Genomic DNA, 115,343 nt, shown 5'->3' with positions numbered 1-115,343 from the left:
CTTCCTGAACAAAAAGGGGAACCGACATGCGCAAAGCATTGAGCATTATGACTGCATTGGCGAGCCTGTTCGCCGCTCACGCCTTCGCCGCCGAAGGCGTCACCACCGGCCCGAACGGCGAGAAGCCGGTTCCGGCAGCCTCGCTGACGCTGACGGCGGCGCAGGAGCAGCAGATCAAGGACGGCAAGTTCACCGCGGCCCTCGTCTGGCACGAGATGAGCGAGTACACCAACGCCGTCAACGCCGGCGCGCGCGACGAGTTCAAGCGGCTCGGCATCGAGGTGGTGGCGCAGACCGACGCCGGCTTCGACGCCGCGCGCCAGAAGGCCGATGTCGAGACGGTGATGGCCAAGAAGCCGTCGATCATCCTGTCGCTTCCCGTCGATCCGGCGACTGCGGGCTCCGTCTACGATCCGGCCCGCCAGGCCGGCGTCAAGCTCGGCTTCGTCGACAATTGCCCGGCCGGCTATAAGCAGGGCACGGACTACGTCGCCATCGTCTCCGACGACCTCTTCCAGATGGGCAACAAGGCCGGCATCGCCATGGCCGAGGCGCTCGGCAAGAAGGGCAAGGTCGGCTACATCTTCCACGACGCCGATTTCTACGTCACCAACCAGCGTGACGGCGCCTTCAAGAAGACCATCGAGCAGGATTATCCCGACATGAAGATAGCCGCCGAGGCCGGCATGGCCGACCCGGCGCGCTCAGAGGATATCGCGCAGGCGATGATCACCCAGCATCCGGACCTCGACGGCATCTATGTCACCTGGGCAGAGCCGGCGCTGAGCGTGCTTTCCGCGCTGCGCGCCGCCGGCAACACGCACACCAAGATCGTCACGCTCGACCTCAACGAACCGGCCGCGCTCGACATGGTCAAAGGTGGTAACATCGCGGCCCTTGTCGCCGACGAGGCCTACTCCATCGGCGTGACGCTGGCGCGCGCCTCGGCGGGTTCGCTGGTCGGCCTGAAAGCCGAGCCCTTCTACGCGGTCGATTCCATCGCCGTCACCAAGGGCACGGTAAAGGACGGCTGGAAGAAGTCGCTCAACAAGGATGTGCCCGCGACCATCGCGGACGCCATGAAGTAAACGGCGTGGCAGGCTGCGAAGCACGCACCATCGGAGATCGAACATGACCAGCGCCAACACCGGCACCGAGGTGGGCAGCTTCGCCAGCCGCTTCAATCTGCAGCAATATGTCGTCTACCTCGGCTTCCTGGCGATCTTCCTGTTCTTCGCCTTCATGCTGAAGGACAGCGGCTTCCTCACCGTCCGCAACCTCTCCAACATCGTGCTGCAGACGGCCCCGGTGACGATCATGGCGATCGGCCTCGTCTTCGTCATGTCGGCCGGCGAGATCGACCTTTCGATCGGCTCGATCGTGGCGGTATCGGCGCTTGCCGCCGCCGTCACCATCGCCTCCTACGGGATGGCGGCGGGCATCGTCGCCGGCCTGGGCGCCGGTATCCTGATCGGTCTCATCAATGGCGCGCTGGTCGCCTATGTGAAGCTGCCGTCCTTCCTGGTGACGCTGGCGACGATGGGCCTGTTCGCCGGTGTCTCGCGCTCGATGACCGATCTGCGTTCGATCTCGGTCACCAATGAGACCTTTACCGGTTTCTTCGGCTCGGGCTCGCTGCTCGGCGTGCCGTCGCTCATCTGGTGGACGGTGATCGCCATCGCCGTCGGCCACCTCGTCTACCGCGAGACGCGTTTCGGCGCGCATGTGCTGGCAACCGGCGACAATGCCCGCGCTGCAAGCGTTTCGGGCATCAGCGTGCCGAAGATCCGGCTCGCCGTGCTCACCATCAGCGGTGGGCTCGCGGGACTCGCCGGACTGCTTTACGCGGGCCGCCTGCAGGCGGCGAAATACACGCTTGGCGAAACGGACCTGATGACGGTGATCGCCGCCGTCATCGTCGGCGGCACGCTGCTCAACGGCGGCAAGGGCTCGATCGTCGGCGCTCTCGTCGGCTCGCTGATGATGGGCATGCTGAACAACGGGCTGATCCTGATGGGCCTTTCGGTCTCCGACCAGATGATCGTGCGCGGCCTGATCATCCTCACCGCCGTCGCCGTGTCGCTGCGCGACAAATCCCGCTGAAGGAATCCTTCCATGTTTCTCGACGTTCTGCGCCGCCGCAACCCCGCCTTCATCGAAGCGGCGATCGGCCTTCATCAGCAAGGCAAGCTGCCGGCCAACGCCTATGTGCTCGATCTCGATATGGTCGAGCGCAACGCCAAGGTCCTCAAACAGGAAGCTGACCGGCTCGGTCTGAAGATCTTCGCCATGACCAAGCAGGTCGGCCGCTCGAGCTCATTCTGCAAGGCGGTGATGCGCGGCGGCATCGAGCGCGCGGTTGCGGTCGACATGGCTTGCGCGCGCGCCACGTATAAGGCCGGAATGAAGCTCGGCCATCTCGGCCATCTGCAGCAGATCGCGAAATTCGAAGCCGATGCGGCGGCAAGGACCTTCAAGCCAGACTACTGGACCGTCTTCAACGACATCAAGGCCGAGGAAGCAGGCAGGGGCGCCAAGGCCGCCGGCTATGTCCAGGACTTGCTCGCCCGCATCGCTGCCGAAGGCGACATTTTCTACCGCGGCCATGAAGGCGGCTTCGACGCAGGCGAGGTTGTCGCCGTCGCCGACCGGCTCGATGCCATTCCAGGCGGCCGCTTCGCCGGCATAACCACCTTCCCTGCCCTGCTCTTCGACCACGCCGCGCGAAAGGTGCTGCCGACGCCCAATCTGGCGACCTTGAGCAAGGCCGCCGAGGCGCTCGCAAAAGTGGGCCGCAAGGAGATCGAAATCAACGCGCCGGGCACCACGTCGAGCGTCATGCTGGCCGCGCTGGCGGAAGCCGGCGCTACGCAGTGCGAGCCCGGCAACGGCCTGCACGGCACTACGGCGCTGCATGTCATGGAAGACCTGCCGGAATTGCCTGCCGTGCTCTACCTCACCGAGGTCTCGCATCTGTCGGGCGGCAAGGCCTACTGCTTCGGCGGCGGCTTCTATATCGACCCGATCTTCCCCGACTACGACGTCAAGGCGATCGTCTCGGCCGAGCCGACCACCGCCGCCTCGGCGCTCAGAAGCGTCGAGGTGCCGCCGCCCTCGGCGATCGACTACTACGCCATGATCGACGCCTCCGGCGCAGGCGCGCCGAGGCCAGGCGACAGCGCCGTCTTCGGCTTCCGCGGCCAGGCCTTCGTCACCCGCGCCTATGTCGTCGGCGTCTCCGGCATCTCGAAGGGCAAGCCTGTGGTCGAAACCATCGAGAACGGCTTCGGAGAAGCCTATGCCTGGCCCGTTTAGGAGAGTGCGATGAACGCGAGCGCGCCAATCCTGCAGCTTCAGGACATCCGCAAGAATTTCGGCGGCCTCACCGCGATCGAGAATTTCTCGCTCGAGGTCTTTCCGGGCGAGATCGTCGCGCTGGTCGGCGACAACGGCGCCGGCAAGTCGACGCTGGTCAAGATCATCTCCGGCGTGCACCCGCCCTCCTCCGGCACGATCACGATCGAAGGCAAGCCGGTGACGATGTCGAACGCCACGATGGGCCGCGCGCACGGCATCGAGGTTGTCTACCAGGATCTCGCTTTGGCCGACCAGCAAACGGTCTACATGAACATGTTCCTCGGCCGCGAGCCGCTGAACCGCCTCGGCCTGCTCGACCGCCGCCGCATGATCGACGAGACGGAAAAACTGGTGAAGGAGCTCGACGTGCGCATCCCTTCCGCGCACGCCACCATCCGCGACCTCTCCGGCGGTCAGCGCCAAGGCGTCGCGATCGCCAGGGCGACGCATTGGGCGAGCAAGCTGATCCTGCTCGACGAGCCGACGGCCGCGCTCGGCGTCGCCGAGACCGCCAAGGTGGAGGCGATCGTTCAGTCGCTCAAACAGCGCAATGTCGGCATCCTGATCATCAGCCACAGCCTCGACCAGGTGTTCAAGCTGTCGGACCGCATCTGTGTCCTGAGGCGCGGCAAGCAGATCGGCGTGCGCGAGACGAAGAAAACCGACAAGAACGAGATCATCGCCATGATCACGGGCCTGCAGCAGCAGTAGCCGCCAGCGCCTTGTTTAGGCGACGAGATTGCGGCTGGCCGTTTGCGTGGCCGGCTCGCCGAAATTGGCCTCCAGCCAGGCGAGCGCGCTGGCGACATCTTCGATGGCGAAGCGGGCAGCCGTCTCGCCCTGCGGCTTGACGCGGATCGAGATCCCGCCCGCGGCATTGACGGTGTCGAAGCCGTTCTCGTCGGACGTGTCGTCGCCAAGGAACACCGGGCGCCTGCCGGTGAAAGGATCAAGCTGCATGAAGCGCCGGATCGCAGCGCCCTTGGCGGCTTCGAGCGGCATCAGCTCGACGCCGGCATTGCCGGCGATCACGCGGTAGCCCTGCGGCAAGCGCGCGAGCGCCGCCTCGACCAGCTCCGTCGCCCGGGCCAGAAGCTGCGGCGCGGCTCTGGTGTGGATGGCGAGCACCGGTCCCTTGCGCTCGACATAGACGGCCTTGCTCGCCAGTTCCAGTTCGATCTCGTCGGCAAGCGCCGCCATATCCGCCGGCTCGTCGGCGGCTTCGATCTTTCCGTCCGGCAGAAGTCTGTGCTCCAGCCCGTAGAGGCCCGCGATCCGCAGTTTCAACGGGTCGAACAGATGATCGACGGCCGCGATCGAGCGGCCGGTGATGAAGGCAAGCGCGCCGTCGAGCCGCCGCTCGATCCTCTGCAGGAGAACACGGAGCTCCTCGCTGACCGAAACGGCGTCGGGATGCGCCGCGTGCTCCAGCAAAGTGCCGTCGATGTCGAGGAAAAGCGCCCACCGTCCCTCGGGAAGCGGCGGGGTGAGGTCTGCCTGGATGTTCATCGGAATCCGACTGCCTGTTTGCGTTCGAACATGGAGACGACATTGTCGCCAGTGGGGGCATTCGGCCGCTCGTATAAGGCCGTGACCCGATCCAGGTCGCCGCGCTTCCTCAGGCGCGCCGCGTCGAGCAGCATGCTGCCTGCCCAGCGATAGACATTGTTGTCGCGCACGATCTCGCGCATGCGTCGCATGCGCTCGCGTTGCTCGTCCGGCCCCATCGTCAGCGCCTGCAGCATCGCCTCGCTCATCATCGCCGCGTCGTAAGGATTGACGATCAGCGCCTCCAGCAGCTCGCGCGAAGCGCCCGCGAAGGTGCTGAGCAAAAGAACGCCCTGCTCGTCGTCGCGCGACGCGACGAACTCCTTGGCGACGAGGTTCATGCCGTCATGGAGGCTGGTGACGAGGCAGATATCGGCCGCCCGATAGAGCTCGTAGACCGCCGCCTGCGAATGATGCTCGGCCACCATGACCACCGGCTGGTAGGAGTCGCTGCCGTAGCGCTGGTTAAGTTCCTCGGCACAGCGCAGACATTCCTCGTGGAGCTGTTTGTAGGCCGGCAGCGTACCTCGGCTCGGCGCCGCGACCTGCAGGAACACGACTTTGCCCACCATTTCGGGGTGGYGAATGAACAGCTCCTCCAGCGCGTGGAAGCGGTCGAGGATGCCCTTGGTGTAGTCGAGACGCTCGACGCCGACGCACAGCTTGGCGCCGGCCGGAATCCTGAACCGCTTGCGCACGCGCACCCGRCACTCCTCGATGTTGGGGAGGGCTTTCAGGAGCTCGACCGGCCATTCGATCGAGATCGGATAAGAATGCACCAGCGTCACCTGGCCGCCATAGGAAATGGCGGCATCGGCGCGCTCGATGCGGCTTTCCATGAAGCGATCGACACTCTCGGTGAAGTTGTTGGCGTGGTACTGGGTATGGAACCCTACGATCGAACTGCCGAGCAGACCGTCCAGGATACGCTCGCGCCACGGGCATATGCTGAACACTTCAGAGTTCGGCCAGGGGATATGCCAGAAGGTAATGACGATCGCCTCGGGCAGACGCTCGCGGATCATGCGCGGCAGAAGCGCAAAGTGATAGTCCTGGACGAGCACGATCGGTCGCTCGTTGCGAGCCTCGGCAACCACGGTGTCCGCGAACTTGCGGTTGACGGCTTCATAGGCCTCCCAGTCCGACTCGCGGAAGATCGGCCGCGTGAAGGCGATATGGCAGAGCGGCCACAAGCCTTCATTGGCGAAGCCGAGATAGTAGCCTTGATATTCCTCGTCACTGAGCCAGACCCGGCGCAACGTGTAGGAGGGATGGCCAGGCGGCACCTGCACACGGTCGTTCCTGTCGACCACCGTCTGATCGGCGCTGCCRCCGCCATAGGCGATCCAGGTGCCGGCGCAGGCGCGTGTGATCGGCTCGAGCGCCGAAACCAGCCCGCTCGCCGGCACGACAAGCTCGACGCCGCCATCCTTGGTTTCGTTGTGGATATAGGGCTCGCGATTGGAAACGACGATCACCTGCGCATCCGGCAGCTCGTCGGCCAGGATCTTGCGCAGCGTGTCGGGCGACCATGTCACCAGAGCCGCGTCGACCGATTGGCCGTTCTTCTCGAACTCGCGCAGCACCGTTCGCGCCGCCTCGGTGGCAACGTCCTCGCCGGAACCCGGCAAAGCCGATGCCCTTGGGTGATTGCGGCGGTACCGGGATATTGAAATAAAGATCGCGAATGCGGAAAGTCCAAGGCTTGCAAAGATAAGGACCAGTAACAGGACGCCATATTGTGTCATTGAAATGCCAGGTTGCCTCCGGCCATCCGTTCATTGTTGTCGTTCTTGCCGGCCGCAGACGGGCAGACCGGATAAGGTTTTGAACGCGCAAACAAGCGATCAGTTCCGACATTTTCGACTGTTGAACGCAGGGTTGCGGCGCTTTGTTCACGTGCGCACGATGAGCGGCACCTGGCCTTCATGCCGGTCGGACAGGAAGGCGCCGACACGATCGCCGACCCGTTGGAAGGTAAGATCGATCGTTCTGTCGCCGACCGTCAGGTGCCTGATCGTGAGCGTGTCTATGCCGATCGGCAGCCTCGGGCGCGTGACATGCAATTCACCTTGCCAGCCATCGATCTCCAGCCCCAGGCATGCTTGCATCAGCATGAATGTGGAGCCGGCCGACCAGGCCTGCGGCAGGCAGGCCACGGGATAGGCGATCGGCGCCTCGCCGGGCGCCCGGGCGAAGCCGCAGAACAGCTCCGGCAGCCGCATGTTGAAATGCACGGCCGACTCGAACGTGCCGCTCATCAACCGCACCACGCTGTCGCGCTCGCCGTAGCGCGCCATGCCCACGGCGCAAAGCGCGGTATCGTGCGGCCAGATCGAACCGTTGTGGTAGGACATCGGGTTGAAGAAAACTGCGTCGTCGGCGAGCGTCCGCAGGCCCCACCCGGAATGGAAGGAGGCCGACAGCAATTGGTCGACGACCAGCTTGGCGCGTTCGGGCTGCGGCAAGCCGACAAAAAGCAGGTGCCCGGCATTTGACGTTCGCACCTTGCATGGCTGGCCCTCGCCATCGATGGCCAGGGCGTAGAAGTTCATGTCGTCGAGCCAGAAGTCGCGTTCCACGGCGACCCGCATTTCCTCGGCGCGGCCCTCCCAGTGCTCGGCGTCGGCGAATTCGCCGCGGCGGCGCGCGAGCGCCGCCATGCCGCGGAAGGCGGCAAAGACATAGCCCTGCACCTCGACCAGCGCGATCGGTCCCTTGGGAATGCGCCCATCGGCATGGAAGACGGAGTCAAAACTGTCCTTCCAGCCCTGGTTGGCAAGGCCCGACTCGGCGGCGCGCTGGTAGGTGACGAAACCGGTGGCGCGGCTCGCCTCTTCTGTCCACTCGGCGGCGGCCTTGAGCGAGGGCCACAATGTGTCGATGAAGGCCATGTCGCCGGTGCGGTCGGCATAGGCGGATGCCAGATGGATATAGAGCGGCGTGGTGTCGACGCCGCCATAATAGCGGCCGAAGGGAAGCTCGCGCAGCGCCGCCATCTCACCCTTGCGCGTCTCATGCATGATCTTGCCGGGCTGGGAATCCCAAAAGGGCGACGTTTCGGTCGCCTGGTGCTCGGCCAGAAAAGCCAGCACGCCCCGCGCCAGGCCGGGGTTGAGCCAGAGCATCTGCAGGCTCGAGATCACGCCGTCGCGGCCGAATGCCGTCGAGAACCACGGGATGCCGGCATAGGGATAGGGCCCGGTCGGAAGCTCCGTGGTAAGCAGCGCCACATCGGCGCGGGCGCGCTCGACCCAATCGTTGAAGACGCGGCCTGAGCTGTGCACCGTGGCGCCATGCCTGCGCTTGGCGCGCATGCCGAAGCGGGCCCGTGCCGCCGCGGCGCGGAATCGGTCGCGATCGGGCGGATCGGCGACCTCGGGACCAACCTCGATATAGAGCACTTTTTGACTGCGCTTGGTCACCGCGATAAGGAAATCGGCGCGATTGTCACTCAACTGGTCGGGCGCCTGCGAAAAGGAGATCGCGGAAAGTCTCGGCAGACCGTCGAGGCCGTCATAGCCGAGCAGCACCGAGGTCTTGTCGGTCTTGGCGACATGCGTCGTGCCACGCTTCACCCGCGTCGTGCCGCGCACCTCGAACATGTCGCGAAAGTCGGCGGCAAAATGCAGCGAGGCGGTGATGGTCGAATGCTCGCGGCTGTAGTTGGAAAGCGTGATCCGCTCGAACAGCCTGTCCTGCCAAATGAGCCTGACGCGCTCGATGTGGATCGCACCCTGCGGGATATCGCGGCCGGCCGCGCTCTGGATCGGTAGGTTGGTGAGGTTGGACGTGAACAGCACATTGTCCTGGCTGAGCGAGGCGCCGAGCAGCGACATCGGCCGGCCGCCGATGGTCAGGCGGAATTCGGAAAGCACGCGCGTGTCGTCGCGGAAGAAGCCGTCGCCCGACCCTCTGATGTCGCCATAGGCGTCGGCCACCGCGAAGCAGTCGCCCTGCTTGAGGGCAAAAAGCCGGTGCGGCTCCCGCGGCGCCGTTTCGTCGAGTGAGGAAAGCGCCACGGCGGGATCGAGCTTGCGCTCGTCGAGCTCCATCATTGGTCACCTCTTTGTTTGCCCCGCCCTGGGCATGATGCCGAAAAGTGTGAAGCGGCTTTCGGGCGACATCATGCTCTATCTTTTTAGAGCCGGATTTGAATTTCAGGTCGAACAGACCTGAAATCATCCGACTCCAGGCATCAAGGTCAGGAGGCTTTGGCCTCCGGCGTGCCGGTCAGGCGCATATAGGCAGCAAGATAGTCGCGCGCCATTCTTGTCGCCGAGAACCTTTTCTCGAAGGCTGCCCTCACCTGCCGCCGGTCGAGATCGAGAAGCGCTGGCACCGACGCGACCGCATCGTCCACGCTGTCCACGACGAAGCCGGTGACGCCGTTATCGACGATCTCCGGCAGGGCACCCTGGTTCCACGCAATCACCGGCGTGCCGCAGGCCATGGCTTCGATCGCGACGAGGCCGAACGGCTCCGGCCAGTCGATGGGGAACAAAAGGCCCGCCGCATTGCCGAGAAATCCGGCCTTCTCGTCTTCCGTGATCTCGCCGACATAGTCGACGCGGTCGCCATCGATCAGCGCTTCGATGTTGTCGCGGAAATAGGCGCGGTCGTCGTCGCCGATCTTGGCCGCCAGCTTCAGCTTCAACCCGGACCGGCGCGCGATCTCGATGGCGCGGTCCGGCCGCTTGTCGCGCGACAGGCGTCCGAGGAAGGCAAGATACGGCTCTTCCGCCTCAGGTTCATAAGTCGGTTGGTAGGCATCGAGCGGCAGTCCGTGATGGATGGTGGCCAGCCAGTTCGCGTCGGGCAAGCCGCGCTTCTGGCTGTGCGAGATCGAGATCATCGGGAAACGCGGGAAGCGTTTATAGGCCGGCGCCAGGTCGACATAGTCGAGCCGGCCATGCGGCGTCGTCACCGTCCGCCCCGCGATCTCTTCGAAGAACGGAAAATGCACGAAGTGGCTAAGATGGAAATGGATGACATCGAACTCGCCGACGCGCGCTCGCACATCGGCAAGCATCRCCAGATGCGCCGCGATCTCCGATTTCTTCGGCCGCGGGTCGAGGCGTATCGCCTGGTCGCGCCCGGGCACCAGCCGCGCCGAGGTCTCGCTGTCGCCGCTCGCGAATAGCGTCACATCGTGGCCAAGYCCGACCAGCGCCTCGGTGATATAGAAGACGATCCTCTCCGTCCCGCCATAGAGTTTCGGCGGCACGGATTCGTAGAGCGGCGCGACATGAGCTATGCGCATTTGGTCCCTCGGCTGTTGACGCGAAGCAAAATGCGTCAACCGCGAGATCGTTCCTGTCCAATTGACCGCAGGTGCTGTTGAGATCCGTTCGACTGGCGCGACAAGTCAGCCAGGCCTTCAACCTTGCCGCGCTCTGAGCCCGATGCCGAGCGCTAAACAATTAAATCAACTTGATTTTCTAAAGTGGCGATCTACAGTTTCCGTGACTGGCAACGATCGCATGACCCTCAAGAAAGTCATCTCCGGCACAAATCTCGAGCAGGCGAAATCGCACAACCGGCGTGTGGTGATCGAGGCGATCCGCACCAACGGCACGCTGTCGCGGGCGGCGATCGCCAGGTTGACGGCGCTGTCGTCGCAGACCATCTCCAATATCGTCGAGGAATTGGAAGCGGCCGGGCTGTTACGCCCGGAAGCAACGCTGAAAGGCGCGCGCGGCCAGCCGGCGGTCCCCTATTCCATCAACCCCGATGGCGGCTATTCGATCGGCCTGCAGCTCGACCACCAACTGGCCGTCGGCGTCGTTACCGACCTCTCCGGCGCGATGCGCGCGCGCATCGAGAGAAATGTCGACCAGCCCACTCCCACAGAGGCCATGCCGCTGCTTGCCGCGATCTCGAGCGGCCTCATCGCAACCTCTCGACTGGAGCGGCAAAGGTTGCTCGGCATCGGGATGGCGATGCCCGGGCCGTTCGGCGTCGAAGGCATGACCTCGGTCGGCCCGACCGCCCTTCCCGGCTGGCAGGATTTTCCGGTAGCCGAAGAGCTGGAACAGCTGACCGGCATCGCCGTCACCGTGGAGAACGACGCCACCGCGGCAGCCATAGGCGAGCGGCTCTATGGCGTTGCCCGCAAGCTCGGCAGTTTCGTCTACCTCTTCATCGGCACGGGCCTCGGCGCCGGGCTTTTCCTCGACGGCCATCTCTACAAGGGCAGCCGCCACAATGCCGGCGAGATCGGCCACGTTATCGTGCGGCCGGGCGGCCTGCCATGCGATTGCGGCAAGCGCGGCTGCCTGGAGCGCTACGTCTCGCTACGCGCAGCCTATGACAGGCTTGGTCTGGCCGATCCCGACCATGCCTCTCCCGAACTGCTGGAACAACTGCTGGCAAATGGCGACAGCCGCTTCGAGGCCTGGCTCGCCGAGGCGGTCGAGCCGTTGCGGCAGGCGATTGACATCCTGGAAATGGCGCTCGATCCCGAAACCGTCGTGCTCGGCGGCTTCATGCCGCTGCCGGTGATCGAGGCTTTGGCCAGCCGGCTGGAGCCGCTCCATCTCTCGGTGAGCTCGACCAGCGCCCGTACCACACCGCGCGTCATGGTCGGCGCCGCGGGAAAGGACACGTCCGTCCTCGGCGCCGCGGCTCTGCCGATATTCTCGGAAACCAACCCGCAATTCGACGTGCTGCAGAAGCCGGTGGGCTGACRCATGGCGGTCCGGCCGATCATAAAATTCCCCGATCCCCTGCTGCGCACCGTCGCGGATCCCGTAGAACTTTTCGACAGCGATCTGCGCAACCTGGCCGGCGATCTCATCGACACCATGCACGCGGTGCCCGGGATCGGCATAACCGCCTCGCATATCGGCATCATGAAACGCCTTGTCGTGATCCAGGTGCCTCCCGCCGCAAAGCCTTCGATCTATGTAAATCCGTCGATTGTCGAGGCCTCGACCGAGATGATCCGTCACACGGAAGGCAGCGTCTCGATGCCTGGCGTGACGGAAGAAATCGAACGGCATGCCCGCGTTAGGATTCGCTACCAGGATCTGGAGGGCAAGGAGCGGTTCGAGGACGCCGAGGGCCTGCTGGCGGTCTGCCACCAGCACGAGATCGACCAGCTCGATGGGCTTTTCTGGACGCAGAGGCTGTCGCGCCTGAAGCGCGATCGCCTGATCAAACGCTACGGCAAAGTGCGGTCGTCCTAGACTTGCGAGGCTACGACCTCGTCTGGCGGCCGACGACGCGTTCGAGCCCGAGCAGCAGGATGAGCGTCACGGCGACGAGCACCATGGTCAGCGCAGCGCCGGCAAAGACATCGCCGCGATCGGTCAGGCTGAAGATCGACACCGGCAGCGTCACCCAGCCCGGCGGATAGACCATGACGGTGGCGCCGAGCTCGCCCATCGATAGCGCGAAGCTCAGGCCGAAGGCTGCGACCAGGTAAGGCGTGAGCAACGGCAGCGTGACATGCCAGAGCCGGTAAGCCGGGCGCGCTCCGAGGCTTGACGCCACCTGCTCGAAATCCGGCGAAAGCCGCGCCAGCCCGGCCGAGACATTGCCGAAGGTGAAGGCCGAGATCAGCACGAAATGCGCCACCATGACGATGGCGATGGTGCCGTTGAGCAAAAGCGGCGGATGGCTGAAGGCCACCAGTAGGCCTAGACCGACGGACACCGAAGGCACCGCGCTTGGAATGAAGAACAGCACCCCGARCACCCTGGCCAAAGTTGCGTCCTGGATACGCAGCGCAAGTGCTGCCCAAGTGCCGCTGACCAGCGCCAGCGCGCTGGCCAGGAAGCCGGTGACGAGGCTCGCCTTGACCGCTTTCCAAGCCGCCCCTTGCACGACATCGCTGTAGTGCTCTGTTGTCAGGCCGCTGGGCAGCACGCCGTTCCACTGGTCGGCCAGGCTGGAAAGCAGGATCACCGCGAGAGGGGCCAGGAACAGCACGCCGAACAGCAGCGCGAAGACTGCCCAAATCAATATGCGACCGGGGCGCGACCAGACCAGCATCCCTATGCTCCCAGCCTGCCGGCGGCGAACCGGTAGAGCCCGAACAGCCCGAGCGACAGCGCGATGTTGATGACCGCGATGATGCAGGCGACCTGATAGGCCGACTCCTGGATCGCCTTGCTGTAGATGAGCAGCGGCAAAGTGATGACGCCCTTGGCGCCGATGAACAGCACGATGCCGAATTCGTTCACCGTCAACAAAAGGCAGAGGCTGCCGCCGGCAATCAGCGCCGGAACGGCGGCGGGCAGGATCACCTGGCGGACGATGCGGAAGGGCCGCGCGCCGAGCACGCTTGCCGCTTCGATCTGGCCGCGGTCGACCAGCGAAAAGGCGGCGAGCAGCGGTCGCAGCACGAAGGGCGAGTAGACGGTGACCTCGGCCAGCACCACGCCCCAGGTCGAGTAGAGGAAATCGACTGGCGGCGCCTGCAACGAGAAAATTTCCATCAGCCCGGCATTGAGCATGCCGGCCGAGCCGTAGAGGAAGGTGAAGGCAAGCGTCACCAGAAAGGTCGGCAAGGCGATGAAGGTGTCGATCAGCCGGGCGATGACGCCGCTGCCGGGAAACGGCACGAAGGCGAGGATCAGCCCCAGCACCAGCCCGACGATCAGGCATCCGGCCGTCGCCGCGACGGAAATGGTGATGGTGTTGATGAGCGCGTTGAGGAAGAAGCGCGCATGCAGGACACGAACGAATTCGGCGACGTTCGCCATGCCGCTGTCGTCGGTAAAAGCCTGCTGGACGATCAGCACCAGTGGATAGAAGAACAAGAGCGCCAGCAGCGCCGCCGGCGGCACGATCCAGAACCGGCCGGGCACCTTTCTGGTTATCGGGGCGTGAAGGACGGCCGCGTCAGCCACGGACGTCTTCCGGAACGAGCGACGTGTCGCCGGGCGCGAAGAAGAGCGGCATGGCCGAGCCCCGTTCCGGCAGGCTCACTGGCAACCTGGTCGCCGAGACGCGCACCGGCGTGCCGTCGACATCGAGCACCAGATGGGTGAGCTCGCCTTGCCAGTGCACTTCCTTCAGCGTGCCGACGATCCTGTTGGTATGCTCCTCGTCGCCGGTGAGGCTGAGATGCTGCGGCCTGATGCAGAGCAAGGTCTTGTCGCCGGGCTTCTCGCCGCGTGCGGCGCCTGCGAGCACGGCATCGCCGAGCCTGGCCTTGGCGAGGCCTTTCGGACCGGCAGCACCTTCGGCAACCGTGACCGGCAACAGGTTGGCGCGGCCGAGGAACTCGGCCGTGAAGCGGTTCGGCGGCCGTCGGTAAAGCTCGGTCGTCGGCCCGTGCGAGGACACCCTTCCGTCACGCATGATGGCGATCTTGTCGGCAAGCGTCAGAGCCTCGGTCTGGTCGTGCGTGACATAGAGGATCGTCAGTCCAGGCAGGTCGCGATGCAGCTTGGCGATCTCCTCGACCATGTTGCGCCTGATCTGCGCATCGAGCGCCGAAAGCGGCTCATCGAGCAGAAGCACGCGCGGCCTGACCGCCAGCGCCCGCGCGATGGCGACACGCTGCTGTTGGCCGCCGGAAAGCTCGCGCGGATAGCGCTTGGCAAAGCCCGACATCCCGACCGTCGCAAGCGAGTCCTTGACGCGCTCGCCGATCAGCGCCTTGTCGGCGCCTTGGGCCCTGAGACCGAAGGCGACGTTGTCCTCGACCCGCATATGCGGGAACAGCGCGTAATTCTGCACCACCATGCCGAGCCCGCGCTCATAGGGCGGCAGATCGGTGACGTCGGTGGCGCCGATGCGGATGCGGCCGCTTGCCGGCCTGACGAAACCGGCGACGGCCCGAAGCGCCGTCGTCTTGCCGGAGCCGGAGGGCCCGATCATCGCCAGGATCTCGCCGGGCGCGATATCGAGCGTCAACGGATGCAGGACGACATGCGCGCCATAGGCGACGCTGACCTTGTCGAAGTGGACGTTGGAGCCGGCGCCGCGAATTTTCGCGGCGTCGACGTCCATGACATTGCTTCCCGTAAATGCGGGCACCGACATGGCTGCTCCTCCGGATTTGCTCACCAGGAGATCAACTTCCCGTCGCTTCGTTCCACTTCTTGACATAGTCGGGCAGCTTGGTGAGCGCTTCGTCCCAGTTCGGCGCCCAGATGGTCACGCCCTTCATCGCCTCCTGCGCCTTGGCGAAATTGGCATCGTCCGGCTTCACATCCTTGCGAGCAGGCAGGCCGAGCGCGACGGAGCTTACCGTCGACTGCGCTTCCTTGGAGAGCAGGAACTCGATCAGCTTCTTGCCGTTGTCGGAATTGGGCGCGCCGGTGACCAAGCCGATTTCGTAGGGCAGCGCGAAGGTGGAGCGGGTGCCGTCCGGACCGGCGGGCCAGAACACCTTGATGTTCGGATTGTCGGCCATCTGCGACAGGTTCATCTGCAGGTCGCCATTGGCGACATGCAGCTCGCCCTTGTTGACCAGCGCGGTCAGCTTGCCGGTCGAGGCGGACGGGCCGACATTGTTGTCCTGCAGCTTCTTCATGAATTCGAAGCCGGCATCCTCGCCGCCGAAGGCGTGGATGATCTCGAGCATGACGGCGGTGCCGTCGCCGGCCTGGCCGGGTGTCGAATACTGGATCTTGCCCTTGAACTTCGGATCGAGCAGGTCGTTGTAGCTCTTCGGCGCTTCCGAGAGCACCGAGGCGTTGTAGATAAAGTTCATGTAGTTGTTGACCAGCGGCCGGTACTTGTCGGTGCCGCCGTCGATCTGGTCGGAGCCTTCCGGCTTGAAATCCTGCAGCAGGCCGTCGGCGGCGGCGCGCTGGATGAAGGGCGGCAGCGTCACCAGGACGTCGGCCTGCGGGTTCGACTTCTCCTTGGCGACGCGCTCGACGACGCCGCCCGAGCCGCCCTCGATATACTGCACGGTGATGCCGGTGGCCTTGGTGAAGGCGGCAAACTCGGTCTCGTACCAGCTGCCGTTGCCGTCATGCAGGCCGTCGGCCGAATAGATGGTGACGACGCCGTCGGCGAAGGCCGGCGCGACCAGCGCCGAGGAGCCGAGCAGCGTCGCGGCGAAGGTTACAGCTATGGCAAGATTTCGCGATTTCATGGTCAGTTCCCCTGTGATGGAAGGCACATCCTGCGACGCACTCGTGGTCGCGCTGAACTGGTTCCGCCACGGGCGGTTAGCGCTGGTGCATGTCGTCGTTGTGTCAACTTTGAGGGTCGCCAATCGATAAGTAAAATCTATTTATTTTATGACTGACAAGCCTGAGCTGATATTTGTCATGAAACTGTCGCATGGTCTCTGCAGGCGTGTCCTCCTGCACGCCCGGTTGCGGTTCCTCACRCAAATGACGGATTTTTCAGCGGAATTCGACGCCTGTAGTCTGCGCGCGCAAGCGCGGGTCGCGCGAACGAACCGTCACAGGCCGGCCGTCGAGCACTTCGAAACAACGGGCTAAAGTGTCGTCCTCGAGCCGGCGCATCGCCTCATGCGTGAAGAAGGTGAGGTGCGGAAACAGGATCACATTGTCGCGATCGAAAAGCGCGCTCATCGGATGGCCGGACCTCGCCAGTGGCTCCAGCGAATAAACGTCGAGTCCCGCTCCGGCGATGCGCCCGGCGAYGATCGCGTCGACAAGCGCTCCTTCGTCGACGATGGCTCCCCGCGAGACGTTGATGAGGATCGCCGAAGGCTTCATGCAAGTGAGCTCTTGCGCGCCGATAAGGCCCCGCGTGTCATCGTTCAGAACGCAGTGGATCGAGACGAAATCGCAGACCCGCAGCATCGCTTGCAGATCGTCGGCCTTCTCGATGCCGGCGGCCTGCATCGTTGCAGCGTCGACGCCGGGATCGAAGCCGAGCACCTTTGCACGGAACCCCTGCCCCGCCATGCGCGCCATGCTACGGCCAATCTTGCCGCAGCCGACCAGTCCGAGCCTCGATCCGGCGATGTCGCGGCCCAGCCAGCGCTGTTCCGGCCAGAGCCAGCCATCGCGCGAAACAGCCGCGGTGATCGCCGGCAGCCGCTTCGCCAGCGCGATCATCAGCGCGAAAGCGCCTTCGGCGACCGTCTCCTCGGCATACTCAGGAACATTGACGACGGGAATGCCACGCCGCATCGCCGCCTTTATGTCGATGGCATCGATGCCGACGCCGTATTTGACGATGCCCTTGAGTTGTCGCGCCGCTTCGATGACGCGCGCGGTGATCGGCGTGTAGCACATCAGGATGAGATCGGCATTAGTGATCGCCGCCATAAGCTCGGTCTCTGGGATGCCGTCCGGCAGCGTGACGAGCTCGACGCCGCGCGCCCGAAGGCCGGCGTCGATGCCCGGACATTCGAGCTCGCGATCGGTGCGAACCGCCTTCACCGGGCTCAGGCCGCCAGCACGGCGGCCTCGACGATGTCGAGCGCCCGGTCGAGATCGGCGCGCGCAATCACCAGCGGCGGCGACAGCGTCAGCACGTTGCCTTGGCTGATCTTGAAGCTCAGCCCCTGGTCGAGGCAGCGATAATAGATCTTCTCGGCAAGCGCGCGCGCCGGCGCGCGGCTCGCCTTGTCCTCGACCATCTCGACGCCGAACATCAGCCCCCTGCCCCTGACGTCGCCGACGAAAGGCGAGCGCCGCATGAGGTCGTTCATGCGGGCGAGCGCATGGGCGCCAAGCTCGGCCGAGCGCTCGACGAGGCCTTCCTCGCGAATGATGGCGATGGTGGTCAGCGCCGCGCGGGCCGTCACAGGGTTCTTCTCGTGGGTATAATGGCCGATCGCATAGTCGCCGGCCACGTCGAGGTCGCGCCGCGCGATCACCGAGGCGATCGGCAGGATGCCGCCGCCGAGCGATTTGCCGAGCACGATGATATCGGGCGTGACGCCATCATGCTCGGAGGCGAAGAACTTTCCGGTCTTGCCGAGACCGGTCGGGATCTCGTCGAAGATGAGCAGCGTGCCGTGCCGGTCGCAGGCTTCGCGCACCGCTTTCCAGAAGCCCGGCGCCGGCACCAGCGGCGTCGCGCGCATCGGCTCGGCGATGAAGGCGGCGAAATCGCCTTCGCGCCCCAGCACGTAAGCGATCATGTTGGCGCAGGCCCGAGCCGACTCCTCCAGCGAATTGGTGCCGTAGGGACAATTATGCGGCGCCCAGGGCGCGACATGCTCGGTGCCGGGCAAGAGCGGCCCGGCGATGCCGGATCGGAACGTCGCCTCGCCGCCGACGCTGGAAGCGCCGAAACCGGCGCCGTGGAAGGCATCCCAGAAGGACAGCGTCTTGAACCGGCCGGTCGCCGCGCGCGCCAATTTCAGCGACACCTCGATCGCGTCGGACCCGCCGGTCGTGAACAGCACCTTGCCGAGATCTCCCGGCGCCAGCGCGCGAAGCGTCTCGGCAAGCTCGACCGCCGGCTCGCAGGTGAAACGCCGCGGCGCGAAGGGCAATTCGTCCATCTGCTTGGCGATCGCTTCCTTGAGCCGGGGATGGCCGTAGCCGATATGGTGGACGCTGTTGCCGTGGAAATCCATGTAGCGGCGTCCGGCCTTGTCCTCGATCCAGATGCCTTCGGCCTTGGCTATGGCAGAGACGCAGGGGCTGGACAGGCTCTGGTGCAGGAAGGCTTCGGCGTCGCGGCGCAAAAGCTCCTGCGAGGGCGCGTGGCTTTGCCTGGCGCTCCATTCCTGGCGCGCCGCGGCCTTGTTGGATTCGCCTTCGGTATGGACGAGCGTCATTGGCCGAACAACTCCACGATGGTCGCCTCGCCAAGCCCAAATCCGGTGCTGGCGCCGGTGCCGCTGGTGACGATCACCAGCCGCACGTCTTCATGCGGGGTATCGCGCAGCACGGCATTCTTCGCCGAAGCGTAATATCCCGTCCAGCGCGCGAGCACGTTCGGCGCCTTGCCGAACAATGTCTTGAACTCGCCGAGGATCAATTGGTCGACGGCTTCCGACCCGAACGGATCGAGCGTCAGCCCGTAATGATGGGAATCGCCGACGACCAGCGAACCATCCGCGCTCTGCACCACGATCAGGTGAACGCCGTTGGCCAAGGCGGCGCCGGGTTCCTCACTCAATTTCGCCCGCAACGCGCCGGCTTCCGGCAATGCGGCGAAACCGCCATAACGCAACAGGCTGAGATCGGACATCAACGCGGACGAAAGCCGGAAGCCGGGATCGGCGAGGCGCAGCATCTGCAGCTTGCAGCGCTGCACGCCGTGCTTGCCGATCAGCCCCGGATAGAGCGAGCTGAAATCGTCGCCGGGACAGACGACGACCTTTTCGGCGTCAACACGTCCCGCGCTGGTTTCGACGAAGGGCGGCGCGATTTCGGTCACCGACACGCCGGTGCGGAACACGACGCCATGCTTCTCAGCCAGGAACGATGCCAGCCGCGGCAGCACTTCGCGCGACTCCACGCGCAACTCGAAAGGGCTATGGAGCCCGCCGATGATCGCGCTCTGGTCGAGGCCGGCCTGCTGCGCGAGCACCTCACGCGCGGTCAGAAGCTTGCACGCGCCGCCATGCTCGCCGGCCTTGAACGTCTCGAGCAAGGCCAGCGCTTCCGGGCGCTGCGCCGCGATCAGCTTGCCGCGATGCAGGATCGCGATGCCCGCCTCATTCGCCAGCTCGAGCCAGATTTCCCGGCTGCGTTCCGCCAGCCGGCGCGACAGGCCCGGCTCCTGTCCGGTGACGACGACGAGACCGAAATTGCGGATCGAAGCGCCGTTGGCCTTCTGATCGCGATCGATGACGACGACACGCAAGCCGCGCCGTGCCGCAGCCAAGGCATGGGCCAGCCCGATGATGCCGGAGCCGACAACGGCAAGGTCGAAACTGTCCTTCACGGCGCCTACCACGGCAAGGAGAAGGTCTTGACGTTGGTGTAACTCTTCATCGCCTCGATGACGCCTTCCTTGTAGCCATTGCCGGAATCCTTGATGCCGCCGAAGGGGCTCATCTCGATGCGGTATCCCGGCACTTCCCAGATGTTGACGGTGCCGACCTTCAAGCCGGTGATGTATTTCTGCATGCGGCGGAAGTCGTTGGTGCACACACCGGACGACAGGCCGAATGCCGTCGAGTTCGACAGCGTGATCAGCGCCTCGTCATCGTCGGGCGCGCGCACGATCGGCACGATCGGCCCGAAAGTTTCCTCCATCACCAACTCGGACTGGTGCGGCACGCGGTCGACGACGATGGGAGGAAGCAGCGCTCCCTTGCGGCCCGGATCATAGAGCACTTCCGCGCCCTGCTCCGCCGCCATGTGGACGCGCTTCTCGAACAAGGCCGCCGCCTTCTCGTGCACCACGGTGCCAAGCTGGGTGGCCGGATCGCGCGGGTCGCCGAAGCGGATCGCCTTGGCCCGCTCCAGCACCATCGGCACGAAACGATCCGCGACCTTTTCCTGCACCAGGATGCGCTTCACCGCCGTGCAGCGCTGGCCGGAATTCTTGGTCGCGCCGGCAACCGCAAGATCGGCCGCCTTGGCGAGGTCATCATCCGAAAGATCGTTGAGCACGATCAGCGGATCGTTGCCGCCGAGCTCCAGCACCTGGCGCTTGTAGCCGGCCTTGGACGCAATCATCTTGCCGACCGGCACGCCGCCGGTGAAGGTGATGAGATCGATATTGGGATTGGTGATCATCTCGTCGCCGATATCGGCCGGCCATCCGGTGACGACTGACAACATTTCCGGCGGCAGGCCGGCCTCATAGAGGATGTCGGCAAGCATCAGCGCAGTGATCGGCGTCAGCTCCGTCGGCTTGACCACGACGCAATTGTTGGTGGCGATCGCCGGCGCCACCTTGTGCGACACCATGTTGAGCGGATGGTTGAACGGCGTGATCGCCGAGATCGCGTTGAGCGGCTCGCGGAGGGTGAAGATCTTGCGCTGCTTGCCATGCGGGGTGAGATCACAGGAGAAGATCTGTCCGTCGTCCTGGATGGCCAGCTGGCCGCTGAGGGTAAATACATCGAAGGCGCGTCCGACTTCGTAGAGCGAGTCCTGCTTGGAGATGCCGAGCTCCAGCGTGATGAGATCGGACAATTCGTCCTTGCGGGCGTTGAGCAGCTCGGCGGTCCTGAGCAGGATCTTCTGCCGCTCATAGCGCGTCAGCTTCGGCTGGTAGGCAGCCGCGATCTCGAAGGCGCGCCGCGCATGCTCCGCCCCGCTCGCCGGCACGGTGCCAATGACGGTGTCGTTCCAGGGAAACCGGACCTCCAGCCGGCGCTCGGCGTCGACCTTCTCGCCGGCGATGCGCATCGGCTCGTGGCGGACCTTGATGGCGGGATCGAGTTGGGTCATCGGTTGGTTCCAGTCTTGGATATGTCGCGGGGTCGACCCCCACTCCGGCCCTTCGGGCCACCTCTCCCCCGATCGACGGGGGAGAGAAGATCAGTCGGCGTCGGCGCTTGATCCTCCGCGGTCCAAAGCGTCCAGCCCGAAGCGCGGCAAAAATCGGTTTGGCGCCTTTCCTCTCCCCCGTCGATCGGGGGAGAGGTGCCGGGCGAAGCCCGGCGGAGTGGGGGTCGATGGCGCCAACCCTATGCCTGCGCCGCCGCCATCGTCGCGTAATAAAACGCATCGAAATTGCGCAGCACGGGCTCGTTCGGCAGATCCGGCAGCACGCGGTTGACGATGAAGGGCACCTCCTGCTCGGTCAGCCCGCCATGCGAGCGCAGCGGCTCGTCGAGCGCCGCCAGATTGTGCCTATGCTCCGAAGTGCCGATCGTCTTGTTCTCGCCCGAGATCAGGATGATGTCGCCCATGCGGTCCTCGGGCAGCTCGAAGCGGGTGCAGCCTTCCTCGCGGCCGAGCACCAGGATGATGTCCTCGACCTTGCGCAGCTTTTCCATCACTGCCTCGCGGTCGGCGCTCTTCGGAAGGTAAGCGGTGGCGAAGGAGCCCAGCGCGCCGTGATGCACGACATAAGGGTCGGTGATCGGCAGGATGACGCGTGCGGCGTCCTTGCCCAGCCATTCGTCGAGAAGATCCTGCACATAGACCACATTGGGCGAGCCGTCGGCATGGTGCTTCGGCTTCATGCCATGGTCGGCGGTGACGACGATCGCCGCGCCCAGTGCGTCAAGCTCGGTGAGATATTTGTCGAACATTTCGTAGAAGGCGTTGGCCTGGGGCACGCCCGGCGCGTATTTGTGCTGCACATAGTCGGTGGTGGTGAGATACATCACGTCCGGCCGGAACTCCTTCAGGAGTTGCACGCCGGCGGCGAAGACGAATTCCGACAGCTCTGCCGAGTAGACCTCCGGCACCGGCAGGCCGAAATGCTTCGATGCGTTGTCGATGCCGTGCTCGGCTTTCGTCGTGGTGTCCGACTTCTCGGCCGAGAAGCACATCGCCCGGCCATCCTCGAACTTCAGCCCCTTGCCGAGCAGTGCCCTGAGCTTGTCCTTGGCCGTCACCACCGCCACCTTGGCGCCGGCGTCATAGAAAGCCTGGAACACAGTCGGCGCGCGCAGGAACTTCGGGTCGTTCATCATCACCTCTTCGCCCGTCTGCGGGTTGTAGAGATAGTTGCCGCAGATGCCGTGCACCGCCGGCGGCCGGCCGGTGGCGATCGACAGATTGTTGGGGTTGGTGAAGCTCGGGATCACCGAATRGGCAAAGCGCACCGTGCCCTTCTTCTTGATCCTTTCCAGCGCCGGCATCAGCCCGGCTTTGATCGCTTCATCGAGATAGGCCGGCTCGCAGCCGTCGAGACAGATGGCGATGGCCGGCACGCGCGGCCAGGCATAGGAACGGCCATTGGCCGTGACGTTGACGGGAGACATCTGGTTCATCTCAAGGACCTTTCAGGCGGCGAGCTTGGCGCGCTCGGCGATAGCGGCGGGGGACGGGGCGGCGGTGTCGACGCCCATCTCGTTCAGCGACTGTGCGGCTGCTTCGACCACGCGGCGCATGACATGCTCATCCATCTGGCCGATGCAGCCGATGCGGAAGGAGTCCACCACCGTGAGCTTGCCCGGATAGATGATGAAGCCCTTGTCCTTCATCAACTCGTAGAAGCGGTCGAAGGCGAAGTTCGGATGCGCCGGATTGAAGAAGGTGACGATGATCGGCGACAGCCAGCGATCCTTGAGCAGCGTTTCGAAACCGAGATCGCGCATGCCGGCCACCATGACGTCGCGGTTCAGCGTATAGCGCGCGCCGCGTCCAGCGACGCCGCCCTCGGCCTCATGCAGCCGCAGCGCTTCGAGAAAGGCGGCGACCACATGCGTCGGCGGCGTGTAGCGCCACTGCCCGGTCTTGTTCATGTTCGCCCATTGCGCATGGACGTCGAGCGACAGCGAATGGCTGCGGCCCTTCGCGGCTTCGAGCTCGCTCTTGCGGGCGATGACGAAGCCGAAACCCGGCACGCCCTCAATGCATTTGTTGGCTGACGACACCATCGCCTCGTAACGGATCTCGTTGACGTCGAGCGGGATGGCGCCGAAGGCGCTCATGGAATCGACCAGCAGTTTGCGGCCGTTGGCATAGACGGCTTCCGATATCTCCGCGACCGGGTTGAGGATGCCGGAGCTGGTCTCGCAATGGATGGCGATCACATGGGTGATCGCGGGATCGGCCCTCAGCGCCGCCGCCACCTCCTCGCCGCGCGGCGGCAGGTAATCGCCCTTGTCGATCAGCGTGTAGGCGCGGCCGATATATTGCATCGTCTGCGCGGCGCGCAGCCCGTAGGCGCCATTGGCCAGAACCAGCACCTTGCCGTCCTTCGGCACGAACGAGCCGAGCATGGCCTCGACGCAGAAGGAGCCGCTGCCCTGCATCGGTACGCAGTCGAATTCGTCTCTGGCGTCGCCGGTCAACACCAGAAGGCGGCGGCGCAGGTCGGCTGTCATGGCGCGGAAATCGCCGTCCCAGGAGCCCCAGTCGCGCAGCATCRCCTGCTTGACCGCGTAAGCCGTGGTGAGCGGGCCGGGGGTAAGCAGATAGGGTTCGCCGAGCGCCGGCGCATCCAGCGGCTTGGTCGCCGCAAATTTCGTCTCAGCCAGCATGCTGCCCTCCCACTTCGATCCTGTCATTGGAATATGACAACCATTCTGAGCGGGCATGACATATTTGTAAAATCGTTATTTTGTATTGATGTATCGATCTGATCGATGATAAGAATCAAGCCAGAAGCGACGCTAGGGGAGCCAAGCGAATGCGCTATGTCCAGCTCAGGGCATTTCACCAGGTCGCCATTTCCGGCGGCTTTTCGCGCGCGGCCGAAGCGCTCTTCCTCACCCAGCCGGCGATTTCGGACCAGGTGCGCAAGCTTGAGGAAGAATATGACGTGCTCCTGTTCAACCGGAACAAGAAGCAGGTAACGCTGACCACGCAGGGCCAGAGGCTGCTCGAGATCACCCACCGCATGTTCGAGACCGAGCAGCAGGCGCTGGAACTGTTGACCGAGTCGCGCGCGCTGCGTTCCGGCACGTTGCGCATCGTCGCCGACGCGGCGCATCATCTGCTGCATATCCTCGGTGCCTTTCGCGCCCGTTACCCCGGCGTCCAGGTGTCCCTGCGCTCCGGCAATACGGAGACCGTGATCAGCAGCCTTTACAGCTACGAAGCCGATATCGGGGTTCTGGGCGAAATGCCCGCGGGGCGTGATTTCGAGATGCTCAAGCTCAACTCGACGCCGATCATCGCCTTCGTGTCCGCCGATCACCCGCTGTCCGGCAGGAAATCGCTGACGCTCGGACAGCTCGCGCAGGAACCGCTGGTGATGCGCGAGCGCGGCTCGAAAACACGCAAGAAGCTGGAAGATCTCGCCATGGCTTCGAATGTCGAGCTGAAGCCCGCCATCGAAGCCGAAGGCCGTGAGGCCGTGCGCGAGATCGTCGCCTCCGGAGCTGGTGTCGGTTTCGTCTCGGCCGCCGAGTTCGGCCACGACTCGCGGCTGGTGCCGATCGTGATCGACGCGCCGGAAACGCTGATGGACGAAGCGCTGATCTGCCTGCGCGAACGCAGCGGCGGCAAGCTCGTGCGCGCCTTCCTCGATATGGCCCGCTCGATGTCGGGGGATTGAACTCGATTTACGTCGATCCCGGCGCCGCCGCGGTCACCCGCCACACCGTGTTGCCGACATCATCGGCGATCAGCAGCGCGCCGGATTTATCGACGGCAACGCCGACCGGGCGGCCCCGCGCCTCGCCCCTGTCGTTGAGGAAGCCGGTGACGACATCTTGCGCCATGCCGTTCGGATGCCCGCCGCTGAACGGCACGAAAACCACCTTGTAGCCGTTGAAGCGAGTGCGGTTCCAGCTGCCATGCTCGCCGATAAAGGCGCCGCCGCGATAGGATTGCGGCAGGTTGCTCGCGGTGTAGAAGGCGAGCCCGAGCGGCGCGACATGCGAGCTCAGCGCATAGTCCGGCGGGATGGCCTTGGCCACCATATCGGGCCGTTGCGGCATTACGCGCGGATCGACATGCTGGCCGTAATAGCTGTAGGGCCAGCCATAGAAGGCGCCGTCCTTCACCGAGGTCATGTAGTCCGGCACGAGGTTCGGGCCGAGCTCGTCACGCTCGTTGACCACCGTCCAAAGCGCCTTGCTTTCCGGTTCGAACGACAGGCCGTTGGGATTGCGCAGCCCGCTGGCGAAGATGCGCCAACGGCCGGTGGCGCGGTCGACTTCCCAGATCGCGGCGCGGTCCTTCTCTGCCTGGATGCCGTTCTCGGTGATGTTGGAGTTCGAGCCGACGCCGACATAGAGCAGCGAGCCGTCTGGGCTCGCGACCAGGCTCTTGGTCCAGTGGTGATCGATCGGCCCGCCCGGGAGTTCGGTCAGCACCTTGCCCGCCGCCGTGATCTTGGTGTCGCCCGGCTGGTAGGGATAGCGCACGATCGCGTCCGTGTTGGCGACATAGAGATCGTTGCCGACCAGCGCCACGCCGAAGGGCGAGTTGAGATGGTCGAGGAACACGCCCTGGTAATCCGGCTTGCCGTCGCCATTGGTGTCGCGCAACAGCGTGATGCGATTGCTCGGCCCGGTGTCGCCGCCGGAGGTGACCCAGCTCTCGACCAATCCCATGATGATGTCCTTGGGCCGCTTGACCGATGCTTCGTTCGGCGCCGTCGATTCCACCACCAGGATGTCGCCATTGGGCAGCACATAGAGCGAGCGCGGATGCTGAAGACCCTTCGCCATCGCCTCGATCTGCAGGCCTTGCGCGACGGTCGGCTTCTCATCGTTTTTCCAGCCGACCACCGAGGCCAGGTGCATCGGCGGGAACAGATATTGATTTATCTCCGGCAGTTTTGGATTCGGACCGATCTGCGCGTTCGGATCGGTGTTGTCGTCGCTGCAGCCGGCAAGACCCAGGGCCATCGCGCAGCAAAGAGCTGCGATCGGCCATCTGATCGCGCTGTCAAACCGTCTCATCGGCCACTCCTACATGATGGCGATAGACCAGCCCCCAGCCGAGCCAGCCGGTGAAGAGCAGGATGATCACCACCAGCGCCGAGAGGATCAGCCCGGTCGGCACCACGGATGTCCAGGCATCGCGCGTGTGGACCAGCATGTTGAAGAAGGACAGAACAAGCGCGACGAGATTGCCGGCCATATGCAGCCATGCGGTCGGCTGAGCGCGTATCTCGCGATCGCCAAGAAAGTCGGTCAGCCCCGCGATGGCAGCCAGAATGCCGACGATGACGCCGACGGTCAGCAGCCAAGCCGAGAAGTTCGCCCAAGTCATTTCGGCCGTCCGCCAGTAGGCGATATCGGTGAGCAAGGTCCCGACGAAACAGGCGATCGGGATGGTGACGAGCATGGGATGTATGGGATGGCCGGCTATGCTTGCCGTGGATCGCGGATTGTCCATGCGTAAGCTCCTTCCCGCGCTGCTGCTCAGGCCTAACAGCGCGAAAAGAGGAATGTTCCGCTGGAAATTCTCGCGCTCACCAGAAGGTGAACGCTCGACTCTCAGCCACGGCCGACGCGGAATAGGCTGTTCAAGAGTGACCGGGGGCGCACTTTATCAGAGACGATAATCACGCAAGCCGCGCGGCATGCCACTTCAGATGATCGTCCATGAAGGTCGAGATGAAATTGTAGGAATGGTCGTAGTTTTCCTGCATGCGCAGGGTGAGGTCGATCCCTGCCTTCTTACATGCTTCTTCCAGCAGCCATGGGCGAAGACCGTCCTGCAGGAAACCGTCCGCCGTGCCTTGGTCGACCAGGAATTCCGCAAAACGCCTGCCATCCTCGATCAGCAGCGTCGTGTCATAAGCACGCCAGCTCTTTTCGTCCGATCCGAGATATTTCTCGAAGGCCGGCCGCGACCAGCCGGCCGTCGATGGCTGCACGATCGGCGCGAAGGCCGAGCAGCTCCGGTAGCGTTCCGGATTTTTCAGCGCGATCGTCAGCGCGCCATGCCCGCCCATCGAATGACCGAAGATGGCCTGGCGCGACAGGTCGGCCGGAAAATTGGCGGCGACGAGCGCCGGCAATTCCTCGGCGATGTAGGAATACATGCGATAGTTCTTCGCATAAGGCTCTTGCGTCGCGTCGAGGTAGAAGCCGGCGCCGCAGCCGAACTGCCAATTGTCCTTCTCATCGGGGACGTCAGAACCGCGAGGGCTGGTGTCGGGACAAACGACGATGAGCCCGAGCTCGGACGCCAGGCGCCGGTACTCGCCCTTGTCCATGACATTTGCGTGCGTGCAGGTAAGCCCCGACAGGTACCACAGGACCGGGAGCGGCCCGTCCTTGGCCTGGGRCGGCACGAACACCGCAAAGGTCATGTCGCAGGCGCAGACCTCCGAAGCGTGCGAATAGACGCCCTGGACGCCGCCATGCGATTTCGATGTGGAAACGACCTTCATCGGTTCTGCCTTTCGTCAGGAAATCTTGATCCGGCATAACCGCCGGCCGGGGCTCGTGCAACCTTGCGCCTCGGCAAACTACACGGGCGGTGCGACGAAGCTACGTCCGGCTAGCCCGCCGGAGCAATCAGGTCCGGGCCAATTTGCTGAAAACCGGGCACACCGCAAAGCTTCAGGCCGGTTGCGATTTCCTCAAGCAAAATATCCAGCACCCGCTCGATGCCGGCCTGTCCCGCCACCGCGCCGAACAGCGCGGCCCGGCCGATTGCCGCTGCCGCCGCTCCGCGTGCTTTTGCCTTGATGACGTCCATGCCCGTTCGGATGCCGGAATCGATCAGGATCGGAGCCCGGCCGCCGACGGCCGCGTGCACGGCCGCGGTTGCATCGACGCTCGCGATCGCGCCGTCGAGCTGCCGGCCGCCATGATTGGACACCCAGATCCCGTCCGCGCCCTCCCCGATCAAACTGACGGCATCGTCCGGATGCAGGACGCCCTTCACGATCAGCGGCCCCTTCCACCAGTCGCGGATCGTGCGGAAGTCGGCCCAGTCGAAACCCGCATGGAGATTGCGGCCGACGCGCGCGGCGATCGTCAGCCCCGCGCTGGTGTCGCCGAGATAGCCGCGGACATTCTCGAACTGCGGCAAGCCGCCGCGAAGCAGGCGAAACGACCAGCCCGGATGCGCAATCCCTTCGATCATGTGTCGCAGCGAGGGCCGCAGCGGGATCGAAATCCCGTTCCTCAGATCCTTCTCGCGCTTGCCGCCCGCCTGGAGATCGACGGTCACGACCAACGCCGAATAGCCGAACTCTTCAGCCTGCCGCACCAGTCGGCGGTTGAAATCGAAATCCTTCAGCACATAGAGCTGGAACCAGAGCGGTCCCTCGACGTCCTTTGCCATTCGCTCGATGCCGGTCGTTGCCATGGTCGACAGCGTGTAAGGGATGCCGCGCGCCGCCGCCGCTTTGGCGATTGCAATGTCGGCGCCGGGGCGCACGAGCGCGCAGGATCCCATCGGGCTGATCACCAGCGGCGTCGGATAGGTCCTCGACCACATCGAGGTGGTCAAGTCCGGCTGCGACACATCGGTCAGCACGCGAGGCAGCAGCCGAATACGTTCGAAGCCGGCGCGGTTGTCGCGCAAGGTCAGTTCCTGACCTGCCCCGCCGTCGACGAACTCGAAGACCGATTTCGGCAACCGACGGCGCGCCAGCCGGCGAAAATCCTCCACCGATACGCAGCGATCGAGCCGCCCCATCGCCTCAGGCCGCGAGCCGGTCGCAAACGGTCCCGGTGATCTCGGCGGTCGATGACCTCCCTTTGAGATCCGCGCTGAGCAGCCCGTTTGCCAGGCACGCTTCCGTCACGCGGCGAATTTGTTCGGCGGCATCAATCAGCCTTTCGTCGTCATGTCCGCGGCCGAGCCAATCGAGCATGGCCRCCGCCGACAGGATCGTGCCGTAGGGGTTTGCGATCCCTTTGCCGGCAATGTCCGGCGCGGAGCCGTGGGCGGCCTGGAAGAAGCCGTTTGCGTCGCCGACCTCCGCCGAGGGCGCCATTCCCATTCCGCCGACCGTCGCCGCCGCCAGGTCCGACAGGATATCGCCGAACATGTTCTCGCTGACGATGACGTTGAAATGGCCGGGCTTCAGCACGAGGTGCATGGCCATGGCATCGACCAACGCATGTTCCGTCGCGATGTCGGGATAATCCTTCGCCACCTCATCGAACACCGAGCGGAAAAAGGCATAGCTGCGCAGCACATTGGCCTTGTCGCAGCAGGTCACCCGGCGTACGCCGTCGCGCGGCGCGCCGTTCGACTGTCGCGCCAGTTCGAAGGCCTTGCGCACGATGCGCTCGATGCCGGTGCGTGTCTGCACGAGCGTGTCGACCGCCACCTCGCCGCGCAGCAGCGCCCCTGCCCCGCGCGCCGCGTAAAGCCCTTCGCTGTTCTCGCGCAGGATGACGTAGTCGATGTCGCCGGCCTTCACACCGCTGAGCGGGCTCGTCACGCCCTCGAAGAGCCTGATGGGGCGGATGTTGGCGTAGAGGTCGAGCTCGAAACGGAGCCTCAGAGTGAAATCCAGACCCGCTTCCGTGCCGTCCGGATAGACCACGCCGGGCAGGCCGCCGGCTCCGTGCAGGATCGCATCCGCCGCGCGGCAGGCCTGGAAGGTCGGCTCGGGAAAGCTCTGCCCGGTCTTCAGGAAATGCTCCGCCCCGGCGGGATATTCGGTGAACTGCAAAGGGCAGCCCGACCCGAATGCCGCCTTCACCACCTCGACTGCCGCTGCGCAGACCTCGGGGCCGATGCCGTCGCCATGGACGACCGCGATCTGGTAGACATCCTTCATCGCCAATCCTTCAGGAACCGCAAACAGTCAGATGCATTTGCCGCCGTCGACATTGAGGTCGACGCCGGTGATCATGCTGGCTTCGTCGGAGCAGAGGAACGCGGCGGCGTTGCCCATGTCCTGCGGCGTCGACAGCCGGCCGATCGGAATGGTGGCGACGACGCGGGCGCGGTTTTCCTCGCCGGAGCCGATGAAAGTAGACAGAAGCGGCGTGTCGCCGGCGACGGGGTTGATCGCGTTGACGCGGATGCCGAAGGGCGCGAGTTCCACCGCCATCGCCCGGGTGGCGGCGATCGCCCAACCCTTCGAGGCGTTGTACCAGGTGAGGTTCGGGCGCGGCGATACGCCGCCCGTGGAAGCGACATTGAGGATGGCGCCCGATTTGATCGATTTGAAGTGCGGCACCACAGCCCGAGCGCCATTGTAGATCGAGCGCATGTTGACATTGGCGATGCGGTCGAACAGGCCTTCGTCCATCGTCTCCAGCGGCAGCGGCGGCTGCGCGACGCCGGCATTGTTGACCAGTATGTCGAGGCCGCCGAAGGCAGATCGCGCAAGGTCGGCGGCCGCTGCAAAACTCTCGAGTGTCGAAACGTCGCCCGTGATCGGTCGCACCTTGTCGCCGGCTTCGCCGCTGACGCGCGCGGCCGCCGCCTCGTCCCGGTCCATCAGCACGACCGATGCGCCTTCCTCGACGAACTTCTTGACGATGCCTTCGCCAAATCCCGACCCACCACCCGTGACGATGGCAACTTTGCCAGCAAGTCTCATATCCGTTCCTCCGTTGCCGGAACCATCGGGGAAGACGCGCGCCTTGCACAGTCCGATTATCTGAACGCCCTTTTAGCTTTCCTTGTTTGAGGTCGCCGGCAGCGGGAGTAATAGTCGCGTCGGAATCGTGAGGAGGAGACGATGACGCTGAACTTCGACCCGAGGGCGAAGGCCACCACGCTCTACCATGGCGAATTCCGGCCGATGTTCATCGGCGGCAAGTGGGTCGCGGCGCAATCCGGCGACGTGATGCAGGCGCTGAACCCGGCGACGGGCGAAGTGCTGGCGACTGTTCCGCGCGGCGGAGCCGCCGATATCGACGCGGCGGTGGCCGCCGCGCGGGCCGCCTTCGAGGGGCCTTGGTCCAAATTCTCGCCCTACGAGCGGCAATGCGTGCTGCTCAGGATCGCCGACCTGTTCGAAAAGCATTGGGAAGAGCTCAGCGTCTCCGACACGCTCGACATGGGCCTGCCGATCACCCGCACGCTGGCCAACCGGCGCCGGGTCATCGGCATGCTGCGTTTCTATGGCGGCATGGCGACCGCGCTGCATGGCGAGGCGATCGACAATTCCATCCCCGGCGAGATCGTCACGTTCACCCGGCGCGAGCCGGTCGGCGTCGTCGGCGCGATCATCCCCTGGAACGCGCCGACCGCCGCCTCGATCTGGAAGATCGCGCCGGCTCTCGCCACCGGCTGCACCATCGTGCTGAAGCCGTCGGAGGATGCATCGCTGACGCCGCTGCTGATCGCGAAGCTGATGCAGGAAGCCGGCGTGCCCGACGGCGTCGTCAACGTCGTCACCGGAACCGGCGCCGAGGCCGGGGCGCGGCTCGCCGAACATCCGGACGTCAACAAGATCGTCTTCACCGGCTCGACGCTCACGGGCCAGGCGATCGCGCGCGCCGGCGTCACCAACCTCAAGCGTGTTTCACTCGAGCTCGGCGGCAAGTCGCCGATCATCGTCTGCCGCGACGCTGATATCGACAAGGCCGTGCCGGTCGCGGCGATGGCGGTGTTCGTGCATTCGGGTCAGATCTGCATCGCCGGCTCACGCCTCTTCGTGGCGCGCGAGATCCATGACGAGTTCGTGCGCCGCGTCGCCGAGTTTGCCGGCAAGCTGCGCATCGGCCACGGCATCGAGGCGGAGACCGAGATCGGACCGCTGATCAACGCCAGGCAGGCCGGCAAGGTGGAAGGCTACATCAAGGCCGGCAGCGACGAAGGCGCCAGGCTGGTCGCCGGCGGATCGCGGCTGACGGGCGAGCTCTATGACGGCGGCAACTTCATCGCGCCGACCGTCTTCGGCGCTGTGTCGGACAAGATGACCATCGCGCGCGAAGAAATCTTCGGGCCGGTCATCTCGGCGATGCCTTTCGACACTTTGGACGAGGTTGTCGCGCGCGCCAACGCGACGCCCTACGGCCTTGCGGCCGGCATCTTCACCACCAATCTCGGCACCGCGCACAAGCTCGCGCGCCGCGTCAAGGCGGGCTCGGTCTGGGTCAACATGTACCATGCCATCGATCCGGCCGTGCCGTTCGGTGGCATGAAGATGTCCGGCTACGGCCGCGAGGGCGGCATCGAGCATCTGCACGAATATCTGGAGACCAAGGCGGTCTGGATCCAGACGGATTGATATTCAGGTGAGGCAGGCTTGCGAATGGCGGCGTTCTGCGCAGGCGCCCGTAGCTTCGTCATCCTAGGGCGAAGCAAGGAGCGAAGCGACGCGCGCAGACCCTAGGATCCATGCCTGAACMTGCGAGCGCTGCTAGGGTAAAGAATAGTCACCAGCCGACCCCGCGAAATAGCTCGGACCAAGTCGGATTGGTCTTCTCGATCAGTTCGACCTTCCATTGCCTCGGCCAGCGTTTCAGCGATTTCTCCCGCTGAATAGCGTCGGCGATATCGAAAAACTCCTCATACCAGACCAAACGCTGCACGTTGTAGCGGCTGGTGAAGCGTGAACCTTGGCCAGCTTTGTGCTCTGGAATTCGACGGGCGAGGTCATTGGTGACACCGATGTAGATCGTGCCGCCTTTCTGGCTCGCGGTCATGTAGACGTATCCGGTCATCTGGCGATCTCAATCTGCTGTCAACGACCATTCTGCACCGTGGCACTCTAGGGTCGAGATTCCGGCATGGATCCTAGGGTCTTCGCGCGTCGCTTCGCTCCTTGCTACGCCCTAGGGTGACGAGCGGAGTGGCTTTCTGCACCAATCTTTAAAGCGCCCTGCTCACCCCGCCAGCTCGCGCAGATTGGTGCGGATCAGGTTCATCAGCTGCTCTGAGAAGGAGTGGTGCACGTAGCCCCGCGCGGTGATGATGCCGACGGAGCGGTGTGCGTCGCGATGGTCGATCGGCACCACCCGCATGCGCTCGTCGTTGCGCGAGATGGCGATGCCGGGCACCACGCAGACACCCAGTCCCGACGACACCAGCGCCACCGCCGTCTGTGCGCTTTCGACCTCGTATTGCGGCTTGAGCTCGATGCCCTCCGCCGCCGTCAGCCGGTCGAGAAGGCCGCGCACCGCCGTCTTGCGGTTGAGCAGGATCAGCGGGAAACGCTTGAGATCGGACAGATTGAGCTTCTTTTCGCCGCTATAGTTTTCCACCGGGATGCAGGCCATCAGCGGATCGTCCAGGATCGACTCGAACTGGAAGTCGTTGAGGTTCGGCAGTTCGGGGCCGAGATAGAACTCGACCTCCTGCTGCTGCAACAGCGCAAGCGCTGCCTGCGGCGGGGTCTCGATGACCTCGACGATCGAGCGCGGATAGCGCAACTTGAACGTCGCCAGTATGTCGCCCAGCCGGCTCGCCGCCAGCGTCGGCGCGCAGGCGATCTGCACCTTGCCCTTGCGCCGCGCGGCGATCTCGGTCAGCCGGTCGAGGCTGGTCTGCACCTGCGACATCGCATTGGCGATCTCCTCGAACAGCACCTGGCCTTCCGGCGTCAGGCTGGCGCGCTGCGCCGTGCGGATGAAGAGGGAGATGCCGATCTGCTCCTCCAGGTCGCGTATCTGCATGGAGACGGCCGACGGCGAGCGGTTGCTTTCTTCGGCAGCACGCCGGAAGCTGCCGTTTTCCGCGGCAAGCAGGAACGTCTGCAGAAGTTTCAGGTTGATGCTGGACATGTCCGCCCGGGCAGGTGATCTAGCCTCCTGCCTATTCAGACGCGGATGCGATTGCAAGGCAATAGGGCCGCTTCCGGCGTTAGCCAGCAAATCTGTTCCTGTTCAATGGACCGCGGCGAACATGACGCGCTCCTCGGTTGCGTCCGACAGCATCATCTCCTCGACCACGCGGCCGCGCTTGACGACCAGGATGCGGTCGGAAACCGCAAGGATTTCCGGCAGATAGGAGGAGATGACGACGACAGCCATGCCCTGATCGGCAAGATCGCTGATAAGCTGGTGGATCTCGACGATGGCGCCGACGTCGACGCCGCGCGTCGGCTCGTCGAAGATCACCAGCTTGGGCTGCTGGATCAGCGATTTGGCGATCACGACCTTTTGCTGGTTCCCGCCGGAAAGCTCGATCATCCTCGCGCGGTCGCTGATCTGCTTCAGCCTGAGCCGCTCGCCCCATTGCTTGGCGAGCTCCCTGGCGCGCGCCAGGGACACTATCGATACCGGGTTGGATGTGTCGGTCAGTTCGCCGATCTGCAGGTTCTCGCCCGCCGTCATCGTCTCGAAGAACCCGTCGAACTTGCGGTCCTCCGTCACATAGACGATGCCGTCGCGCACCGCCGGCCGGGGCACGCGATAGCGCACCGACTTGCCGAGCAGACGGATTTCGCCGCCATGGAAGAGGTTGCGCTTCAACAGCCCGGCTACGACCTTGGCCATCTCGGTGCGGCCCGCGCCGACCAGTCCGAACATGCCGGTGACCTGACCAGAGAACACCGAGAAGGACGAGTTGCGCACCAGACCGGCGCAGGACAGGTTCTCGACCGAAAGCACCTTGTCGCCATAGGGGCGCGCCGTGCGTTTGACCTCGCCATGCAGCGTTTCGGTGAGCGTGCGTCCCACCATCGCCTGCACGATCGAGGCGCGAGTGAAACCCTTGGCCTCGCCCGAGGCCACGATCTCGCCGTCGCGCATCACGGTGATGCGGTTCGCCACGGCCAGCGCCTCTTCCAGCGCGTGGGTGATGAAGATGATGGCAATGCCTTCCCTCACCAGCCGCTGCAACAGATTGAAAAAATGCCGTTTTTCTTCCGGCGTCAGCGTCGCGGTCGGCTCGTCGAAGATGATGACGCGCGCCTTGTGATGGACGGCGCGCGCGATCTCCACCATCTGCTTGTGAGCGGCGCCGAGCGTGCTCACCTGCGCGGTCGGATCGACCTGGAAACCCATGCCGGCGAGAAACTGACGCGCCTGGATGTAGAGGCCGCGCAGCCGGTTGAACATCTTCTCTTCGCCGAGATAGAGGTTCTGCGCCACGGTCATGGCCGGCACGAGATTGGTTTCCTGGAACACCATGGCGATGCCGGCGCGCAGCGCTTCGGCGGGCGTTGCGAAAGACACCTCCTTGCCGTCGAAGAACAGCTTGCCCTCGGTCAGCTTGAACACGCCGGCCATGACCTTGGTCAGCGTCGATTTGCCGGCGCCGTTTTCGCCCAGAAGCGCGTGGATCTCGCCCTTGCGCAGGTCGAAATTGACGTTCTTGAAGGCCGGGATGCGCGAGAACGCCTTGGTCGCGTCCTTGAGTTCGATGATGTTATCCGCCATCGTTTAACCCCGCTTGCCGCTGGCGGCCTTGGCCAGGCGCACGATCCTCGATCCGCCGCGCGAGGCGACGAGCAGGTCGTCGTCGACCTCGCAGGCGCTGATTGTGCCGTGCACCGTGCCGTCGGCGCGCGAATGGAAGCTCGACAGCGGCTTCATGTTCTGGTCGCAATGGACCACCAGCCCGTAGGACCTGGTGACCGCGTAAGGCTTCAGCACGTTCATCTGTTTGAGCTGGCTGCCCTGCATCGGCTCGCGGTAGTCGCGCCATGAGCCGAGCGACGGCGCCATCCAGTAGGCTTCGGGAATCTCGGCCAGCATGCGCTTGCGGTAGGTCTCCTCGCGCAGGATGAACTCCACCAGCTGGTTACGCACGGAATAGAAGGTCAGCCAGTAGCCGGCGTTGAAGGCGGGCGCGATGCGGGCCGGATAGGCCGGCAGATGTTCCAGGACCGGCACTGTCGCCTTGCTGGCGAGGTCGATCGCCAGCACGCGATGGCGCCAGGCCTCGGTGACGTAGACGCGGTTGGAACCGGTGGTGGCGATGCCGGCCGGCCAGGCGAGACCGTCGCGGATCAGCTCCAGCCGACCGCTTTTCAGGTCGAGGCGCCAGACCGAACCGGAAGCGTTCTTCTGCATCAGGTCGCGCCGCCAGGCGCTTGCCGGCAGCGAGGCCGAACCGTTGGCCACCAGCAGGGTGTTGCTGTCGAGGAAAGTAAGCGCGGTGACGCAGGAGAGCCTGCGGGCCTCGTCGCCGGTCGCCTCGCGCCCGTCATGCAGGCCGCCGCGGATGACGACGCCCTTGCCGTCGATGGCCAAAGCGGTCATGCCGCGGGCATGCGCGAGCGCGGTGATCTCGCCGGAAAACTCCTGTGGGACCTCGGCCTTGCCGTCGGCATCGAACCGTATCAGCCGGTTCGCGCTGCTCGCCAGCATGCCCTTTTCGGTCCGCACCAGATTGTCGGCCTCGGCGAGGTCGGCGAAGGGTTCCGCCTCCTCAAGGTCCTGGTTGGGCAACAGGGGCCCGTCGAGCGTGGGCACGGTCACCGCCCAGTCGCCCCGGCCGAGAAAGCGGTCGAAAAGCCGGCTCACGGCGCTCATGGCTTTTTACCCCAGTAGGAGTCCGAGCTGAACCAGTTGGGATCGACCCCCTTCAGCGGCAGGGTCCCCATGCGGTTGTTGAAGATGCCGCAGAGATAAAGGATGCCCTTGTGCTCGCGCATCGAGGTGATCATCGGATGCTTCTCCCCGGCCTGGTCCCACAGGCTTTCGAGAATCTGGCCCTTTTCGTCGAAGCGCAGCACGCAGCCGGTGTTGAGGTTGGGCATCAGCCAGGCGTCTTCCGACACGCGCCGCGCCATGCGGCGGCGGAAGCCCGGCATTTCCAGTGATAGATCCAGCGCCGGCGTGCGCATGCCCATCAGCGCCAGCCAGTAGGTTCCGTCGGAGGCGCGGTTGATATTGTCGGGATAGCCGGGCAGCCCCTCGATGACCCGCTCGATCTTGCCCTTCTTCGGCCCGTCGAAATAGTACCGGCTGATGCGGCAGGCCCAGCTTTCCGCGAACAGCACCGACTGGCCGTCGAAGGCCGTGCAGATGCCATTGGGGAAGACCAGGTTCGACAGCAGCGTGCGGGTCGAACCGGACCTGGGATCGTGGACGATGATGCGCCCATTGCCACGGCTCTCCAGCGCGTCCGCATACCAGTCGTGCATCTCGAAACGCACGGTGGCTTCGGAAAAGACGATGCGGCCGTCTGGGAGGATGTCGCAGTCGTCGGCGAGCTTCATGGTCGAATCATCGACGACCGATGTCAGCGAACGGTTGGTCTCGGCGGTGAGCAGCTTCACCTCGCCCGCCGGCGAAACCTGGTAGAGGCCCATGCCGGCGACGCAGATGACCAGATTGTCGTCGCGGTCGAAGGCCATGCCGAGCGGCGAGCCGCCGATATGGGCGAACACTTCGCTCTCTGTGTAATTCGGCGGCTGGAAGCGCAATATGTCGCCTTGCCGGCTGCCGGTATAGAGCCGGTCCTGCCGGTCGAAGATCACGTCCTCGGCGCCGTCGAGGAAGCCGAGGCCAATGACGCCGACATCCTTCAGCCGGTCGTTCACCGCCATCGGCGCGCCGGCCGCCGTAGAGATCGCCTGCGGCATCTTGGCGAAGGTCGGGGAGATATAGACGCTGCGCAGGATCTTGTGGCGGTTCTTCACCCAGCGCACGTCGAGAAGCACCGACAACAAAAGCACGAGGCCGAGGATCAGATAGTTGACCGGGCCAGGCACTGCGAGCGCAAGCAGGCTGTTCGACAGGACGAGCACGAAGAGCGTGCCCATCAACGCCTTGGCGACCGAGCCGCGGCCGCCGCCGAGCGAGATGCCGCCGAGCACGGTCGCGGTCAGCACCTGCAGTTCGAGCCCGGTGCCGATATCGGAAGCGGCGCTGCCGATGCGCGCCGAGAAGAAGAAACCGGAGAGCGCGACCAGCACCGAACAGAGCACATAGGCGCTGAACAAAGTGAAACGCACATTGATGCCGGCATTGTAGGCCGAGCGGCGCGCGCCGCCGACGGCGAAGAGGCGCCAGCCATAGCGGGCACGCGACAGCACCAGGTGGATGACCAGCGCTATGACCACGAAGACCGCGAAGGAGGTCGGAACGCCCCAGACCGTTCCGAAGCCGAGAAAATCATAGGTCGGCGAATCCGGACCGCTGGTCACGATCGCCGTCGAGACATGCGGGAAGACGATGTCGAAGGTGGACCGGTAGATGATGAGCGTGACCAGCGTGGTGAGAAACGCCCGCATGCGCAGGAAGCCGACCAGGAAGCCATTGATGGCGCCGCAGACGACGCCGAGCCCCAGGCACGCCAGCAGGCCAGTCCCAAAACTCCACTGCTCGACATTCATGCCGTAGAGCGTGACCAGCACGGCGAGCGCGAAGGTCGAGCCGACCGAGAGATCGATGCCGCCGGACACCATCACGATGGTCATGCCGAGCACGACAAGGCCGAGCTCGGCGGTCTGGCCGCTGAGATTGGTCAGCGTCGTCACGTCGAAGAAGCCCGGCACGATCGCGCCGAAGATCGCGCACAGGATGACCAGCGCGGTGAAGGGGATGACGCTGTCGATCCATTTCTTGGTCAGGATCTCCCCGACCACATGGTCGGGGAGCAGACGGTAGCGCCAGCGCACAAGGCTTTCGGCCATGCTCATCGGAAAGTCCGCTTACTTAATGTCTTCGGGCTTCCAGCAGTTCCGGCCGGTCGCGTTGGTCTTGTCGACGCGGGTGATCGGGCCGAAGAAGATGGTCTTCTCGCTGCCGGCCTTGCGATCAGCGTGCTGCAGCAGCTCGGATATCTGCTGCGCGGCGATCTCGCCCTGGATCGGCGCGTTGAAGTTGAAGATTACGTCGAGCAGCCCGTTCTTGATGCTCTCGCAGCCCGTGGCGGCGCCGGCGCCATTGGTGACGATGGTGACCTGGTCCTGCTTGCCGGCAGCCGCCACCGCCGCGCCGGCGCCGACTTCGGCATTGTCCCAGATGCCCATGATGCCGCAGAGGTCGGGATGCTGCTGCAGCACCGTCTCGGTGATCTGGCGGGCCTTCTCGCTGATGTAGTCGGCCGGCTGGTCGGAGACGAGCTGCAGCTCGGGATTGGCCTTCAGCACCTCGTCGATGCCGGTGCGCATGTAGATGTTGGCGGCGCCCGTCTGGACGCCGGCGAGCCAGACCACCTTGTGCGAGACGGCGTTCGGCCCAGTGCAATGCTTGGCCAGTTCGCCCATCTCCAGGCGGCCCATCTCGATCCAGTCATTGCCGACATAGGAGTCGGTCTGGGTCGCCGACTGCATGTTGACCTGCAGTACCTTGATGCCCGCGGCCTGCGCCTGCTTCAACAGGCGTGCGTAGGTCTGCACGTCCGGGTTCTGCACGATGATCAGGTCGGGCTTCTCGGCGATGGCGCCCTGCATGGCGCGGATGCCGGCATTGGTGTCGCCGTTGGGATCGCGCACCTCGAGCGTGAAGCCGTAGCGGGCGGCGTGACGCTGCCACACCATCACCCAGGCCTGATTGAGGTCCATGCCCTGTGAGATCGGCACGAAGATGACCTTCTTGCCCTTGACGCTGTCGAGATAGGCAGCTCTTCCGACCTGGTCGGTCTCCTGCGCGCTGGCGGCCTGCGCGACGCCAAGCAGCGCAAGCGCGGTCATGCCCGCCAACAGGCATTTCTTGAATAGTTTCATAGGTTTCCTCCCTGATTTGATGGTTCGGGTTCTTGTTCAGATGTCACCGCTCTGCGAGGTCTGCTCGTCACGCGGATTGATGATGGCGTCGATGGCGAGCGCGCCCAGCAGGATCACGCTCTTGATCAGGTTCTGGCTGGTGTAGGAGAAATTGAGGATCGTCATGCCGTTGGTCAGGATGCCGACCAGGATGGTTCCCGCGATCACATTGCGCACGCCGCCCTGCCCGCCCGACAGGCCGATGCCGCCCAGCACGACCACCAAAAGCACGTCGTAGATCAGGCTCGAATTGTAGAGGCGCGTGTCGATGCCGGTGACCAGGCCGGTCATGATGATGCCGGCGGTGAAGGCGATGAGCGCGCTGATGACATATTGCGTCACGATGATCGGGCGCGTCGGCAGGCCGGTGGTGCGGGCCGCGTTCGGATTGTCGCCCGTTGCATAGACCAGCCGGCCGAAGCGCGTCTTCCGCAGGAACAGACCCATCAGAGCCGCCACCGCTCCGAAGATGACGACGGACATCGGTATGCCGAGCACGCTGCCATTGCCGACGAATTTCAGCCAGGCGATGTCCGGCGGCGCATAGAGCACGTCCGAGGCGAAGACGATGCGTCCCGAGCCGTAGACCGACGAGGCGATGGCCAAGGTGGCGAAGATCGGCGGGACTTCCGCGACCGCCACCATGACGCCGGTGAAGAGACCGATGGCCGCGACCAGGATGGCGCCGCAGATCACCGCAAGCGTGAAATCGACGCCCCAGGTGGAAATCCAGATGCTGAAGGCGACGCCGACGACCATCACCGCCACCATGGTGAGGTCGATGCCGCGGCCGACGACGACAAAGCCCATGCCGACGGCCAGCGTGCCGAGGATCGACACGTTCTTGAGGATGGCGATGATGTTGCCCTGGCTCAGGAAATTGTTGAGCGTCGCCGAGAAGACGACGAACAGCATGACCGAGATCGCGACGACGACGACTTCCTGCGACGCCTTGAAGCCAAGGCGCCTGTCGTCTGACTTGCCCGAACCAGGCATTTTCCTCCTCCCAGGCAGCCGATGGTCGGCGCCTTGCTCAGGCGACCAGCCGCTCCGGAATCCTCCCAAGGCACCGAGCCGTTCGCCTGGTTCGGACAATTACGGCTGGAGCGTCAGCGGACAATTTCGTTTTTCTGACACGCTGTGCAGTTTGCCTCCGGTGCCGTCGACGCAGGGAGGCCGCGGCAGGGGACCGACCTCTTGGAACTTAAGAGCGCCGTCTGAAGTCCAATATGGACCATTTACCCACGATCCCCATTGAACTTGTCGTTTAAGCCTTTTGGCACCGCTCGGAGGCGCGGTGTTGGGAGGTTTCACAAGCCATGCAAGCCGTTCTGACGGTCACGAAACTGCGCAAGTCGTTCGGCGGGGTCCATGCGCTGAAGGGCATCGATTTCGATCTTCATGCCGGCGAGATCCATGCCCTCTGCGGCGAGAACGGCGCCGGCAAGAGCACGCTGGTGCGCATCATCGCCGGCCTCATGGCCGCGGATGAAGGTGAGATCCGCGTCGATGGGCAGCTCCTGCGGCCCGGCGAGCTCACCAATCCGAAGCTCGTTTCTGTCGTCTATCAGGAACTGTCGATCATTCCGCATCTGTCCGTGCTGGACAATGTACTTCTGGGCGATCCCGACATCTCCCAGCTCTATATCCGCAGGCGCTACAGGGCGCGTGCACGCCAGACGCTGGATCAGCTTGGCCTGTCGGATGTGCCGCTCAACCTCGAGGCCGGCAGGCTGTCGATCGCCGAGCAGCAGCTCCTCGAAATCTGCCGCGCCGTGATGCGCGGCGCCCGCGTGCTGATCCTCGACGAGCCGACGGCGAGCCTTTCCGATGCCGAGATCCAGCGGGTCTTCCAGACGGTGCGCTGGCTTCGCGCCAAAGGAACGGCCGTGGTCTATATCAGCCATCGCCTGCCGGAGATATTCGCGCTTACCGACCGCACGACCGTGTTCCGCAACGGACAGCGCATCCTGACCAAGCCGACCGCGCAATGGACCAATGACGAGCTCGTCGCCGAGATGATCGGCCGCGAGGTAACCTCGGCGCATGCCACGCGCGACGGGGGCAGACCCGAGGCGGCGACGGTAATCGAGCTTGCCGGGCTTGGCGTCGCGGGGAAATACCGCCCCGTCGATCTTGCCTTCCGCGCCGGCGAGATCGTCGGCATCATCGGCCAGCTCGGTTCCGGCGCCAATGCGCTGGTCGAAACGCTGGCCGGCCTGGAGCGGCGCTATGCCGGCACGATCGAGGTCGGCGGTTCCGCGGTCGAGGTCACCTCGATTGCCGCGGCGAGCCGCGCCGGCATCGCTTATGTCTCGGAAGACCGGGGCGGCAAGAGCCTCTTCCTCGGAGCCCCCATCGAGGTCAACCTCACGTCGGCGATCCTCGATCGCCTCAACCGCTTCGGCGTGCTGACGCTCGCAGATGCGCGCAAGCAGGCGAGCGACCTTGCCCGCCGGTTCCAGATCGACGTCCGCCGGCTGCCGTTCGCGGCGTCGACGCTTTCGGGCGGCAACCAGCAGAAGGTGGCGATCGCCAAGTCAGTCGCGCTCTCGCCCCGGATCCTGGTGCTCAACGAGCCGACCCGCGGCGTCGATGTCGGCGCCCGAACCGAGATCTATCGAGAGATTCAGGCGCTTGCCCGCGAGGGGCTGGTCGTCCTCTTCTTCTCGACCGACCTGGAAGAGATCCGGGAGCTCTCGCAACGCGTCATCACGGTCTTCCGCGGCGAGATCGTTCGCGACCTGCCGGTCGAGGAGACGACCATGGATTCCATCCTGGGCGACGTGGTGCGCGGCCCGGCCATCGGGAGGGCGGCATGAGCATCAACGGCAATGTAGGGAGCGGAGGCAGGGCCTTGGCCGGATTGGACGCGACGGCGCTCGGCGCCAGCCTGATGCGGCCGGAGCGCATCCAGTCCACCGCTGTGTGGGCGGCAACGGCACTGTTCGCTTTGTGGGCAACATTTGCCGTTCCCGGCTTCTCCTCCAGCGCCAACGTGTCCGCGATCATGTACTCCACCTCCGCCGTCGGCATTGCCGCGGTCGGCATGGCGCTGATCACGCTCTCCGGCAATCTATTCATGCTGTCGATGGGCGCGACGGCCGCCGTCTCCACCATCCTCTTCGCATCCTTCCTGCATTTCGGCCTGCTCGCGAGCGTGATCCTGGTGGTCCTGATCGGCGGGTTGTTCGGGCTGGCCCAAGGCATTGCCGTCGGCCTGTTCCGCACCAACCCGATCATCACCACGATAGCCATGGCCTCGATCATCACCGGCGCCGGTTCGTTCTATTCAGGCGGCCTGACGGTCGTGGGTCAGGGAGACGCGAGCTGGCTGGGAGTCGGGCGGACCCTCGGTCTTCCCAACCAGATCCTGCTCTTCCTGCTGGCGGCGATCGTGCTGGGCTTCATCGTCGAGCGGACCCGCTTCGGCCGGGAACTGCGCCTCATCGGGTTGAACCCGAAGGCCGCCGCCTTCACCGGCCTTCGCGTCGGCCGCACTTTGGTGCTCGCCTATATGTTCGCCGCCATGGCCGCGGCCTTCGCCGGCGCGCTCTATGGTTCGCAGGCCGCCCAGGGCAACCTCAAGCTCGGCGCGGGGCTGGATTTCGACGCGATTGCCGCGGTGCTGGTCGGCGGCGTGGCGATCAAGGGCGGCCAGGGCCGCGTCCTCGACGCGGCGATCGGCGCCGTGTTCCTGGCGATGATCTCCAACATCCTTTTGCTCAAGGGCCTGTCGCTGGAAATCCAGCTCATCGTCAAGGGCCTGGTGGTGATCGGCTCGGTCATCCTCGGCGCGCTGGCGCTCGGTTTCCGGAGGTAGGACCATGGCCGCGATCCGCAAATCCAAGATGATCTCCGGCGCGACGCTGCTGCGCCTTGCCCTTCTCGCCGCCCTCGTCGCCGCCTTCGCGATCTGGAATCCGGCTTTCATCAGCGGCCGCAATCTCTATGCGCTCATGCAGTCCTTCGCGCTGCTTGGCATGGTCGCACTTGGCCTGTCGCTGACGATGATCGCTGGCGAGTTCGATCTGAGCGTCGGCTCCATGGTCGCCGTGGGTGGCCTGATCACGCTCGTCGTCGGCACCGGCAATCTCGTCTACGGCATGGCCGCCGCGCTCGCGTTCGCCGTGCTTGTCGGCCTGGTCAACGCGATCGTCATCAGCCGCTTCAAGGTGTCCTCGCTCGTCGTGTCGGTCGGCTCGATGATGGCGCTCTCCGGCTTCGCTTTCTGGCTTGCCGGCGGCAAGGTGATCAGCACCGACAATTTCGACCCCGGCATGGCGCTGGACGATCCCCTGCTCACCGTCCTTTCCTGGCGCAGCCTGGTGACGCTCGCCGCCTTCCTGCTCGTCGGCCTGTTCATGCACTACACGCTGATGGGACGCGACATCCGCGTCGTCGGCAGCAAGCCCCAGGTGGCGGCGGCGAGCGGCGCCAAGGTCGGCCGCTCGCTGGTGATCGTCTTCGTGATTTCCGCCGTCACGGCCGCGCTCGCCGGGAGCTTGCTGTCGATGAGCCTTGCCAGCGCCGCGGCGACGACCGGCAGCACGCTGATGCTGCAGGCCGTGTCAGCCGCGATCGTCGGCGGCGTCGCGCTGACCGGTGGTTCGGGCACGCCCGCGCATGTGCTGCTCGGATCGCTGATCCTGACGGCGATGAACAATGGCCTCAGTCTGATCGGCATGGGGGCGACGGGAATCCTCTTCGCCAACGGCCTCGTGCTGATGGGGATCGTGCTGCTCGACGGCCAGTTGGGCGCATGGATGAGCGAACGGCTCGCAATGTCGCGGGCCGCCAATTCCGCCTAGCGGAAACAACCGACGGATCCTGCAACGCCGCCGAGCGATCGGCGGCGGGGGGAACGTGCAACCTTGAAACGGGAGGAGTAACCAAAATGAACTTCGCAAAACTCACCAAACTCTTGCTGGCGACCGCGGTCGCCGGAGGGCTGATGGCACCGGGAATGGCCTTCGCCGCGGCCAAAGGCTCGAAGGTGATCCTGCTGACGGTCACCGAGGAATGCGAATATTGCGCGCTCCACCAGCGCGCCTTCAAGGAGGTCGCGGCCGCCGCCGGCATCGACCTCGAGGTGAAGATCAACAACTACGACGCGGCCGAGCAGGCCTCGCAGGTCGACCAGGCGATCGCCCAGAAGCCGGACGCGATCGTGCTCTGGCCCGCGGATGCGAGCGCCATCGTGCCGTCGCTGCGCAAGATCAAGCAGGCCGGCATCCCGCTGGTGATCACCAACTCGCGGCCGGACGAGAAATATTCGCAGTTCTGGGACGTCTTCACCGGCCCGTCGGACATCGGCAACGGCGAGTCCGCCGGCGAAGCCATGATCAAGGGTTTCGCCGACAAGAAGCTCGGCAGCGAAGGCAAGGTCTTCATCGTCGAGGGCGTTCCCGGAACACCGCCGCAGATCCAGCGCTCGCAGGGCTTCGAGGATGTGCTGGGCAAGAAGGCGAGCGGCATTCAGGTGGCCGGCAAGCAGAACGGCAACTGGGACCAGACCAAGGCGACGGATGCCGCTGCCGCCCTCTTCACCCAGCTCGGCTCGGGCGTGAAGGGCGTCTATGCACAGGCCGACAACATGATGTCCGGCGTGATCGTCGCCGCCAAGCGCGCCGGCATCGATCCGGCAAGCCTGGTCCTGGTCGGCTCCAACTGTTCGATCGAGGGCGTCAACCAGATCAATGACGGCACACAATACGCCACCGTCCTGCAGTCGCCGATCGACGACGGCAAATATGCCGCGCAGGCCGTCGCCGATCTTCTCGACGGCAAGAAGGTGGAGAAGCAGATCTTCCTGCCGCACGAGATCATCACCAAGGCCAACGTCGCCGACTGCAACGCCGCGCTTGGCCGCTGATTTTTCGAGGCACGGCGGCCCGCCGCCGTGCCTCATCCTTCCCGACGTCAGAAAAGAGGAATATCCCATGGCCACGGAGCCAGTCTTTAGCAACGCCTTGCCGGACCTCGTCGTGGTCTCCGGAACGGCTTCTGGTCTTGGAACCAACATTGCCCGGCTGCTGACCGAAAGCGGCGTGCGCACGATCGGCGTCGATCTGGCACCTGCGCCCGACAGCCTTGCAAGCGAACTCTATTCGCATGTCCGGGGCGACGTCACCGAAGAAGCGACCTGGGCCGGCGTCGCCGACATGATCACCGGGGAGAATCCCGGAACGCTTGGGCTCGTGACATCGGCCGCCATGCTCAATGTCGGCACCATCCTCGACTTCGACAAAGCGGCGATGGAAAAGACCATGTCGGTCAATTTCATCGGCACGGCTCTCGCCTTCCGCGCCATGCTGCCGCTGATGACCGCGCGCGGCGGCGGTCCGATCGTGGCGGTCGCCAGCATCGACGCGACCTTCGCCGAGCAGCAGCTCGCCGTCTATGCCGCCTCGAAGGGCGCCGTGCGCCAGTTGACCCGCACCGTCGCGATGGACCATGCGCGCCAGGGCATCCGCGCCAACGTGCTGAGCCCCGGGCCGATGCTCGCCGGCCTGTTCGAGCGGCACATGAAATCCGCCAACGATCCGGACCGGTTCCTCGCTGCGCGCGCCAATCGCCAGCCGGCCGGCCGCATCCTCGATCCGGCCGAGGTCGCCCGCGCCGGCCTCTTCCTGCTTTCCGATGCCTCCACAGCGCTCAACGGCGCCGAGATCATCGCCGACGGCGGCCTGACGACCAGCTTCGATTTCCGCACCGGGTCGGAAGGCGCTTCGGTCTGAGGAGAAGACGATGAGCAACCCCATTGAACTCGTCGCCGCCTATTGGACCATCTCGGGCGATGTCTATCCGTTCGCGCCGAACGAGATCAGCCCCTTCCCGTTCGCGGAGCGTGTCGAGGCCGCGGCCAAGGCCGGATACAAGGGCGTCGGCCTGATCCATGCCGATCTGCAGGTGACGCGCGAGAAGATCGGCCTGAAGGAGATGCGCCGCATCCTAGACGCCAACGGCATGCCGCATGTCGAGCTGGAGTTCATCACCCACTGGTTCGCCTCCGGCGCCCTGCGCGCCGCATCGGACAAGGTCCGGCGCGAGCTCTTCGAAGCGGCGGAGGCGCTTGGCGCCCGCGACGTCAAGATCGCGCCGGAATTCGATGCCGAAACCATCGACCTGGCGCAGGTCACGGACAGCTTCGCCGCGATCTGCGACGACGCCGCCCGTTACGGCACCAAGATCGCGCTGGAAGTGATGCCGTTCTCCAACGTGCGCACGCTGGAAACCGCGCGCGCCATCGTCGAAGGCGCGGCGAAGTCCAATGGCGGCCTGCTGCTCGACATCTGGCATGTCGGTCGCGGCGGCATTCCCTACGAAGCCGTCGCCGCCGTGCCGAAGCAATATGTCGTCTCGGTCGAGCTCGACGACGCGGATGAAAAGATCGTCGGCACGCTCTGGGAAGACACGATCTACGAACGCCGGCTCTGTGGCGAGGGCGTGCTCGATCCCCCCGCCTTCATCGACGCGATCCGCAAGACCGGCTTCGACGGCTTCTACTCGGTCGAAGTGATCTCAAAGAGGCATCGCGTGCTGCCGCTCGAAGAGGCGGCGCGACGCTCGTTCGAAACCACCATGGCGCAATTCGCCGCAAGATAGGGAGGATCAAATGGAAACCAATCTCAAGAACAAGGCGGTGCTGATCACCGGGGCGGCGAAGGGCATCGGCCGCGAAACGGCGATCGCGTTTGGCCGCGAAGGGAGCCGGGTGGCGCTTTTCGACATCGACGAAGCGGCCCTCGCCGAGGCATCGGCCGCGGTCACGGCGGCGGGCGGCACGGCAGCGACGTTCAAGGCCGACCTGTCGTCGGCAACTGACATCGAGGAGAAGGTCACGGCCGCCATCGCCCATTTCGGCTCGGTCGATGTCCTTGTGAACAATGTCGGCGCCGGCGCGGTGCGAACATTCGACCAGCTGACCGATGCCGAGTGGGACAAGACCTTCTCGCTCAATTTCATGAGCTATGTCCGCACGACGCGCGTCGTTCTGCCGGTCATGCGCAAGCAGGGGCATGGCGCGATCGTCAACAACGGCTCGGACCTCGCGCGCCAGCCGGAAGGCGTGCCGATCGACTACTCGGCGTCCAAGGCGGCGGTGCTCGCTTTGACCAAGGGGCTGGCGCGCACCGAAGGCGCCAACAACATCCGCATCAACGCCGTGGCTCCCGGGCCGATCTGGACGCCGTTCTGGACCCAGCCAGGCGGCTTTGCCGAAACCATGGGCAAGTTCCACAACATGGAACCACAGAGGGCCGTCGAGCACGAGATGTCGCTGCGCCAGCTGCCGCTTGGCCGCCTTGGCAAGCCGGAGGAAGTGGCCAACGTCATCGTCTTCCTCGCCTCCGATCTCGCCTCCTTCGTCACCTCCTCCGTCTGGGGCGTGGATGGCGGCTCGATACGAGCCATCGCCTGAGCAGTTCCAGGATGAGAACCGCACCTGCGGTTCTTTTTCTGGAATGACGCAAAAACAAGGAGTTGCAGCGGGCGATTCGATCAAACACTGAACTCTCTCAACGCGCGTCGCAACGAAACGGATTCAGCCGGCGCGGTCGACGAGCCGCTCGATACGGTCCTGGGCATCCTTCAGGGCCGCGCGGTCGGATTTGCGGCCCGAAAGCGCGTCGTGCACTTCCTCGCCGATGATGCGCTCCATGCCGGTGTAGAACGGCACCGGCGGGCGCTGCCAGTTGCGCAGCAGATTGCGGTTGGCGAGGCTGCCGACGAAGCGCACGAGCTGCGAGCTGCCGATCGCCTCCGGATCCGCGCTGACCGAGAAACGCGGCGCGACCGGGAAGCCGTTCTTCACATGCTCCTTCATGGCCTCGCGCGACGCCATCCAGGCCAACGCTTCTGCCGCGAGCGGCAGGCGCTTCGGGTCGATGTTGGAAGGGATGCACAACAGGAACCCGCCGATCGGCGAGGTGTTGGTGCCGCCCGGCCCTGATGGCTGCGGAACATAGGCGACCCGGCGCTTGACCGCGGAACGGACTTCGGCCTCGAACTGCGCGGCACGCATCGTCCAAACATAGCCCATCGCGCTCTGGCCGCGCAGGAAGACCGCGCAGGAATCGTCCCAATGCGCATCGAGCGCGTCAGGCTGGGCGATTTCCAGCATGCGATGCATATAGTCGAGCGCCAGCAGGCCCGCTTCGCTGTCGATCTGCGGCCGCATATGCTGCGCGTCGAGGTTCTCGGTGGAATAACCGGTCGGCGTGCGGCGGATCGACAGCACGCTCTGGCCGCAGCAGCCGAGGAAGAACATGAAGCTCGACGCCAGCGGCCTGTGCGCCGCGTTCCAGGCGATGCCGTAGCGTTCGGCGGCCGGGTTGTGGAATGCGCGCCCGGCGCTGATGACGTCGTCGAAGGTGCGCGGCAGCGCCAGCCCCTCGCTTTCGAAGAGATCCGAGCGGCAGGCCAGCACCTCTATCGTGCAGTAGATCGGCACGCCGTATTCGACGCGCTGCCAGGTCGTCGTCGACCAGATCGACGGGTGGAAATCCATCGGGTTGATGCCGGATTCGCGGATCACCTCACCGATCGGCAGGACAAGTCCCTTGCTCGCGAATTCTCCGAGCCAGGGCATGTCGATCGCGATCATGTCGTAGGCCGAGACGGCGCGCGCGCCGTTCGCCAGGCCTTCGCGATAGAGATCGTTCTGGTGCACCAGCTTGAAGCTCTTGGCGCTCGCCAAATTGTTGCGGAAGTCCGACCACATGTTGCGCATGGCGGCGAAGTAATTGTCGTCGTTCAGCAGGAACTGCAGCTCGACGCCCTTCGTGACCCTGCTGGTCAAAAGGTTGATCGGCGGGATGATCGGGCTGCCGCGCTGCGGCGCGCCGAAATAATAGTCGGCCTCATGCTCCTCATTGTTGCGGCCGCCGACGATCTCGGCGATCAGCGCCTTGGTCTCCGCCGCATAGTTGATGGCGAGGTTGGACAGCCGCGCCGTCGGGTGAAGCGTGAAGCGCTTGGCCGTTTCGGAGGCCGCCCTCCTCTCGATCAATCCGCCGTCGATCATGCCCTGGATGCGCCGGATCGCGGTGCCGTGGGGGAGATTCGAGACCAGCGCGAGCTTGCTGATCGTAACCGGATAGCCCTCGAGCTCCGAGCGCATGAGATAGTGGATGATGCGCCAGGCGGCCTCGTCCTCGACATCCGCGACGCCGAGGAAAGGCCTGCGCAGGCGATCCACGAAATCATAGACGCGCAGGAACTCGTGATCGTTCATCCGGACAATCTCCTTCCGGGCAGGAAGGATATGCCGATCGGGTGGCTCGGCGCCAGCTTTTGTCCAATTTGGGCGAAACTACCCAGGATCAAGCTGCAGCGGTCTTGGGCGCCAGGACGAAATCCCACTCGACGGACCAGAACGGAGCCTCGAAACCGAGCGCGCTCGCCTTTTCCCGGTCGGTTACTTTGGTGAAATCGGCGATCAGCGAATCCTTCACGCCGAAGACTGCATCCTCGGCAAGGTAGCGGCAATCGGGCGCGAAGATGTGGGTGATGACGGGATCGTAGCCCGGCGCGCTGACGATGTAGTGCACATGCGCCGCGCGGTTCGGATGGCGCCCGAGCGCCGCGAGCATCTTTCCGACCGGTCCGTCGTCGGGGATCGGATAGTAGCGGGGCTTGACCGAGCGATACCAGTATTCGCCCTTCTCGTCGGTGGTGAAGACCCCGCGCAGATTCCAGTCGGGCTGCACGTCCTTCTGCTGGACATCGTAGAAGCCGTCGTCATTGGTCTGCCAGACGTCGATCAACGCTCCGGCGATCGGCTTGCCTTGCGTGTCGAGCACGCGGCCGCGCACCACCATCGGCTCGCCCTTGCCGTCGAGGCAGATGTTCGCGCCGTGCTCGTAGCGCGGCGCTTCGGGCACATAGAACGGGCCGAGAATGGTGTTTTCCGTGGCGCCGTTCGGACGCCGGTGATTGATCGCATCGACGAGCATCGAAACGCCGAGCGTGTCGGAAAGCAGGATGAACTCCTGCCGCCAGTCGGAGCACATCTTGCCGACGTCGGTGAGGAACTTGATGCCTTGCAGCCATTCCTCATGCGTCGGCTCGATCTCCTTGACGGCGGCATGCAGATGTTTCACCAGCACGCTCATCACCTCGCGCAAGCGCGGGTCGACATCCGGCCCCATGCGCGCGTTGACCACGTCGACCGAAGTCTCTTCCTCGAAATAGGGATATTTTGGTCGAGCGGCGTCTGCGGTGCCTGTCATGGCGATAATTCCTCCAGGGACGTTCGGGTTTCAGGCCTGCGGCGGCTCGCCGGCATAGGCACGCGCGATAAGGGCCCGGACCGGTTCCCGCTCCAGCGCCCGTGGGTTCCAGTAGGGATTGGCCAGCGCACGGTCCGTCGCGATGTCGATCCCGTCGGCTGGCATGCCGATCTCGGCGAGCCCGCGCCGTGCCCCGATCCGGCCGGCGAGATCGTAGAGAGCCATGGCAGGATCGTCCGTCTTCAGCACGGCCCGCAGGGTTTCCATGACGGCCGGAACGGCGGACGCATTGTAGGCCAGCGCATGCGGCAGCACGATCGTATGGGTCTCCGCATGCGGCAGATCGAAACTGCCGCCGAGCGTGTGGCAAAGCTTGTGATGCAGCGCCATGCCGACCGAGCCGAGGCAGATGCCGCAAAGCCAGGCACCGTACAGCGCCTCGGAGCGCGCCTCGCGGTCGTGCGGGCTCCCGGCGATCACCGGCAAGGCGCTCACCAACGCGCCTATGGCTTCGGTCGCCATCAGATTTATCACCGGGTTGCTTTCCCTGGCATAGAGCGCCTCGACCGCATGGGCGATGGCGTTCATGCCGCTCGTTCCCGACAAGGAAGCGGGAAGCGTCATCGTCAGATCGACGTCGTAGATCACCACTTCCGGCAGCACTTTCGGGCTCGATTGGGTGACCTTCACGCCATCCTTGGTCTCGCCGAGGATCGGCGTCATTTCCGAGCCGGCATAGGTCGTCGGCATCACGATCTGCGGCAGGTCGGTGCGCAACGCGATCGCCTTGGCGAGGCCTGTCGTGGAACCACCGCCGACCGCAACCAGCCCATCGGCCTGAAGCTCCGCCACGACCTTCAGCGCGTCCTCGGTCACGGGCACGGGCGTGTGCATCGTCGCCCCGGCATAGACCCCGGCCGCCGTGCCGCCGAGCGATCCGGCAAGACGCCGGGCGTCCGCCTCCTGCGGCGGCGTCGCCAGCACGAGCACGCGTTTCAATCCCAGCCGGTCGATCTCCTCCGGCAGCCTTGCGATCGTGCCCGATCCGAAGACGACGCGCGCCGGCTGGCCGTTATAGACGAAGCTTTTCATCGAGCCTCTCCCCGTCAGGCCCGGTTGTCGACGCGCAGCAGGAAAGAATTGATGCTGACGCTCTGCCAGACATTGGCGGCATTGAACGGGTCGCCGGCGTTGAACGCCTTCACCTCCTCGATGCTGTCGGCGGAAAAGACGAAGAGCGACCCGATCATGGTTGCGCCATCCGCCGCGACCAGCGGCCCCGAGATCACGGTCGCGACCTTGCCGCCGGCAAGATAGGCCTTGTGGGCATCATAATTGGCAAGCCGGCGCGGAAGCGCATCGGCATGGTCGAGACAGTGCACGGCAAAAAGCAAGGTAATCCTCCCGGGTAGGCGCGACGCTTCATCGATCGTCGCTAAGTCTACTCCTCCCCGAAGGAACTTAAATCGACTCCTGTCGAACAGGCTGGTCAATTAGTCCAATCTGGACAGATGCTAGCCGGTGCTGTCGCGAGGGCTTGCGACGAACAGGCGCGCGAGGGTGCCACCCCACATCGCGCGGTCCGGGAGTGCCGCCGCGAGATCGCCGCGGTCTCAGGCGATCCGCTGCTCGAACTGCGCGATCTCCGCGCTCTTGCGCAAACCGGTTGCGACGACCGACACGCGGAACTTTCCCGCCAATGCCTGGTCGAAGATGGCGCCGACGATGATGTCGGCATCGGCGTCGACCTCTTCCCTGATCCGCGTCGCGGCTTCATCGACCTCAAACAGCGTCATGTCCATGCCGCCGCAGATCGACACGAGCAGCCCCCTGGCGCCGGACATCGAGGCCTCGTCGAGGAGCGGATTGGCGATCGCCGCCTCGGCCGCGATCTTGGCACGCCCTTCCCCGGAGGCCTCGCCGGTTCCCATCATCGCCCGGCCCATGTCCCGCATCACCGACTTCACGTCGGCGAAATCGAGATTGATCAGCCCTTCCTTCACGATGAGGTCGGTGATGCAGCCGACGCCCGCGTAGAGAACGCGGTCAGCCATGGCGAAAGCGTCGGCGAAGGTGGTCCTGGCGTCAGCGACCCTGAAGAGGTTCTGGTTCGGGATGACGATCACGGTGTCGGCGCTCTCGCGCAGCCGTTCGATGCCTTCCTCGGCCGCTTGGGTCCTGCGCTTGCCTTCGAAGACGAAAGGCTTGGTGACGACGGCCACCGTCAGGATGCCGGCATCGCGTGCGGCACGCGCGATCACTGGCGCGGCGCCGGTGCCGGTGCCGCCGCCCATGCCGGCGGTGATGAAGCACATATGCGTTCCCGCCAGGTGATCCATGATCTCATCGATGGATTCCTCCGCGGCGGCACTGCCGACCTGCGGCAGGGATCCGGCGCCCAGGCCTTCGGTGACATGCGCGCCCAACTGGATCAGCCGCGACGATTTCGACATGGTGAGCGCCTGCGCGTCGGTGTTGGCGACGACGAACTCGACGCCTTGCAGCCCCTCGGCGATCATGTTGTTGACGGCGTTGCCGCCGGCACCGCCGACCCCGACGACGGTGATCTTGGGTCTCATCTCCAGGATTTCCGGCTTGGCGGTCATTTTTTCATCTTTCTACCAAAGCACCTGCTGCCCTGCCCCAAGATCATGCGGGACCGGAACAACAAGCGCGCGAATCAGGCGACCCCACCAAGCGCAGGGAATCAGAGGAGGCGCCTCCCTGCAAGGTCCGCGGGAATCTGTCCAGGCGCAAATCCCCCGCCGAGAGCTGGAAAGCGTCCGGGCGCCCGTGTGATCCGAGCCGACGCCGTTGCGGGAAATTCTACTGCGTCACCGAAGTCGAGGTGCCCCAGGTGTCCGACAGCACATAGCCTTGCGGATAGGGATCGGTCGGATCGAGATAGTAGTTGTGTTCGCCCGTGATCCAGGCGCGGCCGGTTATCTGCGGCACGATCGCCTTGCGCCCAGCCACTTCGGTGAGCTCGAGGATCTTGCCGGTGAAGCGCGAGCCGATGATCGATTCATGGATCAGCACCTCGCCTTCCTTCATCTGGCCCCGCGCCTGCAGCACGGCCATGCGGGCCGAGGTGCCGGTACCCGTCGGGCTGCGGTCCGAGCGTCCGGGCGAGACGATGCAGGTGTTGCGCGTGACCTTGCCCGTCCCCTGGAACGGCATGGCGAACTGCACGATCGACACACCGCGCACATTGTCGAACTGCRGGTGCACGACATCGAGCTGCTCGCGTGCCGCGCGGCGGACCTTCTCGCCGGCCACCGCCAATTCGCGGGCCTCGTCGGCTGTAACCGAGAAGCCGAGCGCGGACGCATCGACAATCGCGTAGAACATGCCGCCATAGGCGATATCGACTTTCAGCGTGCCAAGCCCTTCCACCTCGATATTGGCATCGAGGCTGTGGGCGAAAGCGGGGGCATTGCGGAACGTTATCGACAGGCATTTGCCGTCCTTGCATTCGGCGCGCACCTCGATGACGCCGCCGGGCATGTCCAGCTTGAAGCGCGTCTCGGGCTCCTGCATCGGCACCATGCCGGTTTCGAGCAGCACCGTGGCGACGCAGATCGTGTTGGAGCCGGACATCGGCGGGTATTCGGTCGGCTCCATGATGATGGCGCCCGCTACGCAATCCTCGCGCGTCGAAGGCACCAGGAGATTGACATGCCGGGCAACGCTGCCGCGCGGCTCACAGATCAGCATGCGCCTGATATGGTCGTGATCGCGTTCCATCGTGATCATCTTTTCCATCATCGTGCGGCCCGCTGGCGGCAGCACGCCGCCCACGATAACATCGCCGATCTCGCCCTCGGCATGGCAGCCGACGACGCGGATGCTGATCTTGGTGCGCATTGCTTGTTCTCCCTGTCCGCCGCAGCTATCCGCCCCGGCAAGTGGCGTGCTTCGGGAACAAACTGATCAATCCGCGCGCCAGCCTCAAGGAGAATCGTGACCGCCGACGTTTTTCAGCTGCATGCCGGCGCTGATGACGAAATCACGGCAATCCCCTGCCTCGGTGCCAATGTCGAGACACCGCCGGTGACATCTCGATTGCCGGCGCTATCCCTTGAACGCGGGCAGCGTCAGGCCCTTGACGCCGACATCGAGCGCAAACAGCCCGCCCGGATGCTTCTGGCCGACGAAATGGCTGGCGGGACGCCGGAGCACAGCGGAGGTGACATAGAGGATGTCGAGGTCCTTGCCGCCGAATTCGCAGCAGGTCGGCAGGTCGGTCGGCAGCACCACCGTCTGCATCAGCCTGCCCGTCGGATCGTAGCGACAGACCTTGCTGGTCACCGGGATGGTCACCCAGTAGCACCCTTCCGCATCGACGGTGGCGCCATCGGCGACGCCGCCGGTGACCGTCATGTCGATGAAGGTGCGGCGGTTCTCGATATCGCCGGTGGCGGGGTCGAAATCATAGGCCCAGACCGCGCCGGCATGGCTGTCGGAAAAATACATGGTCTTCGAATCCGGGCTCCACGCAAGACCGTTGGAGCAGCCGATGCCGTCGATCATCTTGTGCACCGAAAGATCGGGATCGAGCCGGTAGAGCGCGCCGATGAATTCGAGCTGGCCCGGCGCTTCGAACATCGAGCCCGACCAGAACCGCCCCTGCCGGTCCGGCTTGCCGTCGTTGAAGCGGGTCTTGGGCATATGCGCTTCCGGGTCGACGATCGCCTCGAACTTGCCGGTCGCCGGGTCGAAGAAATGAAAACCGTCGGCCATGGTCAGCACCAGGCCGCCCTTCTGGCGTAGCCCGAGGCAGCCGAGATATTCCGGCGTCTCGAACACCTCGTCCTTGCCGGTCGACGGGTCGTAGCGATGGATCAGCTTCTTCCAGATGTCGATCCACCAGAGCACGCCGGCCTTGGGGTCCCACAACGTGCCCTCGCCCAGTTCGGCCCCAGCATCCACGACGCAAGTGATTTCGACCATGTTCAAGCCCTTCTGCCGCGAAGTCTGCCGYCGAGCCCGGCGAAGGTCTCGCTGCCGATCGAGACCGTGATCAGGATCACCGCGCCATAGACGACGAGCAGCGCGCCGCTCGACAGGTTGAGCGCCGGCAAGAGCCCGGTGAGAATGGTCAGCACCATGGCGCCCGCGACGGTGCCGAGATAATGCCCGCTGCCGCCGAGGATCGAGGCCCCGCCGATGGCGACTGCCGCGATCGACGTGAACAGATAGGCGTCGCCCATGCCGAGATAGGCCTGGCCGGAATAGCCGGTCAAAAGCATGCCGGCGAAGGCGGCGGTGAGGCCGGAGACGATATAGGTCAGGATGGTGGTGCGCGCCGTCGGCACGCCGGAGAATTCGGCGACCGTCGCGCTGGTGCCGAGCGCATAGAGATGACGCCCGAACGCCGCCTTGGAGAGCAGCAGCGTGGCGATCAGCGTCAGCGCGAGCCAGATCAGCGCGATGACCGGGAAGCCGCCTATACGTCCAACCGAAAGGAACTGGATCAGCGCCGGCGCCGAAGGCGTCGGCGAGCCGCCGGTCAAAACCAGGATCAGGCCCTGCAGGATGACGTTGGTGGCCAAGGTCATGATGATCGGCGGCACGCCGAACTGGGCGACGCCGACGCCGTTGACCAGCCCGATGAAGGCGCCGCCCGCAAGCAGCAGCGGCATGACCCAGACAAGCGGCAGATCCTGCCCGCCGCAGAGCAGCGCCATGACGATCGCGGCCGAATTCAGCACCCAGGGCACAGACAGGTCGATGCCGCCGCCGATGATGACGAAGGTCTGGCCGAGCGCGACGATGCCGACGAAGGCCGCCAGCACCACGGTGGAGCGCATGTTGGAGACCGACAGGAAGCCCGGCGAGAACATCGCCGTGACCAGGAGCAGCACGACCATGCCGGCATAGGCGAGCACGATGAGGCGATTGCGGGCGAGGAAAGCGCTCATTGGACCCGGCTCCTCGCGGCCTTTTCGGCGACCGAGCTGGCCAGCACCGAGAGCAGCAGGATGACGCCCGACGCGACCGGCTGCCAGTAGCTCGACACGTGCAGGACGAAGACCAGATTGCCGATGAGGGTGAGCACGAAAGCGCCGATCAGTGTGCCGGCGAGATGGCCTCGGCCGCCGAACAGGCTGACGCCGCCGATCACCGCGGCTGCCACCGAGGGCAGGATATAGTCCTTGCCGATGGTCGGCGAACCGGCGCCGGTCTGCGTTATCAGGAACAGCGCGGCGCCCGCCGCGAACAGGCCGGACAGGCCGTAGGTGACGGTATTGACGCGGGTGATCGAAACGCCCGACAGGAAGGCCGATTTCTCGTTGGAGCCGGAGGCCTGGATGGTGATGCCGACGCGCGTCGCGCGGAACCACCACCAGAAGAGGAGCAGCGCCAGCAGCATCCAGACAGGGCTGGTCAGGCCGAGGAGCTGCGCGGAAGCGAAGCCAACCCACCAACCCGGAACGCTGCCGCCATCGGTCGGCAGGATGATCATGGCGACGCCGTTGAGGATCGACCAGGTGGCGAGCGTCACCAGGAAGGGCTGCAGCTTGAGCAGCGAGATCAACAGGCCGTTGAGCGTGCCGATGAGGAAACCGAGCGCCAATATCGTCAGCGCCCAGAACGCCGTGGTCGACGGATCGTCGGTGAAACGCGTCGCCGCGATCACCGTGCCGAGGCTGATCATGCCGCCGATCGACAGATCGATGCCGCCGCGCACAAGAACGATCGTCTGTCCGGTTGCCGCCAGCATCAGCGTCATCGCCGCCGCCGTATCGAGATTGAGCTCGTCCAGCGTGAAGACGCCGGACTGCAGGCTGCCATAGATGGCAACGATCAAGGCCAGCATCAGGCAGGCGACGAGGAACGGCGCGCGGTCGAGCGCTCGGCCACGCCAATCGATGCCCGGCCTGGTGTCTTTCGCATGCGCCGGCATCTGCGCCCCTTCCACAGTCTGCTCCACGGACATCACCATGCCTCAGGCCGCCCTGGTCTCAAGCATGGCGGCGCGCAGGATCTCCTCCTCCGAAATATGATCGCCCTCCAGTGTCGCGGCGATACGGCCGTTGCGCATGACCAGCACGCGGTCGGCGACATGGACGAGCTCCGGCATGTCGCTCGAATGGAACAGGATCGCATAGCCCTTGGCGGCGAGATCGCGCATCAGCTGGAAGATCTCGCCCTTGGTGCCGACATCGACGCCGCGCGTCGGATCGTAGAGCAGGAGCACGCGCGCCTGCGTCAAAAGCATCTTGCCGAAGATCACCTTCTGCTGGTTGCCGCCGGACAAAGTGCCGGCAAGCTGTTCCGGCGTGCCGGCCTTGATGCGCAGGAAATCGACCATCTCCTTGACCAAGGCCGCTTCCTTCTGGCGGCTGAGCAGGCCGTTTTCGGTGAAGCGCTTGATCACCGACAGCGTCAAATTCTCGCGCACGCTCTTGGTCAACAGCAGGCCCTGGCCGCGCCGGTCTTCCGGCACCAGCGCGATGCCGTCCTTGCCGGTCAGTGCCTGGCGCGGATTGCCGATCGCCGCTGGCCTGCCCCAAAGCTCGATCGCGCCGCTCGCTTTCGTTGCGCCGAACAATGCCTGGAACAGCTCGCGCTGGCCGTGGCCCTGCAGGCCGCCGACGCCGAGCACCTCACCCTCGCGAAGAGAAAAGTCCACGCCCGACAGGCGGCTGCCGCTGGCGAGGTTCGCGACCTTGAGCGCGACGCGATCGGTCATTGTCGGCACGCGCTCGGGATAGAGCCGGTCGAGATGCCGGCCGATCATCTGGGTGACGATCTCGTCATCGGAAACGGCAGCGGCCTCATGCGCGGCGACGGTGCTGCCATTGCGGAATATCGTCAGACGATCGGCGATGGCGCGAACCTCGGCCATGCGGTGCGAGATGAAGATGACCAGCCTGCCCTCGGCGGCCAGTTGCCGGGTGAGCTTCAACAGCCATTCGGCTTCCCGCGCCGGCAGCGCCGACGTCGCCTCGTCGAGGATCAGGATGCGCGGGTCCTTGGCTAGGCCCTTGGCGATCTCGACGATCTGCCGTTCGGCCAGTGTCAGCCGCCGCAGCTCCTGTTCGGGACGTAGCGCCGGGAAATCGTATTTCTCGAGCAGCGCCAGAGTCTTGCGGCGCATCTCCGCGCGGTTGACGGTGCCAAGCCATGTCCGGGGTTCGTGGCGGAACCAGATGTTCTGCTCGACGCTGAGATCGGGGATGAGTGACAATTCCTGGAACACGGCGGCGATGCCGCGCGCCTGCGCGGCATCCGGATTGGCCGGACGATAATCCTGCCCGTCGACCAGGATCGTGCCGCCATCATGCTGCACCGCTCCCGACAGGATCTGGATGAAGGTGCTTTTGCCCGCGCCGTTCTCGCCGAGCAACGCATGCACCTCGCCGGCGCGGGCGCCGAATGCGGCCTCGCTCAGCGCGACGATGCCGCCGTAACGTTTGGACAGACCATTGACGGTGACGAGATCCATGGGCCGATTTCTAGAGCGTTTCACCGTTTCAGGGAAACGGCGAACCGCTCTATCTCCTTGTTTTTACGCAATTCCGGACGGAAAACCGCTCACACTTTTCCTGGAATTGCTCGAAAAGGTCTCCCGGCATCGCTCGATGCCGGGAGACAGGATCGTGGGACAGGATGTTACTTGCTGCCGGCCGCTTCCGCGGCGGTGATCTCGACCCAGTCGGGCGTGATCGGCAGCGTCAGGCCGGGCGCCTGGTCGGGGAAAGCATTCTCGCCGACCGCGATCTTGATCATCTTGGTGCCCGGATAGAGCTTCGACTCGAAGGGATCGGTCGTCACGAAATCACCCTTGACCGACACCGAGCGTTCGGCCGGCTTCTTGCCGGTGTCCAGAATATCGACCGCAAGCTTGATCGCTTCCGAGGACAGATAGGCCGGGTTAGAGCCGAGGATGCACTTGGCGCCTTGCGTCTGCGCGCAGGTGACGGCCGCGACATTGTAGGAGAAGCCGACGACCGGGACCATCGGCCGGCCGGCATCCTTCAGCGCCTGGATGGCGCCCGAGCCGTAGCCTTGCGTCATGATGCCGTCGATCTTCGGGTTGGCGGCAAGCAGTGCCGCCACGCCGGACTGTTCCGGTCCGAGCGCATAATTGCCGTTGTAATAGCCGACCACCTTGATGTCGGGATATTTGGCCAACACCTTCTCATAGCCGCCCTGCAATTGCGCCGAGATCGGCGCGCCGGCGAGGCCGCGGTCGAGGATGATGTTGCCCTTGCCGCCGAGCTGCGTAGCCATCCACTCGGCCATGACGGCGGGGATGCGGTCCCAATCGGAGGCGACGGCGTAGGCGCAAGGCTCGGTCACCACCTGGTCGAAGCTGATGACGACGATGCCGGCGTCRCAGGCCTTCTTGATGGTGGGGTTGAGCGCCGAATCCGAACCGGCATCGACCAGGATCGCGTCCGGCTTCTGGCGGATGATGTTGTTCAGCGAGTTGATCTGCGCCTGTACGGTGTTCTCGACATTCTCGATCTTGAGGTCGACGCGGCCTTTGAGCGGCCCCTTGTTGACCGACACGGTGGCGACGCGCTCCATCTGCTGGCGCCAGTCGTTGCCGACGAAATTGTTGGAGAGATAGATGGTGTAGGGCTTCTTGTCCTCGGTATGCCCGGCCTGCATGCCGACCGCCATCATGGTCGCGGCAAGCACTGCGAGGCCGGTGTAACGGCTCAATAATTTCATGATTTTCTCCTCCCGTTTTTCGTTTCGAAATCGTGGCGCCGCGCTGCGGCGCCATCTCCTCATCAAATCAGCTTCCCGAGGCCTCCTTCGGCGTGATCTCCACCCAGCTTGGCGACACCGGCAGCGAAAGACCCGGCGCCAGATCGGGGAACACGGTCTTGCCGAGCTCGATCTTCACGGCCGAGGAATTCGGCGCGTATTTGGCCGCGACCATGTCCGTGGTCAGGCCCGGCGAATTGAACAGCACGGTCGTGTCGGCCGGCTTCTTGCCGGTATCGAGGATGTCGACGGCGAGCTTGATCGCCTCCGCAGACAGCGACGGCGGATTGGCGCCGAGCCAGCATTTCGCGCCCTTGGTCTCGGCGCAGGTGACGCCGGTGCCATTGAAGGCGGCGGCGACGACCGGCACCATCGGCCGGTCGGCATTCTGCAGCGCCTTGATGGCGCCGGTGCCGTAGCCTTGCGAGAAGATGCCGTCGACCTCCGGATGCGCCGCGAGCAGGCCCGCCACGCCTTCCTGTTCGGGCCCCGCGGCGTAGTTGCCGTTGAAATAGCCGACGATCTCGATGCCGGGATATTTCTTGAGCACGGCGCCGAAGTTCTTCTCGAACTGCTCGGATATCGGCGCGCCGGCGAGACCCCGATCCATGAAGACCTTGCCCTTGCCGCCGAGCATGGAGGCCATCCATTCGGCCTGGTTGTTGGCCATGATGTCGAAGTCGGAATGCAGCTTGTAGGCACATTCGGCCGACACGGTCTGGTCGAAGCTGACGACGACGATGCCGGCGTCGCAGGCCTTCTTGATCGTGGGATTGAGAGCCTCCGCCGACGACGCGTCGATCAGGATGGCGTCCGGTTTTTGCCGGATGATGTTGTTCAGCGAGTTGATCTGCGCCTGGACCGTGTTCTCGGCATTTTCGATCTTAAGGTCGACGCGGCCTTTCAGCGGTCCCTTGTTGACCGCGACATTGGCGACGCGCTCCATCTGCTGGCGCCAGTCATTGCCGACGAAATTGTTGGAAAGGTAGATGGCGTAGGTTTTCTTGGCTTCGGCATGGCCGGATGTCGCTCCAACGCAGACTGCGAATCCGGCAAGCGCCATCAGGCCGGCGCACAGGCTCCTCGATTGCATTGTCTCCTCCCTATGTTCCTCCCCGGCCGGCGATGGACTGCGCCATCTTGATCGGACACCGGGCCTTTCGGCAGGCCGCCGTGGCGACGGAATTCGCGCGCGATCTCGCTTCCCGCCGGCATCTCAGCCTAGCTATCATGCTATTATAATTTTATAGGTCTGTCTATGTGCCCGTCGACAGAAATCGCACGTCGGGGCAGCCTCAGGACAGGTCGTTGGGCGCGTCGTAGGTGATGCTGAAAATATCGGCCGGATGGCGCGCGACGGAGAACTCGATGCTGCGCTGGTCGGCCGACTGATAGAGCATCTCCACGGTCAGCACCGCGCTGCCCAGCGCGATGCCGAGATCGGCGGCAACCGCCTCGTCGGCGATTTCGGCGCGCACGGTGACATGCGCCACGTCGAGACGCAGGCCGAGATGCTTCTGCACCGAGCGGAAGATCAGCACGTCGGAGAAGTCCTCGCGCTTCAGCCTGGCGCCGACATCTGGGGGAAAGTAGGTGGTGATCTGCGCCTTCCTCTGCTCGCCGATCGACAGCACGCTGCGCAGGCAATAGCCMGCCTCCTCCTTGCCCATGCCGAAATGGCGCTGGAGCACAGGAGAAACTTCCTTGCGATAGGATTTCACCGTCAGCTGCGCGTCCTTGGTGAAGGCCGCCATGTCGGCGAAGTTCTTGAACTTCCAGCTCAGGTTGACCGACGGGCTGCGCGCCGCGACCACCGCCGGTTTCGCCGAGCGCTTCTTGATCAGGCCGTCGGCCTCGAGATCGCGCAGCGCCTGGCGCACGGTGATCAGGCTGACCCCGAAATGCTCGGCGATCGCCGCCTCCTTCGGCAATTCGCCGCCGACGGGAAAAGTGCCGTCGCCGATCGGCACACGCAAGATGTCGGCAAGCTGGCGATAGAGCGGCCCGTTGGAGCGCCCAAGCGTGCGCCTGGGAAGACTGTCGATGGTGGGAACGGCGTTGTCCATGAGCCTCGTCGCGTCTGTGTCGAAGCTTTTATAATAGCTTCCGTCGCCCGAGGCTAGGCAACGCCGGCGACGATCCGCAGTCCTAGACGAAGAGCCGGAGCGGATGCTCGACCGCCGATTTCAGGGCGGCGAGCCATGCGGTCGAGGTCGCCTCGTCGAAGGCTGCCGTGTCTGCCGTGAGCAGGCACTCGGCATGGTCGCCCGCGCTGTCGACCGAGACTGTCAGGCGCATGGCCCGGCCAGGCAACAGCGGCATCATCATCGGTCGGATATCGCTCGGCGGCAGCAGCCGCACGGACAGGATGGCGGGTTTTTGCGAATCGTCGCGTGTGTCCGTCTGGGCCGCAAGCCGCGTCGCGCGCAACGATGTCAGCGGCATTCCCGAGGTGGCCGCGAAGACGACTTGCCTCTTGCCCAGTTCGAGCGCCACCCTCACCTCGCCGGCCTGCGCCCCGTCCGAAATCTCGATGAATGCGCTACCCACCGCGCGCAGCAGGATATCGTCGATGTCGAACACTTTCCCCGAGCTCTCGAGCGCGGCCAACAATTCATGCAACGCGCCCAGCGCGATCGATGTCGCGAAGGCGGCGATGCTGGAAGCGGCAACCGTTGGCGCCGGAGCCGCATCCGCAAGCGCCGCAGGCGCTTCGAGCGGGACGAACTCGAGCACATCGGCGGCCAGGATGCGGCCGCCCGGACCGCTGCCGCGGAGGGCTTCGAGCGGAAGGTTGCGCTCGCGGGCAAGCCGGCGCGCATAGGGCGAGACAGCCAGCCGCGATGCGACGGCAACGTTCATTTCAGATACTCGGAATTGACGCAGTTGGTCAGTCGTCCCTCGGCGAGATAGGCATGCACGACTTCGATCGATTTCAGCCTGAGATCGCGCATCGCCGCCGGGCTGTAGAAGGCCGCGTGCGGCGTCACGATCAGCCGGTTGGTGATCCATGGCTCGCGGTGCCGCCACGCCGCCAGAAGCGGATGGTCGAGGTCGCCCGGTTCGTTCGGCAGGACGTCCAGCCCGGCGCCGGCAACCTTGCCGTTGCGCAGCGCCGCTTCCAACGCGTCGATATCGACGATCGGACCCCGCGCCGTGTTGACGAAGACAAGGCCCGGCTTGGCGGCGGCGAAGGCATCCGCGCCGAGCAGCTTGCGCGTTTCCTCGCYCAACGGCGCGTGCACGCTCACCACATCGGCCCGCCCCATCAGCTCGGCCAGCGAATGCACCCGCTCATAGCCGGTCGACAGGTCGACGCCGGACAGAAGATGCGGATCGTAAAACACCACCTTCATGTCGAAGGCGGCAGCACGGCGGGCCGCGGCAAGCCCGATGCGGCCGAGCCCCACGATGCCGAAGGTCGCCCCCTTGTGACGGCGCACCAGCGGCGCCTTGGAGAAATGCCAGCCCTTGACGCCATTGGCCGCTAGCTCGGCGCCATAGGCGGACGTGCCGCGCGTCAGCGCCAGCATCAGGCCGATGGCATGGTCCGCAACCTCTGTGGTGCCGTAGTCAGGCACGTTGCAGGCGGGAATCTTGCGCGCGCCCCAGCCGGCCGTATCGATGTTGTCGAAACCGACGCCGGAGCGCACCGCGATCCTGGCCTTGGGAAAGGCAGTCGGCGCAGCGGCGACATTGTGGGTCGGCGAATAGTTGATAACCGCATCGACCGTCTGGCAAACCGCCGGATCGAGCGCGGCGGCCTTATCGTTGGTCGAGCGTGCCAGGATGAACTCGATGTCAGGATAGTGCTCGCGTTCGAGCTCGGCCTCGTCGGCGGCTTGCCAATTGGCGCACAGGATCTTCATGCTTGCCCTTCGGATTCTTGGGTACAGGTGATTATTTCTTGATGCCGCCGATGCGCCCGCCCATCGGCACCACGGCGCCGACCGGCTGATCGATCGCGCTCAGCGTCCCGCTGACCGGCGCCTCGATCTCGACCACGGCCTTGTCGGTCTCGATCTCGGCGATCAGTTCGCCTTCCTTGACCGTGTCGCCGACCGCTTTCAGCCATTTGACGACCGTGCCCTCGCTGACGGTGAGATCGCCGAAAGGCATCGTCACCGGCTCGTCGTCGCTGGCGGGTACGGAAGCAGCTTGTGGAGCAGGCTGCGACTTGGCTGGAACAGCTGCTGGCTTTGYCGGCGCAGCGCTTTTCAGACCGACCGTGTACCAGTGATCCGGCACCGGCGGCTTGCCGGCAATCACAGCGCGAGCGCCCTCGGCGATGCGTGCCGTGTCGACCAGCATGGCTCGCTCCAGCACCGGCGCGAACGGATGGGACGTCRGTGCCGTATGCAGTCTTCCGGGCGGAGCGTCGAGCTCGTCGAAGGCGAGTTCGTTGATCGCCTGGGCGATCTCCCCGCCAAGGCCGCACATGGCCCACGCCTCGTCGACGATGAGCAGGCGATGGGTCTTCCTGACGCTGGCGACGATCGTGTCGATATCGAGCGGCATGATGGTGCGCGGGTCGATCACTTCGGCCTCGATGCCTTCGGCCGCCAATGCCTCCGCCGCCTCCAAAGCGCGCTGCACCATCTGCCCGGCCGCGACGATGGTGACGTCTTTCCCTGCCCGCGCGATCCGGGCGACGCCGAACGGCACATAGTGCTCGCCCGCCGGCACCTCGCCCTTGGAAGCGAACAGCGCTTTCGGTTCGAGCATGATGACGGGATCGCCGGCTCTCAGCGCCGTCTTCATCAGTCCCTTGGCGTCAGCCGGATTCGACGGCACGCAGACGATCAAGCCGGGCATATGGGCGAAGACCGGATGATAGATGCCGCTGTGATGCGGGCCGGAACTGCGCAGCGCGCCGGCGCCGACGCGCACCACCATCGGCGCGCTCATGACGCCGCTGGTCATGTAGCGCAGCTTCGCCGCCTGCAGGAAGATCTGCCCGGCGGTCTCGAAGGCGAAATCGGCGAACATCAGGTCCGAGACGGTGCGCGCGCCCGTGGCCGAAGCGCCGACGGCGGCGGCGGTGAACCCCTGCTCGGAGATCGGCGTGTCGACCATGCGATCAGGGCCGAACTCCTGCCACAGGTTCTTCGTGTGGGCGAAGCTGCCGCCGCGCTCGCCGGTGCCTTCGCCGAAATAGAGGATCGCCGGATTGGCGCGCATCTCCTCGGCGATGCCGTCGCGCACCGCTTCGAGCCAGCCTTGCGTTCGCGTCTCGCCGACGGCGCGCGGCTTCAGGGCGGCCGGCGGATTGATCGGATCGGCAAAGACATGCAGGCGCACCGTCGCCGGATCGGGCTCGGGCGAAGCGCGGGCGAAGGCGAGCGCCTCCTCCACCACTTTCTCGATCCGCGCCTCTATTGCCGCGAGCGCCTCGGCGTCGGCAACGCCATAGTCCTCGATCAGCCGCTTGCGGAACATGTCGATCGGATCGCGTTTGATCCAGGCGTCGAGTTCTTCCTGCGTCCTGTACGTGCCGATGACCGGGTCGCCCTCATGGTGGCCGACAGTGCGATAGGTCTTGGCCTCTATCAGCGTCGGGCCCTTGCCGGCCCGAGCGCGTTCGGTCGCTTCCTTCATGGCCAGCCAGACGGCGAAGACGTCGTTGCCGTCGACAGCGACGCCGGGCATGCCGTAGGACGCGGCCTTGGTGGCGATCTCGGGGTTGAGCGTGATCGACTTGAGCGGAGTGGCGGTGGCGTAGAGATTGTTCTCGCAAATGAAGACCGCCGGCGCGCGCTGCACGGCGGCAAAGTTGAGCGCCTCGTGGAAGCCGCCATGATTGGCGGCGCCGTCGCCGAAGAAAGCGACGCCGATATCGTCGCGGCCCTGCCGGCGGGCGCTCATGCCGATGCCGACGGCATGGCCGATGCCGGCGGCGACGATGCCGTTGGTGCCGAACAGGCCGACCGAGCGGTCGTAGAGATGCATGGTGCCGCCACGGCCGCCGCAAATGCCGTCGGCCTTGCCGAACAGCTCGGCCATGACGCGCCCGGGATTGGCGCCCTTGGCCAGCGCATGGCCGTGGCCGCGATGGGTCGATGTCACCCAATCGGTCGGCCGCAAATGCGCGCAGACCCCGACGCCGGTCGCTTCCTCGCCGATATAGAGATGCAGGAAGCCAGGTGTCTCGCCCTTGCGGCAGGCGATCTGGGCAACGCTTTCGAAGCGGCGCAGCAACACCATGCGTTCGAACAGGTCGAGCAGGATTTTTCGGTCGGGCAGATTTGGCGCACCCTTGAAATCCTCGCGTGCGCGCGCCGCAGAAATTGCCACCAAAGCCTCCCATGGATCTGTCTGGCGCCGGGCAAGAACGCGCCGGCGGCGAGCTTGTGGCTGCTCGCTTCGGGTTGATAATAGATTATAATAGCATAATGTCTACAGGCTCTGAGCAAAGCGTGCGAGACGCAAGCGCGTCCGCCGTTTCACCGAACCGGTGAAACGCTCCATCGCCTTGTTTTGACAAAGGTCCTGACGAAAACCGTGCTCTAGATCTTGGTGATCCGCACCGTGGCGTCGGGCCGCTGGAACAGCTCCGGCCGAAGACTGAGGCCGAGCCCCGGCCCGTCGAGTGGCGCGACATGGCCGTCGCTGACCGGCGGAATATCGGCGACGATCTCGATGTACCAGCCGGTGAAGTAGGCGCGCACGGCTTCCTGGTAGTTGACGTTCGGCAGAGTGGCGGACAGCGCGCAGCTGGCGGCATAGACGATCGGCCCGGTGCAGTCGTGCAGCGTCACCGGCAATTCGCTGGCCTCGGCCATGTTGGCGATCTTGCGCGCTTCGGAAAGGCCGCCGCACCAGGCGAGGTCGATCATGATCACGCTGGCCGCGCGCTTGTCGATCAGTTGCTTGAACATCTGCCGCGTGGYCAGCCGCTCGCTGGCCGCGATCGGGATCGATGTGTGGCGCGCCAACTCGGCCGTCGCGTCGAGCTCGTTGTAGCGGATCGGCTCCTCCAGCCAGGCGACGTCGTAGGCCTTCAGCGCCTCGGCGATGCGCAGCGCCGGCGGCAGGCTCCACAGGCCATGCAGCTCGACCATGATCTCCATGTCGCGGCCGACGGCGTCGCGGATCTTCTGGAACGGCTCCAGCGCCTTGTCGAGGTCGGTAAGCGAGATGCGGGCGCCGTTACATGCCTCGGCGGCGATGTCGAACGGCCATATCTTCATGGCGCCGATGCCTTCGGATTTCAGGCTCCTGGCGAGATCGCCGGCATTGTAGCGCCATGCCAGCAGATCCTCATACGGGCCTTCGTTCGAATCGCCCGATTTGAGCGACCAATCCTCGCCGCGCTCGAACAGCGCATTCTTCTTGCTGGCGCGCACATGCTTGTAGCCGGCGCAGGTGTTGTAGATCGGCACGGTTTTGTGCGTGCGGCCGCCCAGCAGCCGCCAGACCGGCTCGCCGAGCGCCTGGCCATAGATATCCCACAGCGCGATATTGACCGCGGAATTGCCGCGCAGCTCCGCGCCGGAATCGCGCGCGCCGACATAGACGCTGCCCAGCGTACGGTCGTGCAGCTCGATATCGCGCGGGTCCTTGCCGATGAGGTAAGGCGCGACATTGTCGTGGATGTAGGAGGCGACCGGTCCCGGCGCCCAAAAGGTTTCGCCGGTGCCGATAAGGCCGGCATCGGTATGGACGCGAAGCCAGAACAGGAATGGGAATTCCGCCAGTTGCAGCGTTTCAAGCGCGACGATCTTCAATTTTCCCTCCCGGCTCCACCGGAGCGCATAGTTCGCGAACAGTAGCACAAGCCCGTTGACACCTATCTATGGATACCGGTATCCATCGCGTCAAGATGACCTTGGGAGGAGGTTGGCTTGCCTGCTGAGATACCAGACACCACCCCGCGCAGGGCGCTTGTCACCGGCGCCGCCGGAGGGCTTGGCCGCGAGGTGGCGCTGCAACTGGCCAGGCGCGGCTGCGCCGTCGCAATTACCGACATCAATGGCCAAGGCCTGACCGAGACGGCCAGGCAGATCGCCCAAGCCGGCGCGGAAGCCGAGACCATCATCGGTGACTTCACGCTCGAGGGCGCTCCGGAAGCGGCGGTCGAGAAAGTGGTCGCGCGTTGGCGCGGCATCGACATCCTCGTCAACAATGCCGGCTATGGCGTGATCGAGCCCTTCCTCGACGCAACCTTCAAGGCCTGGACGCGCACGCTGGCCCTCAACGTCACGGCTCTCGCCATGGCCTGCAAGGCCGCCGGCCGAGTGATGCGCGAGCAGCGCTCGGGGCGCATCGTCAACATCACCTCGCCCGGCTCGCGCATGGCGCTGCCCGACTACACCGCGTACACGGCAAGCAAGGCCGGCGTCGATTCCATCACCCGCGCCGCGGCGGTCGCGCTTGCGCCCTACGGCGTGCTGGTCAACAGCCTGGCGCCGGGCATGATGGACACCGAGATGCAGCGTTCGACCGAGCTCGATCTTGCCCGCGCCAATGGCCGCAGCGATCTGCAGGCTTTCCTCGACGAACGCACGCGCCGCATTCCGCTCGGCCGCCGCGCCGAGATTTCCGAGGTGGCGGAAGCCGTCGTCTGGCTCTGCCTCGACGCGCCGCGATACATGACCGCCGAGCGGCTCAACATGTCGGGCGGGCTGGACAAGGACYAGGCATCGATGCTGCGAAACTCCCCTCCCGGCAGCGCCGATGTCGCCGCGCTGGAACGCAAGGCGACGCTGCTTCGCCGCCATATGCTGACCATGGCGCGCGGCCAGGGCCAGGGCTATATCGGCCAGGGCCTCGGCATCGCCGACACGCTGGCGGCGCTCTATTTCCACGAGCTGCGTTACGATCCGCACAATCTGGCATGGCCGGATCGCGACCGCTTCCTGTTGTCGACCGGGCACTACTCGATCGCGCTTTGGGCCGCCCTCGCCGAGGCCGGCATCATCCAGGTCGAGGAACTTGTCACCTATGGCGCCGACGACAGCCGGCTGGAGATGTCGACGCTCGACACCACGCCGGGCGTCGAGGTCATCGGCGGCTCGCTCGGACATGGCCTCGGGCAAGGCATCGGCCAGGCGCTGGGACTTCGCCTCGATCGCTCGGACGCGCGCGTCTTCGTCGAGCTTTCCGATGGCGAGATGCAGGAGGGCTCAACCTGGGAAGCGGCGATGTCGGCCAGCCATTTCGAGCTGGACGGACTCGTCGCGCTGATCGACTGCAACGGCATCCAGGCCGACGGACCCGTGGTGCTCAACATGGAGCCGGTGGCCGACAAATGGCGCGCCTTCGGCTGGGAAACGGCGGAGATCGACGGCAACGACATGAAAGCCATCGTCGATGCGCTGGCCGGCGCGCGCAAGCGCAATGGCAAGCCGAAGGCGATCGTGCTGCGCACCCTGCCCGGCAAAGGCGTGCCACGCATCGAGACCAGCGAGAAATCGCACTTCTTCCGCATCGACGTGGTGCAATGGGACGGCATCATCGCAGAATTCGACAAAAGCATGGGAACGCACCTATGAGCGGCGGCATGAAGGCAGAACGGACGCTGGCCATGGGCCAGGACGAGGCTGTCGGCGGCGGCCGGCAAAGCGTTGAGGCGCCCTTCGGGCGGGCCCTGGCCAGACTTGGGCAGAGCCGGCCTGATATCGTCGGGCTGACCGCCGACCTTGGCAAATACACCGACATATTGCCGTTCCGGGACGCCTTTCCCGACCGCTTCTTCAATGTCGGCATGGCCGAACAGAATCTGGTCGCGGTCGCCGCCGGGCTTGCCCGCGCCGGCAAGGTGCCGTTCGCCACCACGTATGGCGTGTTCGCGACGCGTCGCGCCTATGACTTCGTCGCCATCGCGCTTGCCCACTCCAACCTCAACGTGAAGATCGTCGCTGGCCTGCCGGGATTGACGACAGGCTATGGCGGCACGCATCAGGCGATCGAGGATCTGGCGCTGATGCGCATGATCCCCGGCCTGACTGTCATCGATCCCTGCGACGCGACCGAGATCGAGGCGGCGACTGCCGCGGTCGCCGAGCATCAGGGGCCCGTCTATATGCGGCTGCTGCGCGGCAGCGTCCCCGTCGTGTTCGAGCCTGGCCGCACATTCGAGATCGGCAAGGCGAGGCGGCTTCGCGAAGGCTCCGATGTCGGCATCGTCTCGACCGGCTTCATGACCGAGCGGGCACTGGACGCGGCAGAGGCCTTGCAGAAACAGGGCATTTCCACCGGCGTCCTGCACGTGCCGACGATCAAGCCGTTCGACGCCTGCGCCGTGGCCGAGTTCGCCTCCGGCGTCCGCCGGATCGTCACGGCGGAAAACCATGTCATGGTCGGCGGCCTGGCCAGCCTTGTCGTCGAAAGCCTGTTCGAGGCGGGCATCGCGAAGAAAGTGACGCGCATCGGCCTGCCCGACCGCTATATCGAATGCGGCGCGGTGCCGACCTTGCAGGCGAAATACGGTCTCACCACCGAAGCCGTCATCGCAACGATTACCAGGTTAGTGACCGCATGAAGATCACCGACATCGAGACCTTTGCCGTCGGCGYCGGCTGGAAGAACTGGCTTTTCGTCAAGGTCCGTACCGACAAGGGCATCCATGGCGTCGGCGAAGGCACGCTGAACGGCTTCATCAAGACCACCGAGGCCGGCGTGCATGAGCTCAAGCATCTCGCGATCGGCCAGGACCCGCGCCGCATCAACGCCTTGGCCAAGCGCATGCTGGACAGTGTTTCGCTCGACGGCGGCCACATCCACCGCACGGTGATCGCGGCCATCGAGGTCGCCTGCTGGGATATTCTGGGCAAGAGCCTGGGCGTGCCGATCCACCAGCTTCTCGGCGGGCAAGTACGCGACACGGTGCTTGGCTATGCCAATGGCTGGTATCGCACGGAACGCACGCCGGAAGCCTTTCTCGAAGCCGCAAAGGCGGTGCTGGCCAAGGGCTTCAAGGCGTTCAAGCTAGACCCGTTCGGCACCGCGCAAGGTTTCATCTCTCGCGAGGAACTGGAGCTTTCCTACGCAATCTGCCGCGAACTGCGCGATGGACTGCCCAGCGACACGCTGATCCTGATCGACGTGCATGCGCGCTTCACCGAGATCGCAGCGCTTCAGGCGGCGCAGAAATTCGCCGATCTCGACATTTACTGGTGGGAGGAGCCGACCTCGCGCGATCGCCAGGAGACGGTGCATGAGGTGGCGCACCGCTCACCCATCCCGGTGGCGACCGGCGAAATGTACGACACGGTCGGCCAGTTCTACACGCTTGCCGCCGGCGGCGGCGTCAACATCTTCCAGCCCGAGCCGATGTCGCTTGGCGGCATCGCGCCGTCGCTGCAGGTCGCCAATCTTGCGCTTGCTCACGGCAGCCATATCGCGCCGCATCAAAGCGGCGGACCGGTGGCGACGGCGGTGTGCCTGCAGCTGGCGGCGGCGGTGCCGAATTTCCTGATCCAGGAGCACTTCGACGCCTTCAACGATCCTTGGACCCGCGATCTCGTGACCTGGCATCCGACCGTCAATCCGGACAATGGCCACCTGTCGCTGCCGCAAGCGCCGGGGCTCGGCATCGATCTCAACCTCGATGCGATCAAGGATCATCCTTACGATCCCAACGCCTATCTCAACGTCCATGCCCAGGGCTGGGAGAAGCGTCTGGGCCGCCGCGAGCAGCCGGTGACAAAATCCTGATCAGGCGCTTTCGCGGTCGATGATCTCGAAGCCGAGGCTGGTGACGGCCGACACCTCGCCATTGCCGCCCAGCCTTGCCAGCAATTGCCGCACGGCGCGCCGGCCCATGTCGTAGCGGTTGACCTTCACCGTGGTCAGCCGCGGATAGAGCTGCGCGGCGAGGTCCATGTCGCCATAGCCGGCGATGGCGATCCTGCCGGGCACCGCCCAGCCCCGCCGGTGGCATTCCTGCACGGCGCCGACGGCCAGCGTGTCGCTGGAGAAGAAGATGGCGTCGATGTCCTTGTGCCGCGATGTCAGCGTGATCAGCGCCTCGGCGCCGCCCTGCGCGGTGATCGGCACCTCGACTTCCATGCCGTCATGGTTCCTGATGCCGAGCTTGGTCAGCGCCGCATGGTAGCCGGTGCGGCGCTGTCGCAGGCGGTCATTGCCATGGATCGGCGTCGAGACGAAACCGATCCGCCTGTAGCCCTTGGCGGCCAGATGCATGGTCATGGCGTAGGCGGTCTCGAAATTGGAGATGCCGACCACCATGTCGATCGGATCGCGGCCCTTGACCTCGGAGATCTCGACCACCGGCGCGCCGCTGCCCTTCAACAAGCCACGCGCCGTTTCGCTTTGCACGAAGCTCTGAAGGATCATGCCGGCCGGGCGCCAGCCGAGCAGCGTGCGTATCGCTTTCTCCTCGGCTTCCGGCGTGAATTCACCCTGCACCAGCAGCATCGAATAGCCGCCCTCATGGCATTCGTCGGACATGCCTTGCACCTGCTCGGCGATGCCCGAATTGATCAGCGGCGGCACCACCGTCCCGATCATACGGCCGTTGCCGCGCATGCTCGACGCAAGCTGGTTGGGCACGAAGCCGATCTGCTCTATCGCCTCCAGCACCCTGGCGCGCGTCTCCGCCGAGACCCTGCCGGGATTGGACAGGGAACGCGACACGGTTATCGGCGCGACACCGATGCGTCGCGCGATCTCGCGAACCCCAAGGCGCTGCGAGGGTGTGTTCCCGCCGGGATCGTCACCTGACCCATCGGTCATCGCCAAGCTCCAACAAGCACGATGCGCGAAGGGAAATCCTGCGTCGGATCGCACGACCAGCGCATTCATAGCGGGTACGGCAGTCGCTTTCCAGCGACGTGCCCGGCATGGTGCATCCTCTGAAATTTCGCCGTTGACAAGTTATAATATTATAATCTTAATGGCGTCGAGGAGCACGCCGGGAAGGGCGTGGGCGAGATGGTGTCGGTTGCGGGAGCCGGCGACGTGCGCCGCCAGGGAGGTCAGGATTGGAAAGCGCGGCTGACGTGAACTCGCCGCCCCGGGATGGGCAATCTTTCCGGCGGCGGCTGATCGGCTTCATCGCCATCGGCGAAGTCGGCATGCTGGCGGCGATGGCTATGCTGATCGTCTTCTTCTGGCTGCTCGAACCGGCTTTCCTGTCGGAGCGCAACATCCGCGCCATTCTCAACGTCGTGTCGTTCGTCGGCATCATCGCCATCGGTCAGACCATCCTGCTGGTCGCCGGCGAATTCGACCTGTCCGTCGGCTCGGTGGCCGGCCTGTCCGCGGTCGTCGCCGCCAAGCTGATGACGGCGGCCGCGCTGCCGGTGACCGTGGCCATCCTAGGCGGGATCGGCGTCGGCGCGGCGATCGGGCTGCTCAACGGCGTGATCGTCGTCAGGCTCGGCATCCCTGCCTTCATCCAGACGCTCGGCATGCTGTTCATCGGCCAGGGCCTGATCCAGGTGGTGACGGGTGGCTATCCTGTCTATCCGCTGCCAGAGACGATCAATGCAATCGGCGGCGCCGACCTCGCCTTCGGCCTCGGCTGGAGCTTTGCCTTCTTCATCGTCGCGGCGATCCTCGCCGATTTCGTCCTGCGGCGCACCGTGCTCGGACGCAACATCTACGCCACCGGCGGCAACCAGGAAGTGGCGCGTCTCGTCGGCATCAACACCAGCGCCTACAAGATCGGCGCCTTCATCGTCGTCGGCGCGCTGTCAGCGATCGCCGGCATGTTCGTCATGGCCGATCTCGGCAGCGGCGGTACCTCGATCGGCAGCGGCTGGGAATTGACGGTGATCGCCGGGGTCGTGGTCGGCGGCGTCAGTCTGTTCGGCGGCGCCGGCACGGTCGCCGGCGGCGTTGTCGGCATCCTGATGCTGAAGGTGGTGCAGAGCGGCCTCGTCGTCATCGGCGTCAACTCCAACTGGCAGCAGATCGCCGTGGGCGTGATCATGGTCATGGCCGTCGGGCTCGACATTGTGCGCCGCCGCTACTTCATCGCCGGCGCTTAGCGGGGGCCACGAGGAACTCACTCAAACGGCACAATTTCCAAAACAACAGATCTTACGCCGGCAAGAACGCCGGTGAAGCAAGGGAGGTAGGACATGAAGATCGATCTGAGAAAGGGACTGATCCGTACGGCATTCGCGGCCGTGGCCGCCGCCGCGTCGCTGGGCTCGGCGGGCCTCGCCCAGGCCGCAGACATCCACCTGCTCTGGGTGCAGGCGATGAAGGACCACCCTGTCCATCGGCTCATGCAGGCGGGCTTCCTCAACAAGTGCAAGGAGCTCGGCTACACCTGCGAGGTGGTCGGCGATCCGAGCGCGACGAATTGGGACATTCCGGCGACGCTGCCGCTCGCCGAAGCCGCCCTGGCGCGCACCAAATACGACGCGATCGGCGTCTATGGTCCCGATCCGGCAATCTACTCCTACATCTCGAAGCTCGCCAAGGAGGGATTCCCGATCGTCACCTGGCATGTGCTGCCGCCGGAAGGCACCGTCCAGGGGCTGAAGGCCGCGACCGGCGAGGACATTGCCGGCGCGGGCCAGAACGCCGCCGTCGCCATCGGCGAGAAGCTCGGCGGCAAGGGCACGGTGGCGCTGACGCAAGGCGCGTCCAACGACACCGAGAACGCCATGTCGGCGGCCTTCCGCAAGACCATCGCCGAGAAGTACCCCAACATCAAGGTGCTCGACACCCAGATGGAGGGCTTCGAGCCCTCGGCAGCCGAGGCCAAGGCAGTGGCGATCCTGCAAGGCAACCCGGACGTGACGGCGGCCTTCGGCACCACCGGCAACAGCATCCAGACCTGGTCGGGCGCGGCCCGCAAGGCTGGACGCGATGTCGTCATCGTCGGCATGGACTATATCAGGCAGAATCTCGACCTGGTGAAATCGGGCGCCGCCTACGGCATCGTCGCGCAGCCGCTCTATGAAGAGAGCGCCAAGGTTGCCGAACTGCTCGGCGATCTCGCCCAGGGCAAGACCGTGCCCTACAGCAATCCGTTGCCGGCCAAAGTGATCACCGCCGCCGACCTCGACCCCTATTACAAGATGCTGGACAGCGCCGGCCAGTAACGCCCCATCGCCGGGTCCGCGGCTTGCCCGGACCCGGCATCCGCCAGAGGATCGCCGTGCCCAACGTTGCCCAGGAACCGCTGTTGTCGGCCATCGCAATCGCCAAGAGCTTCGGTGGCGTTCAGGCGCTGCGCGGCGTCGATTTCGACGTCGTCCCGGGCGAGATCCACGCCTTGCTCGGCCAGAACGGCGCCGGCAAGTCGACGCTCGTGAAGATCCTCAACGGCGTGCATCCGGCCGGCTCCTACACCGGCGCCATCAAGCTCGACGGCAAGCCGGTCAGCTTTGTCTCGCCCGCCGACGCGCGGTCGAACGGTGTCGGCTATGTGCCGCAGGAGATCGAAGTGCTCGAGCAGCTCTCGGTCGCCGAGAACATCTTTGCCGGCCGCACCGGGCTGGGCGACGGCATGCTGGTCAACCAGCGGAAACTGGAACAGCGGGCGGGTGAGATCTTTGCCGATCTTGGCATCGGCATCGATCCCAGGGCCTATGTCGCATCGCTGACCTCGGCGCAGCGCCATCTGGTGATGATCGCCCGCGCCATCGTCATGAAGCCGCGCGTGCTGATGCTGGACGAGCCGACCGCCTCGCTCTCCGGCACGGAGGTCGACGCGCTGTTCAGTGTGCTCGGCCGCCTCAAGGCGCAGGGCGTCGCGATGATCTACATCACCCATCGCCTGCCGGAAGTGCTCGCCATCTGCGACCGCGCCACGGTGCTGCGCGACGGACAGGTGACGGTGCGTATCGCGAGGGAGGATTTCGACGCCGAGACCTTCATCTTCTCGATGTCGGGCCAACGATTGCAGCGGCTGTTCCCCGAGCATGCCGCCCCGGTCGGCGCGCCGACCGCGCTGGAGGTTCGCAACCTCACCGTCGCCGGCCATAGCGGCGCCGTGCATGGCGCGAAGGACATCAACCTCTCGGTGGCCGCCGGCGAGATCGTCGGGCTGGCGGGCCTGCTCGGCTCCGGCCGGAGCGAGATCCTGCACGGCATCTACGGCCGCGTCCCGGCCGAGGGCGAAATCCGCGTCGCCGGCGGTCCCGTGGCGATCGGAGCACCGAGCGGCGCCCGTGCCGCCGGCATTGCGCTTCTGACCGAGGACCGCAAGCGCGACGGCCTGCTGTTCAATCTGCCGGTCGGCGCCAACATCACCATCGGCAATCTTGCGCCCTTGTCGCGGCGCGGCGTGGTGCGCGGCGGGCTTGAACGCAGCTCCATCCTGGCCGCCATGCGCGCGCTCAACGTCAAGGCATCGTCGCCACTGGCCTCCGTCACCCACCTGTCGGGCGGCAACCAGCAGAAACTTCTGTTCGCCCGCGTGCTGATGCGGGCGCCGAAAGTGCTGCTGCTCGACGAGCCGACCAAGGGTGTCGACGCAGCCACGCGGCACGAGATCTACCGGCTCGTGGTCGAATTGGCCGAGAAGGGCGTGGCCTTGCTCATCGTCGCCTCCGAGCTCGAAGAGCTGATCGGCCTTTGCGACCGTTGCCTCGTCGTTGCCGACGGCCGCATCGTCGACGAATTCGGCCGCGGCGAAGGCGGCGAGGATCGCGTGCTGCGTTCCGTTGCCGCGGCCCAAACCGAACGCCACGCTTCAGGGGTCTCAGCGTGACGTTTGGCGGCAAACGCGTTCTGGTTACCGGCGCGGCCACCGGCATCGGCCGGGCGACGGCCGAATATCTCGTGAACGAGGGGGCGCAGGTCTTCGGCGCCGGGCTGGACGGTAAAGATGGCAAGGCGCTCGCTGGCCGTTACGCCGAAAGCCAACTGATCTTCCGCGAGAGCGATCTCACGCGTGAAACGGACGTCCAGGCAGCGGTGGCGATGGCATCAGAGCGGCTCGGCGGGCTCGACGCCGTCGTCAACTGCGCCGGCATCTATCCGACCGGCAAGCGGCTCGAAGAGCTTTCCGACGAAGACTGGGACAGGACCATTGCCGTCAACCTGACCGCTATCTTCCGCGTTTGCCGCACGACCCTGCCGCTGCTGCGCGCGGCCGGCGGCGGCTCGATCGTCAACATCGCCTCGGTGCATGCCGATGCGACGGTTCCCGGCGTGCCTGCCTATGCGGCGACAAAAGCCGCAGTCGTCGGATTGTCGCGACAGATGGCGCTCGACTATGCGGTCGACCGCATCCGCGTCAACGCCGTGCTGGTCGGCTCCGTCGCCACGAGGATGACACTGGACGGGCTGGAAGCGGCCGGCGGCCCGGAAGCGCTGGGCCTCTCATTCGAACCCAACAGGATCGCGCGCATCGCCAATCCGACCGAGATCGCCAGCGCCATCGGCTTCCTGATCTCGGACGCCTCTTCCTTCGTTACCGGCAGCGCCATGCAGGTGGATGGTGGGCTCCTGGCCCGATTGCTTTAGAGCATGATCCCGAAAAGTGGGAACCGGTTTTCGGAAAAGATCATGCTCCAACAAAGAGTTAGATCAGGATGTGAGCGCGAATGGCCTGAATGACACGGTCCCCGCCGCGCTTTCGCCGGGCGCAAGCACGATCACGCCTTCATCCGGATCGTTCCATTGGCCACGGTTGAAGGCGCCCGAGGCATTCGTCTGCGGTTCCAGGCAGAAATAAGGCTTGGTCGGATCGGCATAGAGCATCAGATGCTTGAAGACGGGATCGGCGACGATCCGCAATCCGGCGCCCCGCGACGGAAAGCGGATGATCGCTTCGCCGGTCCAGCCGCCATAGTCATTGTTGCGCCAACCGCCCGGCAGCGACCGGCCCTTTGCAAAATCCAGTTCGGGCGGCAGCGTGATCGGATCGCCCGAAACGCCCTCGGGCTCTTCGAGATGGAAGCGCCGGGCGCTGAATTGCAGCGTCACGTCCGGATCGCGATCGAACCAGGGATGCAGGCCAAAGCCGAACGGCATGGCAACCGGCCCTGTGTTGGTCAGCGTCACGGTCACGCTGAGCCCCTCTTCCGCAACGGCGAAGGCCTGCTCGGCGCGATAGGAATAGGGCTCCGCACCGGCGGCGACCTCGAGCGTCAGCGCGGCCGCGACGGAACTAGCCCTTGTGACGGTCCATGGCTTCTTCCAGCCACTGCCGTGGACGTTGAACCTCTCAGGCGGATTGTTCGGCAGAACCCGCCAGCGCCTCGTCTCGAAGTGGAATTCGTTCCCGGCGACGCGGTTGGCGTAGGGCACCATCGGGAACATGGCGACGCCCAGCACGTTGCCCGCATCGCGGTCGTCATCCGAAAGCTGGCGCATGAGGTCGATACCGCGCCAGCGCATCGCGCTGACGCTGCCGCCGATTGCCGGCGCCAGCCCGACTTCCAGCGCCCCTGCCTTGAGCGTCCGYGCCTCAGAAATTGCGCCCATAGCCCGCCGCCCAGCCGCCGTCGACGCCCAGCATCTGCCCGGTCGTGTAGCTGTTCAACGGATCGCAGAAGAACAGCACCGCGGCGACCGCCTCCTCGACGCTGCCAGCGCGGCCGACCGGCGTGTGGCTGAGCATCGCCTTGTCGCCCGAAACGATGGCATCGCCCTCGACGGCGCCGAAGCCGACTGCATTGACCAGGATTTTCGGCCCGAATTCCATGGCAAGCGAGCGCATCGCCGCAAGGATCGACGCGTTCTCCATGGAAAAGCGAGGATGGCGGCGCATCGGCATGCCGGCGACCGCCGAGATCAGGAAGACGATGCGGCCGCCGCGCTCGGCCATCTCCACGGCGGCCCTGCGCGCGTCGGCATACAGCGAGCGCGGATCGCCGGCTTTCGTTCCCGCACGCAGCGGACACGAGACCAGCAGGATATCGGCAGCACCTGTCGGGGCGCCTTCGACGATACGCCCGCCATTGGCGCGCAGTGCTGCGAGCACCGCATCGACGATCGCATTGGTTTCACCGTCCAGCGCGATCGCGGCGCCGGCGAGATCGATTTCCATGGCGGCGCTCACATCATGTACCCCGCGGTCCAGCCGCCATCGACAGCCAGCACCTGGCCGTTGATGTAGCTGGCGGCCGGAGAGGCCAGGAACAGCACGGCCTCGGCGATCTCCTCCGGCTCGGCCGGCCGGCCGAGCGGCACATGGGCGAGGAACTCCTGGGTGCGCCCGGCGAACTTGCCGTCGTCGCCGTAGAACAGCTTGGCGGTCAGCGCGGTCAGCACCGAGCCGGGCGCGACCGCGTTGGTCAGGATCCCCTTGGCGCCCAGTTCGATCGCCATCGACCGCGTCAGATGGACGATGGCGGCCTTGGCGGCAACGAACGGACTTTGCAGCCGCATCGCGGCAAGGCCGACGACCGAGGCTATGTTGACGATACGCCCGCCCTTGCCGGCGGCGAGCATCGGCGCCAGCGCGGCCCGGCTCATGACGTAGAGGCCGTCGAGGTCGATGCCGGTGATGCGGTCCCATTCCTCGGGAGGGAATTCGTCTATGGTGACGCGGTGCGCCAAAGTATTGACGCCGGCGTTGTTGACCAGGATGTCGAGCCGTCCGTGCCGCTCCAAAACCCTGGCGATCGCGGCGTCGACCGATTGGCCGTCGCGAATGTCCAGAGCGCAGGCCATCGCATTGCGCAGGCCAGCCGCGACACGCTCGGCGCCTGCCATGTCGATATCGGCGACGACAACCGCGGCCCCGTTATCCGAAAGCCGTTTGGCGATGGCGCTTCCGATTGCGCCCGCCGCCCCTGTGACCAAGGCGACCCGATCCGATAAGTCACACCGCATTGCTCGCCGCCATCATCATTCCTCGACGCAAAGCTATTATAATAATATCAAAGGTCAAGGAAGCCCCAAACGGGGCCGATGATAGCGGATATCGGATTAGGAACGATAGCGGTCGATCCGCTCCGCGGCTGATCGGCACTATCCGTCCGCCAGCGCCGTCACCTCGCGCCGGAAAGGCAGCGCGTCACCGATATCGGCTTCGTCCAGCTCGCGGGCGAAGCGGTGGCCGGCATAGGTGGCCCAGGCGATCGGCCCCGGCGCTTCGGCATCGCCAATGACCTTGATCGAACGGATGCCGTTGTCGGCCCACTCGCTCTCCCGGGCCTTCAGCTCGCGCCAGACGGCATCGTCCTGGTTGCGCGACGTGACCAGCACGACTGCATCGGCCGCCAGCTCATGTTTCGCGCCGGTGTAGACGCAGGCCGTGACGACGCCGCCCGACGCGATCGCCGTGACGGTCCTGTTGAGCACGATATCGACGCCCATCTCCGCCAAGCGGCGGTGGATGGCGCCCTGCTCCAGCGTGTTGCGGGTCCAGTCCGAGACATAGGCCGACGGCGTCACCAGGGTCACCTTCGCGCCCTGGCGCGCCATCAGCTCGGCCAGCACGCCGCCCATGTAGTAGTGATCGTCGTCGAACAGCACGACATTGCCGGACGGCACCTTGCCGTCCATCAGGTCGTCGGGCGTGTAGACCGGCATCGTGGTATCGATCGGCATCGGCATGACATGGGCACGCGCGACGCCGTCGCGCCGCCAGGCCGATCCGGTGGCGATGGCGACGTTCTGGAACCCGAAGGACAGGATATCGTCGGCCGACAGCCGGCTTTCGAAATAGATGTCGACATTCGGCATCTGGCTGAGCTGGTACTGCCGGTAGTCGCGCACCCTGCCCCAGGCCGACAGGCCCGGCAGCAGGCATTCGCGCGCCACGCGCCCGCCAAGCGCGGTGCCGGCTTCCGCTATCGCCACCTGATAGCCGCGCAGGCCGAGCGCGCGGGCTGCCTCCAGCCCGGCTGGCCCGGCGCCGACAATCAGCACGCTGTCGCTGTCGCCCTTTGCCTGCATGCGCTCCGGATGCCAGCCCTTGCGCCATTCCTCCATGAAGGTCGGATTCTGCGTGCAGCGCGAGATCGACATCGTCATGTCGCCGGTGATGCAGATGTTGCAGCCGATGCATTCGCGGATGTCCTCGATGCGGCCCTCCTCGACTTTCCGCGGCAGGAAGGGATCGGCGATCGACGGACGGGCGCAGCCGATGAAATCGAGCGTGCCCGACTTGATCATCCTCACCATCACATCCGGCGAGGTGAAGCGGCCGACGCCGACGACCGGCTTTGAGGTCAGCTTCTTGATGCYGGAGACGAGGCTTTCCTGCGCCGCCTCTTCCTTGAAGCGTGATGGGCCGGAGCAATCCTCCCAGGCGCCGTGCGCGAGGTCCCAGAGATCGGGCAGATCGGCATGCATCTCGATCATGTCGCGGACTTCCGAATTGGCGAAGCCAAGCTCGCCGATCATCTCGTCCAGCGACAGCCTGAGCGTCAGACCGCAGGTGTCGCCGATCGCGTCGCGCCCTTCCTCGATCAGTTCGCGCATCAGCCGCGAGCGGTTTTCCAGCGAGCCGCCATATTCGTCGCTGCGCTGGTTGGTGGCTGTCGACAGGAAATGCTGGATGATGCCGAAGCCATGCGCACCGTAGAGGCAGACCAGGTCGAAACCGGCCTGCTTGGCGCGCTTGAAGGCATTGCGGTGCCAGCGGCGCAGGTCGCGGATATCCTGCCTGTCCATGGCGCGCGCCTGCACCGGATCGTTGGTGAAGGTGCGGATTGRCAAGGCCGACGGCCCGCGCGGGACCTCCTTGGTATAGAGATTGGGACCGTTGATGCCGGAATAGGCGAGCTGGATGCCGGCGAGCGCCCCATGTTCGTGCATGGCTTTCGCCATCTTGGCCAGCGCCGGAATGTCGGCGTCGTCCCACAGCCTGAGCTCGATGAAGGGCGTGATCTCCGAGGTGTGGTGCATCTCCGTCTGCTCGGTGAAGATGACGCCCCATCCGCCTTCGGATTTCATGCGCCGCATCTCGGCCGCGGCCGAAGGATCGCGGTAGCCGCCGCCATTGCAATGCGGAACCTGGTAGAAACGGTTCTTGGCCGTCACCGGACCGATCTTCATCGGCTCGAATAGAATGTCGTAGCGTTGGTCGCGCATGAGCTTTCTTTCCCGCGGGCCTGGTGCCGCCGGTGTGGTCGAGATTACTCATAAGTTGGCGGCGGCGCGGGAAAACTATGGATTTCTTCTGYGCGGATTAGGACGCGCCTAATCGCCCTTGCATGGATTAGCCTCAGGTGAACCGCCGCTGAGCCAAATGCGACTTCAGGGCGGCGGCGGCACGGTGCTACACAGCCGACAGCAACGGGACAAGAGAGATGGACAGCATCAGGATCCTCGAACGGCTGATCGCCTTCCCGACGGTGAGCCGCGACTCCAACCTCGACCTCATCGGCTGCGCCACCGACCTTCTCGGAGCGAACGGCATAGCCAGCCAGCTCATCCACAGCGTCGACGGCCACAAGGCGAACCTCTTCGCCACCATCGGACCGTCCGACAGGCCCGGCATCATGCTGTCCGGCCATACCGACGTCGTTCCCGTCGACGGCCAGAACTGGACGCTGCCGCCCTTCACGATGACCGAACGCAACGGCAAGCTCTACGGGCGTGGCGCGGCGGACATGAAAGGTTTCGTGGCCTCGGCGCTCGCGGCCTGCATCAAGGCCTCGAAAATGCCGCTGCGCACGCCCTTGCATCTCGCGCTCTCCTACGACGAGGAGGTCGGCTGTCTCGGCGTGCGCGACCTGATCGAGATGCTAAGCGCGGCACCGCAACGCCCGCTGCTCTGCATCGTCGGCGAGCCGACCAACATGCAGGTGGCGACCGGTCACAAGGGCAAGCTCGCGGCGCGCGCGCTCTGCAGGGGACGCGAAGGCCATTCGGCGCTTGCTCCGCTGGCGCTCAACGCCATCCATCTCGGCTGCGACTTCGTGCGCGCCTTGCGCGACGAGCAGGAGCGGCTCGCCCGCGACGGCGCGCGCGACGGCGACTACGACATTCCCTACACGACCGTGCATGTCGGCAAGATCAATGCCGGCGTGGCGCTCAACATCGTGCCCAGTCTCTGCGTGGTCGATTTCGAGATCCGCAACGTCGCCGCCGACGATGCCGCCGGAATTCTCGACAGGCTGCGCGGTGCCGCCGCGCGCATTGCTGCCGAAGCCGCCTTGATCGCCCCCGAAGCGGCAATCGACGTCGAGATCACCAACACCTATCCGGGTCTCGACACGCCGGCCGCTTCGGAAGCGGTGGCCTTCGTCAAATCGCTGACCGGCGCCAACGACACCATGAAAGTCGCTTTCGGCACCGAGGGCGGGTTGTTCAGCCGCGATCTCGGCACGCCCGCCGTCGTCTGCGGACCGGGCTCGATGGCGCAGGGGCACAAGCCGGACGAATTCGTCAGCGTCGAGCAGTTGCGGCGCTGCGACGAGATGCTGGAGCGGTTACTCGCGCGGCTCGCCGACGGCTGGCCGTGACGTCCCTCATTTGACGATGCGCTCTGTGCCGAAGACGCCTTGCTCGACGACGAAGCGGCGGCAATGGTCGATGAAGGCCTGCACCGTGAGTGTGCGGTGCTCGGCGTTCGGCAGCGCAATCCCCATCGTCAGTGGCCTGATGTCGCCCAGCAAGGGCACGAAGACCAGCAGCTTGCCATCCGGCGACATGGCATTGAGCGGCCGCATATTGGCGATGCCATAGCCGAAACCGTTGGCGACCATCGAGCGCATCACGGCGATGTCGCCGGTGCGCTCGGCGATCCTGGGCCGCAGGCCCTGGAAAGCCGAGAGGAAATATTCGCGGCTGTAGGGCAGATCGAGCAACACCATCGGCTCATCGACCAGTTCCTCCGGCGTGATGCTCGCCCTCGCCGCCAGGCGATGCGCGGCCGGCAGCATCACATAGGCCGGCAGTTGCATCAGCGGCTCGAAGGTCATGTCCTGCGACAATTCGAGGTCGTAGGTAAGCGCTGCGTCTATTTCGCCACGCTGCAGCATCTCGAACAATTGGCCCTGGTTGCGCTCGAACTGCCGGACGCGCACATCCGGATAGGCGTCCTCGAATTTCCGGCGCAGCGCCGGCAGCACGATCTGCGCGAACGTCAACAGGCAGCCGATCGCCAACGGTCCGCGCACCTTTTCGGCGATATCGCCGGCAATGTCGTGCAGCGCGTCTGCATCGTTGAGCAGGCGCGCGGCTTCCTTGAGAAACAGGCGCCCACCCGCTGTCAGCGCGAGCGCATGCGAATGCTTTCGCACGAAGAGCTGGACGCCGAACTCCGCTTCGAGCTGGGCGATCRAGGCCGAGATCGATGGCGGCGAGACGTTCACCTGCTCGGCCGCCTTGGCGATAGAGCCCGCTTCGCCAACGGCGACGAAATATTCGAGCTGTCTGAGCGTGAAGCGGAGCGGCATGGGCGTCTATGATGCCCGTTTGGTCGCTGCAATCAAGTCGGGGCCGCTCCTCAGTACTTGATCCAGGTGGTCTTGAGCGCGGTGTATTTGTCGAGCGCATGCAGCGACAGGTCGCGCCCGAAACCGGACTGCCTGAAGCCGCCAAAGGGCGTCATCGGGCTCAACGCATCGACGGTGTTGACCGAAACCGWGCCTACCCGAAGCCGCTCGGCGATGCGATGGGCGCGAGACAGGCTGTCCGTCCAGAGTGACGCCGCCAGGCCGTAAATGCTGTCGTTGGCGATCCGAAGCGCCTCCTCTTCGCTGTCGAAGGCGATCACCGACAGCACCGGGCCAAAAATCTCGTCGCGGGCAAGCGGATCGTCCGGCGAAACATTGTCGAAGATCGTGGGCTGCACGAAGCTGCCGCGCCMGTCGACCGAGATCCGGCCGCCGCCCGTGACCAGCCGGGCCGACTTCCGGCCGCCGTCGATGAAGCGCATGACGGTCGCGGCGTGGCGCGCGTCGACCATCGCGCCCATCCTGGACGCCGGGTCGAGCGGGTCGCCGGGTTGCGTCGCCGCCGCGCGCTCGGCCAGTTTCTCCACCAGCGCGTCCTTGATGCCGCGCTCCACCAGAAGCCGGGAATTGGCCGAGCACACCTGTCCCTGGTTGAAGAAGATGCCGAAGGCGGCCATGTCGGCCGCCGCGTCGAGGTCGGCGCAATCCGCGAACACCAGATTGGGGCTTTTTCCCCCGGTCTCCAGCCAGACCTGCTTCATGTTCGACTGGCCGGAATATTGCAGGAACAGCTTGCCGACGGCGGTCGACCCGGTGAAGGCAAGGCAATCGACATCCATATGCCGGCCAAGCGCCTGGCCGGCGGTCTCGCCGAGGCCGGGCACCACATTGAGCACGCCGGCAGGGAGCCCCGCCTCCATGGCAAGCTCGGCCAGCCTGAGCGCCGAGAAAGGCGACTGCTCGGCCGGCTTCAGCACCACCGAATTGCCCGCCGCCAGCGCCGGCGCGCATTTCCAGGTCGCCATGTCGAGCGGGAAATTCCACGGCACCACGGCGCCCACGACCCCGAGCGGCTCGCGCCGCACCAGAGCGAGGTCGCCCTGCCCTGTCGGCGCCACCTCGTCATAGACCTTGTCGATCGCCTCGGCATACCACTGGAAGATCGCCGCCGAGCCCGGCACGTCGATGGTGGCCGCGTCCTTGACCAGCTTGCCCATGTCCAGCGATTCCAGCAGCGCCAGCTCCGGCAGGTTCTCGCGTAGCAACGCTGCCAGCCGCAGCAGCACCTCTTTACGATGCTGAGGGCTCGTCCGCGACCAGACACCGGCTTCAAAACTGCGCCGCGCCGCGGCAACGGCAAGGTCGATATCCTCTTCCCCACAGGAAGCGACCTCTGCGAGCGTCGCTCCCGTGGCCGGATTGATGCTGGCGAAGGTCCGGCCGGAGCGCGCCGATACCGGCTTGCCGTCGATGAACGCCTTGTCGCGGAAGCGGATCGCGGACGCTCTGCCGACCCACTCCTTGTGGCTGAGTTCGTTCATGCTGACTCCAGAATGCCGGTACTACTCGTCACCGGGGACGCCGTAGCTCGGCGCATCGGACGGGTTGAGGGCGCGGGTGACATACGCGTCGAGCTGGGGCTTGTAGATATCCCATAGCGCAGCCAACTGCTCGATCGGGCAATCCTCGGTCCAGTCGCAGCGCAGGTCGGCGACGGGCCAGGACACATCGCGCACCAGCTTCATGCCAGCGGAGCGGACGGGCCCCGCCTCCCCGCCCGCCTTGAGCGCGGCGCGCATGGTCGCGATCAGCCGGTCGCCGAGATGGCCTTCGGAGGCGAGGAAGGCGTCGACCATGGCCTTTGGAATTCCATCGTTGGCAAGCAGGTTGCCGCCGCAGGCAACGTCCTCGCCACGCGCCTCGGCCCAGATGCCGAGGGCTTTCGGTCCCGAATGGATTGCGCTGCCGCCGGCCGCGTCGACCGCGAGCACCTGCCGGTATTCGCTGAAGGCGGCCGTGCGCTTGATGATGGCGACCGCCTCGGTAGCGGAGGCGCCGCGCGCCATCAGTTCCAGCGCCCGGACCCCGAGCGTCGGGTCGGTGACGTTCTGGCTGGCGACGGCGCCAACGCCCGCCTGCGCATAGGCGCAACGAGCCGCGACCGCGGGAGACGACGAGGACACCGCCACGCCAAACATGCCAGTGCGCCTGCAGCGCGCGACGATGGAGAAGGTCATGGCGCGTTAGTCCGGAATGACAGCGGTGCCGTCGATCTCGACCAGCCAATCCGGCCGTGCCAGGGCCGACACGACCAGGCCGGTCGAAACCGGGTGAACGCCTTTGATATACTCGCCCATCGTCCGGTAGACGGCTTCGCGATGGCGCACGTCGGTGATGTAGACCACCACCTTCACCAGATGCTCCATCGTGCCGCCGCACTCTTCGATGAGCTGCCTGATGTTTTGCATGACCTTATGGGTCTGCTCGACCGGATCATGGCTGTCGATGTTCTTCGCCGTGTCGAGATCCTGCGGGCACTGTCCGCGCAGATAGACGGTCCGGCCGCCGCGCGTCACGACCGCGTGGCAGAGATCGTTGTCGAGCTTCTGCTCGGGATAGGTGTCCTTGGTGTTGAATTTGCGAATTCTCGTATGCGCCATCTTGGTCTCCATGGGTCGGGCTCGCAGCTCTGGTCAGGCGTCCACGGGCTCGCGCGTCGCGGCGGCGTGGTAGGCGAGATATTTGCGCTGCGTCGAAATACGGTCGGCCACATGCTTGGCATCATGCCAGACGCCCCAGATGAAGCTCGACCCCCTGCGCGACTGCCAGGGCAACCCAAGGAAATATATCCCCGGCTCGACCGAGACGCCGCGCTGATGTCTTGGCCGGCCCTTCTCGTCGAAAGCGTCGACCTTCAGCCAGCTGTAATCGACAGCGAAGCCCGTCGCCCAGATGATCGCTGTTATCCCGGCCTCGGCGAGATCGAGCTCGCTGATCGGATTGATCACGCAGTCCGGGTCCGGGCCAATTTTGCGCAGGGCGGGCTCTTCCGGGAGGTCGAGACCGTTGCGGACGACATAGGCGTCGGCTTCGTCCAACAGCGACATCAGATTGGCGTCGCCGCGGGCGATGTTCTTCGCAAGATCGGGCGCGAAACTCATCACACCGCCCTGGTATGTCTTTGTCATGCCGACGAGCGTAAGCCCCTGCGCGGCCAGGCGACGGAAATCGATCGTCTCGCCGCCGCGCGCGCCGCTCACCGCGATCGTGACATGTTCCGTGCCGGGTCCTGGGGTCTCGAGGTCCCATTTGCCGAGAACGCCCAGCCACCAGCAAAAGTCGCGCCCGCGATAAGAGCGCGGCGGCCGATCATGCGGGCCGACCGAGAGATAGACGCGCCTGCCTGAGCGCTGCAACTCGTCGGCAATCTGCACGCCCGAGGATCCCGCGCCGACCACCAGCACGGCGCCCTTAGGCAGTTGCGCGGGATTGCGGTAGGCACTTGAGTGGATTTGCAGGATGCCGGCATCGGCAGGGACGAGAGGCGGGATGACGGGGACCTGGAAAGGTCCCGTCGCGGCCACCACGCTGTTGGCCTCGATCACGCCATCCGACGTCTCGACGCGGAATCCCGGACGGCCGACATTCCTTTGCACCAGCTTGACCTCCACGCCGCAGCGGATCGGCGCGTCGATCTGCTTTGCGTAGGCGACGAAATAGTCGGCGACCTCCTCCTTCGGGGGAAAGCCGTCGGGACCCGTCACGGGAAACTCCATGCCCGGAAACCGATCATGCCAGGCCGGGCCGTTGGCGACCAGGGAGTCCCAGCGCTGCGAGCGCCAGCGCTCGGCGATCCGGCCGCGCTCGAGCACGAGATGAGGCACCCCGCATTTGCTCAGATGCTCGCTCATGGCCACCCCGGCCTGGCCGCCGCCGACAACGAGCGTGTCTATCTTCTCAACCGACATATCCACGTCTCTTCCGATGGGGCTTTCGCCGCTGCGATGGAGGTCCGGTTTGCTTTTAGTGAGGGGCTGGCGGAGCGAAAATTATGATTTCATGTGTCAGTGCTTAGCTTATCCCTAAACGCTGAGATGGGGATCGCGGAGCCGTTACGGATGCCGACGACAAGGTCGATGGCACCACCATCGATCAGGCTTAGGCAAACCCTAAGCACGGGTGCCGGAAAAAGTTATTCTACCGCCTCGGATTCGGTGGTTCCCTGCCCTTCATCACCCGCATGAGAGCGACGGCCGCTGAAAGTCAAATGGCGCGAGAGACCCTTTACGCAAACGGCGCGCTTTATACCGTCGATGCGGCAAATCCCGTCGCCGAGGCGATGCTGGTTCGCGGCGAGCGCATCACGGCTGTCGGCTCTTGGTCCTCCGTCAGACTGCAAGCATCCAAAGACGCCGAAATCGTCGATCTCCAAGGCCGGTTCGCAATGCCGGCCTTCATCGACTCCCACCTGCATTTCGCCTGGGGAAGCAAATACCTCGATGAGGTGCGGTTGCGGGAAGCAAAGACGTTCGGCGAAGTCCTCGACCGGTTGAAGGCCTATGCGCAGGCTCATCCCGACCGCGCATGGATCGTGGGCAGCGAGTTCAGCTACGGCTACCCTGACCTCCCCGAAGGCGGATTCCACAAATCGCTTCTCGACCAAGTCGTCGCCGATCGCCCCGTTTTCTTCCGCTCGGGCATGGCGCACGCCGCCTGGTTGAACAGCAAGGCGCTGGAACTTGCCGGCATCATCCGGGATACGCCCGACCCCGAAGGCGGCGAGATCGTCAGGGATGCGAGCGGCGAGCCGACCGGATGGCTGAAGGAGAAAGCGTGGTCCCGGCTCGAAGAACTGGTCCCTCAGCCCTCGACATCGGACATGCGATCAGCGCTGCTCCACGCCATCAAGGAAGCGAACCGTCTGGGACTGTCGCGGGTCCAAAGCGCGGGGATGGATGACGAAGCGGTCCCCTTGCTGGCTGAGATATTCGCGAACGACGAGCTCAGCCTGCGGTTCACGCTCTCGAGCATTGTAAATCCGGATTCGAACCTCGACGAGGTGATCGCGCGCGTGTCTGGGTGGAGGGATGACCTCGACCCGGAGTTTCTCGACGGGCGCGTCATCAAATTCTTCCTGGACGGCGTGCTGGAATCCCATACGGGCTTCATGCCCCAGGGCTATGCCGACAAACCGGGCGAAACCGGAACATGCCTGTGGAAGGCAGCCGCCTACAACGCGGCCGTCAGCCGCGCGCAGCAGGAAGGCTTTCAGGTCTGGACGCACGCGATCGGAACGGGGGCCATCGAAATGGCGCTCGATGCCTACGCCGCGGATGGCGAACGCTCACGGCAGCGTCGACCGCGGGTGGAACATTGCGAAATACCCACCCCGCGCGACATCGAGCGCTTTGCCGAGACAGGAGCGATAGCGAGCTTCCAGCCCGCCATGATCTATCCGCGCGACCAGTGGCTCGGGATGGAAGGGCTTTGGGAGGCGCGCGTCGGCTCCGCATCCCTGCCGCGCGCCTTTCCCGTTCGCTCCATCCTGGAAGCCGGCGGCGCCGTCGCGTTTGGAACCGATTGGCCCATCGTCGATCTCAATCCGCTCATCGGTATTCGCAATGCGGTGCTGCGACAAAGCCGGGATCACCAGCCGGAAACCGGATGGGTCCCGCAGCAGCGGATCACCGTCGCGCAGGCGCTCCATGCCTATACGCTGGGGGCTGCCTTTGCCGGCCACCGGGAGAACGACGAGGGCAGTTTGGCGGCGGGGAAGCTCGCCGACTTCATCGTGCTTTCCGATGATCCGCTGCGGGTCGAGCCGGACAAGATCGCCGATATCAAGGTGCTGAAGACGATCGTCGGCGGCAAACCGGTCTGGGAAGAACCCGCGGCTTGAGCCGCGTCTTGGGGGTTGGATGGAAGCGGCTGAATTTGACTATATCGTCGTCGGTGCCGGCTCGGCCGGCTGCGTGGTCGCCAATCGGCTGAGCGCCGATCCGTCGGTCAGAGTGTGCCTGGTCGAGGCCGGCGGCAGCGACAACAGCCTGCGGGTCAAGGTGCCGGCGGGCATCCTCTCGCTCTACGGCAACCCGAACTACGACTATTGCTTCGTCGGCGTGCCGCAGCCTGAGCTCAACAATCGCCGCATTCCGGTCAATCGCGGCAAGGCGCTCGGCGGATCGAGCTCGATCAATTCGATGGTCTATATTCGCGGCGCCGCCGAGGACTATGACGAGTGGGCCAGGCTCGGCTGCGCCGGCTGGGCCTATCGTGATGTGCTGCCCGTGTTCAGGAAGCTGGAGCGCAATCTGCTCGGCCAGGACCCGCGCTATCATGGCAGCGACGGGGAGCTGCTGGTCGACAATCCGCGCGATCCGAACGAGCTTTCAAGCATGTTCGTCAAGGCCGGCAAAAACGCCGTCCTGCCCGCCAACGCCGACTTCAATGCCGAGAGCCAGTTCGGCCTCGGCATCTACAACGTCACGCAGGATCGGGGACAGCGCTTCAGCAGTTTCAGCGCGTTCATGCGTCCGGTGCTTCATCGCAGGAACCTGACGCTGCTCAGCGAATGCGAGGTGATCGACCTTGTCATCGCCCAAGGGCGCGCCACGGGGCTGCGCGTGCAGCATGACGGCCAGCAAAAGACGCTCTCGGCCAGCCGCGAGATCGTGCTTTCGGCCGGCGCCATCAACTCGCCCAAGATCCTGATGGCGTCCGGCATCGGGCCGGCGGCCGAGCTCAAGCAGATCGGCATCGCACCGCTTCTCGATTTGCCCGGCGTCGRCAAGAACCTGCAGGACCATGTCGACGGCATGATCACCGTGCGCTCCAGAAGCACCAGGACGCTCGGCCTGTCGCTTGCCAACCTGCCCCGCATCGCGGCAGCGCCCTTCCAGTATTTCGCGCGCCGCAAGGGCATGCTCACCACCAACTATGTCGAGGCCGGCGGCTTTGCGAAGACCAGGCACGCGAACGGCCTTCCCGACATCCAGTTCCACTTCGTGCCGGGCTATCGCAGCCATCGCGGCAGGCTGATCRAATACGGCCACGGCTACGCCATTCACACCTGCGTGCTGAGGCCAAAAAGCGTTGGCGAGATCAGGCTGTCGCGCGACGATTCCCGCCGCGACGTCCTGATCGACCATCGCTTCTTCACGCATGAACACGACGCCATGGTGCTGGTCGAAGGCATCAAGATCGCGCGCCGGATCTTTGCCTCGCCCGAGTTCGACGCGGTGCGCGGCAAAGAGATGCTGCCGGGCAAGGATGTGCGCGGCGATGACGAGATCCTCGCCTATCTGCGCGCCGAGGCGCTGACCGTCTATCATCCGGTGGGAACCTGCAAGATGGGAACGGACGATATGGCCGTCGTCGATCCGGCGACGCTCAAGGTGCGCGGCGTGGACGGGCTCCGGGTCGCGGATGCGTCCGTGATGCCGAAGCTGATCGGCGGCAACACCAACGCGCCGAGCATGATGATCGGGCAGAAGGTTTCGGAGATGATCCTCGGCTCGGGGCGCAGCGGGGGCAAGTAGGCCACCATTGTTTCGGTGAACCGTCACAAACGTCCGGAATTGGCTTAAGCCCTCCAAACCTCGTCATTCTAGGGCGGAGCAAGGAGCGAAGCGACGCGCGCAGACCCTAGAATCCATTCCGTGACGTTGAGGCGTCGTCGCGGAGCAGAATTCTGCTCCGCTGGACTCTACGATTAAGGTAACGGAATGGATCCTCGGGTCTCCGCGCGTCGCTTCGCTCCCGCTCCGCCCGTGGATGACGAAGCTGAGAGGCTTCGGCCAACCCCCAGCGCCTGCGCCGATTTCACGGAAATAAACGATGAAGATCTTGCCGCCGACGAGCTTGCAATTGTGTCGAGAGGCTATTTAGTGATCTTCGTCGATCTCGTCGTGCAGAAGGCCGAGGATACGGCGCTTGAGCGCGATGAAGTCGGGCTCAAGGATCACGTCCATCGAGCGCGGCCGTGGTATGTCGACCTTGATCTCGGCCTTGATCTTGCCGGGCCTCGCCGTCATCACCAGGACGCGGTCGCCCAGYACCAGCGCCTCGTCGATGTCGTGGGTGACGAAGAGCACCGTCTTCTGCTGCCGCTCCCAGACGCGCAACAGCAGCTTCTGCATGGTGCCGCGCGTCTGGCTGTCGAGCGCGCCGAAGGGTTCGTCCATCAACAGCACGGCCGGGTCGTTGGCAAGGGCGCGCGCAATCGCAACGCGCTGCTTCATGCCGCCGGAAAGCTGCGCTGGATAGTGGTCCGCAAAGGGCGCGAGGCCGACCTCGTTGAGATACTGGTCGACGATCTGCTTGCGCTGCTCCGCGGGCAGCCCCTTGCGCTTCGGCCCGTACTCGATGTTGGCGCGCACCGTGAGCCAGGGAAACAGGGTGTAGCTCTGGAACACCATGCCCCTGTCCGGGCCGGGCTCGATCACTTCCCTGCCATCGACCTTGATGCTGCCCGARGTCGCGTCATTGAGGCCGGCCGCGAGGTACAGCAAGCTGGATTTGCCGCATCCCGAAGGACCGACGATGACGCAGAATTCGTTCCTGGCCACCTTCAACGACACATCGTCCAGCGCCAGCACGCCGTTGGCGTCGCCGTAGCGCAGCGTCACGTCCTCGATGGCCATCGTGGTGCCGGCGGCGCGCGCATCGACATTGGCGGAGGCCATGCCGTCCAAATTGTTCGCCTTGACGGTTTCGGTCATTAGTACCCTTGATCCGGCTGCGGTTTGCGAGGATGCGTTCAAGATCAAGGTGCCCATGGCGCGACCCTTGCCCGGAGAATGCGGAATGCCGTGTCGGTGATCAGGCCGAGAAGCCCGATCGCGGCGATCGCCATGAAGATCACGTCGACCTGGAAGCCGCGCATCGCCTTCAGGCTGATGTAGCCGAGGCCGCTCGACGCCGCGACGAGCTCGGCCACGACCAGATAGGTCCAGGCCCAGCCCATGGTGACGCGAAGCGTGTCGRGGATCGCCGGAAGCGCTGCCGGGAAGATGACGTGCCACACTGCTTCGCTGCGCTTGGTGCCCAGCGTGTAGGAGGCGTTGACCAGATCCCTGGAGACGCTGCGCGCGCAATCGGAGATCATGACGAGTTGCTGGAAGAAGGTGCCGAAGAAGATGACCGCGATGCGCTGCTCGATGCCGATGCCGATCCAAAGGATGAACAGCGGCACGAAGGAGGTCACCGGCAGATAGCGGATGAAGTTGACCAACGGCTCCAGCGGCGCCTGCACCGCCCGGTAGGTCCCCATCCAAAGTCCCAGCGGCACGGCGATCAGCGAGGACACGATGAAGCCCAGGATCACCACCTTGGCGCTGGTCAAAGTGTGGTAGAAAAGGCTGCCGTCGAGCGACATGCGATAGGTCGTCTCGAGCACGGTTCCTGGCGTCGGCAGGAACATGTTCGGCACGACGCGGCCATAGGACAGCAACGCCCAGCCGCCGATCACGACCACCCACATCGCCAGCGCGAGCGTTGTTGCCGTGCGGGCGGGAATGGTGGCGAATGGGGTCGTCAGGCGTGTCCACGCCGTCCGCCTCTGTGCCATAAGATGGCCTCCGTAGATCTAAACGCGAAAACCTGGCTTTGAGAAAACGGGATCGGCCCGAACGGGGCCGACCCTGGCGATCCCGAAAGCTCACTGTTCCTTGATGAAATCGGTGTCGAGGATGGTTTTCGAGTCGATCGTCATCTTGAGCTTGCCGGCCTTGCCCCAGATGTCCTGCGCGAAGTTCACCAGGTCGGCCGCCTCGCTCTTCTCCGGCGTGCCGAAGAATTCCAGGTTGCGGGCGCGGTCGTAGTAGCGCACGCCCTTGGCGCCGGCAGCGAAATCCTCGGGCTTCTCGAGATAGCCGCCAATGCCCTTGGCCATGATCTCATAGGCCTTGTCTGGGTTGGTCTTGATGTAGTCGACCGCCTTGTAATAGCCCTTGATGAGGGCCTTCACGTCCTCGGGATGCTTCTCGATCAGGTCGCATTTGAGCGCGATCACATCGACGATCAGGCCGGGCGTGGTCGTGGAATCGATCAGCACCTTGCCCTTGCCGCCCTTGCGGACTTCGGTGAGATGCGGCTCCCAGGTCACTGCGGCGGGAACCTGGCCGGCGATGAAGGCGGTCGCCGCATCATCGGCGGTCATGTTGGTGATGGTGACATCGTCCTCGGTCATGCCTTCCTTTTTCAGGAGCACGTTGAACCAGAATTCGGAAATGGAGCCCTCGTTCAAGGCCACTTGCTGGCCCTTCAGGTCCTTGAGCGACTTGACGTCGGGCTGCGTGACGACGCCGTCGCCGCCATGGCTGTCGTCGAGCGCCACCACATATTTGAAGCAGAGTTCGTCCGAGCGATACTTCATCAGCTCGTCGACGGTGGAGGCAGCGCCGTCGAGGTCGCCACCGGCGACAGCCGCCATGTAGAGCGCTGATTCTTCAATGATCTTCAGGTCGACATCGACGCCGGCTTCCTTGAAGTAGCCGAGGTCACGGGCCAGAAACAGCGGCCCGTAACCTACCCAGGTGGTCATGCCGAGACGGATGGCGCCGGCATTGGCGGGAGCGGCAAGCCCCAGACCCAGCAGACCTGCGGCGACCGCGGTCATCAGGCAGTTTCGGAATGTCTTCATTGTCGTGGTTCCCCATGGCTGTTGCTGGCATCGGCCTCATTCGAGTGGCGTATGCCAGGCTGTCGTTTCGGCAGCCGCTCTCTTGTTATGCGTCGCCCTCCCAGGCGGGCCTTGTTCTAGGTCCCGCAAGAGAGCATCCGGGCCGGATCGCAAAAAGAAGTCTTTTTCTGTCCTTTGCTTCGCCGAAACCGAAGCAGCGGCCGAGCTTGGCCAACGCGCTTGAACTACGGCGCCAGGCGACCCGCGGTTCCGATGACCGTGGACGGCATGCCGGCCAAAGGGATTCTTGTAGGACGGTTCGCCCAATCGGAGGTGTTCTCGGGCCGCCGGAAAAATCGACGGCGGTACCAGGACGAATGGCAATTCAGATGCTTCGAGGACCAGCGAGGGATGCGGCCTCATCGGCCGCATCCCGGAGATTTTCGGCGCGAGCCGCGCCCTTCGGCGCGGCAAGCGGGCTTGAGCAATTCCAGGAAAAGTGTGAGCGGTTTTCCGTCTGGAATTGCGTAAAGACAAAGGATAGAGCGTTTCGCCGTTTCCGTGAAACGGTGAAACGCTCTAGGCCGCCAAGGCTCCCGACTTCTTCGCCGTCCAGGTGGCGATATAGTCCATCAGGCCGGGGCTGAGGCAGTCATAGGGCTCGAGCCCGATCGACTTCAGCTGACCGCGGATGCCGTCCATGCGGCTCGGGTCGACGCCGGATTCGATGATCGAGGAGACGAAGGCGGCAAAGCCAGGCGGCGACCAGCCGTCCTCCTCGAAGCGCTCGGGATGGATGAAGGACAGGCCCTTGAAGGGATGGTCGCGCTCGACCGGGCCGTACATGTGGACGCCGCAGCCGGTGCAGGCATGGCGCTGGATCAGCGCCGAGGGATCGACCACCTTCAGCTTGTCGCCGTTCTCGGTGACGGTGACGTCGCCGGTGCCGGCGACGGCCACGACCGAGAAGATGGCGCCTTCCGGCTTCCAGCATTTGGTGCAGCCGCAGGCGTGGTTGTGGGCGATCTGGCCCTTGACCTTCACCTTCACCGGCTTCGAGGTGCACAGGCAAACCAGCGTGCCGCCGGCAAAGGATGCGCTTTCCTTCGGCAAGCCGTTGTCGATCGAGTGATGCAGTTTTTCGGCCATTTACACTTCCTCCTGTTTGACCATCGGCTCGCGGGGGTCGGCCTGCGGCCCGGTGGCTTTCCTCACCAGTGGGTTTGCTCTGTCACTTTGTTCTTGCGCAATTGCGGACGGAAAACCGCGCACTTTTCCTGGAATTGCTTTTAGTAAACCACCACGCTCCTGATCGACTTGCCCTCATGCATGAGGTCGAAACCCTTGTTGATGTCCTCGAGCTTCAGCGTATGGGTGATCATCGGGTCGATCTGGATCTTTTTCTCCATGTACCAGTCGACGATCCTGGGCACGTCGGTGCGGCCGCGCGCGCCGCCGAAGGCGGTGCCCATCCAGGTGCGCCCGGTGACCAGCTGGAAAGGTCTGGTCGAAATCTCCTGGCCGGCGCCGGCAACGCCGATGATGACCGACTTGCCCCAGCCGCGATGCGAGGCCTCCAGCGCCTGGCGCATCACCTTGGTGTTGCCGGTGCAGTCGAAGGTGTAGTCGGCGCCGCCGATCTGGTCGGCGCCGCGCTTGGTCATGTTGACCAGGTAAGGCACGATGTCGCCGTCGATCTCCTTCGGATTGACGAAATGCGTCATGCCGAACTTCTCGCCCCAGGCCTTCTTGTCGTTGTTCAAATCGACGCCGATGATCATGTCGGCGCCGGCAAGGCGAAGCCCCTGGATGACGTTCAAGCCGATGCCGCCGAGGCCGAACACGACCGCCGTCGCGCCCTGCTCGACCTTGGCGGTGTTGATGACCGCGCCGATGCCGGTGGTCACCCCGCAGCCGATGTAGCAGATCTTGTCGAAGGGGGCGTCGGGATTGACCTTGGCCACCGCGATCTCCGGCAGCACGGTGAAGTTGGAGAAGGTCGAGCAGCCCATATAGTGGAAGAGTTTTTCGCCCCCGACCGAGAAGCGCGAGGTGCCGTCGGGCATCAGGCCTTGCCCTTGCGTGGCGCGGATGGCGGTGCACAGATTGGTCTTCCTCGACAGGCAGGACGGGCACTGCCGGCATTCGGGCGTGTAGAGCGGGATGACATGGTCGCCCTTCTTGACCGAGATCACGCCCTTGCCGACATCGACGACGATGCCGGCGCCCTCATGGCCCAGGATCGCCGGGAAGATGCCTTCCGGATCGGCGCCCGACAGCGTGAACTCGTCGGTATGGCAGATGCCGGTCGCCTTGACCTCGATCAGCACCTCGCCCTCGCGCGGCCCCTCGAGGTCCACCTCCATGATCTCCAGCGGCTTTCCAGCACCAACGGCTACGGCGGCACGCGTTTTCATGAGGCACTCCTCCCAAGGCAGTCGAAAAACTTCATGTTCCGGCGGGCCTGAGGTCCGCCTCGCAACAAAAATACCGTTTCCAAGCCGTAGTGAGGTCGCAATAATCGAACGGTCTCCCTGATAAGTCTATTCTACCAAGGTCCCCCCATCCGTGCTGTTCCGGCATGCCGCGATCCGCCCGATCACCGGCCTCCTTGCCGGCGGCAAATAGGACTAAAGCAGAAGCGGCAGGCCAGCTTGCAAGGTTTGATAAATCCAACRCTTCCGCTAAGTTTCTCCACGGGCACCTTGGCTTGGCGCTGGTCCGACACGATCGGACGTGGCGCAAGAGTGGGTATTGTTATCGATGAGCGCGGTGCCGGGCACTCTCACGACCCTTTTGTGCTTTCTTCTCCTGACCGCCAATCTCTCCGGTGCGGCGGCCCAGGAATCTGCGAGCAAGCAACCGGCTGCAGCGGCCAAGCCTGAAAAGAAGATCACCGAAATCAAGATAGGTTATTTGCGGGCGTACGCGCCGCAGCTGACGCTTTCCCTGCTCGACCTGCCGCCAAGGGACGAGGGCGTTGCCGGCGCCAAGGTCGCGATCGGCGACAACAACACGACAGGAACGTTCCTTGGCCAGAAATTCAGTCTCGACATCACCGAAATAAAACCTGACTCCGATGCGGTTCAGGCATTCGACGACCTGATCGCCAAAGGCGACCGCTATGTGGTCGCGGACCTCTCGGCCAGGCAATTGCTGTCCATCGCCGACATCGCGCGCGACAAGGGCGTGCTCATCTTCAACATCGGCGCCACCGACGACAGCCTGCGCGAGGAGAACTGCCGCATAAACGTCTTCCACATCGCACCGACACGCAGCATGCTGGCCGACGCGCTGGCGCAGTATCTCATGGTGAAGAAATGGCCGAACTGGGTGCTGCTCTACGGTTCGCATGAGCAGGACCATCTCTACGCCGATGCGCTGCGCCGCGCGGCTGCCCGTTTCGGCGGCCAGATCGTGGCGGAGAAGGAGTTCAAGGACAGCGGCACCGCCAGGCGCACCGACACGGGCGCCACGCAGATCCAGCAGCAGATTTCCGTGTTCACGCAGGACCTGCCGGAGCACGACGTGGTGCTGGTTGCCGACGAGAGCGAGGTCTTCGGAACCTATGTCCCCTACCGCACCTGGACGCCGCGGCCGGTCGCGGGCACGGCCGGGCTTGTCGCCTCTTCATGGCACCCCGCGAGCGAGCAGTGGGGCGGCATCCAGATGCAGAGCCGGTTCCTGAGGACGACCGGCCGGCGCATGCTCTCCAAGGACATGTCGGCCTGGACGGCCGTGCGGGCCGTCGGCGAAGCCACCACGCGCACCAATGGCGACGATCCGAAAAAGATCAGCGACTACATCCGCTCCGACGATTTTTCGGTCGCCGCCTTCAAGGGCCAGAAGCTGACCTTCCGCAAATGGAACCTTCAGCTGCGCCAGCCGATCCTGCTCAGCGACACCAAGTCGGTCGTCTCGACCTCGCCGCAGGAGGGCTATCTCCACCAGGTTTCCGAGCTCGACACGCTCGGCGTCGATCAGCCGGAGACCAAATGCGTCCTTAAGTAGAAGCAATCGGGAGGAAAATCGGTGCAGGGACGAGCTTGTGCACTCGCCTTTCTTGCGACCTGCCTCATGGCGGGTCCGGCATCGGCCTATACGGCCTATGTCTCCAACGAGAAGGACAACACCATGACCGTCGTCGACACGGCGACGATGAAGGTGATCAAGACCGTCGATGTCGGGCAGAGGCCGCGCGGCATCACGATTTCGCCCGACGGCAAGTTCGTCTATCTGTGCGCCAGCGACGACGACACGGTCCAGATCATCGATACGTCCAGCCTTGACGTCGTTGGCGATCTGCCCTCCGGGCCCGATCCTGAATTGTTCGTGCTCTCGCCTGACGGCAAGACGCTCTATATCGCCAACGAGGACGACAATCTGGTCACCGTCGTCGATGTCGCGAGCAAGGCGGTGCTCTCGGAGATCCCGGTCGGCGTCGAGCCGGAAGGCATGGGCGTCAGCCCCGACGGCAAGACCATGGTCAACACCTCCGAAACCACCAGCATGGCGCATTTCATCGACACGCAAAGCCATGAGGTGACCGATAGCGTACTGGTCGATACGCGTCCGCGCTTCGCCGAATTCAAGCCCGACGGCTCCCAGGTTTGGGTCAGCGCCGAGGTCGGCGGCACGGTCAGCGTCATCGACAACGCCAAGCGCCAGGTGGTGAAGAAGATCCAGTTCGCGATCAACGGATTGCGGGCCGAGACCATCCAACCCGTGGGCATCGCCATAACCGCCGACGGCAAGAAGGCCTATGTCGCGCTCGGCCCGGCAAACCATGTCGCGGTGATCAACACCGAAACCTACGAAGTGGAGAAATACATCCTCGTCGGCCAGCGCGTCTGGCACCTGGCCTTCACCCCGGACCAGAAGACGCTGATCACCACGAACGGCAACTCGAACGACATCACCTTCATCGATACCGCGACCGATGAACCGGTCCAGTCGCTCACCGTCGGCCAGCAGCCGTGGGGCGTGGCCATATCGCCCAACTAGCGATGCCCCAAGCAAGCCGGGAGGTTCATTCCATGACGATCAACCGTACCATTGCCTTCGCCGTCCTGGTCGGACTGGCGGTTGCTCCGCTCGCGGCCAGCGCCGACGACGATACGCCGAAGGTGACGCGATCCAGCAAGACCCTCCCCGAGTTGGTCCTGGGCTCGGACAAATCCAGCTACGACGTCAACCGTACGGATTTCGAGCTGATTGCCGGCCAGGGCTATCGCTGGAAGATCACGTCTCACGGCGGCTTCGAATACAAGTTCATGACCGACTTGTGGCGCAATGTCTGGATCGACCAGATCGTCATAAACGATCTCGAAGTGCATATGGCCGGCGCGCCGGCCTGGCTCGAATTCGACGATGCGGGAACCATATTGGTCCAGTTCCACACCGTGCGCCCGGGCGAATACAGCTGGTCCGTCCCCGACCTTGCCGACAAGGGCCTCAAGGGAAAGATCACGATCAAATGAGACCTGGCAAATGAGACCTGGCACACGAGAACGGGCCAATGAGAACGGTGCGCATATGAGGACAGGGTGATCGGCGTGCAGCATGTGCGGACAGGCGGGCCGGGAAATGAGGTGGCGGCGCTCGACGTCGCCGGCGTCAGCCATTCCTACGGTTCCAAACGGGCGCTGAACAATGTATCCTTCTCGATCGCCCCAGCGACTTTCACCGTTCTGCTCGGCCTCAACGGGGCGGGCAAGACAACCTTGTTCTCGCTGATCAGCCACCTTTACGACACCCGCCACGGATCGATCCGCATCTTCGGCCATGACATCCGCCGCGCTTCCGGCGAAGCGCTCAGATGTGTCGGCATCGTGTTTCAGGCACGCACGCTCGACCTCGATCTCAGCGTGTACCAGAACCTCTCCTACCACGCCTCGCTGCACGGTATCGGCGGGCGCGAGGCCCGGCAGCGCATCGCCACCCTGCTCGAAACAGTCGACATGCGGGGCCGTGAGCACGACAAGGCCCGCTCCCTCTCCGGCGGCCAGATGCGACGGATCGAGATCGCCAGGGCGCTGCTTCACCGCCCCTCCCTGCTGCTGCTCGACGAGGCGACCGTCGGTCTCGACATCCAGTCGCGCGCCGGCATCCTGGCCACCATCCGCAGGCTCGTCGACACCGAGGGCATCGGCGTTTTGTGGGCCACGCACCTGATCGACGAGGTCGAGGACGGCGACCATGCCGTCGTGCTGCGCCAGGGCAACCTCGTCGCCAGCGGCACGGTGTCCGATCTGATCCAGGCCAGCGGCACCGGTTCGATCCGCGACGCCTTCTCGAAGCTCAACCGCAGCGGGACGGCCGGCATTGCGGAGATTTCGCCATGAGCACGTCCGCGACGCCGCAAAAACTCACCTCTGTCACGCCGGTGAGGTCGGGCGCGTTCGGCCTGCGTCACTATCTCATCTGCCTCAAGGGCGTCGTGCTCCGCGAGTGCCTGCGTTTCCTGCATCAACGCGAGCGCTTCATCTCCTCGCTGGTCAGGCCTCTCGTCTGGCTGTTCATCTTCGCCGCCGGCTTTCGCCAGGTGCTCGGCGTCTCGATCATCCCGCCCTACAAGACCTACGTCCTTTACGAGGTCTACATCACGCCCGGTCTGTGCGGCATGATCCTTCTGTTCTCAGGCATGCAGTCTTCGCTGTCGATGGTTTACGACCGTGAGATGGGCAATATGCGCACCCTGCTCGTCAGCCCGTTTCCGCGCTGGTTCCTGTTGGTGTCGAAGATGCTTGCCGGCGTCGCCGTGTCGATCGCGCAGGTCTACGCCTTCCTGATCGTGGCGTGGTTCTGGGGCGTCAAGGCGCCGCCCCTCGGCTACCTGTTCGTGCTGCCGGCGCTGTTTTTGTCGGGCATGATGCTTTGCGCCCTCGGGATGCTTCTATCCTCGATGATCAAGCAGCTCGAAAACTTCGCCGGCATCATGAACTTCGTCATATTCCCTGGCTATTTCGCCTCACCGGCCCTCTATCCGTTGTGGCGCATCCAGGAGGCCAGCCCCCTCCTTTACAAGATCTGTCTCGTCAATCCGTTCACCTACGCGGTCGAACTGATCCGCTTCGCCTTTTACGGGCAGGTCGATTGGGTGTCGCTGGGCGTCGTCGCCGGATGCACGCTGCTGTTCCTGGCCGGAGCCATCATCGCCTACGATCCCTCGCGCGGCCTGATGACCCGCAAGCAGGACACGGGAGGAAATGCCTGATGGCCAGAACAGCCTTTGCTCTCAGCCTGGTTATGGTCAGCCTGCTTGCGCAGGCCACAAAAGCCGGTGCGGCGACCGCCGATCCGGACTGGCCGTGCGTCCAGCGCAAAGTGCCGCAATTGTCGCTCGGCCAAGTCTGGAACGGGCCGGATCTTCCGCCCTCGGCCAAGGACTGGTCAGACGACGCATCGGTCTCCGCCCTTGTCGAGGACGTTGCTGCGCGACGGCTGCCGCTCGGCGATGCGCAGAAGAAGATCAGGGATTTTGCGGCGTCTCTGCCGGCCGAGCAGCTTGCGACGAAAATGGCGATGCTCATGCAGGGCATGTTCGACCACATGGACGCCGAGCGTTCGCACGTGATTGCCGGCATTTCCCGTTACGCTCACAGGCAGCTCGAAATGGCCGCCGACTTGCGCAAGCAAGCGTCCGATGTCGACACGTTGCGCGCAAAGCCCGACGCGGATCCGGACGAGGTCGAGCGGCGCACCGACCAGCTGAATTTCGCGACGCGGATCTTCACCGAGCGCGCGCAATCGCTGACTTACGTCTGCGACGTGCCGACGATCATCGAACAGCGGCTCTATCAGCTGGCCAAGACCGTCTCCGAGACGCTTGCCGCGAAGAAATAACCTGTCTCGGTCAACTGCTCCGGCCAGGCAGCACGCGCCAGCGCTGCACGAAATAGCCGGGATGTGTCTCCAGCCAATGCGCGACCAGCGGCTGCGCCTGCATGAAGGCCACGCCGGGATTCATGGCCAGGCCGTCCGCCATTTCCTCGCGTTGCTCGCAGGTCTGCGGCATGGCCGACATGCAGACCATCATCACGATTGTATAAAGCATTGCCCCTTCCCCTTCGAAATCCCGAACCCCACGCCGGGACGCGTGGCGATCTGCCCGCAGGGTTGGCTGCCCTTCCGCCTCGCTGAGAATGCGAATTGCCGCCCGCCCTTCCATTAGCAATAAACAATATAACATGTCGGCCCGCCGATCGCCATGGCGGAGACCCGTTGCTGACGCCCTTTCCGAACCTTTTCGCACGATCCCGACGGCCGATATGTCAGGCGTTTCACTTGGGTCGCCTTGCAGGCGTTCTCGCTTGCCGTGCCGGCGCTGCTTCATCCGCTTCGGCGTGGGGATACAATTTGCCGAACAGGGGCAGGTAAGTCGCGCCCTTGCGCATCAGGAAATCGTTGAAGGTCGCCATGGCCGGCGAGATCACGTGATCGGTTCGCATCACCGAAAACCATTGCCGGCGGATCGGCATCCCGGCCACGTCGAGAATGACGAGCCGTCCGGCTTCCGTTTCGGCGGCGATGGTGTGGGCGGAGATGAAGGCGATGCCGAGACCTGCCATCACCGCCTGCTTGATCGTCTCGTTCGAACCCATCTCGACGCCGAGATCGTCGATCCGGCCGGGCACGTCGCTCAGGAATATCTCGAGCGATATGCGCGTGCCCGAGCCCGGCTCGCGAATGAGGAAATGCTCCTCGGCGATCCTTTCCTTGGAAATGTCGCGTGCCGAAACCAGCGGATGCTCGGGCGGCGCGATGATGACCAGCGGATGGTCGCCGAAGACCGAAGCGCGCACCGAAACTTCCTTGGGCGGACGCCCCATCAGCGCGATGTCGATGTCGTGGTTCTTCARCCTGTCGATCGTTTCCGCGCGATTGCCGATGGCAAGCCGCATGTCGATATCGGGATGCTCCTTCATGAAGCCGGCCATCAGCCGCGGCGCGAAATATTTGGCGGTGGAAACGACGCCGAGCCTCAGGCTGCCGGTGCGCACGCCCTTGATGGCGTCCATCTCGTCCTCGAGCATGCGAAGCCGCTCGTCGATGGCCTGTGCCGCCTCGACGAAGGCCAGCCCTGCGGCGGTGGGACGCATGCCGTCCGACGTCCGGTCGAACAAGGCCAGCTGGAATTCCTCCTCCACCTGCCGCAGCTGGATCGTGACCGCTGGAGGAGAAAGGCCTAACACCTTGGCCGCGCTCACGATTTTCCCGTGGCTTACGATGGCCTGCACGGTCTTGAATTGCTTGAGCGTGAGATTCCTCATAAGGCATACTAAATTAATTTTAGTGCCTGGGTAAAGTTATTGAATTTTACTTAGCATGGATCGTTTGGTTTCATTTCTCCATCCGGCCTCGAGGGATACGGCCGGACCGGGAGGTTACGATGCCAGCGGCAACGCTCGACGCTTTTTTGAACTCCTACCTCGGCGATCAGCCGGACGAACGCCGGTCCGCGGTCGTTGCCACCGTCCGTCAATTCACGCAGGCCGCCACCAAGGTCCGCAACGCCATCAACCAGGGGGCGCTCGGCGCCGCTTTTGCCGGGACCCGCGGCGCCAATGCCGACGGCGATGTCCAGAAGGATCTCGACGTCTTCGCCGACGACATCTTCCTCGACGCCATGCGTCGCGCTCCGGTCGCGCTCTATGCCTCCGAGGAGCTGGAGCAACCGGTCCTGCTCGACAGGCAGGCCCCGCTCGCCGTCGCCATCGACCCGCTCGACGGTTCTTCCAACATCGACACCAACGTGTCGGTCGGAACGATTTTCTCGCTCCTCCCTGCAACTGGCGCGCCGGACGCCGATCCGGCCGCCTCTTTTTTGCAGGCGGGCGTGAGCATACTGGGCGCCGGATTCTTCATTTATGGGCCGCAGCTGGCGCTCGTTTTATCGCTCGGCAGCGGCACGCATGTCTTCGTGCATTCGACCAGGCTGGGCACCTTCGTCCAGGCATACGAAAGCCGGATCATCCCGCAGAAGACCCAGGAGTTCGCCATCAACGCCGCCAACTACCGGCACTGGGACGAGGCCGTTCGCCTCTATGTCGACGACTGCCTGGAAGGCGCCGAAGGCCCACGAGAGAAGGATTTCAACATGCGTTGGATCGCCTCGCTTGTCGCCGAATGCTACCGCATACTGATGCGCGGCGGCGTGTTTCTGTATCCTGGCGACCAGCGCCGTGGTTACAGCCAGGGTCGGCTTCGGCTGGTCTATGAGGCCAATCCGATCGCCTATCTGATCGAACAGGCGGCCGGTGCCGCGACCGACGCGATCACCCGCATCCTGGAAATCGAACCCAAGAGCCTGCACCAGCGCGTGCCCGTGGTCTTCGGATCCGCGCGGGAAGTCGCGCGCATCGCCCGCTACCACACCGAACCCAGCGCCATCGGCGAGCGTGCGCCGCTGTTCAGCCGCCGCGGACTCTTCAGGGCCTGAGCGGATACCATGTCGGCGAAGCACCCCATCATCACCATCACCGGATCGTCGGGCGCGGGCACGACCTCGGTCAAGCGCATCTTCGAGCAGATCTTCCGACGTGAGAACATCGAGGCTGCCTTCATCGAAGGCGATGCCTTCCATCGCTACGATCGCGCCGCGATGAAGGCGGAGGTCGCCGCGCAGGAAAAGGCGGGCAATCCGAACTTCACGCACTTCCATGCCGAGGCTAACGAGCTCGGGATCCTCGAAGGCGTCTTCGAGGAATATGGCCGCCGGGGAAGCGGAAGGACCCGCACCTACGTCCATGACGAGGACGAGGAGAAGCAGTATGGCACGCCGCCCGGCAATTTCACCGAATGGCGCGAATTCGCGCCGAGCGACCTGCTCTTCTACGAAGGCCTGCATGGCTGCGTCGTCACCGACAAGATCAACCTGGCCAGGCATGCAGACCTCAAGATCGGCGTGGTGCCGGTCATAAATCTCGAATGGATCCAGAAGATCCATCGCGACCGTGCCACGCGCGGCTATTCCACCGAGGCGGTCATGGATGTGATCCTGCGCCGGATGCCGGACTATGTCCGCTACATCGTCCCGCAATTCTCGCAGACCGCGATCAACTTCCAGCGCGTGCCGATCGTCGACACGTCGAACCCGTTCATCGCGCGCTGGATCCCGACCCCCGACGAATCGATGCTGGTCATCCGTTTCGCCAACCCCCGCGGCATCGATTTTCCCTACCTGCTTTCGATGATCCACGACTCCTTCATGTCGCGGCCGAATTCCATAGTGGTGCCGGGCAACAAGCTGGACCTTGCCATGCAGCTGATCCTGACGCCGCTCATCCTGCAATTGATCGAACGCAAGAAACGTGTGTCGTGAGGAGGATGCCATGACAAGCCTGGCAGCATTGAAGTCCGCCGCCGCCGTCTCCGAGCGCGACATGGCCAACGCCATCCGTGCCCTTGCCATGGACAGCGTGCAGAAGGCCAATTCCGGACATCCGGGCATGCCGATGGGTATGGCGGATGTCGCGACGGTATTGTTCGGCCGCTTCATCAACATCGACCCGACGGCGCCGGATTGGCCCGATCGCGACCGCTTCGTGCTTTCGGCCGGGCATGGCTCGATGCTGCAATATGCGCTGCATCACCTGCTCGGCTACGAAGACATGCCGATCGGGGAATTGCAGCGGTTCCGCCAGCTAGGCAGCCGCACCGCCGGGCATCCCGAGCATGGCCACGCGCTCGGCATCGAGACGACGACCGGTCCGCTCGGACAAGGCATCTCGACCGCTGTCGGCATGGCGCTGGCGGAGCGCATGCTTGCCGCCCGCCACGGCGCCGATCTCGTCGACCACCACACCTATGTGATCGCCGGCGACGGCTGCCTGCAGGAAGGCATCAGCCACGAGGCGATCGATCTCGCCGCTCACCTGAAGCTTTCCCGCCTCATCGTGCTTTGGGACGACAACGCGATCTCCATCGACGGGCCGACCTCGCTGTCGACATCGATGGATCAGCGGGCTCGGTTCAAAGCCGCCGGATGGCATGTGCAGTCGGTGGATGGCCACGACATGCAGGCCGTCGCCGCGGCGATCGAGGCCGCGCGGCGGTCGGATCGGCCATCCCTGATCGCCTGCCGCACGGTAATCGGCAAAGGCGCGCCCAATCTCGGTGGTTCGGAAAAGACGCATGGCGCGCCGCTGGGCGACGCGGAGATCGCCGCGACGCGCGGAAACATCGGCTGGGCCCACCCGCCGTTCGAGGTTCCGGATGAAATCCTTTCGGCCTGGCGCGAGATCGCCGAACGCGGCCGGGCGGCGCGGCGCGCCTGGGAGCGGCGGCTTGCCGCCTCGCCGGCGCGCGAGGATTTCGAGCGCGCGCTTTCGGGCAAGCTGCCCGATGCGGTCTTCGAAGCACTGGACGCCTTCCGCAGGGAGCATGTCGAGAAGGCGACCAAGGTCGCAACGCGCAAGGCCTCCGAAATGGCGCTTGCCGCGATCAATGGCGCGACCGAGCTGACGGTCGGCGGCTCCGCCGATCTCACGCATTCGAACCTGACGATCACCAAGGGCATGGATCGCATAGCGCCTGACGACTACGCAGGCCGCTACATTCACTACGGCATCCGCGAGCATGGCATGGCCGCGGCCATGAACGGCATCGCGTTGCATGGCGGCTTCGTGCCCTATGGCGGCACCTTCCTCTGCTTCGCCGACTACGCGCGCGGCGCGATGCGGCTCTCGGCGCTCATGGACCAGCGCGTCGTCTATGTGATGACGCATGATTCCATCGGCCTCGGCGAGGACGGCCCGACACACCAGCCGATCGAGCACCTGGCGATGCTGCGGGCGACGCCGAACATCAACGTCTTCCGCCCGGCCGACATCATCGAAACGGCGGAATGCTGGGAGCTGGCGCTGAGCAGCGAGACACGACCCAGCGTGCTGGTGCTTTCGCGGCAGAACCTGCCGATGCTGCGCCAGGCACACGGCCACGAGAACCGGTCGGGCCGGGGCGCCTACGTCTTGCGCGAGCCGTCCACGCACCGCGCCGTGACGCTGATCGCCACCGGCTCGGAAGTCGAGATCGCCGTTGCCGCCGCCGAACGGCTGGAGGCCGAACACGGCGTCGCCGCCGCAATCGTCTCGATGCCGTGCTGGGAACTGTTCGAGGAACAGGACGCAGACTACCGCAAGTCCGTTCTCGGCTCGGCACCGCGCGTCGCCGTCGAGGCGGCCGCCCGTCTCGGCTGGGACCGCTGGATCGGCGACACGGGCGCCTTTGTCGGCATGACCGGCTTCGGCGCCAGCGCCCCGGCTCCGGACCTCTACAAGCATTTCGGCATCACGCCCGAAGCCGTCGCCGCGGCGGCGCTGAAGCTCATCATCTAGGAGGACCGACAATGGCCCGCATCACCCTCGCCAGCTTCTCGACCATGCCGCCGAGCACGGTTACCGCGTGCCGGCATTCAACATCAACAACATGGAACAGGGCCTCGCCATCATGGAGGCGGCGGGCGCCTGCGACGCGCCGGTCATCATCCAGGCCTCGCGCGGCGCCCGCTCCTATGCCAACGACATCATGCTGGCCAGGATGATGGAGGCGCTGACCGAGATTCATCCGGCCATTCCGCTGTGCATCCACCAGGACCACGGCAACAACGAAGCCACTTGCCTTTCGGCGATCCGCCACGGCTTCACCTCGGTGATGATGGACGGGTCGTTGATGGCGGACGCCAAGACCCCGGCGAGCTACGACTACAACGTCGCCATCACCGAGCGCGTCGCGCGCATGGCGCATTGGGTCGGCGCTTCCGTCGAAGGCGAGCTCGGCGTGCTCGGCTCGCTGGAGACCGGCCAGGGCGAAGCCGAGGACGGTCACGGCGCCGAAGGCGCGCTAGCCCATGACCAGCTTTTGACCGACCCCGATCAGGCTGTCGACTTCGTGACAGCCACCAGGGTCGATGCGCTGGCGATCGCCTGCGGCACCTCCCACGGCGCCTACAAGTTCACGCGCAAGCCGGACGGCGACATCCTGGCCATGCAGGTGATCGAGGCGATCCACGAGAAGCTGCCGAACACGCATCTGGTCATGCACGGTTCGTCGTCCGTGCCGCAGGAACTGCAGGACATCATCAACGCATATGGCGGCGAGATGCCCCAGACCTTCGGCGTTCCGGTCGAGGAGATCGAGCGCGGCATCCGCCACGGCGTGCGCAAGGTCAACATCGACACCGATTGCCGCATGGCCATGGCCGGACAGTTCCGCCGCGTCGCGACGCAGGATCCGCGCGAATTCGATCCGCGCAAATTCCTGAAGCCCGCCATGGACGCCTTGCGCGATCTCTGCCGCGATCGCTTCGAACGCTTCGGCACCGCGGGCAACGCCTCGAAGATCAAGGTCATCGCCATGGACGAGATGGCCAAACGCTACGCCGCGGGAAAGCTCGACCCGCAGATCGCAACCGCGAAAGCCGCCTGAGCGGCGGTCCGCCAAAAAGGAAAGGACCAGCGTTATGTCCACCAAAAACGAAACCGTGACCGGCAAGGAACGCTACAGATCCGGCGTCATGGAATACAAGAAGATGGGCTATTGGGAGCCCGACTACGAGCCCAAGGACACCGACATAATCTCGGTGTTCAGGATCACGCCGCAGGACGGCGTCGACCCGATCGAGGCCGCCGCGGCGGTCGCCGGCGAATCCTCGACCGCAACCTGGACCGTTGTGTGGACCGACCGGCTGACGGCGTCGGAAAAATACCGCGCCAAGGCCTATCGGGTCGACCCGGTGCCGAACGCGCCCGGACAGTACTTCGCCTACATCGCCTATGACCTCGACCTGTTCGAGCCGGGCTCGATCGCCAATCTTTCGGCCTCGATCATCGGCAACGTCTTCGGCTTCAAGCCGTTGAAGGCACTGCGGCTGGAGGACATGCGTTTTCCCGTCGCCTATGTGAAGACCTTCCAGGGTCCGGCGACCGGCATCGTCGTCGAGCGCGAGCGCCTCGACAAGTTCGGCCGCCCGCTGCTCGGCGCCACCGTCAAGCCCAAGCTCGGGCTCTCGGGCCGCAACTACGGCCGTGTCGTCTACGAGGCGCTGAAGGGCGGGCTCGATTTCACCAAGGACGACGAGAACATCAACTCGCAGCCCTTCATGCATTGGCGCGAGCGTTTCCTCTACTGCATGGAGGCGGTCAACAAGGCGCAGGCCGAGACAGGCGAGATCAAGGGCACCTATCTCAACGTCACCGCGGCCACCATGGAGGACATGTACGAACGGGCCGACTTCGCCAGGGAACTCGGCTCCAACATCGTCATGATCGACCTCGTGATCGGCTACACGGCGATCCAGTCGATGGCTAAGTGGGCGCGCCGGAACGACATGATCCTGCACCTGCATCGCGCCGGACATTCGACCTACACGCGGCAGAAGAGCCACGGCGTATCCTTCCGCGTCATCGCCAAATGGATGCGGCTCGCCGGCGTCGATCACATCCATGCCGGCACCGTGGTCGGCAAGCTGGAAGGCGATCCGGCGACCACCAGGGGCTACTACGACATCTGCCGCGACGACCATAACCCGATGAGGCTGGAGAACGGCATCTTCTTCGACCAGCACTGGGCCTCGCTCAACAAGCTGATGCCGGTGGCGTCCGGCGGCATCCATGCCGGCCAGATGCATCAGCTCATCGACCTGCTCGGCGAAGACGTCGTGCTGCAGTTCGGCGGCGGCACCATCGGCCATCCTATGGGCATCGCCGCCGGCGCCACGGCAAATCGCGTTGCCCTTGAATGCATGATCCTCGCCCGCAACGAGGGCCGCGACTATGTGCGCGAAGGACCGCAGATCCTGGAGAACGCGGCAAGGAACTGTCTGCCGCTGAAACAGGCGCTCGAGACCTGGAAGGACGTGACCTTCAACTACGCCTCGACCGATACGCCGGACTTTGTCCCGGTGGCAACGGCGGCCGAATAAGGAGAACGACCATGCGCATCACCCAAGGGGCCTTTTCCTTCCTGCCCGACCTGACCGACGATCAGATCCGCGCCCAGGTGCAGTATTGCATCGACAACAAATGGGCCGTCAGCCTCGAAGTCACCGACGACCCGCATCCGCGCAACACCTATTGGGACATGTGGGGCCACCCGATGTTCGACAATCCCGACGCGGCGGCGCTGATGCTGGAGCTGAACGCATGCCGCAAGCTCTATGGCGATCGCTATATCCGCGTCGTCGCCTTCGATGCCTCGCATGGCTGGGAATCGGTGAAGCTCTCCTTCATCGTCAACCGCCCGGCCGACGAACCCGGCTACCGGCTCGAGCGGCAGGAGACCGCGGGCCGCATGATCCGTTATACCACAAGGCCCTACGCCGCCGACAAGCCGGCCGGTGCAAGGTATGGCTGATCGTTCAGGGACAGGAGGAAATGCCATGCCGGCGCCAGCCTTAGCCGAAACGGACGTGCCGCAAGCCGCTACCCCGACGGCGATCGATCTGCGCGAGGAATTCGAAACCTCCGGCGTCAAGGACGTCTTGGCCGAGCTCGACCGCGATCTGATCGGGCTCGCCCCGGTCAAGCGGCGCATCCGCGAGACGGCGGCGCTCCTGTTGGTCGAGAGAGCCCGCCGTCGCATGGGCCTCGCCCATGAGACGCCGACGCTGCATATGAGCTTCACCGGCAATCCGGGCACCGGCAAGACCACCGTTGCATTGCGGATGGCGGACCTTCTGCATCGGCTTGGCTATATCCGCAAGGGCCACCTGGTTTCAGTCACGCGCGACGATCTGGTCGGCCAGTATATCGGCCACACCGCGCCCAAGACCAAGGAGATCCTGAAGAAGGCCATGGGCGGCGTGCTGTTCATCGATGAGGCCTATTACCTCTACCGGCCCGAGAACGAGCGCGATTACGGCCAGGAGGCGATCGAGATCCTGCTGCAGGTGATGGAGAACCAGCGCGACGACCTCGTGGTGATCCTCGCCGGTTATGCGCAGCGCATGGACCGCTTCTTCGAAAGCAATCCGGGATTCCGCTCGCGCATCGCCCACCACATAGACTTTCCCGACTATTCCGACGACGAGCTTCTCAGGATCGCGGAACAAATGCTCGACCAGCAAAATTACCTGTTCGACACCAAGGCAACCGCCGCAATGGCCGACTACATCGCGCGCCGACGCGCGCAGCCGCATTTCGCCAATGCCCGCTCGATCCGCAACGCGCTCGACCGGGCAAGGCTGCGGCAGGCCAACCGCCTGTTCGAGAGCGCCAAGGGACCGCTTGACGCCGAGGCGCTGTCGACGATCTCCGCCGAGGACATCACCGCCAGCCGGGTCTTCGCGCTGAAGCCCGGGAAAGGAGCAAGCAAATGACCGCGAAGACCATCATCGCCCCTTCCGTCCTGTCGTCGGATTTCTCGCGGCTCGGCGACGAGGTCGAAGCGGTCGCACGCGCTGGCGCCGACTGGATCCATCTCGACGTGATGGACGGACATTTCGTGCCCAACATCACCTTCGGCCCGCCGGTGATCAAGGCGATCCGTAACCGGACCGACAAGACCTTCGACTGTCATCTGATGATCGCGCCGGCCGATCCCTATCTCGCCGCCTTCGCCGACGCCGGTTGCGACATCATCACCGTGCATGCCGAGGCCGGGCCGCATCTCGACCGTTCGCTGCAGGCCATCAGGAACCTCGGCAAAAAGGCCGGCGTGTCGCTCAATCCGTCGACGCCGGAAAGCGTCATCGAATATGTCCTCGACCGGCTCGATCTGGTGCTTCTGATGACGGTCAATCCGGGTTTCGGCGGCCAGGCCTTCATTCCGGCTGTCATCGACAAGGTCAGGCGCGTCAAGGCGCTCGTCGGCCAGCGTCCGATCGACATCGAGATCGACGGCGGCGTCACGCCCGAGACGGCTCCCCTTGTCACCGCGGCCGGCGCCAATGTGCTCGTCGCCGGTTCCGCCGTCTTCAAGGGTGGCGCCGAGGCCGCCTATCGCGCCAATATAGGCGCGATCAGACAGGCGGCCGACGGGGCGGTCCGGCAAGCTGCGTGAACCTGCTTGGTTGGAGGACGACATGGCGGCAATCCCACCCGTCTGCGATTTCGGCTGGCAAGGCGTCGATGCCGTCTTGCCAGGCATCGACGGCAGATCGCATTCGATCCTCGGTCAGGCCGGACCCAACGGGCTGGTCGTCGCCTTCATCTGCAATCATTGCCCCTATGTGAAGGCGGTGATTTCGCGCGTCGTACGTGATGCTAATGATCTCAAGGCCGAAGGGATTGGCTTCGTCGCGATCAACGCCAACGACGCCGCCGCCTATCCGGACGATTCCTTCGACAAGATGAAACTCTTTGCCAGGGCGAACGCCTTCACCTTCCCGTATCTCCACGACGAGTCGCAGGCGGTGGCGCGTGCCTATGGTGCCGTATGCACGCCGGATTTCTTCGGCCTCAACGGCGAGTTGACGCTGCAATATCGCGGCAGGCTGGACGCATCGCGACGGGACGCCGGAGCGCCTGGGCTGAGACGCGATCTGTTCGAGGCGATGAAGCGGGTTGCCCGAACCGGCAACGGTCCGCTCGACCAGATCGCTTCGATCGGCTGCTCGATCAAATGGAAGGAGGCCGCATGAACGTCGGCTCAGGCAAGCGGTTTAGGTCGCCGAGGGCGATCCTGTTCGATCTCGACGGCACGCTGATCGATTCGGCCCCCGACATCGCCGCGGCCGTGAACGAGTTGCTGGCCGGCCGCGGTCTGCCGCCGCTCGGCATCGACCAGGTCAAGACGATGATCGGCGGCGGCGTCATGAAACTGGTCGACCGGGCTTTCGCCGCCTCCGGGTCGCCGCTTTCCGGCGGCGCTCTCGAGGATGCCAACCGCGACATGGCGCCGATCTACCGCAGACACCTGACCGGCCTGACGCGGCTGATGCCCGGCGTCAGGGAGGCACTCACGCACTTCCACCTGAACGGAACGGCCATGGGGGTCGTCACCAACAAGCCGCAACTGGCGACCCGCGAAATCCTGCTGCACTTCCACCTGACGGAATATCTCGGCGCGATCGTCGGCGGAGACGCGGTGACGAAACTGAAACCGGCGCCTGACGCTCTGCTTCTGGCGCTCGACCAGCTTCGGGTCGAGCCGTACGAGGCACTGATGGTTGGAGACAGCGTCAGCGATGTCGGCGCAGCGCGCGCGGCCGGCATGCCGGTCGCTCTGCTGCGCGGCGGCTACACTCAGGTCCCCGTCGAGGAGCTTGGCGCGGACCTTGTCTGCGACAGCCTGCTCGATCTGCCTTCCGCGATGCAGAGGCTCCAGGCCGCTGCCTGACAGGCTGCGTCGAATAGGCAGGCAATCGCCGGCCGATCGAAAAGCGAACGACCGGCGAAGCTGCCCCTACTTTGAGAACTGCCCTACTTTGAGAACTGCTTGAGATAGGCGATGACGTTGGCCACGTCCTTGTCGTCCTTGAGGCCGACGAACGCCATCTTCGTGCCTTTCACCATGGCCTTCGGATCATGGAGATAGGTCGTCAGCGTCGCTTCGTCCCATTTGACGCCGGACTTTCCGGCCGCGACCATCGCCTGGGAATAGCTGAAACCGGGATGCGTGCCGGCCGTGCGGCCGATGACGCCATTCAACGACGGACCGACCTTGTTCTGGTCCTTGTCCGCGACGTGGCAGACCTTGCATTTGGTGAAGACCTTCTCACCTGCCGCTGCATCCTGCGCGTGGGATTGGTCCGTGATGAAA

General features: G+C 64.7%; 102 protein-coding genes and 2 pseudogenes (1 of these 104 running past the window's edge). 42 read left to right on the top strand and 62 right to left on the bottom strand.

All coding sequences use genetic code 11. The features are described 5' to 3' along the window. Window positions 1-26 precede the first annotated feature (26 nt). The 4 genes from LCM4577_RS16885 to LCM4577_RS16870 are packed head-to-tail and all read left to right on the top strand — an operon-like array spanning window position 27 to window position 4,068. The gene (locus LCM4577_RS16885) at window positions 27-1,088 is read left to right on the top strand and encodes a substrate-binding domain-containing protein (RefSeq protein WP_071072337.1); all 1,062 of its coding nucleotides are present in this window, start codon (window positions 27-29) and stop codon (window positions 1,086-1,088) included. Window positions 1,089-1,131: 43 nt separating this feature from the next. Further along, window positions 1,132-2,103 (top strand): ABC transporter permease, encoded by a 972-nt coding sequence (locus LCM4577_RS16880; protein WP_040983996.1) that lies wholly within the window; start codon window positions 1,132-1,134, stop codon window positions 2,101-2,103. A 12-nt stretch (window positions 2,104-2,115) separates the two neighbouring features. Beyond that, entirely contained in the window at window positions 2,116-3,315 is a 1,200-nt protein-coding gene (locus LCM4577_RS16875) for an alanine racemase (RefSeq protein ID WP_071072334.1), read from the top strand. A gap of 9 nt (window positions 3,316-3,324) precedes the next feature. Next, window positions 3,325-4,068, top strand: a complete 744-nt coding sequence (locus tag LCM4577_RS16870; protein ID WP_071032210.1) for an ATP-binding cassette domain-containing protein — start codon at window positions 3,325-3,327, stop codon at window positions 4,066-4,068. Window positions 4,069-4,083: 15 nt separating this feature from the next. On the opposite strand, the gene otsB is transcribed toward LCM4577_RS16870, so the two are convergent. The 4 genes from otsB to LCM4577_RS16850 form a co-directional block, all read right to left on the bottom strand. After that, window positions 4,084-4,866, bottom strand: coding sequence for a trehalose-phosphatase (gene otsB / locus LCM4577_RS16865; RefSeq protein WP_041007688.1), 783 nt, complete (start codon window positions 4,864-4,866; stop codon window positions 4,084-4,086). Continuing rightward, a complete protein-coding gene (locus LCM4577_RS16860; RefSeq protein ID WP_071072332.1) occupies window positions 4,863-6,653 on the bottom strand; it encodes a trehalose-6-phosphate synthase in 1,791 nt (596 codons plus the stop codon). The genes otsB and LCM4577_RS16860 overlap by 4 nt, the downstream gene beginning before the upstream one ends. A gap of 147 nt (window positions 6,654-6,800) precedes the next feature. Then, a complete protein-coding gene (locus LCM4577_RS16855) occupies window positions 6,801-8,963 on the bottom strand; it encodes an amylo-alpha-1,6-glucosidase (protein WP_071072331.1) in 2,163 nt (720 codons plus the stop codon). Window positions 8,964-9,109: 146 nt separating this feature from the next. Further along, entirely contained in the window at window positions 9,110-10,168 is a 1,059-nt protein-coding gene (locus LCM4577_RS16850; RefSeq protein ID WP_071072329.1) for a glycosyltransferase family 4 protein, read from the bottom strand. Window positions 10,169-10,388: 220 nt separating this feature from the next. On the opposite strand from LCM4577_RS16850, the gene LCM4577_RS16845 reads away from it, so the two are divergent. Then, the gene (locus LCM4577_RS16845; RefSeq protein WP_071072328.1) at window positions 10,389-11,594 is read left to right on the top strand and encodes an ROK family transcriptional regulator; all 1,206 of its coding nucleotides are present in this window, start codon (window positions 10,389-10,391) and stop codon (window positions 11,592-11,594) included. Window positions 11,595-11,597: 3 nt separating this feature from the next. Further along, the gene (locus LCM4577_RS16840) at window positions 11,598-12,095 is read left to right on the top strand and encodes a peptide deformylase (RefSeq protein WP_071032215.1); all 498 of its coding nucleotides are present in this window, start codon (window positions 11,598-11,600) and stop codon (window positions 12,093-12,095) included. Between the two features lie 10 nt (window positions 12,096-12,105). On the opposite strand, the gene LCM4577_RS16835 is transcribed toward LCM4577_RS16840, so the two are convergent. From LCM4577_RS16835 to LCM4577_RS16790, 10 genes are all read right to left on the bottom strand, one after another. Further along, the gene (locus LCM4577_RS16835) at window positions 12,106-12,903 is read right to left on the bottom strand and encodes an ABC transporter permease subunit (RefSeq protein WP_071072326.1); all 798 of its coding nucleotides are present in this window, start codon (window positions 12,901-12,903) and stop codon (window positions 12,106-12,108) included. A gap of 2 nt (window positions 12,904-12,905) precedes the next feature. Beyond that, the gene (locus LCM4577_RS16830) at window positions 12,906-13,763 is read right to left on the bottom strand and encodes a 2-aminoethylphosphonate ABC transporter permease subunit (RefSeq protein ID WP_071072324.1); all 858 of its coding nucleotides are present in this window, start codon (window positions 13,761-13,763) and stop codon (window positions 12,906-12,908) included. Continuing rightward, on the bottom strand, window positions 13,756-14,904 hold the full coding sequence (locus LCM4577_RS16825) for an ABC transporter ATP-binding protein (protein ID WP_083354747.1): 1,149 nt from the start codon (window positions 14,902-14,904) through the stop codon (window positions 13,756-13,758). The genes LCM4577_RS16830 and LCM4577_RS16825 overlap by 8 nt, the downstream gene beginning before the upstream one ends. 31 nt (window positions 14,905-14,935) lie before the next feature. After that, entirely contained in the window at window positions 14,936-15,967 is a 1,032-nt protein-coding gene (locus LCM4577_RS16820; RefSeq protein ID WP_040983978.1) for a 2-aminoethylphosphonate ABC transporter substrate-binding protein, read from the bottom strand. 256 nt (window positions 15,968-16,223) lie between these two features. Next, entirely contained in the window at window positions 16,224-17,234 is a 1,011-nt protein-coding gene (locus LCM4577_RS16815; RefSeq protein WP_071072322.1) for a 2-hydroxyacid dehydrogenase, read from the bottom strand. Between the two features lie 5 nt (window positions 17,235-17,239). Next, window positions 17,240-18,586 carry an aspartate aminotransferase family protein gene (locus LCM4577_RS16810; RefSeq protein WP_071072320.1) on the bottom strand — a complete coding sequence of 449 codons (1,347 nt, stop codon included), beginning with the start codon at window positions 18,584-18,586 and terminating at the stop codon, window positions 17,240-17,242. Then, entirely contained in the window at window positions 18,583-19,701 is a 1,119-nt protein-coding gene (locus LCM4577_RS16805) for a TIGR03364 family FAD-dependent oxidoreductase (RefSeq protein ID WP_071032241.1), read from the bottom strand. Before LCM4577_RS16805 ends, LCM4577_RS16810 begins: the two co-directional genes overlap by 4 nt. Window positions 19,702-19,706: 5 nt before the next feature. Next, the gene (gene phnY / locus LCM4577_RS16800; protein WP_071072318.1) at window positions 19,707-21,161 is read right to left on the bottom strand and encodes a phosphonoacetaldehyde dehydrogenase; all 1,455 of its coding nucleotides are present in this window, start codon (window positions 21,159-21,161) and stop codon (window positions 19,707-19,709) included. A 239-nt stretch (window positions 21,162-21,400) separates the two neighbouring features. After that, window positions 21,401-22,657, bottom strand: a complete 1,257-nt coding sequence (phnA, locus tag LCM4577_RS16795; RefSeq protein WP_071072316.1) for a phosphonoacetate hydrolase — start codon at window positions 22,655-22,657, stop codon at window positions 21,401-21,403. A gap of 12 nt (window positions 22,658-22,669) precedes the next feature. Beyond that, window positions 22,670-23,872, bottom strand: coding sequence for a 2-aminoethylphosphonate--pyruvate transaminase (locus LCM4577_RS16790; protein WP_071072314.1), 1,203 nt, complete (start codon window positions 23,870-23,872; stop codon window positions 22,670-22,672). Between the two features lie 149 nt (window positions 23,873-24,021). Here LCM4577_RS16790 and LCM4577_RS16785 point away from each other — a divergent pair, with 149 nt between their 5' ends. Further along, window positions 24,022-24,891: a LysR substrate-binding domain-containing protein gene (locus tag LCM4577_RS16785; RefSeq protein ID WP_040983968.1), complete on the top strand. Its 870-nt coding sequence runs from the start codon at window positions 24,022-24,024 to the stop codon at window positions 24,889-24,891. 7 nt (window positions 24,892-24,898) lie between these two features. On the opposite strand, the gene LCM4577_RS16780 is transcribed toward LCM4577_RS16785, so the two are convergent. The 6 genes from LCM4577_RS16780 to LCM4577_RS16755 form a co-directional block, all read right to left on the bottom strand. Next, on the bottom strand, window positions 24,899-26,245 hold the full coding sequence (locus LCM4577_RS16780) for a sorbosone dehydrogenase family protein (RefSeq protein WP_071072312.1): 1,347 nt from the start codon (window positions 26,243-26,245) through the stop codon (window positions 24,899-24,901). Next, window positions 26,232-26,684, bottom strand: a complete 453-nt coding sequence (locus LCM4577_RS16775; RefSeq protein WP_041008053.1) for a DUF2231 domain-containing protein — start codon at window positions 26,682-26,684, stop codon at window positions 26,232-26,234. Before LCM4577_RS16775 ends, LCM4577_RS16780 begins: the two co-directional genes overlap by 14 nt. 169 nt (window positions 26,685-26,853) lie before the next feature. Then, entirely contained in the window at window positions 26,854-27,687 is an 834-nt protein-coding gene (fghA, locus tag LCM4577_RS16770; RefSeq protein ID WP_071072310.1) for an S-formylglutathione hydrolase, read from the bottom strand. 110 nt (window positions 27,688-27,797) lie between these two features. After that, a complete protein-coding gene (locus LCM4577_RS16765; protein ID WP_071072308.1) occupies window positions 27,798-28,946 on the bottom strand; it encodes an alpha-hydroxy acid oxidase in 1,149 nt (382 codons plus the stop codon). Between the two features lie 4 nt (window positions 28,947-28,950). Further along, complete coding sequence (locus tag LCM4577_RS16760; RefSeq protein ID WP_071072306.1) at window positions 28,951-30,042, bottom strand: isocitrate/isopropylmalate dehydrogenase family protein; 1,092 nt, start codon at window positions 30,040-30,042, stop codon at window positions 28,951-28,953. A gap of 27 nt (window positions 30,043-30,069) precedes the next feature. Next, window positions 30,070-30,813: a glucose 1-dehydrogenase gene (locus LCM4577_RS16755; protein WP_040983959.1), complete on the bottom strand. Its 744-nt coding sequence runs from the start codon at window positions 30,811-30,813 to the stop codon at window positions 30,070-30,072. Between the two features lie 141 nt (window positions 30,814-30,954). Between LCM4577_RS16755 and LCM4577_RS16750 the strand changes: the two genes are divergently transcribed. Continuing rightward, a complete protein-coding gene (locus LCM4577_RS16750) occupies window positions 30,955-32,451 on the top strand; it encodes an aldehyde dehydrogenase (protein ID WP_071072304.1) in 1,497 nt (498 codons plus the stop codon). A 148-nt stretch (window positions 32,452-32,599) separates the two neighbouring features. Here LCM4577_RS16750 and LCM4577_RS16745 read toward each other — a convergent pair whose 3' ends face one another. From LCM4577_RS16745 to LCM4577_RS16715, 7 genes are all read right to left on the bottom strand, one after another. Further along, window positions 32,600-32,887: a GIY-YIG nuclease family protein gene (locus LCM4577_RS16745; RefSeq protein ID WP_071032233.1), complete on the bottom strand. Its 288-nt coding sequence runs from the start codon at window positions 32,885-32,887 to the stop codon at window positions 32,600-32,602. Window positions 32,888-33,049: 162 nt separating this feature from the next. Continuing rightward, entirely contained in the window at window positions 33,050-33,946 is an 897-nt protein-coding gene (locus tag LCM4577_RS16740; protein ID WP_041007652.1) for a LysR family transcriptional regulator, read from the bottom strand. 102 nt (window positions 33,947-34,048) lie between these two features. Next, on the bottom strand, window positions 34,049-35,545 hold the full coding sequence (locus LCM4577_RS16735; RefSeq protein ID WP_071072303.1) for a sugar ABC transporter ATP-binding protein: 1,497 nt from the start codon (window positions 35,543-35,545) through the stop codon (window positions 34,049-34,051). 3 nt (window positions 35,546-35,548) lie between these two features. Continuing rightward, window positions 35,549-36,643 (bottom strand): hypothetical protein, encoded by a 1,095-nt coding sequence (locus tag LCM4577_RS16730; protein ID WP_071072301.1) that lies wholly within the window; start codon window positions 36,641-36,643, stop codon window positions 35,549-35,551. After that, window positions 36,640-38,757 carry an ABC transporter permease subunit gene (locus LCM4577_RS16725; RefSeq protein ID WP_071072299.1) on the bottom strand — a complete coding sequence of 706 codons (2,118 nt, stop codon included), beginning with the start codon at window positions 38,755-38,757 and terminating at the stop codon, window positions 36,640-36,642. The genes LCM4577_RS16730 and LCM4577_RS16725 overlap by 4 nt, the downstream gene beginning before the upstream one ends. Window positions 38,758-38,769: 12 nt before the next feature. After that, on the bottom strand, window positions 38,770-39,786 hold the full coding sequence (locus LCM4577_RS16720) for a sugar ABC transporter substrate-binding protein (protein WP_071072297.1): 1,017 nt from the start codon (window positions 39,784-39,786) through the stop codon (window positions 38,770-38,772). Window positions 39,787-39,822: 36 nt separating this feature from the next. Continuing rightward, window positions 39,823-40,821 carry an ABC transporter permease gene (locus LCM4577_RS16715; protein ID WP_040983944.1) on the bottom strand — a complete coding sequence of 333 codons (999 nt, stop codon included), beginning with the start codon at window positions 40,819-40,821 and terminating at the stop codon, window positions 39,823-39,825. A 323-nt stretch (window positions 40,822-41,144) separates the two neighbouring features. Between LCM4577_RS16715 and LCM4577_RS16710 the strand changes: the two genes are divergently transcribed. From LCM4577_RS16710 to LCM4577_RS16680, 7 genes are all read left to right on the top strand, one after another. Beyond that, window positions 41,145-42,647 (top strand): sugar ABC transporter ATP-binding protein, encoded by a 1,503-nt coding sequence (locus LCM4577_RS16710; protein WP_071030214.1) that lies wholly within the window; start codon window positions 41,145-41,147, stop codon window positions 42,645-42,647. Next, window positions 42,644-43,648 (top strand): ABC transporter permease, encoded by a 1,005-nt coding sequence (locus tag LCM4577_RS16705; RefSeq protein WP_071072295.1) that lies wholly within the window; start codon window positions 42,644-42,646, stop codon window positions 43,646-43,648. Before LCM4577_RS16710 ends, LCM4577_RS16705 begins: the two co-directional genes overlap by 4 nt. A gap of 4 nt (window positions 43,649-43,652) precedes the next feature. Next, window positions 43,653-44,636: an ABC transporter permease gene (locus LCM4577_RS16700; protein WP_083354746.1), complete on the top strand. Its 984-nt coding sequence runs from the start codon at window positions 43,653-43,655 to the stop codon at window positions 44,634-44,636. A gap of 86 nt (window positions 44,637-44,722) precedes the next feature. After that, complete coding sequence (locus LCM4577_RS16695; protein ID WP_071072293.1) at window positions 44,723-45,700, top strand: sugar ABC transporter substrate-binding protein; 978 nt, start codon at window positions 44,723-44,725, stop codon at window positions 45,698-45,700. Between the two features lie 67 nt (window positions 45,701-45,767). After that, window positions 45,768-46,565: an SDR family NAD(P)-dependent oxidoreductase gene (locus tag LCM4577_RS16690; RefSeq protein WP_071030221.1), complete on the top strand. Its 798-nt coding sequence runs from the start codon at window positions 45,768-45,770 to the stop codon at window positions 46,563-46,565. Window positions 46,566-46,575: 10 nt separating this feature from the next. Beyond that, window positions 46,576-47,433: a sugar phosphate isomerase/epimerase gene (locus tag LCM4577_RS16685; protein ID WP_071072291.1), complete on the top strand. Its 858-nt coding sequence runs from the start codon at window positions 46,576-46,578 to the stop codon at window positions 47,431-47,433. A 10-nt stretch (window positions 47,434-47,443) separates the two neighbouring features. Next, on the top strand, window positions 47,444-48,247 hold the full coding sequence (locus LCM4577_RS16680; RefSeq protein ID WP_071072289.1) for an SDR family NAD(P)-dependent oxidoreductase: 804 nt from the start codon (window positions 47,444-47,446) through the stop codon (window positions 48,245-48,247). Between the two features lie 123 nt (window positions 48,248-48,370). On the opposite strand, the gene LCM4577_RS16675 is transcribed toward LCM4577_RS16680, so the two are convergent. The 17 genes from LCM4577_RS16675 to LCM4577_RS16595 form a co-directional block, all read right to left on the bottom strand. After that, a complete protein-coding gene (locus LCM4577_RS16675) occupies window positions 48,371-50,062 on the bottom strand; it encodes an extracellular solute-binding protein (protein WP_071072287.1) in 1,692 nt (563 codons plus the stop codon). Window positions 50,063-50,150: 88 nt separating this feature from the next. After that, window positions 50,151-51,059: an intradiol ring-cleavage dioxygenase gene (locus LCM4577_RS16670; RefSeq protein WP_071072285.1), complete on the bottom strand. Its 909-nt coding sequence runs from the start codon at window positions 51,057-51,059 to the stop codon at window positions 50,151-50,153. Between the two features lie 30 nt (window positions 51,060-51,089). Beyond that, window positions 51,090-52,151: a maleylacetate reductase gene (locus LCM4577_RS16665; RefSeq protein WP_071072284.1), complete on the bottom strand. Its 1,062-nt coding sequence runs from the start codon at window positions 52,149-52,151 to the stop codon at window positions 51,090-51,092. Window positions 52,152-52,165: 14 nt separating this feature from the next. Beyond that, the gene (locus tag LCM4577_RS16660; RefSeq protein ID WP_071030233.1) at window positions 52,166-52,453 is read right to left on the bottom strand and encodes a YciI family protein; all 288 of its coding nucleotides are present in this window, start codon (window positions 52,451-52,453) and stop codon (window positions 52,166-52,168) included. A 219-nt stretch (window positions 52,454-52,672) separates the two neighbouring features. Further along, the gene (gene ftsZ / locus LCM4577_RS16655; RefSeq protein ID WP_041008074.1) at window positions 52,673-53,665 is read right to left on the bottom strand and encodes a cell division protein FtsZ; all 993 of its coding nucleotides are present in this window, start codon (window positions 53,663-53,665) and stop codon (window positions 52,673-52,675) included. Between the two features lie 220 nt (window positions 53,666-53,885). Beyond that, entirely contained in the window at window positions 53,886-54,926 is a 1,041-nt protein-coding gene (locus LCM4577_RS16650) for a proline racemase family protein (protein WP_071072282.1), read from the bottom strand. Between the two features lie 207 nt (window positions 54,927-55,133). After that, window positions 55,134-56,012, bottom strand: a complete 879-nt coding sequence (locus tag LCM4577_RS16645; protein WP_071072280.1) for an SMP-30/gluconolactonase/LRE family protein — start codon at window positions 56,010-56,012, stop codon at window positions 55,134-55,136. A gap of 2 nt (window positions 56,013-56,014) precedes the next feature. Further along, a complete protein-coding gene (locus LCM4577_RS16640) occupies window positions 56,015-56,983 on the bottom strand; it encodes an ABC transporter permease (RefSeq protein ID WP_071072278.1) in 969 nt (322 codons plus the stop codon). Then, window positions 56,980-58,008, bottom strand: coding sequence for an ABC transporter permease (locus LCM4577_RS16635; RefSeq protein WP_071030241.1), 1,029 nt, complete (start codon window positions 58,006-58,008; stop codon window positions 56,980-56,982). Before LCM4577_RS16635 ends, LCM4577_RS16640 begins: the two co-directional genes overlap by 4 nt. Before the next feature lie 3 nt (window positions 58,009-58,011). Then, window positions 58,012-59,514, bottom strand: coding sequence for a sugar ABC transporter ATP-binding protein (locus LCM4577_RS16630; protein ID WP_071030243.1), 1,503 nt, complete (start codon window positions 59,512-59,514; stop codon window positions 58,012-58,014). Between the two features lie 167 nt (window positions 59,515-59,681). Continuing rightward, window positions 59,682-60,749: a sugar ABC transporter substrate-binding protein gene (locus LCM4577_RS16625; protein ID WP_071072276.1), complete on the bottom strand. Its 1,068-nt coding sequence runs from the start codon at window positions 60,747-60,749 to the stop codon at window positions 59,682-59,684. Between the two features lie 67 nt (window positions 60,750-60,816). Continuing rightward, window positions 60,817-61,881: a substrate-binding domain-containing protein gene (locus LCM4577_RS16620; protein ID WP_071072274.1), complete on the bottom strand. Its 1,065-nt coding sequence runs from the start codon at window positions 61,879-61,881 to the stop codon at window positions 60,817-60,819. A 202-nt stretch (window positions 61,882-62,083) separates the two neighbouring features. Beyond that, the gene (locus LCM4577_RS16615; protein ID WP_071030249.1) at window positions 62,084-62,854 is read right to left on the bottom strand and encodes a GntR family transcriptional regulator; all 771 of its coding nucleotides are present in this window, start codon (window positions 62,852-62,854) and stop codon (window positions 62,084-62,086) included. Between the two features lie 82 nt (window positions 62,855-62,936). Then, window positions 62,937-63,650 carry an E3 binding domain-containing protein gene (locus LCM4577_RS16610; protein ID WP_071072272.1) on the bottom strand — a complete coding sequence of 238 codons (714 nt, stop codon included), beginning with the start codon at window positions 63,648-63,650 and terminating at the stop codon, window positions 62,937-62,939. Then, window positions 63,647-64,657, bottom strand: a complete 1,011-nt coding sequence (locus LCM4577_RS16605; RefSeq protein ID WP_071072271.1) for a C-terminal binding protein — start codon at window positions 64,655-64,657, stop codon at window positions 63,647-63,649. The genes LCM4577_RS16610 and LCM4577_RS16605 overlap by 4 nt, the downstream gene beginning before the upstream one ends. A 31-nt stretch (window positions 64,658-64,688) precedes the next feature. Then, window positions 64,689-67,082 (bottom strand): thiamine pyrophosphate-dependent enzyme, encoded by a 2,394-nt coding sequence (locus LCM4577_RS16600; protein ID WP_071072537.1) that lies wholly within the window; start codon window positions 67,080-67,082, stop codon window positions 64,689-64,691. 212 nt (window positions 67,083-67,294) lie between these two features. Continuing rightward, on the bottom strand, window positions 67,295-68,515 hold the full coding sequence (locus tag LCM4577_RS16595) for a mandelate racemase/muconate lactonizing enzyme family protein (RefSeq protein ID WP_071072269.1): 1,221 nt from the start codon (window positions 68,513-68,515) through the stop codon (window positions 67,295-67,297). 192 nt (window positions 68,516-68,707) lie between these two features. On the opposite strand from LCM4577_RS16595, the pseudogene LCM4577_RS16590 reads away from it, so the two are divergent. The 4 genes and pseudogenes from LCM4577_RS16590 to LCM4577_RS16575 all read left to right on the top strand — a co-directional run. Further along, window positions 68,708-69,355: pseudogene (locus tag LCM4577_RS16590) on the top strand (SDR family NAD(P)-dependent oxidoreductase); the annotation flags it as partial. Between the two features lie 78 nt (window positions 69,356-69,433). After that, complete coding sequence (locus LCM4577_RS16585) at window positions 69,434-70,282, top strand: transketolase (protein ID WP_071030259.1); 849 nt, start codon at window positions 69,434-69,436, stop codon at window positions 70,280-70,282. An 8-nt stretch (window positions 70,283-70,290) separates the two neighbouring features. Continuing rightward, window positions 70,291-71,271: a transketolase family protein gene (locus LCM4577_RS16580; RefSeq protein WP_244508344.1), complete on the top strand. Its 981-nt coding sequence runs from the start codon at window positions 70,291-70,293 to the stop codon at window positions 71,269-71,271. Then, entirely contained in the window at window positions 71,268-72,446 is a 1,179-nt protein-coding gene (locus LCM4577_RS16575; RefSeq protein WP_071072266.1) for a mandelate racemase/muconate lactonizing enzyme family protein, read from the top strand. The genes LCM4577_RS16580 and LCM4577_RS16575 overlap by 4 nt, the downstream gene beginning before the upstream one ends. On the opposite strand, the gene LCM4577_RS16570 is transcribed toward LCM4577_RS16575, so the two are convergent. Next, entirely contained in the window at window positions 72,447-73,487 is a 1,041-nt protein-coding gene (locus tag LCM4577_RS16570; protein WP_071072264.1) for a substrate-binding domain-containing protein, read from the bottom strand. Between the two features lie 248 nt (window positions 73,488-73,735). Here LCM4577_RS16570 and LCM4577_RS16565 point away from each other — a divergent pair, with 248 nt between their 5' ends. The 4 genes from LCM4577_RS16565 (at window position 73,736) to LCM4577_RS16550 (ending at window position 78,185) form a co-directional block, all read left to right on the top strand. Then, the gene (locus tag LCM4577_RS16565) at window positions 73,736-74,746 is read left to right on the top strand and encodes an ABC transporter permease (RefSeq protein ID WP_071030266.1); all 1,011 of its coding nucleotides are present in this window, start codon (window positions 73,736-73,738) and stop codon (window positions 74,744-74,746) included. Window positions 74,747-74,839: 93 nt separating this feature from the next. Next, window positions 74,840-75,814, top strand: coding sequence for a substrate-binding domain-containing protein (locus tag LCM4577_RS16560; protein ID WP_071072262.1), 975 nt, complete (start codon window positions 74,840-74,842; stop codon window positions 75,812-75,814). Window positions 75,815-75,897: 83 nt separating this feature from the next. After that, window positions 75,898-77,427: a sugar ABC transporter ATP-binding protein gene (locus LCM4577_RS16555; RefSeq protein ID WP_244508343.1), complete on the top strand. Its 1,530-nt coding sequence runs from the start codon at window positions 75,898-75,900 to the stop codon at window positions 77,425-77,427. Next, window positions 77,424-78,185, top strand: a complete 762-nt coding sequence (locus tag LCM4577_RS16550; protein ID WP_071030270.1) for an SDR family NAD(P)-dependent oxidoreductase — start codon at window positions 77,424-77,426, stop codon at window positions 78,183-78,185. The genes LCM4577_RS16555 and LCM4577_RS16550 overlap by 4 nt, the downstream gene beginning before the upstream one ends. Window positions 78,186-78,248: 63 nt before the next feature. Here LCM4577_RS16550 and LCM4577_RS16545 read toward each other — a convergent pair whose 3' ends face one another. From LCM4577_RS16545 to LCM4577_RS16530, 4 genes are all read right to left on the bottom strand, one after another. Beyond that, window positions 78,249-79,148, bottom strand: coding sequence for an aldose 1-epimerase (locus LCM4577_RS16545; RefSeq protein ID WP_071072260.1), 900 nt, complete (start codon window positions 79,146-79,148; stop codon window positions 78,249-78,251). After that, on the bottom strand, window positions 79,132-79,713 hold the full coding sequence (locus LCM4577_RS16540; RefSeq protein ID WP_071072258.1) for an SDR family oxidoreductase: 582 nt from the start codon (window positions 79,711-79,713) through the stop codon (window positions 79,132-79,134). Before LCM4577_RS16540 ends, LCM4577_RS16545 begins: the two co-directional genes overlap by 17 nt. Window positions 79,714-79,721: 8 nt before the next feature. Continuing rightward, a complete protein-coding gene (locus LCM4577_RS16535; RefSeq protein WP_040983893.1) occupies window positions 79,722-80,501 on the bottom strand; it encodes an SDR family NAD(P)-dependent oxidoreductase in 780 nt (259 codons plus the stop codon). 138 nt (window positions 80,502-80,639) lie between these two features. Beyond that, the gene (locus LCM4577_RS16530) at window positions 80,640-82,709 is read right to left on the bottom strand and encodes an NAD(P)-binding protein (protein ID WP_071072256.1); all 2,070 of its coding nucleotides are present in this window, start codon (window positions 82,707-82,709) and stop codon (window positions 80,640-80,642) included. A 218-nt stretch (window positions 82,710-82,927) separates the two neighbouring features. On the opposite strand from LCM4577_RS16530, the gene argE reads away from it, so the two are divergent. Further along, window positions 82,928-84,085, top strand: coding sequence for an acetylornithine deacetylase (argE, locus tag LCM4577_RS16525; protein ID WP_071072254.1), 1,158 nt, complete (start codon window positions 82,928-82,930; stop codon window positions 84,083-84,085). Window positions 84,086-84,091: 6 nt separating this feature from the next. Here the strand turns inward: argE and LCM4577_RS16520 are convergent, their stop codons facing one another. Genes LCM4577_RS16520 through LCM4577_RS16500 form a run of 5 tightly spaced genes read right to left on the bottom strand, consistent with a single transcriptional unit; the run spans window position 84,092 to window position 88,989 of the window. Further along, complete coding sequence (locus tag LCM4577_RS16520; RefSeq protein ID WP_071072252.1) at window positions 84,092-85,021, bottom strand: LysR family transcriptional regulator; 930 nt, start codon at window positions 85,019-85,021, stop codon at window positions 84,092-84,094. Window positions 85,022-85,071: 50 nt separating this feature from the next. Continuing rightward, complete coding sequence (locus LCM4577_RS16515; protein ID WP_071072250.1) at window positions 85,072-86,562, bottom strand: aldehyde dehydrogenase; 1,491 nt, start codon at window positions 86,560-86,562, stop codon at window positions 85,072-85,074. Window positions 86,563-86,583: 21 nt separating this feature from the next. Continuing rightward, window positions 86,584-87,258 carry a DUF1028 domain-containing protein gene (locus tag LCM4577_RS16510; RefSeq protein ID WP_071030284.1) on the bottom strand — a complete coding sequence of 225 codons (675 nt, stop codon included), beginning with the start codon at window positions 87,256-87,258 and terminating at the stop codon, window positions 86,584-86,586. Window positions 87,259-87,264: 6 nt separating this feature from the next. Then, entirely contained in the window at window positions 87,265-87,681 is a 417-nt protein-coding gene (locus LCM4577_RS16505) for a RidA family protein (RefSeq protein WP_041007797.1), read from the bottom strand. Between the two features lie 33 nt (window positions 87,682-87,714). Continuing rightward, window positions 87,715-88,989, bottom strand: a complete 1,275-nt coding sequence (locus LCM4577_RS16500; protein ID WP_071072248.1) for an NAD(P)/FAD-dependent oxidoreductase — start codon at window positions 88,987-88,989, stop codon at window positions 87,715-87,717. Between the two features lie 299 nt (window positions 88,990-89,288). Here LCM4577_RS16500 and LCM4577_RS16495 point away from each other — a divergent pair, with 299 nt between their 5' ends. After that, window positions 89,289-90,920 carry an amidohydrolase gene (locus LCM4577_RS16495; protein WP_071072246.1) on the top strand — a complete coding sequence of 544 codons (1,632 nt, stop codon included), beginning with the start codon at window positions 89,289-89,291 and terminating at the stop codon, window positions 90,918-90,920. 19 nt (window positions 90,921-90,939) lie between these two features. Next, window positions 90,940-92,559, top strand: coding sequence for a GMC family oxidoreductase (locus tag LCM4577_RS16490; RefSeq protein ID WP_071072244.1), 1,620 nt, complete (start codon window positions 90,940-90,942; stop codon window positions 92,557-92,559). A 345-nt stretch (window positions 92,560-92,904) separates the two neighbouring features. Here LCM4577_RS16490 and LCM4577_RS16485 read toward each other — a convergent pair whose 3' ends face one another. From LCM4577_RS16485 to LCM4577_RS16465, 5 genes are all read right to left on the bottom strand, one after another. Beyond that, window positions 92,905-93,705 carry an ABC transporter ATP-binding protein gene (locus tag LCM4577_RS16485; RefSeq protein ID WP_071072535.1) on the bottom strand — a complete coding sequence of 267 codons (801 nt, stop codon included), beginning with the start codon at window positions 93,703-93,705 and terminating at the stop codon, window positions 92,905-92,907. 80 nt (window positions 93,706-93,785) lie between these two features. Next, on the bottom strand, window positions 93,786-94,589 hold the full coding sequence (locus LCM4577_RS16480; RefSeq protein ID WP_071072242.1) for an ABC transporter permease: 804 nt from the start codon (window positions 94,587-94,589) through the stop codon (window positions 93,786-93,788). A 90-nt stretch (window positions 94,590-94,679) separates the two neighbouring features. After that, window positions 94,680-95,663, bottom strand: a complete 984-nt coding sequence (locus LCM4577_RS16475) for an ABC transporter substrate-binding protein (protein ID WP_041006087.1) — start codon at window positions 95,661-95,663, stop codon at window positions 94,680-94,682. A gap of 558 nt (window positions 95,664-96,221) precedes the next feature. Then, window positions 96,222-96,791, bottom strand: coding sequence for an S-(hydroxymethyl)glutathione synthase (gfa, locus tag LCM4577_RS16470; RefSeq protein WP_071072240.1), 570 nt, complete (start codon window positions 96,789-96,791; stop codon window positions 96,222-96,224). A gap of 140 nt (window positions 96,792-96,931) precedes the next feature. Continuing rightward, the gene (locus LCM4577_RS16465) at window positions 96,932-98,059 is read right to left on the bottom strand and encodes an S-(hydroxymethyl)glutathione dehydrogenase/class III alcohol dehydrogenase (RefSeq protein ID WP_071072238.1); all 1,128 of its coding nucleotides are present in this window, start codon (window positions 98,057-98,059) and stop codon (window positions 96,932-96,934) included. Between the two features lie 346 nt (window positions 98,060-98,405). On the opposite strand from LCM4577_RS16465, the gene LCM4577_RS16460 reads away from it, so the two are divergent. From LCM4577_RS16460 to LCM4577_RS16435, 6 genes are all read left to right on the top strand, one after another. After that, entirely contained in the window at window positions 98,406-99,653 is a 1,248-nt protein-coding gene (locus LCM4577_RS16460; RefSeq protein WP_052467734.1) for an ABC transporter substrate-binding protein, read from the top strand. 66 nt (window positions 99,654-99,719) lie between these two features. After that, complete coding sequence (locus LCM4577_RS16455) at window positions 99,720-100,646, top strand: YVTN family beta-propeller repeat protein (protein ID WP_071030303.1); 927 nt, start codon at window positions 99,720-99,722, stop codon at window positions 100,644-100,646. A 32-nt stretch (window positions 100,647-100,678) separates the two neighbouring features. Then, window positions 100,679-101,122: a hypothetical protein gene (locus tag LCM4577_RS16450; RefSeq protein ID WP_040983866.1), complete on the top strand. Its 444-nt coding sequence runs from the start codon at window positions 100,679-100,681 to the stop codon at window positions 101,120-101,122. A gap of 75 nt (window positions 101,123-101,197) precedes the next feature. After that, window positions 101,198-101,986, top strand: coding sequence for an ATP-binding cassette domain-containing protein (locus LCM4577_RS16445; RefSeq protein ID WP_071030559.1), 789 nt, complete (start codon window positions 101,198-101,200; stop codon window positions 101,984-101,986). Next, window positions 101,983-102,858 carry an ABC transporter permease gene (locus LCM4577_RS16440; RefSeq protein ID WP_071072236.1) on the top strand — a complete coding sequence of 292 codons (876 nt, stop codon included), beginning with the start codon at window positions 101,983-101,985 and terminating at the stop codon, window positions 102,856-102,858. The genes LCM4577_RS16445 and LCM4577_RS16440 overlap by 4 nt, the downstream gene beginning before the upstream one ends. Next, complete coding sequence (locus LCM4577_RS16435; protein WP_071072235.1) at window positions 102,858-103,487, top strand: hypothetical protein; 630 nt, start codon at window positions 102,858-102,860, stop codon at window positions 103,485-103,487. Before LCM4577_RS16440 ends, LCM4577_RS16435 begins: the two co-directional genes overlap by 1 nt. Before the next feature lie 10 nt (window positions 103,488-103,497). Here the strand turns inward: LCM4577_RS16435 and LCM4577_RS16430 are convergent, their stop codons facing one another. Both LCM4577_RS16430 and LCM4577_RS16425 read right to left on the bottom strand, forming a co-directional pair. After that, entirely contained in the window at window positions 103,498-103,698 is a 201-nt protein-coding gene (locus tag LCM4577_RS16430; RefSeq protein ID WP_041006125.1) for a hypothetical protein, read from the bottom strand. A 226-nt stretch (window positions 103,699-103,924) separates the two neighbouring features. Next, window positions 103,925-104,914, bottom strand: a complete 990-nt coding sequence (locus LCM4577_RS16425) for a LysR family transcriptional regulator (protein ID WP_041006127.1) — start codon at window positions 104,912-104,914, stop codon at window positions 103,925-103,927. 119 nt (window positions 104,915-105,033) lie between these two features. On the opposite strand from LCM4577_RS16425, the gene LCM4577_RS16420 reads away from it, so the two are divergent. The 10 genes and pseudogenes from LCM4577_RS16420 (at window position 105,034) to gph (ending at window position 114,920) form a co-directional block, all read left to right on the top strand. Beyond that, window positions 105,034-106,083 carry a class 1 fructose-bisphosphatase gene (locus LCM4577_RS16420; RefSeq protein WP_071072233.1) on the top strand — a complete coding sequence of 350 codons (1,050 nt, stop codon included), beginning with the start codon at window positions 105,034-105,036 and terminating at the stop codon, window positions 106,081-106,083. 9 nt (window positions 106,084-106,092) lie between these two features. Further along, window positions 106,093-106,965, top strand: a complete 873-nt coding sequence (locus LCM4577_RS16415) for a phosphoribulokinase (RefSeq protein ID WP_041006074.1) — start codon at window positions 106,093-106,095, stop codon at window positions 106,963-106,965. A 10-nt stretch (window positions 106,966-106,975) separates the two neighbouring features. Beyond that, window positions 106,976-108,979, top strand: a complete 2,004-nt coding sequence (gene tkt / locus LCM4577_RS16410; RefSeq protein WP_071072232.1) for a transketolase — start codon at window positions 106,976-106,978, stop codon at window positions 108,977-108,979. An 11-nt stretch (window positions 108,980-108,990) separates the two neighbouring features. Next, window positions 108,991-110,069 (top strand): annotated as a pseudogene (gene fba, locus LCM4577_RS16405) (class II fructose-bisphosphate aldolase). 34 nt (window positions 110,070-110,103) lie between these two features. Next, window positions 110,104-111,564, top strand: a complete 1,461-nt coding sequence (locus LCM4577_RS16400; RefSeq protein ID WP_071072229.1) for a form I ribulose bisphosphate carboxylase large subunit — start codon at window positions 110,104-110,106, stop codon at window positions 111,562-111,564. Between the two features lie 11 nt (window positions 111,565-111,575). Next, the gene (locus LCM4577_RS16395) at window positions 111,576-111,995 is read left to right on the top strand and encodes a ribulose bisphosphate carboxylase small subunit (protein ID WP_040983856.1); all 420 of its coding nucleotides are present in this window, start codon (window positions 111,576-111,578) and stop codon (window positions 111,993-111,995) included. A 25-nt stretch (window positions 111,996-112,020) separates the two neighbouring features. After that, on the top strand, window positions 112,021-112,959 hold the full coding sequence (gene cbbX, locus LCM4577_RS16390; protein WP_052457821.1) for a CbbX protein: 939 nt from the start codon (window positions 112,021-112,023) through the stop codon (window positions 112,957-112,959). Continuing rightward, window positions 112,956-113,642 carry a ribulose-phosphate 3-epimerase gene (gene rpe, locus LCM4577_RS16385; protein WP_040983855.1) on the top strand — a complete coding sequence of 229 codons (687 nt, stop codon included), beginning with the start codon at window positions 112,956-112,958 and terminating at the stop codon, window positions 113,640-113,642. The genes cbbX and rpe overlap by 4 nt, the downstream gene beginning before the upstream one ends. Window positions 113,643-113,664: 22 nt before the next feature. Next, window positions 113,665-114,222 carry a thioredoxin family protein gene (locus tag LCM4577_RS16380; RefSeq protein ID WP_040984458.1) on the top strand — a complete coding sequence of 186 codons (558 nt, stop codon included), beginning with the start codon at window positions 113,665-113,667 and terminating at the stop codon, window positions 114,220-114,222. Continuing rightward, window positions 114,219-114,920, top strand: coding sequence for a phosphoglycolate phosphatase (gph, locus tag LCM4577_RS16375; protein WP_040984456.1), 702 nt, complete (start codon window positions 114,219-114,221; stop codon window positions 114,918-114,920). The genes LCM4577_RS16380 and gph overlap by 4 nt, the downstream gene beginning before the upstream one ends. A gap of 83 nt (window positions 114,921-115,003) precedes the next feature. Here the strand turns inward: gph and LCM4577_RS16370 are convergent, their stop codons facing one another. Then, window positions 115,004-115,343: the 3' portion of a cytochrome c family protein gene (locus LCM4577_RS16370; protein WP_040983854.1), read on the bottom strand. Its footprint extends 41 nt past the window's final position; only the last 340 of its 381 coding nucleotides appear in the window; its start codon lies off the right edge, out of view; the stop codon is at window positions 115,004-115,006.

Source organism: Mesorhizobium sp. LCM 4577 (genome assembly GCF_001854795.2).
GTDB classification, from domain to species: Bacteria; Pseudomonadota; Alphaproteobacteria; order Rhizobiales; family Rhizobiaceae; genus Mesorhizobium; species Mesorhizobium plurifarium.
The sequence above is the reverse complement of the archived record's forward strand: the minus strand, read 5'-3'. Positions and strand labels throughout refer to the sequence as shown.

Coding starts and splice junctions, on each gene's coding strand:
- LCM4577_RS16700 (WP_083354746.1), top strand. CDS start 43,653: ATGGCCGCGATCCGCAAATCCAAGATGATCTCCGGCGCGACGCTGCTG.
- LCM4577_RS16750 (WP_071072304.1), top strand. CDS start 30,955: ATGACGCTGAACTTCGACCCGAGGGCGAAGGCCACCACGCTCTACCAT.
- LCM4577_RS16630 (WP_071030243.1), bottom strand. CDS start 59,514: ATGGATCTCGTCACCGTCAATGGTCTGTCCAAACGTTACGGCGGCATC.
- LCM4577_RS16430 (WP_041006125.1), bottom strand. CDS start 103,698: ATGCTTTATACAATCGTGATGATGGTCTGCATGTCGGCCATGCCGCAG.
- LCM4577_RS16620 (WP_071072274.1), bottom strand. CDS start 61,881: ATGCAATCGAGGAGCCTGTGCGCCGGCCTGATGGCGCTTGCCGGATTC.
- gfa (WP_071072240.1), bottom strand. CDS start 96,791: ATGGCCGAAAAACTGCATCACTCGATCGACAACGGCTTGCCGAAGGAA.
- LCM4577_RS16765 (WP_071072308.1), bottom strand. CDS start 28,946: ATGGGGCGGCTCGATCGCTGCGTATCGGTGGAGGATTTTCGCCGGCTG.
- LCM4577_RS16580 (WP_244508344.1), top strand. CDS start 70,291: ATGAAGGCAGAACGGACGCTGGCCATGGGCCAGGACGAGGCTGTCGGC.
- phnY (WP_071072318.1), bottom strand. CDS start 21,161: ATGACCCAACTCGATCCCGCCATCAAGGTCCGCCACGAGCCGATGCGC.
- LCM4577_RS16645 (WP_071072280.1), bottom strand. CDS start 56,012: ATGGTCGAAATCACTTGCGTCGTGGATGCTGGGGCCGAACTGGGCGAG.
- LCM4577_RS16535 (WP_040983893.1), bottom strand. CDS start 80,501: ATGCGGTGTGACTTATCGGATCGGGTCGCCTTGGTCACAGGGGCGGCG.
- ftsZ (WP_041008074.1), bottom strand. CDS start 53,665: ATGACCGCCAAGCCGGAAATCCTGGAGATGAGACCCAAGATCACCGTC.
- LCM4577_RS16715 (WP_040983944.1), bottom strand. CDS start 40,821: ATGCCTGGTTCGGGCAAGTCAGACGACAGGCGCCTTGGCTTCAAGGCG.
- LCM4577_RS16845 (WP_071072328.1), top strand. CDS start 10,389: ATGACCCTCAAGAAAGTCATCTCCGGCACAAATCTCGAGCAGGCGAAA.
- LCM4577_RS16505 (WP_041007797.1), bottom strand. CDS start 87,681: ATGGCGCATACGAGAATTCGCAAATTCAACACCAAGGACACCTATCCC.
- LCM4577_RS16435 (WP_071072235.1), top strand. CDS start 102,858: ATGGCCAGAACAGCCTTTGCTCTCAGCCTGGTTATGGTCAGCCTGCTT.
- LCM4577_RS16680 (WP_071072289.1), top strand. CDS start 47,444: ATGGAAACCAATCTCAAGAACAAGGCGGTGCTGATCACCGGGGCGGCG.
- LCM4577_RS16870 (WP_071032210.1), top strand. CDS start 3,325: ATGAACGCGAGCGCGCCAATCCTGCAGCTTCAGGACATCCGCAAGAAT.
- LCM4577_RS16670 (WP_071072285.1), bottom strand. CDS start 51,059: ATGACAGGCACCGCAGACGCCGCTCGACCAAAATATCCCTATTTCGAG.
- LCM4577_RS16685 (WP_071072291.1), top strand. CDS start 46,576: ATGAGCAACCCCATTGAACTCGTCGCCGCCTATTGGACCATCTCGGGC.
- rpe (WP_040983855.1), top strand. CDS start 112,956: ATGACCGCGAAGACCATCATCGCCCCTTCCGTCCTGTCGTCGGATTTC.
- LCM4577_RS16840 (WP_071032215.1), top strand. CDS start 11,598: ATGGCGGTCCGGCCGATCATAAAATTCCCCGATCCCCTGCTGCGCACC.
- LCM4577_RS16585 (WP_071030259.1), top strand. CDS start 69,434: ATGCTGCGAAACTCCCCTCCCGGCAGCGCCGATGTCGCCGCGCTGGAA.
- LCM4577_RS16785 (WP_040983968.1), top strand. CDS start 24,022: ATGCGCTATGTCCAGCTCAGGGCATTTCACCAGGTCGCCATTTCCGGC.
- LCM4577_RS16880 (WP_040983996.1), top strand. CDS start 1,132: ATGACCAGCGCCAACACCGGCACCGAGGTGGGCAGCTTCGCCAGCCGC.
- LCM4577_RS16500 (WP_071072248.1), bottom strand. CDS start 88,989: ATGTCGGTTGAGAAGATAGACACGCTCGTTGTCGGCGGCGGCCAGGCC.
- LCM4577_RS16730 (WP_071072301.1), bottom strand. CDS start 36,643: ATGAGCGCCGTGAGCCGGCTTTTCGACCGCTTTCTCGGCCGGGGCGAC.
- LCM4577_RS16420 (WP_071072233.1), top strand. CDS start 105,034: ATGCCAGCGGCAACGCTCGACGCTTTTTTGAACTCCTACCTCGGCGAT.
- LCM4577_RS16440 (WP_071072236.1), top strand. CDS start 101,983: ATGAGCACGTCCGCGACGCCGCAAAAACTCACCTCTGTCACGCCGGTG.
- LCM4577_RS16450 (WP_040983866.1), top strand. CDS start 100,679: ATGACGATCAACCGTACCATTGCCTTCGCCGTCCTGGTCGGACTGGCG.
- LCM4577_RS16825 (WP_083354747.1), bottom strand. CDS start 14,904: ATGTCGGTGCCCGCATTTACGGGAAGCAATGTCATGGACGTCGACGCC.
- LCM4577_RS16735 (WP_071072303.1), bottom strand. CDS start 35,545: ATGGCGGATAACATCATCGAACTCAAGGACGCGACCAAGGCGTTCTCG.
- otsB (WP_041007688.1), bottom strand. CDS start 4,866: ATGAACATCCAGGCAGACCTCACCCCGCCGCTTCCCGAGGGACGGTGG.
- LCM4577_RS16755 (WP_040983959.1), bottom strand. CDS start 30,813: ATGAGACTTGCTGGCAAAGTTGCCATCGTCACGGGTGGTGGGTCGGGA.
- LCM4577_RS16875 (WP_071072334.1), top strand. CDS start 2,116: ATGTTTCTCGACGTTCTGCGCCGCCGCAACCCCGCCTTCATCGAAGCG.
- LCM4577_RS16610 (WP_071072272.1), bottom strand. CDS start 63,650: ATGAACGTTGCCGTCGCATCGCGGCTGGCTGTCTCGCCCTATGCGCGC.
- LCM4577_RS16460 (WP_052467734.1), top strand. CDS start 98,406: ATGAGCGCGGTGCCGGGCACTCTCACGACCCTTTTGTGCTTTCTTCTC.
- LCM4577_RS16695 (WP_071072293.1), top strand. CDS start 44,723: ATGAACTTCGCAAAACTCACCAAACTCTTGCTGGCGACCGCGGTCGCC.
- LCM4577_RS16400 (WP_071072229.1), top strand. CDS start 110,104: ATGTCCACCAAAAACGAAACCGTGACCGGCAAGGAACGCTACAGATCC.
- LCM4577_RS16740 (WP_041007652.1), bottom strand. CDS start 33,946: ATGTCCAGCATCAACCTGAAACTTCTGCAGACGTTCCTGCTTGCCGCG.
- gph (WP_040984456.1), top strand. CDS start 114,219: ATGAACGTCGGCTCAGGCAAGCGGTTTAGGTCGCCGAGGGCGATCCTG.
- LCM4577_RS16465 (WP_071072238.1), bottom strand. CDS start 98,059: ATGAAAACGCGTGCCGCCGTAGCCGTTGGTGCTGGAAAGCCGCTGGAG.
- LCM4577_RS16455 (WP_071030303.1), top strand. CDS start 99,720: ATGGCGGGTCCGGCATCGGCCTATACGGCCTATGTCTCCAACGAGAAG.
- LCM4577_RS16780 (WP_071072312.1), bottom strand. CDS start 26,245: ATGAGACGGTTTGACAGCGCGATCAGATGGCCGATCGCAGCTCTTTGC.
- LCM4577_RS16540 (WP_071072258.1), bottom strand. CDS start 79,713: ATGGAAATCGATCTCGCCGGCGCCGCGATCGCGCTGGACGGTGAAACC.
- LCM4577_RS16635 (WP_071030241.1), bottom strand. CDS start 58,008: ATGGTGATGTCCGTGGAGCAGACTGTGGAAGGGGCGCAGATGCCGGCG.
- LCM4577_RS16725 (WP_071072299.1), bottom strand. CDS start 38,757: ATGAGCATGGCCGAAAGCCTTGTGCGCTGGCGCTACCGTCTGCTCCCC.
- LCM4577_RS16415 (WP_041006074.1), top strand. CDS start 106,093: ATGTCGGCGAAGCACCCCATCATCACCATCACCGGATCGTCGGGCGCG.
- tkt (WP_071072232.1), top strand. CDS start 106,976: ATGACAAGCCTGGCAGCATTGAAGTCCGCCGCCGCCGTCTCCGAGCGC.
- LCM4577_RS16745 (WP_071032233.1), bottom strand. CDS start 32,887: ATGACCGGATACGTCTACATGACCGCGAGCCAGAAAGGCGGCACGATC.
- LCM4577_RS16820 (WP_040983978.1), bottom strand. CDS start 15,967: ATGAAATCGCGAAATCTTGCCATAGCTGTAACCTTCGCCGCGACGCTG.
- LCM4577_RS16665 (WP_071072284.1), bottom strand. CDS start 52,151: ATGAAAAGCTTCGTCTATAACGGCCAGCCGGCGCGCGTCGTCTTCGGA.
- LCM4577_RS16675 (WP_071072287.1), bottom strand. CDS start 50,062: ATGAACGATCACGAGTTCCTGCGCGTCTATGATTTCGTGGATCGCCTG.
- LCM4577_RS16380 (WP_040984458.1), top strand. CDS start 113,665: ATGGCGGCAATCCCACCCGTCTGCGATTTCGGCTGGCAAGGCGTCGAT.
- LCM4577_RS16560 (WP_071072262.1), top strand. CDS start 74,840: ATGAAGATCGATCTGAGAAAGGGACTGATCCGTACGGCATTCGCGGCC.
- LCM4577_RS16475 (WP_041006087.1), bottom strand. CDS start 95,663: ATGAAGACATTCCGAAACTGCCTGATGACCGCGGTCGCCGCAGGTCTG.
- argE (WP_071072254.1), top strand. CDS start 82,928: ATGGACAGCATCAGGATCCTCGAACGGCTGATCGCCTTCCCGACGGTG.
- LCM4577_RS16775 (WP_041008053.1), bottom strand. CDS start 26,684: ATGGACAATCCGCGATCCACGGCAAGCATAGCCGGCCATCCCATACAT.
- LCM4577_RS16395 (WP_040983856.1), top strand. CDS start 111,576: ATGCGCATCACCCAAGGGGCCTTTTCCTTCCTGCCCGACCTGACCGAC.
- LCM4577_RS16710 (WP_071030214.1), top strand. CDS start 41,145: ATGCAAGCCGTTCTGACGGTCACGAAACTGCGCAAGTCGTTCGGCGGG.
- LCM4577_RS16690 (WP_071030221.1), top strand. CDS start 45,768: ATGGCCACGGAGCCAGTCTTTAGCAACGCCTTGCCGGACCTCGTCGTG.
- LCM4577_RS16855 (WP_071072331.1), bottom strand. CDS start 8,963: ATGATGGAGCTCGACGAGCGCAAGCTCGATCCCGCCGTGGCGCTTTCC.
- LCM4577_RS16720 (WP_071072297.1), bottom strand. CDS start 39,786: ATGAAACTATTCAAGAAATGCCTGTTGGCGGGCATGACCGCGCTTGCG.
- cbbX (WP_052457821.1), top strand. CDS start 112,021: ATGCCGGCGCCAGCCTTAGCCGAAACGGACGTGCCGCAAGCCGCTACC.
- LCM4577_RS16570 (WP_071072264.1), bottom strand. CDS start 73,487: ATGACCGATGGGTCAGGTGACGATCCCGGCGGGAACACACCCTCGCAG.
- LCM4577_RS16510 (WP_071030284.1), bottom strand. CDS start 87,258: ATGACCTTCTCCATCGTCGCGCGCTGCAGGCGCACTGGCATGTTTGGC.
- LCM4577_RS16885 (WP_071072337.1), top strand. CDS start 27: ATGCGCAAAGCATTGAGCATTATGACTGCATTGGCGAGCCTGTTCGCC.
- LCM4577_RS16810 (WP_071072320.1), bottom strand. CDS start 18,586: ATGACGCTCGTCCATACCGAAGGCGAATCCAACAAGGCCGCGGCGCGC.
- LCM4577_RS16705 (WP_071072295.1), top strand. CDS start 42,644: ATGAGCATCAACGGCAATGTAGGGAGCGGAGGCAGGGCCTTGGCCGGA.
- LCM4577_RS16495 (WP_071072246.1), top strand. CDS start 89,289: ATGGCGCGAGAGACCCTTTACGCAAACGGCGCGCTTTATACCGTCGAT.